This window comes from Bacillus sp. FF-1 (assembly GCF_028548245.1).
GTDB lineage: Bacteria > Bacillota > Bacilli > Bacillales > Bacillaceae_G > Bacillus_A > Bacillus_A paranthracis.
Genome location: NZ_JAQQGG010000002.1, coordinates 692,058 through 807,400 on the forward strand (window position 1 = coordinate 692,058; position 115,343 = coordinate 807,400).

Annotated in this window: 111 protein-coding genes, 6 pseudogenes and 1 riboswitch (2 of these 118 cut by a window edge); of the genes and pseudogenes, 31 read left to right on the forward strand and 86 right to left on the reverse strand. The window is 34.3% G+C overall.

The features are described from left to right. A protein-coding gene (locus PQF83_RS09050; RefSeq protein WP_000860526.1) for a DUF4018 domain-containing protein crosses the window boundary here: on the forward strand, positions 1-660 show its 3' portion. It extends 450 nt beyond the left edge of the window; 660 of the gene's 1,110 nt are visible here — the last part of the coding sequence; its start codon lies beyond the left edge, outside the window; it ends in the stop codon at positions 658-660. Positions 661-716: 56 nt separating this feature from the next. Here PQF83_RS09050 and PQF83_RS09055 read toward each other — a convergent pair whose 3' ends face one another. Continuing rightward, complete coding sequence (locus tag PQF83_RS09055) at positions 717-2,174, reverse strand: MFS transporter (protein ID WP_001186942.1); 1,458 nt, start codon at positions 2,172-2,174, stop codon at positions 717-719. A gap of 238 nt (positions 2,175-2,412) precedes the next feature. Then, positions 2,413-3,630: an aspartate aminotransferase family protein gene (locus PQF83_RS09060; RefSeq protein WP_001286491.1), complete on the reverse strand. Its 1,218-nt coding sequence runs from the start codon at positions 3,628-3,630 to the stop codon at positions 2,413-2,415. A 272-nt stretch (positions 3,631-3,902) separates the two neighbouring features. Here PQF83_RS09060 and PQF83_RS09065 point away from each other — a divergent pair, with 272 nt between their 5' ends. Next, positions 3,903-5,279, forward strand: coding sequence for a catalase (locus PQF83_RS09065; RefSeq protein WP_001002151.1), 1,377 nt, complete (start codon positions 3,903-3,905; stop codon positions 5,277-5,279). 81 nt (positions 5,280-5,360) lie between these two features. Here PQF83_RS09065 and PQF83_RS09070 read toward each other — a convergent pair whose 3' ends face one another. From PQF83_RS09070 to PQF83_RS09095, 6 genes are all read right to left on the reverse strand, one after another. Beyond that, on the reverse strand, positions 5,361-6,185 hold the full coding sequence (locus tag PQF83_RS09070) for an ABC transporter permease (protein ID WP_000114664.1): 825 nt from the start codon (positions 6,183-6,185) through the stop codon (positions 5,361-5,363). Positions 6,186-6,199: 14 nt separating this feature from the next. After that, positions 6,200-6,979 carry an ABC transporter ATP-binding protein gene (locus PQF83_RS09075; RefSeq protein ID WP_000255350.1) on the reverse strand — a complete coding sequence of 260 codons (780 nt, stop codon included), beginning with the start codon at positions 6,977-6,979 and terminating at the stop codon, positions 6,200-6,202. A 14-nt stretch (positions 6,980-6,993) separates the two neighbouring features. Next, on the reverse strand, positions 6,994-8,016 hold the full coding sequence (locus PQF83_RS09080; RefSeq protein ID WP_000239838.1) for an ABC transporter substrate-binding protein: 1,023 nt from the start codon (positions 8,014-8,016) through the stop codon (positions 6,994-6,996). Between the two features lie 174 nt (positions 8,017-8,190). Then, on the reverse strand, positions 8,191-9,636 hold the full coding sequence (locus PQF83_RS09085) for an aryl-sulfate sulfotransferase (RefSeq protein WP_046199287.1): 1,446 nt from the start codon (positions 9,634-9,636) through the stop codon (positions 8,191-8,193). A gap of 89 nt (positions 9,637-9,725) precedes the next feature. Beyond that, positions 9,726-10,205, reverse strand: coding sequence for a MarR family winged helix-turn-helix transcriptional regulator (locus PQF83_RS09090; RefSeq protein WP_001044428.1), 480 nt, complete (start codon positions 10,203-10,205; stop codon positions 9,726-9,728). A gap of 336 nt (positions 10,206-10,541) precedes the next feature. Then, a complete protein-coding gene (locus tag PQF83_RS09095) occupies positions 10,542-12,290 on the reverse strand; it encodes an adenine deaminase C-terminal domain-containing protein (protein ID WP_000531397.1) in 1,749 nt (582 codons plus the stop codon). Between the two features lie 218 nt (positions 12,291-12,508). On the opposite strand from PQF83_RS09095, the gene PQF83_RS09100 reads away from it, so the two are divergent. Continuing rightward, on the forward strand, positions 12,509-12,847 hold the full coding sequence (locus tag PQF83_RS09100; protein ID WP_113732942.1) for a DapH/DapD/GlmU-related protein: 339 nt from the start codon (positions 12,509-12,511) through the stop codon (positions 12,845-12,847). A 287-nt stretch (positions 12,848-13,134) separates the two neighbouring features. On the opposite strand, the gene PQF83_RS09105 is transcribed toward PQF83_RS09100, so the two are convergent. The 10 genes and pseudogenes from PQF83_RS09105 to PQF83_RS09150 all read right to left on the reverse strand — a co-directional run bounded on the left by PQF83_RS09105 (position 13,135) and on the right by PQF83_RS09150 (position 20,623). Next, complete coding sequence (locus PQF83_RS09105) at positions 13,135-13,773, reverse strand: LysE family translocator (protein ID WP_000624906.1); 639 nt, start codon at positions 13,771-13,773, stop codon at positions 13,135-13,137. Next, the gene (locus tag PQF83_RS09110; RefSeq protein WP_001143350.1) at positions 13,766-14,527 is read right to left on the reverse strand and encodes a YqcI/YcgG family protein; all 762 of its coding nucleotides are present in this window, start codon (positions 14,525-14,527) and stop codon (positions 13,766-13,768) included. Before PQF83_RS09110 ends, PQF83_RS09105 begins: the two co-directional genes overlap by 8 nt. Positions 14,528-14,550: 23 nt before the next feature. Continuing rightward, the gene (locus PQF83_RS09115; RefSeq protein ID WP_000278064.1) at positions 14,551-15,027 is read right to left on the reverse strand and encodes a YbaK/EbsC family protein; all 477 of its coding nucleotides are present in this window, start codon (positions 15,025-15,027) and stop codon (positions 14,551-14,553) included. A 616-nt stretch (positions 15,028-15,643) separates the two neighbouring features. After that, positions 15,644-16,810, reverse strand: a complete 1,167-nt coding sequence (locus PQF83_RS09120; RefSeq protein ID WP_000747151.1) for a serine hydrolase domain-containing protein — start codon at positions 16,808-16,810, stop codon at positions 15,644-15,646. Positions 16,811-17,137: 327 nt separating this feature from the next. Then, positions 17,138-17,643 (reverse strand): annotated as a pseudogene (locus tag PQF83_RS09125) (DUF3902 family protein). A 198-nt stretch (positions 17,644-17,841) separates the two neighbouring features. Beyond that, positions 17,842-18,228 carry a hypothetical protein gene (locus tag PQF83_RS09130; protein WP_000694018.1) on the reverse strand — a complete coding sequence of 129 codons (387 nt, stop codon included), beginning with the start codon at positions 18,226-18,228 and terminating at the stop codon, positions 17,842-17,844. A gap of 176 nt (positions 18,229-18,404) precedes the next feature. Beyond that, on the reverse strand, positions 18,405-18,932 hold the full coding sequence (locus PQF83_RS09135; RefSeq protein ID WP_000611506.1) for an SMI1/KNR4 family protein: 528 nt from the start codon (positions 18,930-18,932) through the stop codon (positions 18,405-18,407). Between the two features lie 272 nt (positions 18,933-19,204). Beyond that, positions 19,205-19,498, reverse strand: coding sequence for a putative quinol monooxygenase (locus tag PQF83_RS09140; protein WP_000583838.1), 294 nt, complete (start codon positions 19,496-19,498; stop codon positions 19,205-19,207). A 39-nt stretch (positions 19,499-19,537) separates the two neighbouring features. Next, complete coding sequence (locus PQF83_RS09145) at positions 19,538-20,176, reverse strand: nitroreductase family protein (protein WP_000185386.1); 639 nt, start codon at positions 20,174-20,176, stop codon at positions 19,538-19,540. An 18-nt stretch (positions 20,177-20,194) separates the two neighbouring features. Next, positions 20,195-20,623 carry a MarR family winged helix-turn-helix transcriptional regulator gene (locus PQF83_RS09150; RefSeq protein ID WP_000204172.1) on the reverse strand — a complete coding sequence of 143 codons (429 nt, stop codon included), beginning with the start codon at positions 20,621-20,623 and terminating at the stop codon, positions 20,195-20,197. A 264-nt stretch (positions 20,624-20,887) separates the two neighbouring features. Here PQF83_RS09150 and PQF83_RS09155 point away from each other — a divergent pair, with 264 nt between their 5' ends. Continuing rightward, positions 20,888-22,831 (forward strand): GTP-binding protein, encoded by a 1,944-nt coding sequence (locus PQF83_RS09155; protein ID WP_000207781.1) that lies wholly within the window; start codon positions 20,888-20,890, stop codon positions 22,829-22,831. Positions 22,832-22,877: 46 nt separating this feature from the next. On the opposite strand, the gene PQF83_RS09160 is transcribed toward PQF83_RS09155, so the two are convergent. Further along, positions 22,878-23,522 carry an alpha/beta family hydrolase gene (locus tag PQF83_RS09160; RefSeq protein ID WP_000679149.1) on the reverse strand — a complete coding sequence of 215 codons (645 nt, stop codon included), beginning with the start codon at positions 23,520-23,522 and terminating at the stop codon, positions 22,878-22,880. 21 nt (positions 23,523-23,543) lie between these two features. Then, positions 23,544-24,011: an NUDIX hydrolase gene (locus PQF83_RS09165; protein ID WP_000366260.1), complete on the reverse strand. Its 468-nt coding sequence runs from the start codon at positions 24,009-24,011 to the stop codon at positions 23,544-23,546. Positions 24,012-24,204: 193 nt separating this feature from the next. On the opposite strand from PQF83_RS09165, the gene PQF83_RS09170 reads away from it, so the two are divergent. Beyond that, on the forward strand, positions 24,205-24,996 hold the full coding sequence (locus PQF83_RS09170; protein WP_000449112.1) for a DUF4240 domain-containing protein: 792 nt from the start codon (positions 24,205-24,207) through the stop codon (positions 24,994-24,996). Between the two features lie 59 nt (positions 24,997-25,055). On the opposite strand, the gene PQF83_RS09175 is transcribed toward PQF83_RS09170, so the two are convergent. Beyond that, positions 25,056-26,093: an SDR family oxidoreductase gene (locus PQF83_RS09175; protein WP_000697743.1), complete on the reverse strand. Its 1,038-nt coding sequence runs from the start codon at positions 26,091-26,093 to the stop codon at positions 25,056-25,058. A gap of 226 nt (positions 26,094-26,319) precedes the next feature. On the opposite strand from PQF83_RS09175, the gene PQF83_RS09180 reads away from it, so the two are divergent. Further along, positions 26,320-27,075 (forward strand): CPBP family intramembrane glutamic endopeptidase, encoded by a 756-nt coding sequence (locus PQF83_RS09180; RefSeq protein ID WP_073541993.1) that lies wholly within the window; start codon positions 26,320-26,322, stop codon positions 27,073-27,075. A 220-nt stretch (positions 27,076-27,295) separates the two neighbouring features. Here PQF83_RS09180 and PQF83_RS09185 read toward each other — a convergent pair. From PQF83_RS09185 to PQF83_RS09200, 4 genes and pseudogenes are all read right to left on the reverse strand, one after another. Beyond that, positions 27,296-28,233 (reverse strand): annotated as a pseudogene (locus PQF83_RS09185) (serine hydrolase domain-containing protein). Positions 28,234-28,257: 24 nt separating this feature from the next. Then, positions 28,258-29,148: an AraC family transcriptional regulator gene (locus PQF83_RS09190; RefSeq protein ID WP_048520047.1), complete on the reverse strand. Its 891-nt coding sequence runs from the start codon at positions 29,146-29,148 to the stop codon at positions 28,258-28,260. Between the two features lie 49 nt (positions 29,149-29,197). Continuing rightward, positions 29,198-29,668, reverse strand: a complete 471-nt coding sequence (locus PQF83_RS09195; RefSeq protein ID WP_001266048.1) for a GNAT family N-acetyltransferase — start codon at positions 29,666-29,668, stop codon at positions 29,198-29,200. 17 nt (positions 29,669-29,685) lie between these two features. Further along, a complete protein-coding gene (locus PQF83_RS09200) occupies positions 29,686-30,093 on the reverse strand; it encodes a DUF3980 domain-containing protein (RefSeq protein ID WP_000610501.1) in 408 nt (135 codons plus the stop codon). A 96-nt stretch (positions 30,094-30,189) separates the two neighbouring features. Here PQF83_RS09200 and PQF83_RS09205 point away from each other — a divergent pair, with 96 nt between their 5' ends. Next, positions 30,190-30,657: an NUDIX hydrolase gene (locus PQF83_RS09205; protein ID WP_000624027.1), complete on the forward strand. Its 468-nt coding sequence runs from the start codon at positions 30,190-30,192 to the stop codon at positions 30,655-30,657. 18 nt (positions 30,658-30,675) lie between these two features. On the opposite strand, the gene PQF83_RS09210 is transcribed toward PQF83_RS09205, so the two are convergent. Beyond that, positions 30,676-31,587, reverse strand: a complete 912-nt coding sequence (locus PQF83_RS09210) for a DMT family transporter (RefSeq protein ID WP_000832959.1) — start codon at positions 31,585-31,587, stop codon at positions 30,676-30,678. Between the two features lie 125 nt (positions 31,588-31,712). Between PQF83_RS09210 and pdxR the strand changes: the two genes are divergently transcribed. After that, the gene (pdxR, locus tag PQF83_RS09215) at positions 31,713-33,155 is read left to right on the forward strand and encodes a MocR-like pyridoxine biosynthesis transcription factor PdxR (protein ID WP_000454922.1); all 1,443 of its coding nucleotides are present in this window, start codon (positions 31,713-31,715) and stop codon (positions 33,153-33,155) included. 92 nt (positions 33,156-33,247) lie between these two features. On the opposite strand, the gene PQF83_RS09220 is transcribed toward pdxR, so the two are convergent. After that, positions 33,248-34,027 carry a GNAT family N-acetyltransferase gene (locus tag PQF83_RS09220; protein WP_000639428.1) on the reverse strand — a complete coding sequence of 260 codons (780 nt, stop codon included), beginning with the start codon at positions 34,025-34,027 and terminating at the stop codon, positions 33,248-33,250. A gap of 162 nt (positions 34,028-34,189) precedes the next feature. Between PQF83_RS09220 and PQF83_RS09225 the strand changes: the two genes are divergently transcribed. Beyond that, complete coding sequence (locus tag PQF83_RS09225; protein ID WP_000708753.1) at positions 34,190-34,630, forward strand: YaiI/YqxD family protein; 441 nt, start codon at positions 34,190-34,192, stop codon at positions 34,628-34,630. 86 nt (positions 34,631-34,716) lie between these two features. Here PQF83_RS09225 and PQF83_RS09230 read toward each other — a convergent pair whose 3' ends face one another. Next, complete coding sequence (locus PQF83_RS09230) at positions 34,717-35,031, reverse strand: DUF3892 domain-containing protein (RefSeq protein WP_000358178.1); 315 nt, start codon at positions 35,029-35,031, stop codon at positions 34,717-34,719. 218 nt (positions 35,032-35,249) lie between these two features. On the opposite strand from PQF83_RS09230, the gene PQF83_RS09235 reads away from it, so the two are divergent. Further along, positions 35,250-36,122, forward strand: a complete 873-nt coding sequence (locus tag PQF83_RS09235) for a hypothetical protein (RefSeq protein ID WP_001017831.1) — start codon at positions 35,250-35,252, stop codon at positions 36,120-36,122. A gap of 174 nt (positions 36,123-36,296) precedes the next feature. Here the strand turns inward: PQF83_RS09235 and PQF83_RS09240 are convergent, their stop codons facing one another. From PQF83_RS09240 to PQF83_RS09260, 5 genes are all read right to left on the reverse strand, one after another. Next, complete coding sequence (locus PQF83_RS09240; RefSeq protein WP_001006679.1) at positions 36,297-37,121, reverse strand: DUF2785 domain-containing protein; 825 nt, start codon at positions 37,119-37,121, stop codon at positions 36,297-36,299. Positions 37,122-37,193: 72 nt separating this feature from the next. Further along, positions 37,194-37,385: a uridine kinase gene (locus tag PQF83_RS09245; protein WP_001080539.1), complete on the reverse strand. Its 192-nt coding sequence runs from the start codon at positions 37,383-37,385 to the stop codon at positions 37,194-37,196. Between the two features lie 173 nt (positions 37,386-37,558). Then, the gene (locus PQF83_RS09250; RefSeq protein ID WP_000410978.1) at positions 37,559-38,302 is read right to left on the reverse strand and encodes a metallophosphoesterase family protein; all 744 of its coding nucleotides are present in this window, start codon (positions 38,300-38,302) and stop codon (positions 37,559-37,561) included. A gap of 13 nt (positions 38,303-38,315) precedes the next feature. Beyond that, positions 38,316-39,242, reverse strand: coding sequence for an aminoglycoside phosphotransferase family protein (locus PQF83_RS09255; protein ID WP_000391251.1), 927 nt, complete (start codon positions 39,240-39,242; stop codon positions 38,316-38,318). Positions 39,243-39,256: 14 nt separating this feature from the next. Beyond that, positions 39,257-40,054 carry a VOC family protein gene (locus PQF83_RS09260; RefSeq protein WP_000943341.1) on the reverse strand — a complete coding sequence of 266 codons (798 nt, stop codon included), beginning with the start codon at positions 40,052-40,054 and terminating at the stop codon, positions 39,257-39,259. 206 nt (positions 40,055-40,260) lie between these two features. Here PQF83_RS09260 and PQF83_RS09265 point away from each other — a divergent pair, with 206 nt between their 5' ends. Beyond that, positions 40,261-41,163 (forward strand): sulfite exporter TauE/SafE family protein, encoded by a 903-nt coding sequence (locus tag PQF83_RS09265; protein WP_001170727.1) that lies wholly within the window; start codon positions 40,261-40,263, stop codon positions 41,161-41,163. A gap of 20 nt (positions 41,164-41,183) precedes the next feature. Here the strand turns inward: PQF83_RS09265 and PQF83_RS09270 are convergent, their stop codons facing one another. After that, on the reverse strand, positions 41,184-41,645 hold the full coding sequence (locus PQF83_RS09270; protein ID WP_000764617.1) for a GNAT family N-acetyltransferase: 462 nt from the start codon (positions 41,643-41,645) through the stop codon (positions 41,184-41,186). A gap of 323 nt (positions 41,646-41,968) precedes the next feature. Then, positions 41,969-42,161: riboswitch (Lysine riboswitch) on the forward strand. Positions 42,162-42,273: 112 nt separating this feature from the next. Here PQF83_RS09270 and PQF83_RS09275 point away from each other — a divergent pair. The 3 genes from PQF83_RS09275 to PQF83_RS09285 all read left to right on the forward strand — a co-directional run bounded on the left by PQF83_RS09275 (position 42,274) and on the right by PQF83_RS09285 (position 44,962). Continuing rightward, complete coding sequence (locus PQF83_RS09275; RefSeq protein ID WP_001083374.1) at positions 42,274-43,740, forward strand: amino acid permease; 1,467 nt, start codon at positions 42,274-42,276, stop codon at positions 43,738-43,740. A gap of 113 nt (positions 43,741-43,853) precedes the next feature. Further along, positions 43,854-44,159: an iron-sulfur cluster biosynthesis family protein gene (locus PQF83_RS09280; protein WP_001026161.1), complete on the forward strand. Its 306-nt coding sequence runs from the start codon at positions 43,854-43,856 to the stop codon at positions 44,157-44,159. A gap of 32 nt (positions 44,160-44,191) precedes the next feature. Continuing rightward, on the forward strand, positions 44,192-44,962 hold the full coding sequence (locus tag PQF83_RS09285; protein WP_000049974.1) for a DNA alkylation repair protein: 771 nt from the start codon (positions 44,192-44,194) through the stop codon (positions 44,960-44,962). A 169-nt stretch (positions 44,963-45,131) separates the two neighbouring features. Here PQF83_RS09285 and PQF83_RS09290 read toward each other — a convergent pair whose 3' ends face one another. Further along, the gene (locus PQF83_RS09290) at positions 45,132-45,899 is read right to left on the reverse strand and encodes a MerR family transcriptional regulator (RefSeq protein ID WP_001090706.1); all 768 of its coding nucleotides are present in this window, start codon (positions 45,897-45,899) and stop codon (positions 45,132-45,134) included. A 340-nt stretch (positions 45,900-46,239) separates the two neighbouring features. Between PQF83_RS09290 and PQF83_RS09295 the strand changes: the two genes are divergently transcribed. Then, positions 46,240-47,001, forward strand: coding sequence for a class I SAM-dependent methyltransferase (locus tag PQF83_RS09295; RefSeq protein ID WP_000828026.1), 762 nt, complete (start codon positions 46,240-46,242; stop codon positions 46,999-47,001). A gap of 84 nt (positions 47,002-47,085) precedes the next feature. Here PQF83_RS09295 and PQF83_RS09300 read toward each other — a convergent pair whose 3' ends face one another. From PQF83_RS09300 to PQF83_RS09310, 3 genes are all read right to left on the reverse strand, one after another. Next, on the reverse strand, positions 47,086-47,271 hold the full coding sequence (locus PQF83_RS09300) for an antitoxin VbhA family protein (RefSeq protein WP_000143190.1): 186 nt from the start codon (positions 47,269-47,271) through the stop codon (positions 47,086-47,088). Positions 47,272-47,301: 30 nt separating this feature from the next. Further along, positions 47,302-48,423: a hypothetical protein gene (locus PQF83_RS09305; RefSeq protein ID WP_000487034.1), complete on the reverse strand. Its 1,122-nt coding sequence runs from the start codon at positions 48,421-48,423 to the stop codon at positions 47,302-47,304. A gap of 68 nt (positions 48,424-48,491) precedes the next feature. After that, positions 48,492-49,022 carry an NUDIX hydrolase gene (locus PQF83_RS09310; protein WP_002163608.1) on the reverse strand — a complete coding sequence of 177 codons (531 nt, stop codon included), beginning with the start codon at positions 49,020-49,022 and terminating at the stop codon, positions 48,492-48,494. Between the two features lie 195 nt (positions 49,023-49,217). Here PQF83_RS09310 and PQF83_RS09315 point away from each other — a divergent pair, with 195 nt between their 5' ends. Further along, a complete protein-coding gene (locus PQF83_RS09315) occupies positions 49,218-49,850 on the forward strand; it encodes a CmcI family methyltransferase (RefSeq protein WP_071713438.1) in 633 nt (210 codons plus the stop codon). A gap of 33 nt (positions 49,851-49,883) precedes the next feature. Here PQF83_RS09315 and lepB (PQF83_RS09320) read toward each other — a convergent pair whose 3' ends face one another. Continuing rightward, the gene (gene lepB, locus PQF83_RS09320; protein ID WP_000806877.1) at positions 49,884-50,405 is read right to left on the reverse strand and encodes a signal peptidase I; all 522 of its coding nucleotides are present in this window, start codon (positions 50,403-50,405) and stop codon (positions 49,884-49,886) included. A gap of 81 nt (positions 50,406-50,486) precedes the next feature. Next, positions 50,487-52,639 (reverse strand): annotated as a pseudogene (locus tag PQF83_RS09325) (peptidoglycan D,D-transpeptidase FtsI family protein). Between the two features lie 289 nt (positions 52,640-52,928). Here PQF83_RS09325 and PQF83_RS09330 point away from each other — a divergent pair. After that, on the forward strand, positions 52,929-53,510 hold the full coding sequence (locus PQF83_RS09330) for a hypothetical protein (RefSeq protein WP_000132272.1): 582 nt from the start codon (positions 52,929-52,931) through the stop codon (positions 53,508-53,510). Positions 53,511-53,565: 55 nt separating this feature from the next. On the opposite strand, the gene PQF83_RS09335 is transcribed toward PQF83_RS09330, so the two are convergent. From PQF83_RS09335 to PQF83_RS09390, 12 genes are all read right to left on the reverse strand, one after another. Continuing rightward, positions 53,566-54,294 carry an NAD-dependent protein deacylase gene (locus tag PQF83_RS09335; protein ID WP_001183815.1) on the reverse strand — a complete coding sequence of 243 codons (729 nt, stop codon included), beginning with the start codon at positions 54,292-54,294 and terminating at the stop codon, positions 53,566-53,568. A gap of 76 nt (positions 54,295-54,370) precedes the next feature. Then, the gene (pcp, locus tag PQF83_RS09340; RefSeq protein WP_000859733.1) at positions 54,371-55,018 is read right to left on the reverse strand and encodes a pyroglutamyl-peptidase I; all 648 of its coding nucleotides are present in this window, start codon (positions 55,016-55,018) and stop codon (positions 54,371-54,373) included. 16 nt (positions 55,019-55,034) lie between these two features. Next, a complete protein-coding gene (locus PQF83_RS09345) occupies positions 55,035-55,997 on the reverse strand; it encodes a DUF979 domain-containing protein (RefSeq protein ID WP_001021658.1) in 963 nt (320 codons plus the stop codon). Position 55,998: 1 nt separating this feature from the next. Beyond that, entirely contained in the window at positions 55,999-56,694 is a 696-nt protein-coding gene (locus PQF83_RS09350; protein WP_000239800.1) for a DUF969 domain-containing protein, read from the reverse strand. Positions 56,695-56,717: 23 nt separating this feature from the next. Then, a complete protein-coding gene (gene pxpA, locus PQF83_RS09355) occupies positions 56,718-57,479 on the reverse strand; it encodes a 5-oxoprolinase subunit PxpA (RefSeq protein ID WP_000207331.1) in 762 nt (253 codons plus the stop codon). A gap of 18 nt (positions 57,480-57,497) precedes the next feature. Then, positions 57,498-58,487, reverse strand: coding sequence for a biotin-dependent carboxyltransferase family protein (locus PQF83_RS09360; protein ID WP_000382219.1), 990 nt, complete (start codon positions 58,485-58,487; stop codon positions 57,498-57,500). Beyond that, positions 58,478-59,191 carry a 5-oxoprolinase subunit PxpB gene (gene pxpB / locus PQF83_RS09365; RefSeq protein ID WP_000672250.1) on the reverse strand — a complete coding sequence of 238 codons (714 nt, stop codon included), beginning with the start codon at positions 59,189-59,191 and terminating at the stop codon, positions 58,478-58,480. Before pxpB ends, PQF83_RS09360 begins: the two co-directional genes overlap by 10 nt. A gap of 14 nt (positions 59,192-59,205) precedes the next feature. Further along, positions 59,206-59,958: an IclR family transcriptional regulator gene (locus PQF83_RS09370; protein ID WP_000154498.1), complete on the reverse strand. Its 753-nt coding sequence runs from the start codon at positions 59,956-59,958 to the stop codon at positions 59,206-59,208. Between the two features lie 257 nt (positions 59,959-60,215). Beyond that, positions 60,216-60,767, reverse strand: coding sequence for a signal peptidase I (gene lepB / locus PQF83_RS09375; protein WP_000662493.1), 552 nt, complete (start codon positions 60,765-60,767; stop codon positions 60,216-60,218). Between the two features lie 23 nt (positions 60,768-60,790). Next, complete coding sequence (locus PQF83_RS09380; RefSeq protein ID WP_000895083.1) at positions 60,791-61,468, reverse strand: copper homeostasis protein CutC; 678 nt, start codon at positions 61,466-61,468, stop codon at positions 60,791-60,793. Positions 61,469-61,663: 195 nt separating this feature from the next. Next, positions 61,664-62,794, reverse strand: coding sequence for a stage II sporulation protein P (gene spoIIP / locus PQF83_RS09385; protein WP_001045277.1), 1,131 nt, complete (start codon positions 62,792-62,794; stop codon positions 61,664-61,666). Positions 62,795-62,997: 203 nt separating this feature from the next. Beyond that, on the reverse strand, positions 62,998-63,702 hold the full coding sequence (locus tag PQF83_RS09390; protein ID WP_001103828.1) for an ArsR/SmtB family transcription factor: 705 nt from the start codon (positions 63,700-63,702) through the stop codon (positions 62,998-63,000). 69 nt (positions 63,703-63,771) lie between these two features. Between PQF83_RS09390 and PQF83_RS09395 the strand changes: the two genes are divergently transcribed. After that, complete coding sequence (locus PQF83_RS09395; RefSeq protein WP_000991268.1) at positions 63,772-64,242, forward strand: DinB family protein; 471 nt, start codon at positions 63,772-63,774, stop codon at positions 64,240-64,242. Positions 64,243-64,383: 141 nt separating this feature from the next. Beyond that, positions 64,384-64,743, forward strand: a complete 360-nt coding sequence (locus PQF83_RS09400) for a nuclear transport factor 2 family protein (RefSeq protein ID WP_000716631.1) — start codon at positions 64,384-64,386, stop codon at positions 64,741-64,743. A gap of 137 nt (positions 64,744-64,880) precedes the next feature. Here PQF83_RS09400 and PQF83_RS09405 read toward each other — a convergent pair whose 3' ends face one another. The 6 genes from PQF83_RS09405 to PQF83_RS09430 all read right to left on the reverse strand — a co-directional run bounded on the left by PQF83_RS09405 (position 64,881) and on the right by PQF83_RS09430 (position 71,872). Further along, positions 64,881-66,029: an acyl-CoA dehydrogenase family protein gene (locus PQF83_RS09405; RefSeq protein ID WP_001218398.1), complete on the reverse strand. Its 1,149-nt coding sequence runs from the start codon at positions 66,027-66,029 to the stop codon at positions 64,881-64,883. A gap of 152 nt (positions 66,030-66,181) precedes the next feature. After that, on the reverse strand, positions 66,182-66,814 hold the full coding sequence (locus PQF83_RS09410; protein ID WP_000662214.1) for a YdcF family protein: 633 nt from the start codon (positions 66,812-66,814) through the stop codon (positions 66,182-66,184). 330 nt (positions 66,815-67,144) lie between these two features. Continuing rightward, the gene (locus tag PQF83_RS09415) at positions 67,145-67,732 is read right to left on the reverse strand and encodes a GNAT family N-acetyltransferase (protein WP_000402574.1); all 588 of its coding nucleotides are present in this window, start codon (positions 67,730-67,732) and stop codon (positions 67,145-67,147) included. Positions 67,733-68,345: 613 nt separating this feature from the next. Then, entirely contained in the window at positions 68,346-69,674 is a 1,329-nt protein-coding gene (locus tag PQF83_RS09420; RefSeq protein WP_001289404.1) for a YjiH family protein, read from the reverse strand. A gap of 359 nt (positions 69,675-70,033) precedes the next feature. Then, a complete protein-coding gene (locus PQF83_RS09425) occupies positions 70,034-70,531 on the reverse strand; it encodes a GNAT family N-acetyltransferase (protein ID WP_000417624.1) in 498 nt (165 codons plus the stop codon). A gap of 159 nt (positions 70,532-70,690) precedes the next feature. Continuing rightward, on the reverse strand, positions 70,691-71,872 hold the full coding sequence (locus tag PQF83_RS09430) for a YhgE/Pip domain-containing protein (RefSeq protein WP_000475860.1): 1,182 nt from the start codon (positions 71,870-71,872) through the stop codon (positions 70,691-70,693). A gap of 171 nt (positions 71,873-72,043) precedes the next feature. On the opposite strand from PQF83_RS09430, the gene PQF83_RS09435 reads away from it, so the two are divergent. Beyond that, positions 72,044-72,661, forward strand: coding sequence for a TetR/AcrR family transcriptional regulator (locus PQF83_RS09435; protein ID WP_001205689.1), 618 nt, complete (start codon positions 72,044-72,046; stop codon positions 72,659-72,661). 56 nt (positions 72,662-72,717) lie between these two features. On the opposite strand, the gene ppsA is transcribed toward PQF83_RS09435, so the two are convergent. Further along, positions 72,718-75,324 (reverse strand): phosphoenolpyruvate synthase, encoded by a 2,607-nt coding sequence (gene ppsA / locus PQF83_RS09440; RefSeq protein ID WP_000094168.1) that lies wholly within the window; start codon positions 75,322-75,324, stop codon positions 72,718-72,720. Positions 75,325-75,770: 446 nt separating this feature from the next. Between ppsA and PQF83_RS09445 the strand changes: the two genes are divergently transcribed. The 3 genes from PQF83_RS09445 to PQF83_RS09455 all read left to right on the forward strand — a co-directional run bounded on the left by PQF83_RS09445 (position 75,771) and on the right by PQF83_RS09455 (position 78,249). Continuing rightward, complete coding sequence (locus tag PQF83_RS09445; protein WP_001997746.1) at positions 75,771-76,433, forward strand: DUF1796 family putative cysteine peptidase; 663 nt, start codon at positions 75,771-75,773, stop codon at positions 76,431-76,433. Positions 76,434-76,626: 193 nt separating this feature from the next. Continuing rightward, entirely contained in the window at positions 76,627-77,484 is an 858-nt protein-coding gene (locus PQF83_RS09450; RefSeq protein ID WP_000368272.1) for an MBL fold metallo-hydrolase, read from the forward strand. Positions 77,485-77,772: 288 nt separating this feature from the next. After that, positions 77,773-78,249, forward strand: a complete 477-nt coding sequence (locus tag PQF83_RS09455; RefSeq protein WP_000680663.1) for a YndM family protein — start codon at positions 77,773-77,775, stop codon at positions 78,247-78,249. A gap of 35 nt (positions 78,250-78,284) precedes the next feature. Here PQF83_RS09455 and PQF83_RS09460 read toward each other — a convergent pair whose 3' ends face one another. Next, positions 78,285-78,800 (reverse strand): DUF3231 family protein, encoded by a 516-nt coding sequence (locus tag PQF83_RS09460; RefSeq protein WP_000512122.1) that lies wholly within the window; start codon positions 78,798-78,800, stop codon positions 78,285-78,287. A 292-nt stretch (positions 78,801-79,092) separates the two neighbouring features. Beyond that, positions 79,093-79,305 (reverse strand): small acid-soluble spore protein, SasP family, encoded by a 213-nt coding sequence (sasP, locus tag PQF83_RS09465; protein ID WP_000002844.1) that lies wholly within the window; start codon positions 79,303-79,305, stop codon positions 79,093-79,095. Positions 79,306-79,552: 247 nt separating this feature from the next. On the opposite strand from sasP, the gene PQF83_RS09470 reads away from it, so the two are divergent. Then, entirely contained in the window at positions 79,553-80,686 is a 1,134-nt protein-coding gene (locus PQF83_RS09470; protein ID WP_000649072.1) for a zinc-dependent alcohol dehydrogenase, read from the forward strand. Positions 80,687-80,763: 77 nt separating this feature from the next. Here the strand turns inward: PQF83_RS09470 and PQF83_RS09475 are convergent, their stop codons facing one another. The 9 genes and pseudogenes from PQF83_RS09475 to PQF83_RS09520 all read right to left on the reverse strand — a co-directional run bounded on the left by PQF83_RS09475 (position 80,764) and on the right by PQF83_RS09520 (position 90,196). Beyond that, positions 80,764-81,105, reverse strand: coding sequence for a YolD-like family protein (locus PQF83_RS09475; protein WP_001243172.1), 342 nt, complete (start codon positions 81,103-81,105; stop codon positions 80,764-80,766). Continuing rightward, the gene (locus PQF83_RS09480) at positions 81,102-82,367 is read right to left on the reverse strand and encodes a Y-family DNA polymerase (RefSeq protein WP_000272626.1); all 1,266 of its coding nucleotides are present in this window, start codon (positions 82,365-82,367) and stop codon (positions 81,102-81,104) included. Before PQF83_RS09480 ends, PQF83_RS09475 begins: the two co-directional genes overlap by 4 nt. A 528-nt stretch (positions 82,368-82,895) precedes the next feature. Further along, complete coding sequence (locus tag PQF83_RS09490) at positions 82,896-84,485, reverse strand: bifunctional metallophosphatase/5'-nucleotidase (protein WP_000913800.1); 1,590 nt, start codon at positions 84,483-84,485, stop codon at positions 82,896-82,898. A gap of 548 nt (positions 84,486-85,033) precedes the next feature. Further along, positions 85,034-86,674: a catalase gene (locus tag PQF83_RS09495; RefSeq protein ID WP_000392242.1), complete on the reverse strand. Its 1,641-nt coding sequence runs from the start codon at positions 86,672-86,674 to the stop codon at positions 85,034-85,036. Between the two features lie 113 nt (positions 86,675-86,787). Then, positions 86,788-86,961: pseudogene (locus tag PQF83_RS09500) on the reverse strand (alpha/beta fold hydrolase); the annotation flags it as partial. A 63-nt stretch (positions 86,962-87,024) separates the two neighbouring features. Then, positions 87,025-87,975 (reverse strand): magnesium transporter CorA family protein, encoded by a 951-nt coding sequence (locus PQF83_RS09505; protein ID WP_000388894.1) that lies wholly within the window; start codon positions 87,973-87,975, stop codon positions 87,025-87,027. Positions 87,976-88,280: 305 nt separating this feature from the next. Continuing rightward, complete coding sequence (locus PQF83_RS09510) at positions 88,281-89,306, reverse strand: ParM/StbA family protein (protein WP_000839467.1); 1,026 nt, start codon at positions 89,304-89,306, stop codon at positions 88,281-88,283. 35 nt (positions 89,307-89,341) lie between these two features. Continuing rightward, positions 89,342-89,734: a hypothetical protein gene (locus PQF83_RS09515; protein WP_000683204.1), complete on the reverse strand. Its 393-nt coding sequence runs from the start codon at positions 89,732-89,734 to the stop codon at positions 89,342-89,344. 75 nt (positions 89,735-89,809) lie between these two features. Beyond that, positions 89,810-90,196: a general stress protein gene (locus PQF83_RS09520; protein WP_000549423.1), complete on the reverse strand. Its 387-nt coding sequence runs from the start codon at positions 90,194-90,196 to the stop codon at positions 89,810-89,812. 119 nt (positions 90,197-90,315) lie between these two features. Here PQF83_RS09520 and PQF83_RS09525 point away from each other — a divergent pair, with 119 nt between their 5' ends. Then, positions 90,316-90,435: an acyl dehydratase gene (locus tag PQF83_RS09525; protein WP_073535848.1), complete on the forward strand. Its 120-nt coding sequence runs from the start codon at positions 90,316-90,318 to the stop codon at positions 90,433-90,435. 100 nt (positions 90,436-90,535) lie between these two features. On the opposite strand, the pseudogene PQF83_RS09530 reads toward PQF83_RS09525, so the two are convergent. Both PQF83_RS09530 and PQF83_RS09535 read right to left on the reverse strand, forming a co-directional pair. Beyond that, positions 90,536-90,834, reverse strand: a pseudogene (locus PQF83_RS09530) (alpha/beta hydrolase); the annotation flags it as partial. 114 nt (positions 90,835-90,948) lie between these two features. Continuing rightward, positions 90,949-91,278, reverse strand: a complete 330-nt coding sequence (locus PQF83_RS09535; RefSeq protein ID WP_001088220.1) for a hypothetical protein — start codon at positions 91,276-91,278, stop codon at positions 90,949-90,951. Positions 91,279-91,578: 300 nt separating this feature from the next. Between PQF83_RS09535 and PQF83_RS09540 the strand changes: the two genes are divergently transcribed. Continuing rightward, entirely contained in the window at positions 91,579-91,944 is a 366-nt protein-coding gene (locus PQF83_RS09540) for a YxeA family protein (RefSeq protein ID WP_000714884.1), read from the forward strand. 87 nt (positions 91,945-92,031) lie between these two features. Here the strand turns inward: PQF83_RS09540 and PQF83_RS09545 are convergent, their stop codons facing one another. The 10 genes from PQF83_RS09545 to PQF83_RS09590 all read right to left on the reverse strand — a co-directional run bounded on the left by PQF83_RS09545 (position 92,032) and on the right by PQF83_RS09590 (position 104,946). Next, entirely contained in the window at positions 92,032-92,742 is a 711-nt protein-coding gene (locus PQF83_RS09545) for an alpha/beta hydrolase (RefSeq protein WP_000758802.1), read from the reverse strand. 103 nt (positions 92,743-92,845) lie between these two features. Then, on the reverse strand, positions 92,846-93,301 hold the full coding sequence (locus PQF83_RS09550; RefSeq protein ID WP_000749750.1) for a TspO/MBR family protein: 456 nt from the start codon (positions 93,299-93,301) through the stop codon (positions 92,846-92,848). A 131-nt stretch (positions 93,302-93,432) separates the two neighbouring features. After that, positions 93,433-94,863, reverse strand: a complete 1,431-nt coding sequence (locus PQF83_RS09555) for a cryptochrome/photolyase family protein (RefSeq protein ID WP_001179941.1) — start codon at positions 94,861-94,863, stop codon at positions 93,433-93,435. Positions 94,864-94,948: 85 nt separating this feature from the next. Further along, the gene (locus tag PQF83_RS09560) at positions 94,949-95,461 is read right to left on the reverse strand and encodes a hypothetical protein (RefSeq protein WP_000095514.1); all 513 of its coding nucleotides are present in this window, start codon (positions 95,459-95,461) and stop codon (positions 94,949-94,951) included. Positions 95,462-95,539: 78 nt separating this feature from the next. Continuing rightward, entirely contained in the window at positions 95,540-98,164 is a 2,625-nt protein-coding gene (locus PQF83_RS09565; RefSeq protein ID WP_000027415.1) for a DUF2309 domain-containing protein, read from the reverse strand. Continuing rightward, a complete protein-coding gene (locus PQF83_RS09570) occupies positions 98,164-99,696 on the reverse strand; it encodes an NADH dehydrogenase subunit 5 (RefSeq protein WP_000908894.1) in 1,533 nt (510 codons plus the stop codon). The genes PQF83_RS09565 and PQF83_RS09570 overlap by 1 nt, the downstream gene beginning before the upstream one ends. Before the next feature lie 642 nt (positions 99,697-100,338). Further along, the gene (locus tag PQF83_RS09575; RefSeq protein WP_000798157.1) at positions 100,339-100,701 is read right to left on the reverse strand and encodes a DUF2294 domain-containing protein; all 363 of its coding nucleotides are present in this window, start codon (positions 100,699-100,701) and stop codon (positions 100,339-100,341) included. A gap of 352 nt (positions 100,702-101,053) precedes the next feature. Further along, on the reverse strand, positions 101,054-102,142 hold the full coding sequence (locus PQF83_RS09580; RefSeq protein WP_001997784.1) for a GerAB/ArcD/ProY family transporter: 1,089 nt from the start codon (positions 102,140-102,142) through the stop codon (positions 101,054-101,056). 27 nt (positions 102,143-102,169) lie between these two features. Next, complete coding sequence (locus PQF83_RS09585) at positions 102,170-103,357, reverse strand: Ger(x)C family spore germination protein (protein WP_000052124.1); 1,188 nt, start codon at positions 103,355-103,357, stop codon at positions 102,170-102,172. Continuing rightward, positions 103,354-104,946, reverse strand: a complete 1,593-nt coding sequence (locus PQF83_RS09590; protein ID WP_033671926.1) for a spore germination protein — start codon at positions 104,944-104,946, stop codon at positions 103,354-103,356. Before PQF83_RS09590 ends, PQF83_RS09585 begins: the two co-directional genes overlap by 4 nt. A 645-nt stretch (positions 104,947-105,591) precedes the next feature. Between PQF83_RS09590 and satA the strand changes: the two genes are divergently transcribed. Next, a complete protein-coding gene (gene satA / locus PQF83_RS09595) occupies positions 105,592-106,149 on the forward strand; it encodes a streptothricin N-acetyltransferase SatA (protein WP_001050473.1) in 558 nt (185 codons plus the stop codon). A gap of 80 nt (positions 106,150-106,229) precedes the next feature. Here the strand turns inward: satA and menA are convergent, their stop codons facing one another. Continuing rightward, positions 106,230-107,141: a 1,4-dihydroxy-2-naphthoate polyprenyltransferase gene (gene menA / locus PQF83_RS09600; protein ID WP_000536360.1), complete on the reverse strand. Its 912-nt coding sequence runs from the start codon at positions 107,139-107,141 to the stop codon at positions 106,230-106,232. A 297-nt stretch (positions 107,142-107,438) separates the two neighbouring features. Beyond that, complete coding sequence (locus PQF83_RS09605) at positions 107,439-108,434, reverse strand: CgeB family protein (protein ID WP_000678141.1); 996 nt, start codon at positions 108,432-108,434, stop codon at positions 107,439-107,441. Positions 108,435-108,759: 325 nt separating this feature from the next. On the opposite strand from PQF83_RS09605, the gene PQF83_RS09610 reads away from it, so the two are divergent. The 4 genes from PQF83_RS09610 (at position 108,760) to PQF83_RS09625 (ending at position 113,913) form a co-directional block, all read left to right on the forward strand. Further along, complete coding sequence (locus PQF83_RS09610) at positions 108,760-109,515, forward strand: ABC transporter ATP-binding protein (RefSeq protein WP_000993166.1); 756 nt, start codon at positions 108,760-108,762, stop codon at positions 109,513-109,515. A 23-nt stretch (positions 109,516-109,538) separates the two neighbouring features. After that, on the forward strand, positions 109,539-111,509 hold the full coding sequence (locus PQF83_RS09615) for an FtsX-like permease family protein (RefSeq protein ID WP_000522531.1): 1,971 nt from the start codon (positions 109,539-109,541) through the stop codon (positions 111,507-111,509). A 231-nt stretch (positions 111,510-111,740) separates the two neighbouring features. Next, a complete protein-coding gene (locus PQF83_RS09620) occupies positions 111,741-113,330 on the forward strand; it encodes an ATP-binding protein (RefSeq protein ID WP_000761140.1) in 1,590 nt (529 codons plus the stop codon). Then, a complete protein-coding gene (locus tag PQF83_RS09625) occupies positions 113,308-113,913 on the forward strand; it encodes a response regulator transcription factor (protein WP_139303384.1) in 606 nt (201 codons plus the stop codon). Before PQF83_RS09620 ends, PQF83_RS09625 begins: the two co-directional genes overlap by 23 nt. 107 nt (positions 113,914-114,020) lie before the next feature. Here the strand turns inward: PQF83_RS09625 and PQF83_RS09630 are convergent. Beyond that, positions 114,021-114,620 (reverse strand): annotated as a pseudogene (locus PQF83_RS09630) (DJ-1/PfpI family protein). A gap of 52 nt (positions 114,621-114,672) precedes the next feature. Then, positions 114,673-115,343, reverse strand: the 3' portion of a protein-coding gene (locus PQF83_RS09635) for a phosphotransferase enzyme family protein (RefSeq protein WP_000398206.1). 331 nt of this gene lie beyond the right edge of the window; only the last 671 of its 1,002 coding nucleotides appear in the window; its start codon lies beyond the right edge, outside the window; the stop codon is at positions 114,673-114,675.

The following is a 115,343-nucleotide window of genomic DNA, read 5'->3' on the forward strand; positions in this document are numbered from 1 at the left end:
ACGATTGGTGTAATGAGTATAGTACTTATTCAAGTGTTTCCTTTCATTCGGCTTGTTTTTTCATTTATCATAGAAGCAGTTGCATTAGGGTTCGGATACGCTATCAATCCATTATTTTCAGCAGCCGTGTTAAAAGAAACAGATGATTTTTGGTCGAATAAAGGAAATCTAAAAGACCCTACAATTAAGGATGATTTGGAGCCACGTTCTTTTGATCCAACTCTTATAAATAGCATTACCATATTAGTTTGTACACTCATTGCTATTTATGTCGTTTGGAAAATAATAAAAAAACGAAAACAATTCAGTTTACCAAATATACCTGTCTTTGAATCTACTATCATCACTGATAAAGAAGGAATGAGCCAAAAACGTTTGAAACGAAACAAACCGCCACATAACGAAATTCGAAAAGAGATTTTTAAGCTTGAAAGTAAGTTAACTCCCCCTTTAAATAGAAATCGAGGAGAAACTATTGAGGCATGGTTAGATAGAATAAATAGTGAAGAAGATGTAAATATTCAGAGTCATATTATTAGTAATGCTTATAATACAGTGCGTTATTCAAATGAGGAAAACATCGTACTTTTGCAGGAATTTAAGGATGAAATTCATAAGCTTTACATGTATCAGAAGGATTTAAAGAAAAGGAAAAAATAATACAACAAAAAGACTCCTATTTTCATAGGAGTCTTTTTATACTTCTACCTTACTTTTTAAATTGAGGCGTTTTTCCCTGCTTCAATCTCTAATGACTCTTCATGCCACCAAAGTGTTTCTTCAGGATCTTCTTTAGCAATTTGGTGTGCTTCTTTTTTCGATTCTACTGTAGGATATGAACCTTTTAGCGCACGTCCTGATGTTGTAACGAATAGTACACTAAATACAACTAATCCAATAATACTTACACCTGTTAAATAAAATGCCGGTGCAAGCGGGTTACCAGTTGCATGAACTAAGTATGAACATACAAGTGGTGTTGTACCACCAAATATCGATACAGAAATATTAAATGAGATTGAAAGTGCTCGATAACGTACATCAGTGAAAAAGAGTGATGGTAATAATGAAGGTAATGTTCCTTCATATACACTTAGGAAGAAACCTAATACGAAAATACCTGCAAATATAGCTGCAATATGCCCGTTACCTATTAGTAAAAATGCTGGAATTGCAAATACAGTTAAACCAAGTAAACCAATTTGCACGACGCGTTTATTACCAATTTTATCACTTAATTTACCGAAATATAGTGCTAGTGGAATCATAAGTGCCATCGTAATAGAAATAATTAGTAAGCCTGTTGTTTCTTCGACTTTAAGTACTTGAGTTAGATAAGAAGGAATATACGAAAGAATCATATAATTTGTAATATTAAAGAAGGCGACAATTACTGTGCTTAATAAGAAGTCTTTTTTGTGATATTTCATAATATCCATAAATGAAAATTGTTCATTGTCTTCAGATTCCTCTTGTGCTTTTTCCATCTCTTCAAAGATGGGAGATTCATCTAAATGACGGCGTAAGTATAAACCGACCAAACCAATTGGTGCAGCTATTAAGAAAGGAATACGCCAGCCCCAGCTGAGCATTTGTTCATCTGTTAACAATAACGTCAAAATGGTAACAATTACCGATGCAGCAATGTAACCTGAGAGTGTTCCAATTTCAAGACCACTACCGAGTATACCACGCTTTTTATCTGGAGAAGATTCTGCGATATAAACCATTGCTCCTGAATATTCGCCGCCTGTAGAGAAGCCTTGAATCATTCGGGCAACTAAAAGTAGTATTGGTGCCCATACACCAATTTGTTCATAGGTTGGTAGTAATGCGATGAATAATGTAGAAAGTGCCATTAAAATAATAGTAGTACTTAACACGATTTTTCGGCCGTACTTATCTCCTATTCTACCAAAGAATACACCTCCGATTGGTCGAACGAGGAAGGCCGCTGCAAATGTACCGAATGTAAGTACAAGTTGCAATCCACTATTATCAACACCTGAGAAGAATAATTGACTTAAAATTACCGCTAAATACGCGTATAATCCGAAGTCAAACCACTCCATTGCGTTCCCTATACCAGTAGCAACTACTGCTTTCCTGGCTTGTTTAGGATTAACAATATTAACGTCTTGAGGTTCAAAATTCAAATCATTATTTTGTTGCATATAATAAAACAGCTCCTTATTTAATTTAACTTCTTTAAGCACACCTTCTCTTATTGAATAAAATTAATTCGAAGCACTTAAGGAAAATTAACGTCTCCTTATCTGTTATTATTGTTTCACATAATTAATTATTTGTCCAATGAGATGCTCTCTAGGTTAAGTAATTTACTATTTTAAAAAGCTGAAGAAGCCGCTAAAATAGCGACTTCTTCAGCTTTTTATATTTTTTTATATTTTTTTAAATACTTGCTGTAGCAGCTATGTTATGAATACAGGAAATAAACTCATAAATGAATGCGTCAATTTCTTCTTTCGTAATAATATACGGCGGAAGTAATCGAATAATATTCCCTTGTGTTACATCGACCAACATTCCTTTACTCATTAACTCAATCTGTAATTTCTTCACATTTTCATTCGTGTCATTCACACTTATCCCAAACATCATCCCCGCATGACGCACTTCCTGAATATAATAAGAATTTTCTTTCTGAATGTCTTGCAGTTTGTCATTCAAATATAGTGACGTTTCATATGCTTCTTGCATTAAACCATCGTCAAGTAATGTATTTAATACAGTTAAACCTAAAGCCGTTCCCATTGATGAATGAGCAAATGTTGTGCCGTGATCTCCTGGTGCAAATACATCACATAACCTTTCACCTACAATAATTCCGCCAAGTGGTATCCCGCCTCCTGCTCCTTTACCAATTTGAATAATATGTGGTGTAATATTGAAATTTTGATAAGCAAATAGTTTTCCTGTTCTTCCCATACCACTTTGAACTTCATCAACGATAAGTAGTACATTATATTTCTCACATAAGTTTTGAACACCATGTAAATATTCACCCGATAATGGATAAATCCCCCCACTTCCTAATACAGGTTCTAACATAATTGCAATTGGATTTTCATGAATTATTGTCTCTTCTAATTGCTCTATATTCTCGCGCTCAACTTCATATACTGGGATCGATGTTTTCGGGAAATTTTGATATACACTTTCTTGTCTCGTAAAATGAAGTGCCCCCAACGTACGCCCGTGGAAACTATTCTTCAACACTACAATTCCTTCACGTTCTTCATGCATAATAGCTCTATATTTATCAATTAATTTCAACGTCGTTTCTGTCGCTTCCGTACCAGAGTTTGTAAAAAAGACCTTTCCGTTTTTTAAAGAGCAATCAACTAATTTCTTTGCATATTCAATCGCAACTGGATTTAAAAAATGAAACGGTAAATGCAACGACTTCGTAACTTGATCCATTGTTGTTTGTACGATTTTCGGGTGATTGTATCCTAATACATTTACTCCGACACCAGAAAATAAGTCTATATACTCTTTACCATCCACATCATACAGTTTACACCCTGCTCCTCTTTCTATCGCAAGCTTTGTACGACAGTACGTTGACATCATATACTCTTTATCTAATTGAAACCAATCCGACATGTTACATTCCTCCTAGTTATTTTCCCTGTTTTATTTATGTTCATTTTCTATAAAGTCATGTATAAATTCATTTTTAAGATTGAAATTTTAATAGTAATGTTCTTCCCGATATTCATTTTTCCATAATTTCTTCTATTTCAACAGGTCCACTACATACGCGTTTTTCTCATCTAGCGGTCTGTAACTAGTTTGAACTTAGCGTGTTATACATAATCAAGGCTATAAAATCATATTTAGTAACAATGGACGAAAAAGATTTGGAGGCTATATTGATGAATGAACACTATGATAAACAGAGGCAATCTTTACTAAGGAAAGACTTTAATGAAAATGGAGAACGTAATGAACAAGCAATCCTTCACTCTCAAACAGTTGGTTCACGTGGACCTGTTCTAGAGCAAGATAGTGTGCTTCACGAGGCGTTACAACAATTTATTCACGAAAAAATTTTAGAAAGACCTGTTCATGTAAAAGGATTTGGTGCGTTCGGTTATTTTCAAACAATCTATCCAATGCCCGAACATACTAAACTAAATTTCCTACAAAATGCTAATGAGAAAGTTCCCGTTATGGTGCGATTTTCATTAGCTGTTAGCACGAAAGGAACACCTGATACTTCTAGAAATGTACGCGGTTTTTCTACAAAATTTTATACTAAAGAAGGTATTTTCGATCTATTATGTAATCACATTCCTGTCTTTTCTGTACGCGATCCGATGCGTTTCCCTGAAACCATTCAAGCGTTGTCACCTTCACCTAAAAATAACTTATTAGACTCTAATAGATTTTGGAGCTTTGTCGCTAGAGCACCTGAATCCATACATTTCGTTGTCCGTTTGTACTCTGATAATGGTACGGCCAAAAGCCTTCGCCACATCCCAGGACATAGTGTAAATACATATGTTTGGAGAAATGCAGAAGGCAATCGAAAGTATGTAAAGTATCATTGGTACCCATTTGAAGGTGTACAATTCATTACTAGCGAGGAAGCAAATAAACTGGCTGCCGAAAACCCTGATTATAGCGGCAAAGATTTATATGATGCAATTGCAAACGGTAAACCAGTGGAATATGGTTTATATGTCCAGCTCATGGACCCGAAAGATGAAGCGCATCTTTCTTACGACCCTTTAGATGATACAAAAATATGGGATGAAAAAGCGTATCCTCTTATACCAGTCGGCAAAATGGTATTAAATAAAAACCCTGAAAATTATATGGAACAAGTAGAAAAAGTCGTTTTCTCCCCTTCTAATTTACTTGACGGTGCTGAATTATCAGATGATAAAATGTTGCAAGGGCGAGCTAACATTTATAGTGATTCTCAAAGAAGAAGAATTGGTCCCGAATTTCGGAAATTAACGATTAACCAACAGCAAAATTGGACACCTGCTAATCAAATAACGAGCGGTGACGGAAGATACATTGAAGGTGAACTTGAAAGAACTTCAATAACGAAACAAGATGACTTTACGCAGGCTGGTGAATTTTATACGAAGTTAAAACCGATAGAAAAAGAACATCTTGCAGAAAACTTAGCTGGTGATTTGAAAGTTATATCTGATGATATTAGAAAGATAGTGTTAGAGTATTTTCATAACGTGTCAGCTGATTTGGTGAAGAGGATTGAAACCAAGATAGAAAAATAATAAGAAGTAAGAACGCATCGACTTTTTTCATAAAAAAGAGCCATTTATCTAACCTTTTTTAGTCAGCTAAATGGCTCTTTTTTATTTTTTCACCACATTATATCTTTTCAGAACTACACTTCCGAATTTATTAAATATCCGATCCATCAAGAAGCCCATCAATCCAAGAATAACAAGACCGACAAAAATCCAATCTGTTTTGAAATATAACCTTGCATTCCAAATCATATAACCAATTCCTTCATTAGCTGCAACCATTTCAGCTCCAACAATGGCCATAAATGAGGATCCCATTGCAAGCTTTGCCCCCGTATAAATATAAGGAAGTGCTGCTGGTATGATGACATGGAACATAATTTGCCATTCTGATGCTCCCATACTTCTCGCTGAGCGAATTTTATCTTCTTCAACAGCTTGCACACCGGTAATTGTGTTAATCGTCACAATAAAGAAAGTTGCATACATAATGAGAAAAATTTTAGATTGCTCTCCAATACCAAACCAAAGCATAAATAATGTTATAAAGGCAAGAGGTGGAATAAAGCGAATAAAATTGATAACTGGATCAAATAGCGCTCTTAACCATGGGATTCGGCCAATTAATAATCCTACCGGAATGGCTACAAGATTCCCTAAAATCCATCCAGCTATTACTCTTAAAAAACTAACTCCTATATATATAAATAAGGAACCATTTTGACTCAGTTCAATTGCTCCATACAAAACTGCTATCGGACTTGGCAAAAATTGCGGATCAGAAAAATTCGCTACAACACTCCATATCGTAAGGATAAGTATCCAAGCGATAATTCCACTTTGTAATAGCTTCTTTTGTAAACCAATCTTGAAATTATTTGTTTCATAAATAGTCTCTTTTCTTGCAATCTCATCTTTCAACACGCTCATATTTGGACCTCCTTTCAATCAAAGTGTGATTGAATCATTTGATAATAGTAATTAAATTCTTTATCTGTAAATGTTCTCGGATACGGTAGTGGAATATCGTAAATCTTTTCAATTTTTGAAGAAGGTCCTTTAGACATTACCCCTATTCTTTGCCCAAGTAATAGAGCTTCTTGAATATCATGAGTGACAAAAATAATCGTTTTGTTTGTTTCTTTCCAAATTCGAATTAACTCTATTTGCATTGTTCTTCTAGTCATTGCATCGAGTGCTCCAAATGGTTCATCCATTAATAAAAATTGCGAGTCATTGGCTAACACACGTGCTAATTGAACTCTTTGTTTCATTCCTCCAGAAAGTTCTCTTGGATATTTTCCTTCATGCCCATCTAGTCCAACAAGTTTTATATAGTGAGAGGATATATCATTTCGGGTCTGCTTTATCATTTTTTTCATTTTTAAACCAAATTCAATATTTTCTTTAATTGTTAGCCACGGAAAAAGCGCTGCGTCTGCTTGTTGAAATACGACGCCACGATTTCTATCAGGCTTAATTACCTCTTCATTATTGACTATTAGTTTCCCTGATGTCTTTTCAACAAATCCAGCAACCATACTTAATAACGTAGATTTTCCACATCCGCTTGGGCCAAGTAATATAAAAAATTCACCATTCCCAATTGTTAAATTTACATCTTCTAAAACAAATTGTTCGTTATTAAATGATTTAGATAACCCAGAAATAGAAATGGCCACAGGAGATTTCAATACTTCTTTTTCACTTACTGTACTCACCATACTTCACTCCTATTCTATTTATAAGTAACAGATTCAGGGAAAGCTTTTTTAAGTGCTTCAAGATTAATTTTATCTTTCAATTCATATTTATCTTTCAGTTTCCCTTTCTCTTCTAACCATACTTTCATATCTTCTAAATGTTTTGCGTCCTCCTCTGTAAATCCAAGAACATAGTTTTGTCTTTCAATATCTTTTAACGCATCTTTCTCTGGTAGTTTCAATTGCTCAAAAGCAAGCTTAGCGGTTTCTTTTTTATTGTTATCTACATATTTAATACCTTCAGATAAAGCCTTAAGTGTGTTTTCAACAGCTTTTGGATTCTTCTCGACGAATGATCTTTTTGCTAGTAAATAGCTGTCAATTGTAACGCCTGCACTTTCTAAATCACCTAATTTTGTTACACCTTTTATATTTTTAAATTTATCCTTTAATGCACCAGAACTCCAAACAGCATCTATATCACCATTTTTCATTCCTACAATAGCTTCGTCTGGTGTACTATATGGAACGAAGGTAATATCCTTTTCATTAATATGTTTCGCTGCCAAATATTTCGCCCAAACATACTCCGTTACAGTCCCTTTAGATACGCCTAACTTTTTACCTTTTAAATCATTTTCTGTTTTAATCCCCTCTCTAACTAGAAGCTCATTGTCTTTTGATGATTTTTCATTTCCTCGCGTAAGTGTTGAAATTACGACCATATCTCCTTTTCCTAACGAATTTAAAAGCGCATAATCAGCAGCAAGACCTGTATCAGCTTGTTCCGTTAATACCGCATTAACTGTATCAATTCCATAAGCAAAATTCGATAGTTGAGCTTTAATACTATTTTTCTCAAAATAGCCTTGTTTCTCGGCAGCTCTAAACTGAAAAGATCCGCCAGCAGCTGTATCTATAGCCATTTTCACCGCGGCCGTTTCTTTCCCATTACTTTTTGTCGTTCCCGCACTTTCTTTTGAAAAGTTTGAGCATCCTGCTACAGCTAAACTAGTAACCATTGATAAACTTAAAAATAAAGGCTTTAGTTTCACCATTTATCATTCCTCCATAACAATTTGTTCAAGCTTGAAGTAAGATTTGTTTAACCGAAATATTACGTTAAATTATTACAAATAAAGAAATGGAAACGTTTTGTCATATAACAAACCTATCAAGTTCATTTTAATAAGTGGGGGAAATGACTCTCCCCACACTTTAAATTACTAACGTTAATCTCGTATTTTATTTATTTCTTCCAATGTCGCTACACAGAAATCTCCGGTGCCGTAAGATATTGTTCCTTCGACTGTCACAACAGATTCCGTACCAGCTTCTGCAGCATTCGGGACTCTAAATGCTGCTATATCAAGAGGAGTAATTTCTTTCTCCTCTGGTTTTTCTAGTTGAGGTACCCACTCATACGGTACACGATACGCACGGTAAACCATATTGGAGTTTCTGTTATTTTTATAAGGTGAAATATATTCCCATACAAGCTCATGCTCACGAGTAACTTCAAAAATCCGACCATCTGCTCCTTCTGTAATCAATGTATTTCCGTTTGGTAGCCTTTGGGCAGAACTAATATATGGACTGTAAAATCGATACGAATCTAAAGGAGCTTGATATCCAGCTTCAGTTGGCGTATATTGCCACTCAATTTCTAAAGTTACTGGATTAATTTCTAGAATCCTCGAGTGATCACGAACAGCATTTTTGGAACCGTATGGAGATGCAGGGTTTGGAAGACCGTATCCTGCCCAACCACCATTATCAAATACAAGTAAATTCCCTTCTCCAGGCAATCCTTTCGGAATGATATGTGCATGATGTTGTCCAATGATCCATCCTAAATGCTTAACATCTGGGCTAGAATAATCAGGACCGAGTTTCCAAACTATATTTCCTGTCTTCTTGTCAATAATGGCAATTATATTTGACTCCCTAGCATCCCAAATAATATTTTCAGGATGAAAACGTTCATCTCCTTGGTCATAAAACTTATTCGGACCAATTGTAGACATAGAATTTATATGCATCCAATCTCCATCCGAATTACCACCAAAGGATCTAATATTAGGATTACAGAATAGTACATTTTTAGCACTTTCATCAAATCCAAGTTCTTCAAAATGATCACTGACAGCCCACTCCCATATAATATTCCCTTCCCAATCTACCTCAATAATGACATCATCTAATAACGGCTTATCGGATATATTCGGATTATGTACATTTTTGTGTGCTAAAATTAACGTATTTCCACCATCTGTTTTCGGTTCTAATTCTGGTGCATAGTAACCCACGGGATTTCCCTCACGCTGATAATCATGATGAGCTCTAGCCATCCACTGCGGATCATGGCCTGGGTCTTCAATGTGTTCCAGACGGTTAAATCTCCAGACTATGTTTCCTTCCCAATCTACTTGAACTAAATCTACTTCATCTTGAAAACCGTACTCAGGATCTCTTTGTGCTGTATGACCAAAAACATATCCGCCTGGTAATAACTTATTTGGAAATCCACGCAGTCCTTTCCATAAGTGTACTTCCTTTCCATTCATATCAATTAATAACGCACCATGATCTGCAGCTTGATAAATTGTATAACCACTCCAAGCTTTCCCGGGATTATATACTGTTGCCCCTGTTGGATAAATTGTTGGATGTCCCATTCTTTCCACTCCTATTCATATTATTAATAAGTCACCTTTTAACAGTTTGAATTTTCAGACCCAAATAACTAGAGTAATAGTATTCTTTGTTATTCCTCTGTATTCTCATTGCTTAGTTTCATAATTGTATCCGAAAGGTGTTCTAAATTATGGGCTAAGCGTTTAAAAACTTCGGTCTGCACTTGTAATTCTTCTGTTGAAAATCCATCGAATAAAACAGACATAAAACTTGTTCTTATTTTATTATTTCGCTTTATAAATTTCAGGCCATCTTCAGTAATATCAAGTAAAGTGATTCGTCTATCTTCCTGATGACGTTTCCGAATAGCCAAGCCTCTTTCTTCTAACTTATCGCATAATGCCGTAATCGCTCCTGATGTAAAATCCAGTTCTTCTGCTAAATCAGTTAGACGCTGCTCACCATCTCGAATAATTTTGTTTAATATTAAGATGCCCGGCAACATAATACCTTCAATCTTAATTTTGTCACGTTCCTTTACAAACTTACGGACCATTTTACGAAACAACCAATCTGTTTCTTCGATTAATGTTGGCATCGTTTTATTCATATCTCCTCCGCTCCTTGCTCTATGAATAATACAAAAAGGCACGAACACATTTCAAAATTATGAAATGTATACGTGCCTTTGGTTATCCAATCAGCTATTCAATTTGTTTTAGCATTAAAATAATGAGTGGTAAAATAAGTAATATCCACATATTAATCCATTAATTCCTATGCGTCAAGTATGTTTTAAAAATATATTTTCCTAATTTATCTATTTGTTCTCGTTTAAGGTTATTTTTGAGATTATTTATATGTAACCCTATTTATAACAATACATCTAAAATATAAAACTCCCCCACTTTACATAACTACTGTAGCGGAGGAGTTCTTTCTAATATTACTTTATCAAATTCACCGGCGAAGCAACTACCTTTCCACTTTTCACATCATATAGCCCTATAGGCGTTACCCGTATAAAAGGCAAGTGCGTCGCAGAAAAGAATAAAATTGTAAATGCTGGATCATCATACGCGTAGCCACGCTCTTGTAGTAATTTCACCATCTGTTTCTCTTCCTGTATTAATTCACTCATTTTTAAATTAGACATAATTCCGAGCAATGGTAATGCGATTTCATGTAATACTTCATTCTTCTCAGCTATTACCATTCCCCCGCCAAGCTCTTTTACTCTATGAAAAGCTATAAGCATATCTTCTTTTCTTTTTCCGATAAGAATGATGTCACCTGTACCAGAATAAGAGCTAGCAAGCCCACCTAGTTCTTTCGCAAAACCTTTCACAACTGTATTCACTCGCCAACTGCCATCACGAGCAATCATCATAAGGAAACATTCATCATGATCTGTGGACAATTCATTACATTCTATGTTGATTTTACTAGTATATGGTTTTGTAATAACGTTATTTAATAAGTGTATACCCGTTTTATTAGAGAAAATCATATCCTCTTTTTCTATGGACCAATCTAATGATAATGGAGTTACTTTACATTTACCCCAGTCTATATGTAATGCTTCATGCGTATTTACACCGTCACGCTTCACCCATTTCCCCTTTGCAATAACGCTCGCTGGTACTGGGTTTTCTTTACTTTCTAAAATATTGATATTTGCAATTCTCCCTGTCCCAATCGAACCATGTATATGCTCCATATTATAATAACGAGCAATATTATAACTTGCCATATGATATGCATCTATTACTGGAACACCTTGCTTTATAGCAGTAGTAATCATTACATTCGTCATTCCGTTTTCATAAAAGGACGGATGAGAACCATCTGTTGTGAAAAAGAATCTATCAAATTGCTTCACACCTAATTCCAGTAGTTCTTTTAATAAAACTTCTAAATCTGGTCGGATGGAAGAGTTTCGAAGAGAAACAGTGTAACCTTGCATAAGACGAGTTAACACTTCTTGCCCCGTCATTGCTTCATGATCACAGTCTGTACCTAACAGTTTTAATTTTACTAACGTTGCTTCAGATGCTCCTGGGAAATGTCCTTCTACTTTTTTCTGTAATCGCTTTGTTTCCTGCACCCAAGTTAGCATTTCATCATCGCCATGTAATAATTTTGGCCATGCTGTTAGCTCCCCTCCTTGAAGAACTGCTTCATGCTGTAGCCATTCTATTATTTCTTCACTATTAAATAAAGATTGCCCATTTTGCAATTCAGTTTGTCCATCAAAACGGCACCACCAATACATACTAGCTGGAAGCTTTTTAAATTTATCTAATAAATGAAATGATTCCTCACGCTTTAATGTGAAAAATAGAGTTAAATTATCATTAATAAAAGTTGTTGTCCCAAATTGCATCGCATGATTCGCTAACGTCTCTGGATTATATAATTGATATGGATGTGCATGCGGTTCTATGTAACTAGGAACGACATACTTTCCATCACAATCAATAACTTCACATTCATGTAGTTGCTCTGGTAGTTTTTCTCCTACATATATAATTCTGTCATCATAGATCCAAATATTTGCTTCCATCCATTCACGTATATAGGAATTTAAGTATGTTGCGTTCTTTAATAATTTATGAGGACTTCTTGTACCGTCTATTATTTCAACATGTTCTCGTAATTGCTCGTTACTCCATCTGAACTGATTTTGTCCCAATGTATTTCACTCCAATGCCATATTAGTTAAGACGAAAAATAATTAATTAACTAAACTATTTTCTATTTAAGTCCACTCAATATATATCACTATTATATTTAACAATCATAAAAATTACAATTTTCGGAATATAAATCGTTTTATTGTTCACTTCTTCCTCATTTGAACATGAACATTTCTGTGAAGTTGTTTTACTGGAACCTTTGAAAGAATAATGAATATTTTGTAAGGGCAAAAACGTATTTTTTAACAATGGATGTTCTTTTCAAGATAGAGATGGGATTCAAATAGGAGACAATTGTATAATCGGTATGAATGCTACAATTGCCACACTTAATCACGGGCTAACTTTAGAAACAAGAAACACGACATACGCCTCCCCTGTTACAATTGGTGAAAATGTATGGATCGGGTCTAGTGCAACCATACTTCCTGGTGTGACACTTGGAAACAATTCAGTTATTGCTACAGGGGCAGTTGTTACAAAGGATGCACCTGCAAACATTGTCGTTGCAGGAGTGCCCACAAAAGTTGTGAAAGTAATTCATAGCAATTAAAAACATTCTAGATTTTTCAAATGCAAACAAGCTACTTTTATTGAAATTTGCTTTACTGCTTATATATTTATTTTATCGTTCTTGTTAAGAATTTTATTTCTCTTTGTGAGAAGAGAATGTGCCTATATATTTTTCTATACAGCAATAAAAAGACTTATAGAATGATTCTATAAGTCTTTTACTATAAGGAATTAACCTATACTTATCAATTAACAAATTCAAAAACCAAAAGGTTCGCTATGAATAAAGTTCTAAAAAATAACTATCGACTCTAATTATCAATCATTTCATAATAGTCTATCAACCCCTCTTACTGCCTCATAGCCAAAATATATTCCAAACATAATTAAAACAATTCCTGCTACTATAGAAATCCATTTCATTACTGTATGATTAATAAATCTTCTACCAAAATGAATAGATGTAGCCATAAATATATCCCAAAGCATAATCCCAGCAAAAATGGCTGCACTATACCATAAAGCTTGTTCTTTTCCAATAGTATTCATAGCACTAGTTAGAACTGATCCGTATATCCCTATCCAAAAAATAATATTTAATGGATTAGAAATTGCGATAGCAAACCCCGATAGAAAAGATTTTAAAGGATGTTCTTTTTCACCTGATGAAATATATTGAACTTGTTTAGTAGCTTCTTTCATGCTTTCATAGCCTAAATAAATCATCGTTACAAAACCAAAAATCCAAATGCAGAGCTGGGCAACTGGAGTTGTTAAATAAGTCGAAATACCAAAGTAAATTAAAAACATCATTACAACATCTGCTGACATTGCTCCAACTCCTACTAACCATGCACTCAAAAAACCATTTTTTATTCCTTTATTTATTTGAGCAACATTAATCGGACCGACTGGTGCAGACAATGAAATCCCTAATAATATATAACTGAATATCATGCTAATCATTTTTCTTCAACCCCGTAATAGGACATCTCATTACACTTTCTTCATTTGTTTCTGGTAACATATATTGTTTCCATTCAAAGGTTTCTTTTATTCCGTAATCCCCTATATCTGGATGCATTGGAATATCATCATATGCTAACAAACGTTTTCTAATCACTTTCCGTACTTGTTTCCCTTGTTTTGTATCACCTGTAATATCATCTAGAGTACCTCGAGGTTGTAACGTAATTTCAAGGCCGGTTCCTGTATATCTACTTTTTCTCTCAGAATATATTGGAGCCCTACAAACGACAAATATAGGTTCACCACCAAAACAAAATTCCCATTTAGCGTTATAAGGATCTATTGGTATTTCTGCATTCCATGGCTCCGGATCATTTCTCATTAAAAATTGTAATACATTCCAAAATTGTTTTTTGTATTCTTCAGCCAGTAATTGTTTATTAGATGGTTTAAAAAATATTACTAAAGTAGTTCTCTTTGCAATTTGTTGATATGTTTTAATATATTCATAAATCCCATCTCTTAGTTTGAACAATTCATTTTCATCATAAGCCGATTCAGAAAATATATATCTAGACCAACCATGTTTCTCAGAATCTACTGCAAAATAACACGGAAATGGTTTAGATTGATCTAAAATGCTATCGTGAAAATTATTGAAAGATATAGTTTTCCACTCATCTAAAATCCCTTTATTTTGTTCTTCAATTATTCTCTTTTGATCGTATAAATACATTTTTGTAGTTGGCATTACTAAAATCCCCCCTAATATATTTATGATCTTTTCTCATATATTAAAATATTATTCTCAACAATATTTAAGATTTTATTTATACTTTTTGTAGGTATTTCAATTGTTATCTCAGGTATACCGGGAGATAACAAAAATTTATTATAGTTATAAATTTTTCGATCTATAATAAGTGTGATTTCATCTGAATAGCCAAATGGAGATACACACCCTGGAACACAAGAAGTTTTTTCTATTAACTCCTCGGCTGAACAAATAGAAATCTTTTTTCCAACCAAATCTTTCATAAGTTTTGAATCTAATTTTTCTCCTTCAACAGTTACAAATATGTAATAGTTATTTGATTTATCTTTTAAAAATAAACTTTTACTGGGTACACCTTCTAATTTAAACCTTTCTCTAATTTTTCTATCTGTTTCATAATCTAATATTGGCTCATGTGTATATTGTGTATACGATATAGCCGCTTCTTCTAACAGTTCTACTACTTGTTTATACATATTTATCCTTCCTTTGATTTCATTACAAAATTTGAAAAGATAGCCTTTTCTATTGCTGTTCCCGCTTCCTATTCTTTTTCACAATATATTCAATTATAGTTTACGACACAATTAAATTTGAAATAAAATACAAATTTGTAATATAAATGGAACCAAAATATAAAACTTATATTAATCATTATTTTCATAATAGTCAATCATTCTTACACAAATCATAATTATCTATTTTTGTATACTTAATTCTATTTGTTATTAATTCATACGATAAAAGTACCTTATTATGTAAATTACGGAAATACATTTAAATATTTTTCAACAAAAATCAGAATTCACTTATTATTAACCCCAAAATCTAGAACTACTTACCTTTGTATGTTGCAATATTTTAAAAATGTAAAAGTCACTATAAATAAGAAATATCAAATAAATATAATAGATTTATAGTAAAATGAAAAAATTTAAATACATCATTACTTTTCTTGTAACAGCACATAAAAAACCCGCATCATGGGAAGTAAATTGCTCATGATTCGGGATTTTTTAAGAGTATATTTTAATAACAATTAAATCACATACAAGTCCTTATATACCTCTATAGTAGAACTCTTTTCATCTATTATTTATTAAATTCAACTTGCATCATTTTATTAAACTGTGTAAGGATTTCAACCGGACCTAAAGAATTAGCATTGACAGCAAATGTATGCTTGCCTCCAATTACTCCACCAGCAAAAGTCATAAACCCAGGAATTGATCCTCCGTGCCCCCAAACTGAGACACCATTTGGAAGTTTCGTCTCATAGATTCCAAGGCCATATCCATCACCAACCCCTTTTCCTTCTATAGGAACTGTAGTAAGCATTTCTTTTAACTCGTGTTCCTTCAGTAACTTACCACCGAGTAAAGATGAAAAGAACTTGTTTAAATCATCCGCATTAGAAATCATATCTCCAGCTGCATTAGCTAAACTCGGATTATAATACGTAATGTCTTTCAACTCGCCTGTTTCGTCCATTTTCACATATCCACGAGCATGATTCTTTCCTGGAATGACGGGTGAATTTCCTGGTAAAAACGTATTTGGCAAGTCCAGAGGTTCAATAATTCGCTTTTCAATTTCTTCCGCATAACTATTACCAGTTATTTTTTCAATTAGCATTCCCAATATTACATATCCTGTGTTTGAATACAACCAGTCTTTGCCCGGCGAGAAATCTGGAGGTAGAGAAAGACCTATTTTCACTATTTCTTCAGCTGTATACGTTTTTTTCGAATTCATTATGTCAGCATCTTTTGACTTTAAGTATTCAGCGATACCACTTGTATGATTCAAAAGTTGGCGTATCGTAATTTGATTGCCATCATACCCATTTCCTTGAACGAGACCCGGTAACCACTTCTCAATTGAATCGTCAAGTTGTACGCGATTTTCTCCAACTAATTGAAGAACCGTCGTGGCGGTAAAAGTTTTCGTCACACTACCAATTCGAAAGCGATAATCTGATTTCACCGGTTTCTTTGTGCTTAAATCTGCTACGCCAGCAGTATAACTACTAATTTTCCCTTTATTAGACGTCTTAGCTAATACCCCTGGTGCTCCAATTTGGATTGTTTCCTGTAATACTTGTTTCCAGCCATTCCGATTCTTTTGATCATGTACTTTTGACGAATTAGAAATACTTTGAGTAGACTCTGCTTTCACAGTAAAACCAGGTGTAAATAGAGTAGTACCCGCTAATAAAACTGTCAAACTCGCTAACTTCATTGAATTACGTTTTTTCATAAGGATTTCTCTCCCCTATTCATATCGTATTGATTCAAGCTATACTTTCATCCTATATGATAAAACTGTCTTTTTTCTTATCCATTCCTTACGAAATACTTACGTTTAAAGTTTGATACAATCTGCTGAGAAAGAATTATGTATGAAAATAAAAAGGGCATAAAAAATAAGGAAAGTCCCTTAACCTCCCCCGTTTTTATTTCACCTTATCTTAATTATTTTAAGATGTTTCATTGTGTTCGTATTAAAATGAATAAAAAAGAACGTGTTTTCATTTTTTATGTAAACACGTTCTCTTTTATTTAAACAACTAATCTATATTCACCTTTACCATCCTGCACTAGCGTTCATACCATTTCCGATAATAGAAAGTAATAGTGGCCATAATACTGGTCCTAACGTAAGAAGTAGATTTAGAAGTATAAGTATTCTATATACACCGGTGAAATTATGATTTTTACGATTAACAAATACGAGACTGACTAATGATAGTATGGTCGTTAAAAATAACACTAACATTACCAACCAATACCACACCATTAAACTGAGACTCCATGGTGTTAATAGCTCGTGTATGATACAAAATGAAATTCCTAACACAGCAAAACTAAAGCTAGTCACCGCTGTTTTTATAAGCCATTTATTTATTTTTTGTCGTATGTAGTTTTACAATATAAATCTATTAAAGTGAATAAAGATAAATATGCCATTAATACGCCTATCCAAGACAATAACCAGTCTCCGTCCCCTTTGAATAATAAGAACAGCAACCAACACATACCTACTGCAGAAAAAACAAAGGAAATAAGTATGCTTTTCAATACTGATTTCATTACATTTTCACACCCTTAAAAAACTTAAAAATTAATTATAATTTATAAAAATTAAGTATAGGTTAACATGTAATGAAGTATAAGTAAATAAAGTTAATTTACAGTTAATTTCATTTTCTTATTTAAAGGCGGTTTCATTTTTACAACAATTAAGGCTTCAATAAAACGTAATATATGTATTTCGCCTATTTCTCATACTTAGAAATTTATATCATACAAAATGAGATTCTGAGAACTTATCTCAACAAATGTTCCTTTCGGATATGGTACTCCCTCAATATCAAGGGTAAATATACTTCGGCCAATTTTAAAATTATAACATTCATGCTCAAAAAATGTTTCCACTTCACATACTATAATTGTGGAATTTCTATTATTTTTAATACAGTATTGCTTTTTGTCAGACTTATTAACATCTTTTCTCCACGCTACTGTATCTCGTATTTCTAGCTCGACATAATATTCTCGACCTTCTATTGGAGCTTCTCCATTCCAACTAGCTTTTCCACAACCAAACGGAGAAGAAAAGCTTACTACATTCTGGTCATTATATATTCCTTCATTTTTTATAATTTTAATTTTCACAGATTTCACCTCTGAATTGGAACTTTAATAAAACTCTTTATTAGCTCATAATCTCATACTTCTTCATGTTAATGATGTATTTGTTGTACCCCACATTACTCTGTGATTTAGGCTGCTCTACATTCCTTAAAACAGCAGTATGTATTTCAGACTTTCATGCTAACTTCTCCATCCTACTACTGTATATAATTTTTTAAAGCCAATATTTCTTCTCTATTGTAATCAACCATTGCCAAGAAATACTCGTCAAAATTGTTAAACCTATCTATTTCTTCTCCAGCAAACCAAATGATCTCACCTGGTCTAGATGAATTTGGTAAACATAAAACAAATAAGTCCTTATCAAATTCAGTTACCGCTATTGGTAATAACTCTTGCCTTACAACGCCACTTTCTTTTAACACATCGTCATCAATAACTGTTAATAACATTTGAGCGTACTCCATTATAGTTGATTTCTTCAGTTGTTCTATACCAAATAAGTCCACAGTTTGATACAACCCTTTCCAACCATTAACATGATTTAAAAAATCTCGATATTTTAAATCATGTTTATACCCCCATTCTTGTTCAAAAGCATATATATCCTCTTCACTTGCTCCTACTTCAGGAAAGTGATGTTGCCATATTTGCTCGACATCTTGCTTCATTAACTCTTGCTTCACTAAAACTAAAGTTGTTATCCTATCTTTCCAGTTAATCACCTTTTAGCCCTCCTCTATAAATTTAAGTGCAGTAGGTTTATCTATTAGCCTGTCCATCAAGAATTAACCAACTATGCAGATTCAATTTTCCATCTAATTTGTATTAAACACAAAAGGAATTTCTTTGTCCTAATTATTTATTTTATCATTAATTTCTATTTCCAAAGATAAGAACACCACCATTTTTCCAACATAGCTATGTCGAGAATGGATTCCACTTATACAAAAAAGATGACCCCAGCAACACGCTAAAGTCATCTTTTTCTACCTCATTATTTTACTAACTCTCCATTATAAGCTTTTATATCAAGAGGAGCAGTTAACAACTGTTTTACTTTGCTAACGAAAGATGTGAAGTGTTCACTCGTATTATGACTCGCAACTGCTACTTCATCTTTCCATACTTCTACCATCGTATACACATTTTCTTTTTCTACATCTTTATAAAGATCATAAGATACATTTCCACTTTCTTCTCTTGAACCATGAAGTAATGGTTGAACTTCTTCTAAAAATGTTTGTTGTTTCGCTGGATCTACTTGAAATGTTGCGTGAATAATAATCATGGTGTTTCCCCTCTCATATTTCACTTATTTCTTTTGAAATTACTTCCACTCAGCAACTTTTTCAACTGGAAGACGTACTGATTGGTAACCACTGTCAGCAGCTTTTCCGACTGAAATTAACATTACTGGTACGTAACGTTCTTTATCTAATCCGAACGCTTCAGCGATTTGATCTTTTTCAAAACCACCAATTGGACAAGTATCATAACCGTGAGCACGAGCTGCTAGCATAAATTGCATTGCTACAAGACCACCGTCAATAAGTACAGTATCTTTCATTACTTCTGGTGTAACCATTGAGAAGTAAGCTGAAAGTTTTTTCATCTGGTCTTCTTTTACTTCTGCTGGCATGAAACCGCGCTCTACTGCTGTACCGTAAATTTCTTCTGCGTTATCAAAGTTGTTTAAATCACCAAATAAAGCAATCATTGCTGAAGAAGTTTCTACTTGAGATTGATTAAATTTCGCAAGTGGTGCAAGTGTTGCTTTCGCTTCGTCACTTTCAATCACTACGAATCTCCATGGTTGCATGTTTACTGAAGATGGCGCAAGTGTTGCTTCTGTAAGAATTTCTGTCATTTCTTCTTTACTAATTTTCACTGAAGGATCGTACTTACGAATGGAACGACGTCCTGTTAAAATTTCGTTAAAATCATTTGTTTTTACTGAGTTAGTCATAGTTGTATTCTCCCTTTTTTATAATTCTTTTATATTTTCTTGAATGTGATTTAACATATTTAAAAGATTATCGCGTTCTTCTTCACTTAATCCTTTAAATGCCGATGCTGCAAAACGTTCTTTTTCCTCTTGAAACGCTTGAATTTTATTTCGTCCCTCTTCAGTTAGAGAAACTAACGTAATTCTGTTATCATCTGGATTTTTACGTCTTACAATCATTTCATTAGCCTCAAGCTGCTTTAAATGCCTCGTAATCGCCGCATTATCAATATTCACTTCTTGCTGAAGTGCTTTTTGACTAATTTCACCTACTTCATATAACTGAAGTATAAGCTCTAAACGAGATTGGCTCATACCTGTACACCCTTCAAACTTCGAACTTACTTCTTTATTTAGAAAGTGTAATTTATATAAAATAATCGCTTCTTTTGAGCATGAACTTGTCAAATTACCCCTCCTTTACATCCAATTAAAAAACATTTGATATATCAATAGTTGATACGTCAATTAATATAATCTATATCGATTAAGAATGCAAGCATTTTGTTTTCATTTTATTTTTTCCAAATTAAGGCGCTTTGTAGCGTTACAAAAAATGTAAATTACATTATAATAGTAATAATTTAAATGACTGGAGAGTGATTGTAATGCGGCAATACACAAATAGAAATGAGGAAATGAAAATGGAAAATGAAATGAGGATATTGATATATGACAACAATAAATATAGGGATTGTCGCGCATGTAGACGCTGGCAAGACGAGTTTGACTGAACGTATTCTTTATGAAACGAATGTGATTAAAGAAATTGGCCGAGTTGATGGCGGAAGTACGCAAACAGACTCAATGGAATTAGAAAGGCAGCGCGGAATTACGATTAAAGCATCCGTCGTTTCTTTCCTTATTGATGACTTAAAAGTAAATGTCATCGATACACCGGGACACGCTGATTTTATCGCTGAAGTGGAGCGATCATTCCGCGTTTTAGACGGTGCGATTTTAGTTATTTCTGCCGTTGAAGGTGTGCAAGCACAAACGAAGATTTTAATGCGAACGTTACAGAAACTAAACATACCGACTATTTTATTTGTAAATAAAATTGATCGTCGTGGTGCAAATAGTGAAAAAGTTGTAAAGCAAATAAAAACGATTCTTTCAAATGAAGCATTCCCCTTTTACTCTGTCCTAAACGAAGGAACAAAGGAAGCTCGTATTATTGAATATAAATCATATGATGATTGTATAGAACGATTAGCACCATATAATGAATCGTTACTTGAGTCATATGTAAATAACGAAATCGTAACGGACACAATGTTAAGAGAAGAACTCATTAAACAAATAGCGCAAGCAAATGTGTATCCGATTTTCTTCGGTTCCGCAATGACGGGTATAGGAGTATCTGAACTACTTGAAAATATTTCAACCTTACTTCCAGCTCATAATCTGTCTCAAGACGAAAAATTGTCCGGTATTGTTTTTAAAATTGAACGTGAACCTTCTGGAGAAAAGATTGCATATGTAAGAGTTTTTTCTGGTAACTTACACGTTAGAAAACATGTTGATATACAGCGCGATCAGTCTCTACCACATAAGGAAAAGATTAAAAAAATGTGCATGTTTCATAATGGAGATGCTGTTCAAACTTCTACCGTTCCTAGCGGAGAATTTTGCAAAGTGTGGGGACTAAGTGATATTAAAATTGGTGATATTATCGGTGCACGGACTGATTATATAAAAGATATTCACTTTGCCGAACCACAAATGGAAGCTGCCATCGATGCAGTACCTAAAGAACGAATTCATGATTTATACACTGCTCTTATGGAACTATGTGAAGAAGATCCACTCATTAAAGTGTGGAAAGATGATGTTCATAATGAACTATACATTCGCCTTTTCGGTCAAGTACAAAAAGAAGTAATTGAAACGACTCTTTTTGAGAAATATAATTTGCAGGTTACTTTTTCAAATACGCGAGTTGTATGTATTGAGAAGCCAATTGGCATTGGGATTTCCGTTGAAGTAATGGGCGAAAAAACGAATCCATTTTACGCAACAGTTGGATTCAAAGTCGAACGTGGTGAACTTAATTCTGGCATAACATATACATTAGGCGTTGAACTTGGCTCACTACCTTTAGCATTTCATAAAGCGATTGAAGATACTGTATTTCAAACGTTAAAACAAGGTTTATACGGTTGGGAAGTTACGGATATTTCTGTCACGTTAACGCATACAGGTTATGCTAGTCCTGTTACAACAGCGAGTGACTTTAGAAACGTAACGCCACTCGTTTTAATGGATGCTTTAAAGAAAGCTGAAACATATGTATATGAACCAGTTAATGCGTTTGAATTAACTGTACCGGAGCAGGCAATTAGTACCGCAATGTATAAGCTCGCTGCTATTCCAGCAACTTTTAGCGAGCCGATATTCAATAATGACTCATACCATTTAACAGGATCGTTACCTGTTGCGAAAACAGAGAATTTTCAGCGAATGCTTCATTCATTCACTGAAGGAGAAGGCATATTTACAACAAAGCCAGCTGGTTTCACAAAACTGAAACCTCCCTTCCCTACTCGAAAACGTGTTGATTATAATCCGCTGAACCGGAAAGATTATTTGCTTCATGTGTTGAAGGCTTATTAAAATAAAAGAGGTGCAATTCGCACCTCTTTTTGCATGTATTGATAAGTTAGTTTTCCCTAACAATTTCTTTAAGCTTTTCTATTATTTTCGCTATCGCTTCAATTGAATTCTCTGTTTCAAATTCCCCAACATTTACAGAATGATTTGCATTTTTGATAACATCAATCGTTAAATTCGTTTTATATAACTGCTTAACTTGATCTGCATTATATTGATGATCTTTATCCCCAATAACTAAAAGTCCTTCGTGACTACTATGTAAAATAGAATCAAAAATAGATTCAAAAGTTAGTAAAGGTGTAAGCACTATCATTTTTGACTGCGTGAATTCTTCTCTCTTCATTAAATCATTCGCAATCGGAATTGTTCCGAGTGACTTCCCTAAAAACATCGATTTGCTGTATTGTTCATTTTTCAACACTTCATTTATTACGGGATTAATATCATCCATCATTACTTTCGTTAGTTCTTCTATTGGTTTATTCATTACCTGTTCATCGTAAGAGTAATGAATATGTACAACATCAATTTTATGTTCAAGCATAAGCATCGTCGCGTAATAAAATAACGGCTTATCGTAATTATATCCTGAACCTGAGAACATAAAGCAAACCGTACTAGAACCTTTTTCGATATGTGTGTAACGAATTACTTTGTCATTTATATGTACCTCTTTTTTAGTCCCCTTCACCCTTTTTCCCTCCGAATACGTTTATTTTTGTAAAACGATATGTTCTGTATGTACTGCTATATCCTTTACTTTCTCTTTTATAAATGCAGGCTGTAAGTTATATGTATGCAGTTCTTCTACTGACACCCATCTAAACAAATACGTTCTACCCTCTTCTTCCAAAATATATTGATCCGCTCCATTCGCAGGTAACTCATGTAGCTCTACTTCATAATAAAAACTAATTTCATGAAACTTTCGCTCAGAAAGCGTAAAGAAATTTTCTACTGACCATATTAACCTTTTCCTTTTAATAGGAACACCTATCTCTTCCGCAAGCTCTCGTTTTAATGCATCTTCACTATTCTCTAGCATTTTCACTCTTCCGCCGGGTACATACCAAAAATCTTCACCGTCACCTTGCAGAATGAGTATTTTACTATCGTATTTACAAATTGCTCCGACGCGGTAATTAAAACATGTTTCCTCAACTTTAAACGTAAGATCCATCCGTAATGCCCCCTTATATAAATATCGAATTATCACAAAACAATTATGTAATTACTGTACAAATAAGGTTACTAAATTTATCCACTTCATTCAATCTTTTTCGAATTTTCCAAACTTTTGTTTTTCATCATTACAAGTATATATACATATGTTACAATCACATTGCACACTAGAAAACATTATGGGGGTACGGATGGAAACGTTATTAATCCAGCAAACTGAGAAATCAAATAAGTTTTGGAAAATCGTTGTGAAAGAAAAAGACTACGTTGTGTTTTACGGAAAAATTGGCACAGCTGGTAGTGTAAAAGCGAAAGAGTTTGAAACAGAAGAAGAATGTATGAAAGAAGCTAATAAACTAGTTGCTTCCAAACGTAAAAAAGGATATATAGACCCTATTCAAGGGGAAGATTACATAAAAGAAAAGACGATAACCGAAGAAGAATTTTGGGAACTACTCGCTCGTGCAAAAACGAAAGGTGAGGACCAAGAAGAACAAATAGAATGGCTTACTTCCCACCTTGCTAAACGTACAGTACATGAAATTGTTGCTTTTGATACGCATATGCATCGTATTTTGAAAGATTCCTATACCTCCCGTTTATGGGCAGCCGCTTATATTATTATGGGTGGCTGTTCAGATGATCCTTTTGATTACTTCCGTGGATGGTTATTATATCAAGGAAAAGAGACATACGAAGCTTGTATTGAAGATCCAGAACGATTAATCCCTGTATTAGAAAATTTGAGTGAGTATGACGTTCCAGAAATAGAAGAACTTTCTTTATATTTCGGTTTCACTGTATATGTAGAAAAAACTGGTGACGAAGATGATACTTACTTTACACTTTACCATGTCTTATCTAATGAAGAATTCGACGATGTTGATTTTGAATTTGACTGGGATGAAGACGATGAAGAAGGTTTAAAAAAGATGTTTCCTAAGCTATGGGAGATGTATGGGGAAGAACCGATTGAGTGGTAGATTCATATTAGGACTCTGTTTAACCAATAAACAGAGTCCTTTTTTCATAAGATTCCTATTTAAGCTCTCTTTATTTCATACCACTTATCCAATAACATCTTTTCTCTTTCCCTTGAAATACCTGCTTTTAATTCCCATTCGTCCACACTCTTCATCCACTTATACACATCTGTAACTGTATGTTCTAACCTTCTAAAAGTAAGTCCTTCTTTAACAGCACTTTCAATACTAATTGAAAATCCACCTTTCCATGGCTTCGTTTCCCCTTCTAATGGAAAAGTTTCCGGAATCCATAAAGGCATCTCTGTCCAAGGCTCTATTTTTTGTTCCTTCATAAATGACTCATCTACCCAAATGAATTCAGCATCACTATTCGTAACCTTTTTACACGTATTTAATAGCTCTTCCATCGTCAATTCATCATTCGGACCTGTAACATTGAATATACCTGCTTTATTGTTTTCTGCCATGTTGAGTCCCCAGTTTGCGACGTCTTTTATATCAACTATCTGCACTGGACGGTCTTTTCTTCCTGGAACTAACACTTCTCCTCCCTTTGCTATACGCCCAATCCAGTATGGAAGTCGATCCGTATAATCAAACATTCCTGAAAGAAGTCCTGCTCTTACGTGTAAAACACGCCCCGGCCAATACTTCTCTGCTTCTTTTTCGCATAATACTTTCAGTGCACCATAATGCTCATAAGGAGATATTTCACCATTTTCTACAGTCTTTATTTGCTCAGCCGTCGGTTCAGGTTGTAATATATAGTCTTCTTTTATGTCATGCGGAATCCAATCTTTATATACGGAAAGGCTTGAGATGAATATATAGTGTTCAATATTATCTTTAAGTACTTCTCCAACATTTCTAATGTGATGTGGAGAAAACCCACATGTATCCACGACAACATCCCATTTTCGATTTTCTAAACTGGATACATCACCATTTCTGTCCCCGATAAGCTGCTCCACTTCTAGAAAAATCTCCTGGTTTGTTCCACGATTAAATAATGTAACTTCATGCCCTCTCTGTAAAGTCTCTTCTACGAAAGCTCTTCCTAAAAATCGTGTACCACCTAGAATTAATATCTTCATAGTTCTCCCCCATTCGTGATTGAAAATCCTTTCTTTTGTTAAACGATTTTTTGTTGTGGAAAGTTACGGGGAAAGCTTAATTTTTTCTACAAGTTCAATATATGTAATTTCGACACTTTTTCTATATTAAAAACAATAATATAGAAATATTCATTCTGTCGATTTCCATTTCATATATAATTAAAATATCGGATATTCGATTAACCACTTCTACATACTTAGGCAGGTGAAGAATATGAATAAACACATAGTTTATCATTCAACATTATGTATTTATTTTCTCACATCACTTGTATATATCATCTTGCTGAACATAGAAAATGGTCGTAATTATTTGGGGTTTACCATGGTTGTTCCACTTTTAGCTGTTATTTTATTTCAAAAATTATTTAAGAAACAAAACTTAGTTCACACATTTGGATTTTCACGTCCCAAAATAAAAACACTAATTTTCTCCATATTATTGCCACTACTTCTAGGACTATGTCTCCATTTCTATTTTTATAATGATGATATAAAGTTCTTATATCATCATTGGAATGAATTAGGATTTCTCTTGCTCGTTGGTCTTACAGTCGGATTTTTATCTGCATTATTAGAAGAGATTATATGGCGTGGGAATTTTCATTACTATTTACGAAAAAAATATTCATTCAAACAAACAGCTATTATTATAGCTTTTCTCTGGTCTTTATGGCATATTCCAGTAGCAATCTTTTATAAAAACTATGAGTTTTGGTTTGTAGGAATATTAAGTTATCTTGCTTTATTATTTATATTATCTATCATTTTGACGTACACAAGGGAATATGGTGGTTCCGTAATATCACCAGCAATTTTACATGGTATGTTTAATGTATTTTATTTAACAGATGTAGTACAAAACAAGTGGGATGCCAGCCTAATAGAATTAATTAAATTTACCTTACTAGCAATTGTGCTGGGCACGATGTATCTTATGCTACACAAAGTTAAAAAATAGTTAAACAGCTAAGAAAAAAGATGTTTCTTCTTTTAGTTGAAAGCAGCCTTAATAGATTAAAAAGTACTTCAACACCTTGCAATTATTTAATAATCGTATAGGTGTTGAAGTTTTATAATCTTAGTTACATAACTTTGTTAACACCACACTTTTTTCTATCATGAAGTACAAAACAAGTTTAACTAAACCTTTCATTCTTATTTTCATAAAAATACCCATATTAATCTTTTAAATAAGGAAGTATGTATCCTTTAACTAACTCCCATCTATCCCGTGCATTCGGCATAACTTCAGAAGTAATTACTACAACCAATTCCTTCTCTGGAATACAACAAATCATATTCCCACCATCACCCATTGCACAGTATGAAAAGATTCCATCTTCTCGTAACCACCATAAGTAACCATATTGATTTTGGTTCATTTCTGTTGATTCTTTTATCCATGATTTTGATATTATTTGTTTTCCATTATGAATACCTTCATTCAAATACATCTGTCCAAACTTAGCCATATCTTTAACTGTTAACGTTAGTCCCCAGCCGCCTGTCGAAATACCATTTGGATCATGAACCCATCCTTTTACATCTTTTCCGAATAAGTCATCAAATCCAAACGCTTTCATATTGTAGTTTGGAATTTCTCTCATGTCGAGTGGCTGAAATAGCTGTTCATTCGCAAATTCACGCGCACTTTTTCCTGTTGCACTCGTGATAATTGCTGATAGTACATGCGCTCCTGCAGATGAATATTTAAAAGTTCCAATCTCTCCGCCGTTCCCCATTCTATGAAGTGTATACTGTACCAGTCTGGTTGTGTACATAATTCTTCTAACGGTTCCTGCCAGTCTACAAAAGGATATGGAGCTGTCATTGCAAGTAAGTGTCGCACTGTTATTTCAGATTCCTTACGTTTATATTCAGGAAAAAACTCTATTACTTTTTGATCAACGCTTTTTATATAGCCTTTATCTATACATATCCCAATTAGGGCCGAGATTATCGTTTTTGTGACTGACACTACATGAAATGCATCATCTGGACCATGCCCGTTATAATAGTTTTCAAAAATAACATTACCTTTCTGCACTACTAACATACCATTCATATTTTTGTATTCTTCTTTTATAATTTGATCTAACTTTTCAGCAGTTTTCATTATTCTTTCCCCTTTAACCTATGATTAAAAAGGTTCGATAGGTACATATATATCAACTAAATGTTTATGCTTTGGATGCTGCTTTGGATCATTTCTATATACTTCAAAAGGATACGAGTCTCTCGGTTTATATCCGCTATTTGGCAGCCACTCACCATATATAAAGTCCCACGCTCCCTTATATTCATCTTGGAATATTTCAAAATGTCCTACTGCATACTTGCCTGAAGGTATTATCATTATTCCAATATCACTCGTTTCTACTGTGGACGCATCCGGAATTGTTATACATAAACTTGTTCTTAAATGATAGTCCTCAGTAAATTCATGATGATCGTGGTAAATGGTTAATACTTTCGTATCCTCAAATACATGATAGTTTTGCTCAATTGCGTAATGAAATAGTTTCTCTATCATTTTCGGAAAAGCTATAGTTAACTCTTCATATGTACCGATATGCCTTATGTATGCGACGTTTATATTGTCTGCTGCTACAATTTCAACATTCCCTCGAACCTTCTTACATTCATTGTATTGAGAAGTTCTTCTTACGTCTTTGCAATTCTTGCTATTATGGTTTCGATATTGAGACGGACTTACACCGTAATAATTTTTAAATGTCCGAGAGAAAACTGCTGGATCTGTAAAACCAAAATGGTAAGCGATATCCGTAATCGTCATATCCAATCGATATGTAAGAAGGTTCGTTGCCCTTTCTAACTTCAAGCGATTCACATACCGGGATAACGGCTCGTCTACTATTCCTTTAAAAATCCGATGAAAATGATATTTAGAAAATCCTGCTACATCGGCTAGCTCTTCAATAGATAGTGAACTATCGATGTTGGATTCTATATAATCTTGAACCTTATGTATGCGTCTTACATACTCATTTCTACTTTGTTTATTCTCCATACTTGTTATCTCCTCACAACAAAAAGGCTAACTTTGTGCTAGCCTACTTTTACACATGTTTCAAAAATAAAACTCTACTCCCGCCGTTCCCATCATAATTTGTATGTACCGATACACCCTCTACCTCATCATCCCCAGCCTCAATTCGAAAACCGATTTCTTGATGAAACTGTATCGATTTTTTATTAACTGGTGACGTAATTGCTTTTACAACTTTACGATTATTTGCACGTGCGACATCAAAGAAATACGAATACAATGTCGATGCAATTCCTCTTCTTCTATACTTCGGATTTACCCCGATAAAATGAACGTACGCTTCCTCTTTATGCGTTTGCGAAAAGAATCCGCATAAGAAACCTAACGTTTCGCCATCTTCTTCAATGATAAAACTCGTTTCTTGAAAGTGAACGAAAAACAATTTTGGCAACATAGCAGCCATGTCTCTCCCGCCCCACCAATCATTTAAAACAGAATGAATCTTTACATAATCTTCCCCTTGGATGTTTCTTACTCGCATACGTTTCTCCCTCTCACTCACTTCATTTTTTCATAAATTTTAATGACTGTTTCTACTAAAAGGATAAATACCCATATCCCGCAAAATACAAGAACTGACTGAAATATAGAACCTAACATAACAATACTTATTAAACCTAATTCTGATCCTGAAATGGATATTTCATCAAACCCAAGATTATGTATAAATGGACCAGTTGAAAAAGCCATTAAAATAGATCCTATTAAATAAATCACACTCATTATTTTTAATATTTTTATAGAAAGATATGAAGTTTGTTTTTCTTCCACTTGTGATAATTCGATTTCTCCACTCGCAATTCCTTTTTGCAAACAGTCCTCACATAGAAATTCTTCCTTAATTTTTTTACCACCGTGCAATGTACCTGTAATTTCTTTACAGCGAGTACACTTTCGATTTATCATTTTGTTATCACTCCAATCTATTAAGATTGTACTTATATAATTCTAACCTTACCTTATTATTCCTTTTATGTATTTTATAGAGAGGTGACGTGTTTTATGATATCTAAACTTACTTTTGGTTATAAAAAGCCTACTGAGCAATATGTATTACGCCCTAGTTGTTATGCAATTATTTTTAACTCTACTTCTTCAAAAATTGCTGTTATCCAAAAAGGAGACCGTTATTTTTTACCTGGCGGCGGTATGGAAGGTAACGAAACAAAAGATGAATGTTTACATCGCGAACTACTAGAGGAATTAGGTTGGGCAATTGAAATTAATCAATATATCGGTAATGCAATGCGATATTTTTATGCGGAAAAAGAAGATACTTATTATTTAAACGATGGGTTCTTTTATATTGCGAACATGGTGCAGAAACGAACTGGAAACTGTGAGGAGGATCATGTTTTAAGGTGGATGTCTCCATTACATGCTATAGAATATTTACTTCATGATCATCAAAAATGGGCTGTTGAACAAGCGCTTTTATTACGAAACAAAAAAGGATCTCCTTCTATATGAAAGAGATCCTTTTTACTGTTAGCTTACCTTTTTCAAATTGAGAGCTGGCTTTTTGATTCCACCTTTTTTTACAACATATAGACCCACAAAGATAATAAGTCCGCCAACCAGTTGCATCATATTGATTTGCTCCCCTATTGTTACTGCCGCAAAAATAACTGCGAACAACGGTACAAGATACATATATACCATTACTTTCGTTGAGCCTATTTGACTAATACCGACATACCACATCGCAAGTCCGAAGATTGTCGCGAAGACGATTGAATATGCTAGAGACCCCCAGCTTAGCATGTCTACTGGCCACGTTAATGTGTTTACGTTGAATAAACAATATATAACGAGAGGTACAATTCCAATTAAAGTAGACCAAGATGTGACTCTCATTGCGGAGTATTTTGTAATAAGAGGTTGTGCTAATATTGGATACCATCCCCAAGCAATTGCTGCGACTAATCCAATTACATTTCCAAGCCAAGCATACTCGTAAGTAGCTCCTCCTGTATGTCCTGTTAATAAAACGAATGCTGCACCAATAAACGCTACTATTGAACCAATTTGTACTTTCATCGAAAAACGTTCTTGTTTGTGTAATACTGCTAATATCCCTGTAAATATAGGTGACATCGCAATTAATAATGAGGCGTTCGTTGCTGAAGTATATTTCACAGATAGCATAAACATCGTTTGATACATTGTCGTTCCAACGATGCCGACTGCTACTAATCGTAGCCAATCTTTTCTTTCAATACGTAATGAGCGTTCCATCATAAAAGTAATAAGTAATAATACCGGTGATGCTACTAAAAATCGTAAACTATTAAATTGAATGGATGACATAAATGCCACACCATACTTTCCTATTGTATAATTTGCTCCCCATACTAATGCAACTGATACTAGGAGCCATTCCATTTGCCATCGTTTCATCCGAATCTCCCCTTCCCTATTTAGCATAGTAAAATTGGCTGGATAAAACACCGTCCAATTGGCTGTTTTTTTACCCAGCCAATTTGCTATACTGGATGTATATAAGAGATACGGAGGCGTTTTTTATGGAATGGAAGCTAGATAGTGACAGTAAAATCCCTATTTATCAGCAAGTTGTTGACTTTATTGAAAAACGTATTACATACGGAGAACTTCCTCCAGGTAGCTTCCTACCTTCCGAACGGAAATTAGCTACGCAGTTAAATGTAAACCGAAGTACAGTAACGACTGCTTATAATGAACTACGTGCTATGGGAATTGTAGAAAGTACGACTGGTAAAGGAACACGTGTGAGTACACATATGTGGGGCGTTTCTCCAACATTAACGCCGAACTGGAGAAATTTCGTAGAAGGCGGTACGTTCTTACCAAACTTGCCATTACTTCGCCATATTCGGGCAGAAGTACAACAAAATGAAAACATTATTGATTTTGCAAATGGAGAGCTCGGTTGTAATCTTTATCCTCACGATCAGCTACAAATGATTTTACGTGAACAACCGTTAACGCATTCATTAAGTTACGATCATCCGCAAGGGTACCTCCCGCTAAGACAAGCGGTAGTGAAATATATGAAGGAATATTTAAAAGTTGAAGCGACTGAGCAATCCATTATGATTACATCTGGCGCACAGCAAGCACTTCACCTTATCGTACAATGTTTATTAAATCCAGGTGATGCTGTTGCTTTCGAAAGTCCTTCACACTGTTATTCCTTACCTTTATTCCAATCAGCGGGTATTCGTATTTTCCCATTACCTGTTGATGAACACGGTATTAATCCAGATGATGTGCAAGAGCTATATCGAAAGCATCGTATTAAAATGATCTTTTTAAATCCAAACTTCCAAAATCCTACGGGCACAATGCTGCATCCAAATCGTAGAAAAAAACTACTATCCCTTTGTGCAGACTTACGAATTGCGATTGTTGAAGATGATCCTTCTAGTTTACTTACGCTAGAAAAAAAACAACCTTGCCCTACTTTGAAATCGATTGATGAAAATGGAACAGTCATTTATGTACATTCCTTATCAAAAATGATTGCACCAGGTTTACGAGTCGGCTGGCTCGTCGCTCCGCAGTCTGTAGTAGAAAGGTTATCCGATGCAAGACACCAAATGGAATTAGGTATGAGCATTTTCCCGCAGTGGCTTATGCAGCAGTTTTTCGAAACTGTGCCATTTCAGTCGCATATCGTACCGTTACGAAAACAGCTAGCAGAAAAAAGAGACGTTATCGTTCGAGCCCTAAACGAGAAACTTCATGATAAAATCTCTTTTTCAAACCCGACTGGTGGTATTTATATATGGGGGAAATTAAAAGAACCGATCAACGAAAAACAACTCATTATGCAAAGCTTAAAACAAGAAATTGCTTTTATGCCTGGTAGTATTTTCGGCGCGAAAGATGGTTATATACGTTTATCTTATGGAAAAGTGGATATTGATCAAATTGAGGAAGGTATTTCTCGTTTGCGGGAGGCTATTTTGGTTTGTGAAAAGTAAGTAGTATCCTTGCATATCATCAATATAATTTAATTCATTTTTAACTAAGTACATAAACTAAAAAACACTTTAGTTTATGTACTTGTATTGGTTCATTTTTTTATTTCAATAAAATATGTATCATAAGATTCTTTCAAAGTATAGCCTAGCTTTTTTGCTAGTTCAACAGATTCAGAATTTGCTCCATCCCAACTAGGATATTTTCCTCTATCTAAACAATCTAATATAATTGCAGATGCTACAATCATAGCTAAGCCTTTTCTTCTATGTTCAGGATGACTCGCAATTTCAATCTCGATACCATCATCAAATATACTGAATGATGTTGCAGCAGAAACAACTTGTCCTTTATTTAAAATGGCGTACCCTACGCCCCTATCAATAAAATCATCGATTGAATCAAACTGACTAGTAAAATCTTCTGAGAGTGCATGAAATGAAGATGACTTTGCTATATCTTTATCAATTTTTTTCATTTCGTAATTTTGAGGTAATGTAGACAATATATCCCGTATGTATTCTTTATCTAAATCGCCGGGGTTTTTATTAAATCTAAACCTTTGAAACTTCTCAATTGATCCTTTGTGAACAGTCTCTATCCGTTTTTTCCATTCATCCGAATCAACAATGGCAAGAGTAAAATTAGGTAGATTATATAATAATTCTTCCGCCTCTTCTGCGTTTGGATTCCCGGCATAAAACACAAAAATTCCTACAGTTATTTGAGCAACAGTTGGATTTTCGAGATTGTCTACCCACGCATTTCCCATATGCCCTTGGAGATAGGAAAGTACAATCGTACTATCGAAATCATCAAACATCTCAACTAACTTTTGCCTTACATTGTTATTGTTATCTGCTTTATAAATCATTCAATTCCCCATTTCTGAAAATTATTATTATTACACCAATTGTATATTAACATATATTTTTAAATACATACAATTTTTGTAAGTTAAAATACAAACCCTCGTTTGACAAAACCTAAATCTACCATTATCATCAACACGAACCTAGTTATAGGAGTGATACCAATGAAAATCTATGTTGATGCAGATGCTTGCCCTGTAAAAGATGTAATTATTTTTGAAGCTACGAAGGCAGAAATTCCTGTTACCCTCGTTACAAGCTTTTCTCATTATTCTAATGCAGAGCAGCCAAAAGGCGTGGAAACAATTTATGTTGATTCTGGAGCAGATGCTGCGGATTACCGAATTATGCAATTAGCCCAAAAAGAAGATTTAATCGTAACACAAGATTACGGTCTTGCTTCGCTTGCTTTAGCAAAAGGCTGTATCGTACTACACCATAAAGGCTATAAGTATACGAATGATAACATTGAACAATTGTTACAAACACGATATTTAAGTGCAATGGTTCGAAAAAGTGGTAAACGTACAAAGGGACCGAAACCATTTACAGCAGAAGATAAAGAAAAATTTAGAGCGCTCTTTAAAAGTTTTATCGCACGTTAAAAAAGAACCGTCTATTTGCAAGAAAAACTTCGTAAAATAAAGAAGAGAATATCCAAATGAACATTCTCTTCTTGGGGTTTACCCGTTTAAAATGAAGGTAAATTATCTAAGTTATTTTCTTTTATTCCATCAGGTTCGCTACGTATAATATCTCTGCCATACTTATGAAATACGTCCACATGAGCTAACTTCCCTGATTTTGCTTCACTAAGAGCAGTCATATAATCTAACTCTCTCCCGCTACTTGTTTTAAACGCTATTAAATCCCCATCATCATTTTTACGAACGGCAACAATTTGTTCTGCTCCTGTATTAACTTCATGGCCTACTTCAAATTGAGCTTGTTCTTCTCCTTGATGTAAATAATCATTATACACTTTTTCAAAATCTTTTTTGTCCATTAAACTCACCTCCAACACATTTTATTAGTATAGTTGGGAGGTAGTGGTTTTATGTCCTTTTTATGAACTTAACAAGACGATACTACTTCAAATAAATAATTCAAATTTATTTTAGAATCCTTCCTTGTCAATTTAAGCTAAATTTAAGTGTTTATATTTTCCTGAAAATATTATAATTTATTATATAGAATAGAAATATGAAACGGAGAATGATTAAGGTGAATATAGATATTAATCGTTTAACTGATATTTGTTTAGAGTATCAGCAATCTAGGTTTTATGTTACTAGAATCCCTAAAGATTTCTTATCAATTGCCCGAAAACGCTTTTCTATACCAACGGATGACCAAATTATTGCTTTTTTAAGTTGTAATTTATTTGGATCAGGGAAATATGGTGTTTACTTTACAAGTTCAGGTTTGTACTGGAAAAATTGGTTATTAGGTAAAGGAAATATGCAATGGGATCAATTAAATGAAGTGCGACAAATCGAAATTGATAAAGATGGTTTTTTATCTTTTGATGCACAAAAAAGCTTCAATATTAACGGAAGTGATTATCCACCACTATTATTTAAAGAATTACTTATGGCTCTTAAGAATTCATTTCAAAATTCAAAGCAAAATGATATACATCCAGCTATAAAAATTAATGAGATAAAATCAATCTGCTCTTTGTTTGAGACGCATAATGAATTATTAGAACCTGATAATGGATTATTTGTAGAAACTCATATTTCAGACAAAAAGTTAAAAGCAATTGAGGCACGATTCATCATTCCAATAGAAGAACAAATCATTGCTTTTTTAGATACATCTGTCCTTGGGAACATAGGGAAAGGATCTGATGGAGTATTAATTTGTCAATCAGGTATATATTTTAGAGAAACCTTTGTACACTTATATTATCCCTGGCATATCTTTAGAAATATCCCTATTACTTTAGCTTCAGATGAATTTAAAATTGGAAAAAGAAATATTTTTCATCTTCAACATGCTAGAATGCCTAGTGAAGAGATTCTATTATTCATCAAGAATATAAAACAGTATGTGAATAGTTTATATGAAGAACATCCGGAATTACATATTTAATACATTTATTATTATATATAAGCTTGTGTATGGTTAAGTCTAAAATTTCAATTCAACTAAAAAACCGATTATATTTGTAGCGGATTCTACAAATATAATCGGTTTTTTAATCTTGTTCTTTTCTTACATATACATTTATAATACATCCAGTGATAAACTATCTATTCCTCTTTTTTAATACCTACGCAATCCCCTCAAAGTCTCCAATATATCATCTGTAAAGGCTGTGCTACCCTCTGTCTCTAAAACTCTAAAATATAAACTTCTTAAGAAAGCTCTAATATTTTGTACTAAAATATCATACTGAGGATGCGGAATGTCTTCAACAATTGCTATACTATGTAACCAGTTGCTCCACTCTTCTTCTGTTAAAAGATTTTGATTACGTAACGACATAATTGGCGTTACTAATCTCTCATCCTCAAAGTGTATGTAAACATAGTCATTTAGGCGAACTTTCTGACGAACAGCTGCAAGAATCGCATATGAAAACTCACGATTTTGTATTGTACGTGCTAACGCATCGAGCGCATCCGCTGCATGTGCAGTAGAGTGTGCCCATCCTTTTCCTTCTACATAACCTCTTACATCTTCTTCTAAATATACATATTCCAGCACTTGTTCTGCTACACTGTACAGTTGTTCTTCAGATAGCAACGGTTCTCTTTCATGAACAGATAAAATAAGTGGTGGAATTAATACAGAGAATGCACGTTTAAAAACAGAGTCTGTTCCCTTTTCACCAATTTTATAAAATAAATAATCAGGACTAATTGCTTGTAGCATTAATCCCCGTAATTCTTTTTGTCTAAATACATCATTTGTAATCCATGTGTGAAGCGTACTATAAATTAAATCATCACGTAATTCAGCATCAGGTGATCCGATATAATCTAGCATCCACTGCGCATATGGATATGCATCTACGTCTTCTGGTACAGCATAATTATTATTTTTAATTTGTAGTAATTCTTCTTTTAATTCTAGTACTTCATTCATTCTATTTTTTCTCCCCTTTTTGCGTTTCTTATTGCCTTATCCCCCGTTTTTCACTTTCTAAAGCTAATATAATTATACGAGAATTATAACTATTAATAAAAGGCTATACATATACTTTTGATTGTGTATTTCTTCCGCTAATTCATTTGCAAATGTTGTTTTTCCTGATGCTGTAATACCGCTTACTCCAACTCTTGTTGGGTGAGTTAAGTTTAATTTTAAAATATGATCTACAATTTCTTTAATTTGTTGTTTTCGGTTCATGATATTTCCCCCTTCATTTAGTTTACATAACAAAATTATAATTAACTTTATATGTCACTATTTGTCGGTAAGTCGATATCCTATGTCGAATCGTCGATAAATCGAAAAAATCGTTGATATATTTTAAGTTACGATAGATATATTTGAAAAATCGTTGATATATTTTGATTAGCTTACTTCCCCTTAAACCCTCGATATACAGCAGTCCGTAACTCTTGTTTGTATTCTTCAATTTCTGGCATATCGAGCTCTTCTGCCAGCCTGATAGCTAATTCAATATCGTACGGTACACGTACGAGTTGTATGGAAAAGCTCGCTGCTTCTTTTTCATTGTAAATCCCTTCGAATATTAAATAAGAAGCTTGTGTAATTTCAAGCGGATTTCCTACACTACCAGCATTACATAACGTTTTCCCTCTGAAATTTTGAACGAATGCTTGGTGAACGTCACCGTAGCAAACGACATCTGGTTTTCTTTCTCCTTCTATATTCTCTGTGAACTCACTGTTTTCGAACATACTAATACGCTCTTCTCTTGAAGCGTGTGGTTGTATTCTTTCATATAAACTTCTCGGTGAAGCGTGAAACATTCGAATGAGTTTTCCACTCATATAAAACTCGATTGAAAATGGCAAGCTTCTTAAATAGTCATTTTGTTCTTCCGATAGTTGTTTTTGATGCCATTTTAATGCTTCAAATTCAGTCGGCTTTGTAATAAAATCATCCCAGTTTCCCATTACGACTACTTCACATTCTTTACGAATGATTTCAATTACTTCGCTAGAATGAGGACCTTTCCCTACTAAATCTCCAAGACAAATTATGCGTTTGATTCCTCTCAATTTAATGTCTTGTAGTACAGATTCTAAAGCTGGAATATTACCATGTATATCTGAAATTACTGCTATTTTTTCCATATAAATTCCTCCGTTATTTATTAAATTCACTTGATTGATACCATTTTGGAATATAGGATGAAAATTGATTATGATCTTCTAAAATTTGGTTCAATCTTTCCTTCATATTATCTACTAAATGCGGCGTGCTTCGGTTTGTCCATACGATATCAGCTGGGAATGTCATTGCTGCATATAATGAGTACAGTTTCCAAAAATGAAGTGATGGTTCCCCTCCGCAATAACCATGGACTTGTCCAACCGCAAATGGTTTGCTTATTCTTGTAGTAAAAATCGCTACGTTATAAAAATCGTGTATAGGATCGCCAAAATCATATCCACCAAAATCGATAACGATAAATTCCTTATTATGAATCATACTATTTGCTGGATGGAAGTCATCGTGTAAAAATGTGATTGGACGATTTTTTAATAAGTCTTTATGATTGTCTACAAAGGTTAATACTGGCTTCAAATCTAGAAAATTCACTTCGTAATTTGCTAATGCCTCTATGTATCTTTCGTATTTATTCCATCTAGATGTTTTCCATTTATTACTTGCACTTTCTTTTTCTATCGAGTGAATCCTCTTTAATACTTCTCCTGCTTTTCTTCCTGCATGATACTGTTCTTCCGCCGATAGCTTACTTAAGCCCTCTTCACCATTTACACCTTGGACCCATTCAAATACTTGAACACATTTATTTAATTCCTCAAGTTTTATGAAATGAATTAACTTCGGCGTTGGAATATGTAATAACTCTAATTGTTTCATATACGTATATTCTTCTTGTTTACGTTCAAAATGAACTGCATCACATACTTTTACAAAATATGTTACTCTATTTTCTAATTTTATTTTATATTTGTCTTCATGTGAAAAACCTTTTGAAATAGCTGTACACTTTACAATACGAGGCCATTCTAGTTTTCTCTCTATCTCTCTAAGTATTTCTTCCAAAGCGTTCACCTCTATTAATATATGTACAAACTACCTAACACTTCATGCTCTCGTTTATTTTCCCCTTTAAATTCTACTGCAAATGGATATTCACCATAATTCTTTATGTATTCTTGTACTAGACCTTCTCCAATCGGTTCACAAAACTGTACTTGAATGTCACCAAACGATACACTTTGACACTCCGCATTCCATTCTTCATTTTTCATGACTGGAGTTGCAGTTAGCTCCATGACTGCTTTCCATTTCCGTACTGTTTCTCGAACATTTTTCACTGCGTAATGAATCGTTTCAATTTGTTGTACTTTGTTTTTATGTTCCGTGATTGTTCCAATGTTACGTAAATCTTTTCTTCTTTCTTCATCTGTTTCATTCCACTGTATAAAGAAAGGTAATTTCGGCCCATTCTCTTCTTGCTTTACAAATAACATTTTCCATTCTAAAAGGCGGCCATCTTTTCTCATACGTTTCCCTTCAAATGGTCCTATTGTTTGTAAACCGTATTTACTAAACTTATCTGCTAATTCTTCAATGGTATCTGTTCGAATTGCGATTTGCAGCATCCCTTCACCATCTTGTAATTTCACTACCGTTTCTTGTACTAACGGATTTTCTGCTTCTTTCGCTTTTTCTTCATGTTGAACTGCTAAAAATTCTATGTATGATAAATCAAAATAACTTAAACTATTCCAAGTACCCCAAGTAGTATGCTCTCCGCCTAGTGCCGTATGAAATCCAAGTTCCTGCATTTGTTTTGCCGCTTCCTCCGGTGTGCCATGAACTGCGTGAACGAGATGATCAAATCGTAACATGTCTTTCTCCCCTTTCTCTCCATCCTTTTATTGTATATTTTATTTTTCTTTCATTCAATTCAAAAAACTTTAAAACCCAGTTGATTTATACGATTAATATGTATTATAATGAAACAAATTTCAATATTGCTGATTGGAAAAACCAAAGGCACTTTTCTCACACGGGAAAAGTGCCTTTTTCATTTACTATTACAGGGGGATTTTTTATGCAGAAATTAATTGTCTTTGCTATTATTGGATTTTTCGCTCAATTAATCGATGGAGCGCTTGGAATGGCGTACGGGGTAACGTCTACCTCACTTTTACTAATGTTTGGTATCGCACCGGCTGTAGCTTCCGCATCTGTTCATTTAGCTGAAGTTGTTACAACCGCCGCTTCTGGTGCATCTCACATCAAATTTGGAAACGTTGATAAATATACCGTTTCCAGGCTTACATTACCAGGAGCAATTGGTGCATTTATTGGAGCATGTTTTTTAAGCAATTTACCTGGGGATGTCATTAAACCGTACATTTCCTTATTTTTATTTACTTTAGGAGTTTATATTTTATTACGATTCATTATTCAAAAACAGATTGTTACTTCAAATAAACGTATGTCAGCTAAACAACTTGTGCCACTTGGCTTATTCGCTGGATTCGTTGATTCAACTGGTGGTGGAGGCTGGGGTCCGATTACGACACCTGTACTTCTAGCAAGAGGAAATGAAGCGAGAAAAGTTATTGGATCTGTAGATACGAGTGAATTTCCTGTTTCACTCGCTGCAACAATTGGCTTCTTCATCTCACTTGGCTGGGAACAAGTAAGCTGGGTTTGGGTATTTGCGTTAATGCTTGGTGGTATTGTCGCAGCACCAATCGCTGCGTGGTTAGTGCGCATCGTTCCTTCTCATTTACTTGGCGTATTAGTTGGTGGCCTTATTATCTTTACAAACATTCGTACACTACTTACTACATTTAAAGTAGATCCAACTATTATTTCACTTTCTTACGTGGCAATTGGTCTTGTCGTTATTATTTCTATTTTCATTGCTGTTCGCAATCATTCCAATCGTTCTAACACATCAACAGCCCAATATCCGAATGATCAAAAACAGATGCTACCTTAATTACTAAAAAACCGCTCAACTTACTTCGAGCGGTTTTTTTCTATTTTCCAATTCATCATTGTTTTTGTCGAATCTACCCTTTTCATATGTAACTTCTCTAACACACGAATCGAACCATAATTATCAAGGAGCGTCTCTGCAATAATCGTTTCTACCTCTCCTGTCTGAAAAGCCCAATCTATTAGTTTTTGTACAGCTTCTGTCGCATACCCTTTATTCCAGTATTTCTCAATAAATCCGTAACCAACTTCTACTGTATGTTCCTCATTTGGTTTCCCTTTAAAACCTATATCACCTAGAACGATGTCATCTTCTTTTCGAATGACATACCACGCGCCCCAAGGTAATAAATCCTTATCCTGTTTTACATTTTCTACATGCCCTACAATATGTGGGCCACTATTATATCCTTGCTCGTTAGCAACGTGAATACTCTCTTCTGTACACGGCACTATATAGAGCCTTTCTGTTTCTAATTTCATTTTGATTTCCCCTTTTTTGCTTACACGTTACTCTAATTATATCAAAAAATATGACCTGATTATGAATGTCGAATTATATTTTCTGAATTTTCTTTTAATTTTTGAAGGGTTTTTCAATATTTTTTGCGAAACATTTGTATAACAATTTTTTCTTTGCTTATTGTTACATAATAGTAGGTTCGGGTGGAGTTTTGCAAGCGTTTCCTATACAATAACCGATATTTTTTGATTTTTTCCTACAAAATATCTTGCAATATATTCAGAAACTCATTACAATTGCCATATATTAAAAATCTTAGCAATATATCAAATCCTCATCAATCCGATGAGGTAGAGGTTGCGACTTTTAAGAGTAAAACGGACGAGACACAGAGAAAGTCACCGACTCCGTTTGAAAGGAAAAGTTGCCGAAGTTTATATTTCTTCTCTGGAAATATGAGCTGGGGCTGTCTCCGAAAGGAACAGAACTGTCACGTTTACAAAATTACCGTGTAAACGTGGGGTGCTATCTTAACGGAAGGGTATGATGGGGTGGTTATTTGTGAAACGTTCCGCCAAATTCCTTTGGCGGTTTTTTGTATTTTTCTCCCCCGCTCCTTCCTATCTTACAAGAAAAGGAGTGTTGAACATGAATAGCGCAACGAATCAAGCTACCTCTAAAACAGAAGCTACAAAAGGAAAAGGTGAATTAAGACGCGGTCTAAAATCAAGGCACCTTACGATGATTTCTCTCGGCGGTACAATTGGTACCGGACTATTTCTTGCCAGCGGTGGTGTCATCCATTCAGCTGGACCTGGCGGTGCATTAATTGCATACGCCGCAATTGGAATTATGGTTTACTTTTTAATGACAAGCTTAGCTGAACTCGCAGCTTACATGCCTGTTACTGGATCTTTTAGCACGTACGCAACAAAATTTGTTGATCCATCACTTGGCTTTGCACTTGGATGGAACTATTGGTATAACTGGGCCATTACGATTGCTGCTGAACTAGCTGCAGTAACATTAATTATGAAATTTTGGTTTCCTGATACTCCTTCCCTCATTTGGAGCGGATTATGTTTAGCTATTATTTTCCTTTTAAACTACTTATCTGTTAAAGGATTTGGTGAATCTGAATATTGGTTTGCACTTATTAAAGTAGCTACGATTATTATCTTTTTAATTGTCGGGTTCATGATGATTTTCGGAATTATGGGCGGCGAAACGGTTGGATTTAAAAACTTCACTGTTGCAGATGCACCATTTAATGGCGGCATCATGGCAATTATCGGTGTATTTATGGCAGCTGGTTTCTCATTCCAAGGTACTGAATTATTAGGTGTAGCTGCTGGTGAAACATCTGATCCAGAGCGTAATATTCCGAAAGCAATTCGCTCGATCTTTTGGCGTATCCTTTTATTCTATATCCTTGCCATTCTCGTTATCGGTTTATTAATTCCTTATACAACTGAAAGTCTTGCCGCAAGTGATGTAACAGTAAGTCCATTTACACTTATTTTTGAAAAAGCGGGCGTTGCCTTCGCTGCTTCTGTTATGAACGCTGTTATTTTAACGGCAGTACTATCTGCTGGTAACTCTGGTATGTATGCATCAACTCGTATGCTTTGGGATTTAGCTCGCCAAGGGAAAGCACCGAAGTTTCTTGGTAAATTAGATAGCCGCGGCGTACCTGTTAACGCATTAATCGTAACATCGATTGTCGGTAGTATCGCTTTCATTGCTTCTTTATTCGGTGACGGTGTTGTATACATTTGGTTATTAAATGCATCAGGAATGTCTGGCTTTATCGCATGGGTTGGAATCGCAATTAGTCATTACCGTTTCCGTAAAGCATATATCGCACAAGGAAAAGATTTAAATGACTTACCTTATAGAGCAAAATGGTTCCCATTCGGACCAATCTTCGCATTTGCACTTTGCGTCATCGTAATTTTAGGTCAAAACTACGGCGCATTTATGGGTGAATCAATCGATTGGAACGGCGTACTCGTTTCTTACATCGGTTTACCACTCTTCTTAGTACTTTGGTTAGGATACAAATTTACGAAAAAAACAAAAGTCATTCCACTTGATAAATGTGAACTGAAATAAAGGGAGACGAGCAAACAAATTTGTTTGCTCGTTTTTTATTGCAAACCTCTTTGCTTCCCTATTTCTTCTGTTTTTGCAATAATAAAGGAAATATAAATAAAGGTTGGGATACAATGAACATTCGCATTACTGATGAAGCAATAGCAGCTATACATAGATTAGAACGTGAAGATAAAAAAATCATTCGCATTAGAGGGACAATGACAAACTCTTGTAGTATTTTCGTTGATGTCGATTTAATTTGGGATACATATGTTGCAGATGATGTTGTATATGAAGATGCAGACCTTATCGTACAAATGGATTCATTTACGAAAGACTACACTGGTGATACGGTGAAGCTTGATTATAAAACGACAGGTTTTAGTATTACGACTCCGAGTGAGACTTTAGTTTATGGATTGTCGATTAAAAAATAAAAATGCTTTTAACTGACCACCGAGGTGAAAAAATGAGTAAATATGTTCCATTAAAATTTTTATTTAACGAAGAATTGGCAGAAAAAATGGCTGATTCTATTTGTAAACACGATCCTACTTTCTCTAAAAGAAACTTTGTGTCTTCCGTAACATGTAAAGTTGAAAATTTAGAGTTAAAGCAGCGTATTGAAGTAATGGCAGATGAATTACACAATGCTTTACAAAAAGATTTTAATGAAGCAATACATATATTACTGAAAACATTAGGACCAGAAAATACAACAGAAGTAGGCACATTTACAAACGGATATATGTACATGCCTATTGCAAAATACGTTGAAAAATATGGGCTTAACGATTTTGAAACCTCATTCAACGCCATGTATGAAATAACGAAAAGGAATACTGCTGAATATGCCATTCGGCCTTTTCTTCAAACATACCATGAAGACACACTAAACATATTACAAAAGTGGATTCATGATGAAAACAGTCACATTAGAAGATTAGTTTCTGAAGGTACGAGACCTAGACTTCCTTGGGCTAAAAAAATAGGAGCTCTGAAAGGTGACTTTCAGTACAATTTACAGCTTCTTGAGCCTTTAATGAATGACCCTTCTAAATATGTTCAAAAATCTGTAGCCAATCATATTAACGATATTACGAAAGAAGATAAAGAATTCGTTTTTCAATGGTTGCAGCAATTACGTGATAAACAGCATCCAGTTAATCCTTGGATTATAAAACATGGGTTACGAACGGTGATTAAAAATGGTACTTTACCAAAAGATTTTTGTTTTTGAGTATTTTAAACAAAAACGCGTATGCTTCAAAAATAAAGCATACGCATTTCTTTCTTTTAAATACAGCAATAACAAACGTATTTTTCCAACATTCCACTTCTTCAATGAAAGGTCTATAGCATTATTTCGATAAAGCTAAACCACCTACCATTGCTCATAAAATCTATCCCTATTCCATTTCTACTTGCTTCATATAATATTCCATCGCTTCATTAAGCCATTTTTGTTCATCTTCTGCGAAAGGCGAAGGTATCATATTTTCAAGTTCTTGCATATCCAGTTCTTCCACACTAGTATTAGCTAACTTTTGTATCAGATCCTCATTAAGAAATGAAAAAGACTCTTCAATATATTCCTTAATCATCTCTTGTACTTTCGAATCCTCGACTGGTTTACCATATAATTGCTTAACCTTTTTAGACAAGTGAATAAACGTTTTATCCAAAGCAATTTTATCTTCTTCTGATTTCTTTGATATTTCTTCCACGATATCCGTTAACTTATGGCGTTCCGTCCATTCTTTGTGTGTATGTTCAGTATTCATACCGTAAATAAGACTAAATAATACAGTACTATCTACCTCTTCTTCCTCTTCGACTAACTTCATTACTCTTTTAATTACTTGCATTGATTGCTCAATTTGTTCTTGTTCTCTTTCTAACACTTGCAAATGGAGAGACAAGCTTTCATTCAGATCAACGCTAAAGCTTGATTCATGTAACAAATTAGCGACTTTATCTAGACTATAGCCTAGAAATTTTAAACTTATAATTTTTTGTAAGGTTATAATATCTTGATATTTATAAATGCGGTGCCCTGAAGAAGGATTCTTTTCTGGTTGTAACAATCCAATTTCATCATAGTAATGCAAAGTAGGAATTGGTATGCCCGTTTTTTTCGAGAATTCTCCAATAGAAAACTTTTTATCCGTATTCATGTAAATCCCCCTATTAAAAATATAAATTCATTATAAAACCTAAAGTAACTAGAGGTTCAAGAGGATAATTCAAGAAAATTCAAAAACGTTAAAATTCATGTAATCAATACGTATTGCACTATTTCATTTAATGGCCCAATTATTGAAGAGCATAACCTTCCCTCACAAATTCAAAGGACTTTCACTTACTTATCCCGAATATATAAATAACCATTCTCACAAGGAGCGAATTTATATGAATCTATTCGAGCACGAAACGTAAAACCACTTCTCTTTCATAAGAGGTCCTCCTTTTTCTTTTTTCATCATATCATTCATTGAAAAATAGGAGGACATAATTATGAAACGTAATCTATTATTTTTAACTTTATTAGAAAGTGCCAATACAAATTTTAGTGGCTGGGATTTTTCTTTTATTTCAGAAACGGGCCGAATGAAGAGCGAGCCTTTATCATGGTCGTACGGTAGCACTGCTTATCAGCTTATGCAACGTGCTAAAGCAATGCTCGATATGGGTACTGGCGGCGGAGAGTTTTTATCTATGTTACAATCGTTCCCACCAACTATTTATGCGACTGAGGGTTATGCACCAAACTTGCCAATTGCTCGGAAGAAATTAGAACCTTTAGGGGTTACAGTTGTGGCAGTAATTGATGATACTGCTTTACCATTTCAAGATGAACAATTTGATTTCATTATGAATCAACATGAATCCTATTCTGCTTCTGAGGTAAATAGAATACTTTCTCCTAATGGAATATTTCTTACACAACAAGTTGGTGGTCTCGATTGTGCGGAACTAAATGAGCAGTTTAACGCACCGCTAAATAACGAATTTGCAAGTTGGTCTCTTGAAACAGCATGTAGTGAGTTAAAGGAAAATGGATTTACTATTTTAGAAGCAAAAGAAGAGTTTCCTTTCCAACGCTTTTACGACATTGGTGCTATTGTCTATTATTTAAAAGCAATTCCGTGGCAAATCCCTAATTTTACTGTCGAAAGGTATTATGAGGAATTATATCGTATACATAAAGTCATCTTACAAAAAGGATATTTTGATGTGACGCAACATCGTTTTCTGATTAAGGCGATTCGCAGTTAATCATGGAGCATATGAAAAAGAGATGGATCTACCATCTCTTTTTCCCCGTTTATTTTTAAAAATTTTGTGGTGGTTTCTAGATTGTTAAGTACGTCCACGTCTTGCAATCACATCAGCTAATGTAATAAGTTGCTCGTGCGTTATCTTTCCGGATACCTTTTCTTTTATAATTTTTTCCATTTCCTTTGTAACAGTCATGCCTTCTATTTCTAGACTCGCTTTGGCCGCCTCGAAAGCTTTATTTAGTTCTTCCTCGTTTTTGAATGTCATAATTTGAGTCACTCCCTTCAAATCATTTTTTTACTCTTTTAATACAAGAAAGGTAATATCATCCCATTTCCTCTCTAATTGTAAAGTAGTCTTTTCAATACTTCCTCCTGTTAACAAATCATATCCTTCAATCTCAGCTACCAATTGTTTCGTTTTACTCTTTGGATTCATATCTTTGTATAAGATGTATAACTTATTACCATGTACTTGTATATCCGAAATCCCTTTGTCCTCTCTAGCGATTTTTGTATCACTCTGCAGTGAATATGTACGTATGATATTCAAATTCTCATCTAACTCTATTATTTTTTCATCATGATTTAAAACGTACACCTTATTATCATACACCTGCACTAAAACAGGTATGAATTGCTTGTCATTTAATACCGTTTCTTTTTCTACTACTTTAGTTTTCGGGTTTATCATCATTAATTTCGAAGGCAGCTTTTGATTTACATTATCACTTAATGCGAGTATTAGTTTATCTTTATACTTTTGAAAAATTATTTTTTGAGCAGTTGGTGCAAAATACACATTTTCATTAGGAATTTCAAATTCGTTTGTTTTTTTATTTGTGACCAAATCTATTTCTGAAATATATACTTTGTCTAGCGTTTGTGAAAATGCGTATATATGATTCTCAATAATATGCGCACCTTGAATCGTTCCCTTTAGTTCTACACTCTCTTGCCTTTTGTCACTATCTTTCCAATATACAAGTTCACTTGTATATCCCTTCTTTTCGTCTACCAGCCCAATGTTCACATCATAAAATTTATAACCTTGCTCTGCATGTATAAAATATGCCCCTGCGTTTACATCTTGTAATTGTTTCGGTCTACTGATTTCTTGCATCTTACCAGTCTTATCAATTGCATAATGATTGTTATTTCTATTTGATGAAAAGTAGTATCCCTTTTCATCTTTTGCATTGCTCATCATACTTTGACCATCTACTTCCATTTTACTAATCGTATTTCCTTTCTTATCATATGCATATATGTAACCACCATCTTTCATTGCATTTGAATAGGATACTAGATAGTCCGCTTGTTGAATGTTTTTAAGTTCTTTATCACTTTTAGAACAAGCTACCAAGAGGAACATCGTACATATAACGATTATGGCCAATGAATTGTATTTCTGAAACATATCTTTCCCCCTTATATATAATGAGAGCAATCAACATACAAATGCTAATTGCTCTTTGAAAGATTTTATTAACTTGAGTATGAAAGATTTTTTTTTACATATCGTTTGTTCGCATTATCATCTGTCAAATATGAAGTTGTGTAAGTAATAATATTCCCGTTATCGTACGTGAATATATGCTCTAACTTATTTTCTTCTGTTAATACTATTGGTAAATATTTTGGTAAATTGCTAACTACACCTCTATTATCCTTATTTAATATCCAATCAATTTCTTTCCATTCTAATAATCCTTCCGTCGTACTTAATGGCGTGTCCATATGTACTCCATCTGGCAGGTCAGCAAGGAATACATACATTCCTTCACGCCCCTGAGACTCGTCCTTACTTTTAAAAACGACATTCCCTTTATACGTTACACTTGGAAGATCTATGCCTGTTTCTTCAAGCGTTTCTCTAATTATTCCTTCATATGGCGTTTCATTATCTTCAACTTTTCCACCAACACCATTCCACATTCCCATATTTGGCTTTTTATTTCTATTCAATAAGAGTATTTTATTTCCTTTTCTAATGAAACAAATTGTGTACTTATACATACGTTTCTTTCCTTTCTTTTTCCCCTCATCTAAAAATTTAAACAGCATTTTGATTAGACTTGCTGCATAAAAAAATTCTTATTATACAAACAACTGTTTTTTTAATGAGGTATTTTGCTCATTTTTATTCAAAAACATTCTCCTTACAATCATATCTCACATAATATATTGTACAACTTTCGTTTCCAGAAAGGAGTGTTCAAAATCGATAACATAAGCAGCGAATTTTTAAAACAATTTTACGATAGTCGAGTCTGGTTATATGATACACATTGGCTTGGAGTCCCCATTCTCAAACTTCCTTCTGATCTTTTTTTGTATCAAGAAATGATTTACGAATTAAAACCCGATTTAATTATTGAATGTGGCACTTGTTATGGTGGTAGCGCACTGTATTTAGCTTCCATTTTAGATTTAATTGGAAAAGGTCATGTTCTTACTATTGATATATTTCCACAACCAAATCGTCCATCCCATGATCGTATTACGTATTTAACAGCTTCTTCTGTTTCAGTAACCGCTGTGCAAACAATATTAAGTATGCGCAAACCTAATGATGTAATTTTAGTTATTTTAGATTCTGATCATAGTAAAGAGCATGTAGCAAAAGAATTGTTGCTTTATAAATCTATCGTTACTAAAGGCAGTTATATTATAGTAGAAGATACATCTATTAATGGAAATCCTGTTTCTCCTGATTGGGGACCTGGCCCAATGGAAGCTGTTGAAGAGTTTTTAGCTACAAACAACAATTTCATAATCGATGAATCTAAGCATAAGTTTTTCATATCGTTTAACCCAAAAGGTTTTTTAAAGAAGATAAAGTGAAACGTTAATAAGTGGGGATAGAGAAACCCCCACTTATTCTATGATCTTCATTTTTGAAAAAGGATAATATACAAATTCCACTTTGCCTATTATATTATCTTCTTCAATATATCCTAAACCGTTTCGACTATCTCTACTAAGTTCACGATTATCTCCCATTACAAATAATTTATTTGGTGGGATTTTTGTCTTTTGAAAGTTATAAAACACTTGCGTATTATTGAATAAATCTTTATTTGTATACGGTTCTTCTTGTTTTTTATCATTCACATATACAGATCCATTCGTTATGTTAATTACGTCACCAGGAAGCCCTATTACTCGTTTTACATAATATTTTGACTCATCCTCTTCCTTTATAATGACAATTTCTCCATGCTCTAAATCGGAAAAATGTACTGCTGCTTTATTTACAAATACGTAGTCTTCTTCATATAAAGTCGGTTGCATTGATTTCCCTTCCACTTTACATAAAGTAAAAGAATGATAGGCTATTACCAAAACAAACACGAAGAGTATGTATTTCCCCCAACCTCTTTTAATCTCCTGTTTCATATCCATTCCCACCTTATTCAAACGCTTTTTAAATCAAAAATATATCACTGCACCATATGTCTCAATGCAGTGATATTATTTTTACTGGGCCTTGTTCAGCTGCTCTACTGGGACTGGATTTCACCTGCTCTTTTCGCTTTCAATTCAAAATACGCATCCAAAATCTCTTTACCAATCGCGGAATTAATTCCTGATTTGTCATCATTTACCCATGGTACAACAACTGAAAAAGCTACTTCCGGATCAGCATCATACGGCGCATAACCGGCAAGAGTTAAATTATAACATTTTTTTCGATTATTGTTTTCATCTCTTCCAATTTCACTTTCTCCACCATACACAGTTTCAGCTGTCCCTGTTTTTCCAGCTGGTTTATATGGTAATCCTTTAAACGTTGCAGTACCTGTTCCGTCATTCTCTTGAAAAACTCTTCTAAATCCTTCTTTTACATGATTAATGTATGAAGTGTTCATATCCACTCGATTTAAAATAACTGGTTCAATAGATCGAATAACTTTTCCAACATCCTCTGGTCTATGTGGTTGTTCTCTCACTTCTTGCACAATTTGCGGTTTCATTCTGTAACCACCGTTTGCAATGGTTGAAATATATTGAGCAAGTTGAAGCGGCGTATATGTATCGTACTGTCCAATCGCATAATCAAGTAAAAAACCAGGTACGTTATCCGTTCTACCCATTTGACCAATCGATTCATTCGGCAAGTCAATACCAGTCGGTACACCTAAACCAAATTGTCTAAAATAGTAGCGCATTTTATTAAATGTCTCTTGTTTAATATCTAATGGATTGTTTGGCACATAATTTATACCTGCCATCTTTAATGCTGTATTAAACATATATACGTTTGATGAAACTTGTAAAGCTCTTAAATCATCAATATCACCAAAGTCTTTCCACGATTTCTTCGGCTTAGAGCTTCCTTTAAAATACATAGGTGCATCAAAGAAATGTGTATACGGCTTAATTGTGTCAGTTTGATAGCCGGCTAATAATGTAGCCCCTTTCACAGTTGACCCTAACTCATAAGAACTTGTCATCGTCCCTAAAGCATAGTCCTCTATTTGCATCCCGCCATCTTTATTTACAATTTTCTTTCCTGCCATCGATAAAATTTGACCGTTTTTCGGATTCATCATTACAACGAATGCACGATCCATCATCGGCTCTGCAGAATGAAATGCTCGTAAATTCTTTTCAAGACTTTCCTCTACTTTTTTCTGTAACTCCATATCTACTGTTAACATTAAATTATTTCCACTTTTTCCTTCGGTCACTTTTTCTGTCCGGATTATATTTCCTGCTTTATCTGTAATGCTTCTAGATTGCTCTTTCGTTCCATGTAATGCGTCTTCATATTGCTTTTCGATGTAACTCTTACCAATGCGGTCATTTCGGTTATAATCACGCACTAAATAATAATCTAATTGTTCCCTTGGCAATCCTTCATTTTCAGTAGAAACGCTACCAAGAATAGAACGAAGTATTTTATCATTTGGGTATTCACGTTCCCAGTCTACTGTCGTATCTACTCCGGGCAAGCTTGCCAATCTTTCACTTACGACTGCATATTCATTTTGACTTACATCTTTTTTAACGATTTGCGGCGTCATTTTATATCCCGTATTCATTTTGCTTTTAATAGCTAGTACTTCTAGGTCTTCTTTTGAAAGTTCGCTTAATTCTTCTTGTGTAATTCTTTCCCTACGTAACTCTTCCACTTTTTTATCTAATTCTTTTCCTTCTATCTCCTGCTTCCTAAATTTACTCTCATCTTCTTTCGTTACTTTTTCTGCTGCCCGCTTTTCATTTAACTGCATCCAAAAATCCTTTTTATCTGTTTCTGTTAACTTGTCTATATCCTCTGGCGACATTTCAATTAACTGGGCTAACTGTCTTGCTACTTGTAAAACTTCTTTCGAATCTACTCCTTTCATTTTCGTATATGTAACGGTTCGTAGTGGTTTGTTATTTACAATCACCTGACCTTGTCGATCAAACATTTTCCCTCTAGGAACAGGTGTACTTACCGTTACATCTTCCTTTTTGTTCACTTCATTTCTATACGTTTCTCCATCAATGATTTGTACTTTACCTAATTGAATTATAATAGCTGAAAATAAAAGAAAGACGATAAAAAATAGTACATTTAACCGAAAAGGAATATGAGTCTTTTTCTTTTTCGATTGTTTCTTCTGCTCCTTTTTCTGTCTCATTTCGCTCCCTCGCTTCATTCTATTAACATTTCTACATGGAACCATTATGTATCAAATTTATTTATATGATATATATAGAATTTTATATTAATTATAAAAGAAATAAAAGATTTAATTTTCAGTTTTTTGATTTTATATCCTATTTATTACCATTCCCTTAATGCACAATAACATGAATATTATTCTAAAAGAAAAATGGTACAAATTTATTTTTATACCATTAGTTTACATTTATTTGTATACTAAAGAAATAAATTCATAAAAGACATTACTTAAGGAGAGAACGAAAATGACAGATTCATTTACAATACATACTAATGCGCCCCATTGTTTAAACTTTATGATTTATATTCAAAATATTTATCTCAACCAAAAAGAGAAAAAGGAAAATTTAAAATTTCCTTACATAGCAAGACAATTCAATTTTTCTACTAACTTTGAAGCAAATTTCAAAGAATTATGGCATTCACTTCGCAAACAAATGGCTAATGACAAGTATGATTCGCAAATTTTTTATGATGAAAATCATATCTTTTATGAGAATCTTTTTGATAATCATTTATGTAATAAAGAATTATTCAAAGAATTAATATGTAGTTTTAAAGTATGGTGGACTAGCATAGCAGGTCAGCTTTCATTAGAATGGTCTGTAAGTGATTTTAGTAGACAACTTTACGAAGACTTAGTTTTATATATAAAACAACACCAAATAAAACCTTTACAACAGCTACATATTAGCTTACTTTATGACGATTGTGTATTCGTTAAAAATAATACTACTTCTTACTCTGCTATTTTACCTACGAAACACTTTTTTATTAATTATAGAGATGTTGTTACTACATTATCGACATGTTTTCACGCTGCTTAGTATAACGATTACTCAAATAAAAAACTGAGGCGGATACCTCAGTTTTTTCGATAACTTATTTCCTTGAAGACAATCCGTCAACAAATTCACCAATCTTATTTTGAAAAACATAATCAAAGTTATATTCCTGTCCTGTTAACTCTTCATTTACTAAAATCGTTGTTGCTCCTACTTCCCTCTTTGCAATTTGCGGGAATGAAGCGACAGGCTGTACTTTGAGTGACGTCCCCATTACGAGAAGTACATCTGTTTCATATAAACGTTTTATCGCGTTTTGATATTGTGGCAATGTATCTCCGTATAACACAACGTCTGGATTTAAAATGAAATTACACTTCTGACAGCGCGGCACCTCATGATCAATCATATACTGCAAATCATATCCCGTTTTACACTTCGGACAATGTGCTGTTTGCAGTGTGCCGTGTAAATCAATAACATGTTTACTACCACCTAATTGATGTAAACCATCAATATTTTGCGTTAAAATCGTAATATCTTTCCCTTGTTCTTCTAGTTCTGCTAAAAAGCGATGTCCACGATTTGGCTTATATTGATGAAACGTATTAATTTGAAATATTTCTTTATAATGCTTCCAAAATTCTTTCGGACTTCGGTTATAGTACCCTCTTGATAAGTACATCTCCACATTCGCATCAGCATACAATCCATTTGCTGAACGAAAATCTGGGATACCACTTTCCGTACTTGCACCAGCGCCTGTTAATACTGTCATTTTCTTCGCTTTTTCTAAAATTGAACGTACTTCTTCAAATTGTTGCACAACAATCACCTCTATGTATTTTCCTATACTATATTATACCAGCTGTTTACAGGAGGTGTCGTACAATTCATTCTACTTAATGCGTCGTGCCACCAACCTCTACAATATCCACCTCAACGGTCGTCGTTACCTCAACTGCCAACTCTATCCCTTTACGAATAGTAGAAAGTGACATACTCGGTTGCCCTGGATAATTACTCGCTTGCTCTGGTAAAAACGGAATATGAATAAATCCGCCTTTCATTTTTGTATCATGTTTTTCTAGTTCATGCATGAGACCATAGAATAAATGATTACAAACGAACGTACCTGCTGTTTGTGAAACGGAAGCCGGTATACCTTCTTCTTGAAGTTTTTTTACAATTGCTTTCATCGGAAGTGTAGACCAATAAGCAGCTGGTCCTTCTTCTACGACTGGTACATCTACCGGCTGGTTTCCTTCATTGTCAGCAATTCTTGCATCATCAATATTAATTGCGACACGCTCTATCGTAATATCTGGTCTACCTCCAGCTTGTCCAATGCATATAATGAATTCCGGTGCTAGTTCTTCTATATACTCTTTTAATACACTGATTGATTTATGAAATACAGTGGGTACTTGTTTACTAATAATCTTGTATTCTCCGATTGTTTTTTCATGCAAACTTTTTGCGACTTCCCAAGCTGGATTGATACTTTCTCCACCGAACGGATCAAATCCTGTTAATAATACTGTTTTCATAGTTTTCTCCTCCTAATTAGAAACGATATACTAGGCCGTACATGATAAACATATTTATGATGAAGATTGAAAGAGCAATTGGTACTTGCGCTTTAATAACTGCATTTTTATCTTTCAGTTCTAAAAGCATTGCCGGAACGATATTAAAGTTTGCTGCCATTGGCGTAAGCAGCGTTCCGCAATATCCAGCAAACATACCAAGAGCGGCCATAATTGCTGGATTCCCGCCGTGCATTTGTACAATTAAAGGTAAACCAATTCCGCCAGTAATAACAGCAAACGCTGCGAAAGCATTTCCCATTACAACTGTGAAAAGCATCATTCCTAAACAGTACGCCATAACAGCAACGAACGGATACTCTGTCGGTAACACTTGTCCGACTAAATCAGAAACGACTTGTCCAACGCCAGATTTCGCGAAAATACCACCAAGTGCCGCTAACATTTGTGGTAAAATAACAGCCCAGCCGACAGCTTGTAATAGTCTGCTTCCTTCTTGTACAGGCGTTGTTATTTTCGATTTTGTAATACGCATCGCCGCAACGAATGCAAGTAATGCTCCTAATGCTAATGCTACTAGCGTTACTTTATCCGGATCAACAAGAGAAACATTTCCCCATTTGATTTTTCCTAACGTTAACGTACCGATAATTGTAAAAATAGGAATTAATAGTGCAGGCATAAAGATTTTATTTTTTAATTTCTCCGCATGTTTTACACGTTCTTGTACTGGAACTTCTTTCTCCTCTGATTTTGTTACTTTATTTAGTGAAGCTAACACAACCATAGCGAGTACAATACAGCCAACGTAAAACGAAGGGATTACATTTCCAAATAAAAATGTAACTGCAAACAACGCCCAAAATAAACTAGAACCAAATCGGTTTGGATGCTCACGATCAAAGGCAATACGTACAGCGATAAAGGCAACGATTATACCTAATACATAGTAGATTGTATCCATTGTGATGATGTTCATTTTATATTGCCTCCTTCTCTTCTTTTTCTTTTGATTCCATCGTTTTTGCTATATATTTATCAAACCTTTTAAATCTGATCCAGCTTACAATAAGTGCAGATATTGCAGTTGGGATACCCCAAAGCGCCATATCCCATACTCCGACATGCATACCTACTGAATCGAAGAATCCTTTCATTAATAGAATCGCACCAGTTGCGATAAAAATATCTTCTCCGAAAAACCAAGCTGTATTTTCCGCAGCCGCTGCATTTGCTTTAATCTTTTCTCTTAATTTTTCAGGGAGCTTACCGTATTTACCTTGCGCAGCCCCTTCTGCCATCGGTGCAACGAGTGGTCTTACTGTTTGTGCATGACCACCAATATTAAGCCCTAGTGCTGCTGATGATTCTCTTATCGTAAAATATGACATTAATACTCTTCCAGTTGTTGCACCTTTTGATTTCGTTATAAGTGCTTCTGCTCTTTCTTTCAAACCGTAACGCTCTAAAATTCCGATTACCGGTAAAGTTAGTATGATAGGCATAGACATATATCTATTTTCTATGAAAAATTTACCGAACATGCTGATTACATCATAAAAGCTTAATCCTGAAACCATACCAGTAACAATACCTGCAACCATAACGACTAAAAGTGTATTTAATCTAAATAAAAAGCCCACTGCAACTAGTAATATCCCGATTAATTTCACCAATTCCAACACTTCCCCTCATTTTTTTATTTCGGTGTACAAATAGAAATACCATTATGTTCAAATGTTCTGTATATTCTTTTCGCAAATTGTACTGCTTTTTCTCCATCACCATGTAAACAGATCGTCTGTACCTGAACTGCTACTTTCTGCCCGTTCACCGAATTTACATAGCCTTCTTTCACCATTTGAAGCACTTGCTTTATCGCTTCGTCTTCATTTTTTATAAGCGCATTTTCTTCCGTACGACTCGTTAATGTTCCATCTTGCTTATACGTACGATCTGCGAAAGCTTCTTGTACGAGAATTATATTGTATTTTTCCGCAGCCTGTATAAACGCCTCGCTATTTGCTAATCCGTAAAGTAATAGACTTGGATTTATATGATATATTGCCTTTGCAATTGCATCTGCAATTTCCGGATTAGTTGCCGCCATATTATATAGAGCACCGTGTGGTTTCACATGATGCATCTTCCCGCCAGCTGCTTTTACAAAACCATCTAATGCACCAATTTGATATAGAACATAATCGTATACTTCACTTGCTGGAACGTTCATGTTCCTTCTACCAAATCCAATTAAATCTGGAAATCCGGGATGTGCCCCTATCGCAACGTTATGTTGCATTGCCTTTTCGACTGTTTGCCGCATAACGGACGGATCACCCGCATGAAAACCGCAAGCAACGTTTATAGAGGAAACGAACGGAAGAATTTCATCATCATTCCCCATTTTATAAGCGCCAAAACTTTCTCCTAAATCACAATTCAAATCAATTGTAGTCATGATATTTCCCTCCTGCACTCAGCTTCGTAAAGCGATGAACTTTTTTAATAGATTCATATTTACTTCTTTTTCTATGTACAATTGTTCCGCTTCTTCAAGCGTAATTTTCTCAAAAGAAACATAGTCCCCCGGCTTTAGCTGGGCAATAAGAGGTAAATCTACTGAAATGATATTTCCCATTCTCGGATATCCACCTGTCGTTTGCCTATCTGCCATTAATATAATCGGCTGTCCACCATTTGGAACTTGAATGGTTCCAAATGTAACAGAACTCGATAAAATCTCTTTTTCAACGGCTCTATTTAAAATTTCTCCTTCAACCCTATACCCCATACGGTCAGCGTAATTAGATACTTTATACTCTTTCGTAAAAAATGCCTTTTTGCTTTCTTCTGTAAATTGATTATATTCAAAGTCAACTATGACACGAAGCTTAGGGTGTTTCTTATACTTTGGTAGTACGCTGTTGCTAATTGCCCATTTCGTTTTTATTCTCTCATCTTTTTGTAAGTCTTGAATGAAACGATTCGCCATTTCTGGTTGTACACCAATTTGGAAGTAGTCACCCTTTTTCAACATTCTTCCTTCTATACCACCAATCGCAGCACGTATGTAAGTACTTTTGCTTCCCATCGTACGATCAATATGGATACCACCTGCAAAAGTCACATACGTTCTGCAACCACTTTTCACTTTTCCAAAGCAAAGCATACTACCTTCTTCCGCTAAAATGGGACGCCATAATGGTATACGCTCCCCATTTAGTAACGGTTCCATATCCGCACCGCCAATCGCAAGTAACGTCGTTTTCTTTATTAACAATTTCGGTCCCATAATCGTCATTTCGAGTGCCGCTTCATTCTCTTCATTACCAACTAACATATTGATCATCCGAAGTGCACTTTGATCCATCGCCCCGCCAACTGGCACACCGTATTGTTGATAATGAGATCGTCCTAAATCTTGGACTGTTGTAAACATCCCTGCATGCAAAACCTCTACATCCATTCTTTAGCCCCCTCAAGTGATACGTACTCTTCCTTCGTTATTGGGATAAATCGTAAATACATGCCGCTTTGAATAAAGGTTGGTGTTTCTTCTTCCGGATTAAATAAGGAGATTGGTGTTCGTCCAATAATATTCCATCCACCCGGTGTTTCAAGCGGATAAATACCTGTTTGATTTCCGCCGATTCCTACCGAACCAGGAGAGATTTGTAACCGCGGTATTTCTTTTCTAGGTGTTTCTAGTTCTTTTGATAGTCCTCCTAAATATGGGAACCCTGGTGTAAAGCCTAACATATATACAAAATACGTTGTTTCACTATGTATGCGAATGACATCTTCTACTTGTAAACCGTGATAATGTGCCACCTCTTCTAAATCAGGTCCATATTCTCCCCCGTAACAAACGGGTATAGAAATATGTTTCACATCTCGTTTCAGCTCTTCCTTATACGTATCTAACATTCTAGCTATGTATTGGCATACGCAATCATATGGTCTTATCTTTCTATCATTTCCCTTCCATACTTCATACAAATTGTAGTAAACGGCTAATGAAGTAAACGACGGAACACATTCAACCATCCCTACAAACGGATGTTGCTGCAACGCTTGAAATAGTCGTTGTACTTTTTCGTATACATCCATCCCGATTTCTTCACCAAATGTAACAATAATTGCTTGATCCCCTAACGCAGAAAATTTCATCCTACTCCCTCTTTCTATGCCAAAAAGCCAAGTTCTTTCGAAATGCGATTTGCTGTCTCTTTCACCTTCGCGATAAAATATGAAATGTTACTTTCGCTGTACTCAATTGCTAATCCTGAAATGCTAATGCCTGCTACAACCGTTCCATCATTTGCGAAAATGGGCGCTGCTATAGCTGCTGTATGATTTTCTAACTCAGAATAGCTAATGGTGTGTCCTTCCTTTTTCGCCATTTGTAACACTTCTAGTAATTGTTTCTTATCTACGATTGTTCCATCTGCAAATTGTTTTAAATTCGTTTCCTCTATGTATTTCCGTTTCTTTTCCTCAGAAAAATACGATAGTAAAATTCTCGGACATGCACCGGCATAAAGTGGCGCTCTTCTTCCAACCGCCGTATACACACGTACAGGCTGAACGCCTTCCATCTTTTCCACATAAATCGCATCATTACCATCTTGAATAATTAAATTAACTGCCTGCCCTAAACTATCTCTAAGCTCTTTCATATATGGAATCGCAATATTTCTTACGGATAGTCTTTGTGAAACAAGTTGACCGAACCGTAAAAACACAACTCCTAAACGATATTTCCCCTTCTCATTTTTTTGTAAAAACTCCATTTCTTCTAACGAACCAATTAAACGATAAACAGATGTTTTCGGCATACTCGTAAGCTGAACCATCTCTGTTAAACTGAGCTCTTCATGCTCATAAAACAACTGTAAAATATCCATTGTCTTAACTGTCGTTTTATTTATAGTCATTCTCTCTCCCTCTTGTTCCGAATTTCGGAACTTAAATTCCGTTTTTCGAAACAAACATATAATTTAAAATTATAAAATATTCTTTCAATTCTATCAATATATTTTTCAGCTACTTAACCTTTATGTAAGGTCAATACAAAATAAAATTTAGAAATAATGATGGTTCTCTTTCAAAACCTCAAGTTATAGCAGAACCAAACGTTTAAATAAATAGGCATAAAAAAAGTATGGAAGAATATTTCTCCCATACTTTTTCTTTATAACGCTCTTACTTGTTTCAACGGCCAGAAAACAGCTTGTCCTTTTCCGACAATTTCATCTTCTGAAATAAACCCAAACATACGACCGTCTTTAGAAACTTCACGATTATCCCCTAAAACAAATACTTGGCCTTCTGGCACTTTCGTTTTTCCTGTGATTTGTTCTAACGTAAAGTCTGGAGTTAATACACGGCCTGCTGCTTTTTCTTTAAACTCTTTTAAATATGGTTCTTCCATCGCTTTTCCGTTTACATATAAAACATCATTTTTATACTCAACTGTATCACCTGGTAAACCAATTACTCGTTTTACTAAATCGTATCCTTCTTTTCCATGAAAGACGATAATATCAAAACGTTCTAATCCACTTATACTGTAACCAATCTTGTTCACGAGAACTCGTTCGTTATTTTCTAAAGTGGGCATCATCGATTCGCCTTGTACTAATGACGGTGTAAATAAAACACCGCGAATAATTGCGATTAATACAAGGGTAAATCCTATCGTTTTCGCCCATGAGAATAATTCTTTCTTCGTATTTTCCTTCATCGTTTCTCCTCTTTCTTAATTGTTTATTGTATGATTTGAACTAATTCTTGTACGAAATTAGGATCAATTTCAGCAAAACATGATTTCCCTTCTCTTACCGCTGTACCGACATGAGCTTGCGAAATTCCAGTTTCATTTAGCAATTGCTTTATATTTTCTTTCGTTACACCAGCTCCAACTACAAGCTGAATTTGACCATCGCTTACCTTTTGCATATCTGTAAGCACCGGAATATTATCAACTATATTCCCTTGTCCACCTGAAGTTAAGACGTGAGTCACTTTATGAAACTTCTTTAACGTTCTCATCGCTTCTACTGGATTTTCCGTGTCGTCTATTGCACGGTGATATGTGACATTTATCCCATCTACCACAGATAATAAATTCGCTAGTTTCTCTTCATCCACTTCATTTCTTTCATTTAATACACCTAATACAACACCAGCTACTCCTAAATTCTGAGCAACTACAATATCTTCTTTCATCATTTCAATTTCTTCTTCCGTATATGTAAAAGACTTCGCATGCGGACGAATCATAACGTGAATTGGTATATGTACTGCTTCTACCGCTTTTTTTATAAATGCATAACTCGGCGTTAAACCGCCTTCTGTATAAGATGAAATTAATTCAATTCGCTTCCCGCCAGCTCGTTCAATTCGTTTCACGTCTTCTAAACATGTTGCAATAACCTCTAGCATGAGATAACCTCTTTTCGTGCTTTTTTCTTATTATACAGTAGGTGAAATAAGAAGCATAGCATTCTCCTATAAAACGATAAAAAGAAGAATGAAAAGAAAGATTTTTTAACTACTAACATCTATTGGTAATTTTATTTTCTACAAAAAAGGAGTAACCTCCTAGCACTTCCGACTAGGTGTCACTCCTTTTTTATTTTAGTTATTTTTCTTAGTTACTTCATTATAATAATGGCTAAATGCTTCTACTAATGCGTCTACGGAAGCATACAGTTCTTCTGGAGTATTATCTACCCCTCCCATTTCAATAAGTAATGCATTTGGAGAAAGATCTTGATTATATACTCCATTCCCGCTTTTACGATCTTTAATAAAAATGCCTCGGCTTAAACCGTAATACTTCTCGTCTAAATATGAATTGATTGCTGTTACTATTTTTTTATTTTTTTCATAGTTAGGATTTTCTCGACCTAAAATAAAATAGAGTCGTGCATAATCCTTTCCATTAATCGTTTTCTTCGTAATATTTTTTCGTGCATCGTCCCTATGAAGATCAATGGGAAACATAATATTTTTATCTTGTGCTAATTTTTCTTGTAATATTTGACGAGATCCTTTGTAAGATTGGGCCCAGTTTAAATTTTTATTTCGTAGAAAGTCCCTCATATTTGTCGTATCATGTGAAACGCCTATTCCTTTTTCTTCTAACTTTTGTTTTAAATAATTTCCAACAAACGTAATATTCACTTCATTATTTGTACTAGAGGCATCATCAGGTTTAGTAGCACCTGGAATGAGAGGAATAAACGACTCCCAACTATGTGTATGATAAATAAAAACTTTATTTTCACCGTTATTTTGTGTATTTGAATTGTTTTCTTTCTCACTCTTTGGGTGTTTAACAGCAGTACCTTTATCTTGAATATTCTCTAAAGGAATGCTGGATTCTTCAGGAATGTTCGTATAATCTGTTCCTTCCCCGGCAATTAATATTTCTGAATAAAATTGATTCATATTTGGAAGTTCTCGAGTTAATAAGCTCCGGAGGTCATTTACATTAATATTTGTAGAAAGTGAAAGTAAAAAAGATTCCAAAGACGCTCGTCCTTTTTCTTTATGAAATTCTTCGGCAAAATAACGATTTTCACTGCCTATCATATACATAAGGCCTTTCGTAGAATTCGTTCCTAATAATTGATTAATATAATAAGATTTAAATACGTTTGAATTACTAGAAATGAAGAATGAAGTGAGAATACATATAATTGTGAATAAAAGACATATCATGACATACTTTATATTAAATACTTTCAGTTTCACTTTATTCATTTTATATCTCCCTTCATTTACTATATTCTTACGCATAATTTTCAATGAATATGATTACTAATTTAATAGAATCGTCTCAACTACTATTTTTTCAGCTAATCTCTTTCCGTAAAGCAAGTGAGGTTAATTTGTCGTGCGCAAATATCACTAAAGATTTTTAAAAGAAATGAAATAACCTGAGTCTACATTTGTATAGACTCAGGTTATTTCATTTCTTTATTTTCCATGTCAATGCCTAATTCGTCTTTCAAGAACTTCATACCTTTTCTTGTAAGATGGACAGCCCGATTCTTATCCGTTTTTGTAATCCATTCCTGTTCAAAAAATAGTTTTGCTATTGCAGATCCTAACCAACCAGAAATATGGTAGCGTCGTTCACTCCAATCAAGACAAGGTTTTGCAAATATTCTTCTCTTTATATTTGCCGTTTCAATATTTATTCCAAAATTCAGAAACCATCGCTTACCTTGTTCCGTTACAATGTATTCTCCTTTCTCTAAAATGATAAATTCCTTATCTAATAATTTTTCGGTTATCTCTACACCGAGTCTACCTGCAAGATGATCGTAACAAGTTCGAGCATAACGAATTTGTTTTAGTTGATCTGATTGTTTTAAAGACCGAACTTGAACTGTTGGTGCGATTGTTCCTAACTTTTCAAGAACCTCTGCTACCTCTTGATTAGCAAGTCGATAGTAACGATGTCTACCATGTTGTTCAACTTTAAGTAGATTCCCCTCTACTAATTTAGAAAGATGAGAACTAATTGTTGGATGTGACACCTTTGCCATATAAGCTAATTCGCTAGCAGGTAGTGCCTGATTATTCATTAAACACTCTAAGATAATTGCTCTTGTAGGTTCAGCAATAAGTTTAGCTATATATGAGATATTCGGATATACATTCATATTTCGATGATACCCTAACTATTAAATTGATACAATTATTTTAAATTTAACAGTAAAGGAGAATGTATTATGAATGCAATTGATCTTAGTATATTAAATTTGAAAGAAACGAGAAGGCGCTCAGAAAAATTATGGAATTCTCTTCCCGATAATTTTCTTAATTGGAAGCCTGATCACGAGGCTATGTCCTTTGGTGAAATGATTCGTCACGTATGGACCTCAACTTTTTACTATCATATGATTTTAAAAAACAACGGCTCAATAAACGACATACATATCCCGTATGATGACGAGCCAATTACTTGTGTTAAAAAAGAAATTGAATTAGCACAATCATGTTTTGCCGATTTCATAGAATATGTTCAATCAATAAGCATAGCAGAGCTAGATGCAAGACTTATTGATCGAAGCGATGTTGGCTATCAACGATATTTAGGCGATATGCTATTACGAATTGCCTATCATGATGCGGTCCATGCAGGTCAATTTTTACAATATTTACGCATGGTAGATTTGGAAAGACCTTTAATTTGGGATTAAATATAACAAATGTTTACAAAGCTTCCAAACTGGCATTATAATAATACGCAACCAATTATCTAACTAGTCAAAATTCTTTTCGTTAGTTAAAAAGAGCAGTTTTTAGTTGTTGTACGATAATTAATATATGGGGATGATCACGTGAAAAAGCACTCTGAATTAAAAAAGCATTTATGTGAACTGGAAGAAAAACTATCAGAACCTAAAACTCGTACAAATCCAGCAGAACTGGACAAATTACTTGCAGACGACTTTTTTGAGTTTGGAAGTTCGGGAAACGTTTGGTATAAGAAGGATTCTGTTGGTGGAGACGGACTTAGTGTGAGAGAAATGACTCTTTCTAATTTTGAAATATACCCTTTATCGAAGGATACTGTATTGGCGACATATCTTGTAAGAGATGAAACTAGAATGCAGAATACTTTGCGAAGCTCCATTTGGAAACTGATAGAGGGAAGATGGCAAATGTTTTTCCATCAAGGAACACTTACAAAATCATGATAACCATTTATATTAAAACGCGTGCTTTTTAAACTAGTATATCCAACGAATAAAAAGCACGCGTTCGATTACTAATCAAACACGTGCTTTCAAAACAACTATATTGTACTTAAATAATAAAGTTCAAGCTAAAAAAACTACGACCGAAACGCTGCATCCGCCAACATAGATAGTGTTGCATCATCCATCGGCGGATTGTGTAGTCCTGCTCTAACGTTTAAATAGTAACGATGAAGCGGATTTTTTTCTGATAAACTTTTTGCTCCTACGATGCGCATTGATTTATCCACTATGGATATCGCCGCATTTGTTACGGCGTATTTCACTGCCGCTAATTCTGCTTGCAGTGACAGTTTATCTTCTGCCTCATCGTATTTTTTCGCAATTTGATATAAAAAGACGCGAGCTTGCATAAGCTCGAGTTCTAATTCTCCAACTAATCTTCTAACATTCGGTAATAAACTAATAGAATGGTTTAAACTATTTGGTTTGTATGATCCCGCAAACTGAACTGCATAATTTCTTGCTGATTGTGCAATTCCTAAATAACATGCTGGTATATGTAGCAACCAGCCAATACCCTTTTGTTTCACTTTCCCGCCTTTTACATCCGTAAAAAAGCGGTTGTCTATCTCTACATTTTGTAAGACAAGGTCGTGGCTAGCAGTCCCTCGCATTGCAACGCTATCCCACGTTTCTTCAATGGATACACCGAGTGTATTTCTTGGAATGACAAACTCACCAACTTCTTCTTGGCCTTCCATACTTGCTGAAATAATAAAATAATCAAGTACTGGCGCCATCGTTGTAAAAGTTTTCCTTCCATTTATAACCCACTTCTCGCCTTGTTGAACCGCTATTGTTTCTGGTTTACCGCCACGCGTCGGGCTCCCTGTTTTCGGTTCTGTTGCTGCCCTGTTAAAGAGCGCTCCATTACGCACTTCTTCGCAAAACCATTTGAACATCTCATCATTCCAAGAGCGATTTTCCGCTAGTTCTTTCACAATGCCAAGATGCCAGCCAATCGATAATGCAGTAGCCCCGCAGCCTTCCGCAATTTTCTCTTGAAATAGAACGAAGTCATATAAAGAAATCGCACTACCACCAAATTCCTTCGGTAACGTTAATTTCGTATATCCGATATGTTTCAAATCATTTATATTTTCATACGGAAATGATCCTAATTCACTTAGTTGATGCTCCCTTTCCATGAACTTCGGAATCAATTTATTTATTTGTTCAATAATGAAAGATTGTTTTTCTGTTTCAACAAATGAGAGTGCCATACTATAATCTCCTTTATGTTCGATTCATAAACCGTTCATTTTGTCATTATGATTATATGAAGCTACCTCTCTATTGTTTCACTATTCCGATAAAAATACAATGTTTTTGACTAATAAGAAAAGTTCCTATTTAAAGATAGGTTCTTTTCTTATTAGTCTCCCTTCAATGCCTTTAATGGCAACGAGGTTACATATCCAATATACGAGAATAATTCTTTAAAGAAGAATGGTATTTCTGTATCTAACGTTTTATATGCTGATGTCGGCGTTGGTGAAGCATACGCTTCAATATTAATATGTTTTGCGATTCTCATTGCGCGTTTCATATGAAGTGGATCACTTACAATCGTGTATGTGCGTATGCCGTTCTCTACTCCAACTTCCTTCGCATTCTTTAAGTTTTCTTCAGTGAAAAGGGATTTTGTTTCAATTAAAATATCTTCGTCTTTTACACCTTGTTTCATTGCATATACTCTTGCAGTACGAGCTTCCTCAAGTTCGGCCTCGAACTTTGTACCACCTGTAAAAATAATCTTTTTAATATTTCCGTTCTTATATAAAGAAATCGCATGATTAATTCTTTCTTTAAATACAGGAGATGGTTTTCCGTTCCATGAAGCTGCTCCTAGTACAATACCAGCATCCGTTTTTACGTCATCATTTGCTTTAAAACGATAACTCCAAATATCGTAAGCTGCATAACTTACATATAAAATAGCAGAACAAATCATTAGTAAAAATACTTGAAAGATTCGCCTTTTCTTACTCTTCTTATTTTCTTTCATTTGTAATTGCCTCCGTACATCATCCATACTTCTATAAAAAAACATTTATATCAAATCGTTTTGTTTGAGTTTATTTAAAAGAAGGAACTTTACTTGTTATTTATGTATAAAAGGGTTTTCATTTAAAATTGAGGATTATCAATTCATTTTCATTTGCGGTTTTCATTACATGTTTTAAATTCATAAGTTTATTACCATACAACTACATTGTAACGAATTTTTTCTCAGAAGGGAACGATGAAACAAAAGGAATTAAAATAAAGTAGCATTTTGTAAGAAAAAAGGTATATTTTTCATGCCTTACGAACAATATACCTTTCAAAACACGAATTATAGCTTTTCTTTATACAACTCTAATTTTTCTAACAATTGTTCTTTCACGTCTGGCCATTCACTTGAGATAATACTGTACACAACTGCATCTCTCACATAACCATTCGGTAATTTTCTTTCATTTCTAAGCACACCCTCTTTTACTGCGCCTAACCTTTCAATTGCTCGTTGTGCTTTTTCATTTCTTGCATCCGTCTTAATTTGTACCCTGAGCATATGGAGTTTTTCAAAAGCATACTGGAGAAGCATATACTTACACTCTGTATTTATACTCGTACGCTGGACACTTGGATGATACCACGTTTGTCCTAACTCGACTGTTTTATCTTCTACCGAAATATTATATAGACGTGTACTTCCTACAATCTTATTCGTCTGTTGATCCACTACAACGAAAGGTATTTGCGTACCTTTTCCATAACCTTGTATCGCTTTTTGAACATATTGCTGCATATCTTGCACACTATCCATTTTAGAGATTAAATACGCCCAAATTTCCCGATTTCCTTCTACAATCGAAAACAAAGTTTCGACATCATTACCGTCCATTAACCGTAGCTTTGCTCTTTCGTGAATGATTTCCATTTGTAAGCCCCCTTTTTCTTACTATATCACAGAAATAAACATTTAATTATATAGATATTAAAACATTAACACTAACTTTTAAATGCACTTAAAATTCAAGTTTTAATACCTTCTTACATAATAATCCGTAAAAGCCTGTAACAAATACCGTGTCCATCCCATTATATCAAGCTACATTTATATTGGTTTCATTTCATGTAAGGTTTTTCTTTTTCTAAAGGTCTAGTGTGCATTATTGAAAGATTTGCACACCAAAAACGCTATTATTTCTACAAAAAGATTATTTTTTCAATTTGGTAGTATGGATAATTCTGGATTACACCCGAAAAATACTATATAATAATAAAGTGAAAGTTTTACAGTTAATTCATATGGGGTAAATGGGAGGATATAAAAATGCTAGATCAAATTACTTGGGGAACGCCAGGCAGCTTATTATGCTTAGGATTCTTTTTTGCAGGATTAGGAATTTTCTTAAGAAGTATTACGTCATATTCGAAAAACAAATAAAACATCAAAACAGTGTACATTTTAAAGTATTTACTTGATAAAAACACTAAACAAAAGAATCCTTCCTTTTATAGAAGGATTCTTTTTTATACTTTTCCCCTTTTTAAAGTAACAAATAAGCAATCGGCGTAATGATAAGCAATGTTAATATCGTTCTTTGTACGTACAGAATAATAAGTTCTGATACTTTTAACGGAATATCTGTCGATAAAATACATGGGATGGATGCTGAGAAAAACAATATAGATGATACCGAAACAACCGCAATGACAAACTTTGTCACAAGTGGTGCACTAACTACTAATAATGATGGTAAAAACATTTCCGCAATACCGACGGATGCCGCTTTAGCAGCTAAGTCTGCTTCTGGCAGTTGTAAAGCCCATGTAAAAGGATAAAAAATATAGCTGACCCAATCAAATATTGGTGTGAACTTCGCTAAGACAATACCAATTAACCCTACAGACATAATAGATGGTAAAATTCCCATCGTCATGATAAAACCGTCTTTTAAGTTCACTGCAATATTTTTTATAATACTCGGTGCAGATTTCGATACTTCTAGCGCATCTTCCCAAGCACGCTCTAGCATTTTCTCCTTATAAACGGGCTCTGGGAACCCTTCTTCTGTTACATATGTATCTGGTTTTCTACTAAGGGGTGGAAGTCTTACGGTGATAGCAGTTACGATGAATGTTACAACGAGAGTCGTCCAAAAATAAACATTCCATAAATGCATGATGTCTAATGTTTTTGCGATGATGATCATAAATGTTGCGGATACTGTAGAAAATCCTGTAGCGATAATGGCCGCTTCTTTTGTCGTATATTTTCCTTCTTTATATACGCGATTCGTAATTAATAAAGCCAGTGAATAACTTCCCACAAAGGATGCAACCGCATCAATTGCTGATCGTCCAGGTGTTTTCCATAACGGCCTCATAATCGGACGGCAAAACGTACCGATAAATTCAAGTAATCCATACCCGACTAATAATGCTAAAAAAGCCGAACCAATCGGAACGAGTAAACTTACCGATATTACTAGTTTCTCATACAAAAACGGCCCAACATCTGGCGCAAAGAACCAAGCTGGCCCTACTTTCAAACAATATAATACACCGAAAACGACGCCAACCACTTTTAAAATCGAAAAGCAAATATCTACGATAGATGTATTCCATTTTTTCGTATAAAACGGATAAATTGCACCCATTACCATAACGAGTAGTGCGTAATAAGGTACGGCGCTCGGGACCGAAGCTCTAATCCACGACACGATATGATCAATCATTATGGAAGAAGCACCGTTTATCGTAACCGGTACGAAAAACATAAACACCCCAACGAGACTAGCAAGTATAAACCGAAGAATGATGCTCTTCTCACTCCCTGTCTTAATTACATTCCTTTTTAATTCAATTTCACTCAAAATTCGACACCCCCCTATTTATCTAAATATTCTGTATAATTATATTGAATTCCTTCTTTCATATTCAAATATGTAAACAGATTTTAGACATCGATTGTTTTATCTGAATAAATCAATTAAAATAACCATAATAAGGATATTTCAAAGGGGCATATAAACTATGAAAAAAATAAATATTAATCATGAAAAAACATTGCTCAAAAAGAAAATTGTAAAAAAACTCAACTGCAAGCTGCTAGAGGTCTTGGATATCTAGCTGCCCAAGTAGTTAACTTAAAAATAAATCAAGTTTTAAAAGACAGTGAGAAGAAATAAGAAAAAGCGTAGAAATTCCTACGCTTTTTCTTATTTCTTTTCAACTATATTATGCTCTTCTGAAACATACTATGTCCATCCGTACTACCGACATATTCAAAACCACATCGCTTATAGAAATCATTCAACGTAACATTATGCCCTACACAATCTAGTTTTAACAACTCTTTGTCATGTTGTACATTCTCTTCTATCCACCGTAACATCCATTCTCCGATTCCGTTCCCCTTATACTTCCGATTCACCGCAAATCTATGAATATATAATGAATTAGAAACTTCCTCTTTACCAAAAATATATTCATCCCATTCATTTTGTTTAGGAGATACTGTAACTGTACCGATAATTTCATCTTCTTTCGTAACCACATATGTATATTTCTCTCTTATACCTTCTAATATTTCAGCCGTAGCTTCTCCTCCTAAAAGGTACTGCCACTGGTCCACTTCTTTATGTTGTAGCCATTGTGCTACTTCTTTTAATAGAGTAATAATGTTATCGCTTTCCTCTTCAGTAGCGGTTCGAATTGTATATTTCTCCATATTTCCGTTCCCCTTTCCTATGCTTACTTCGCTCTTTATTAATTTTCATTTTATACATTATATACCAAAATTAATTACTGCACTTTTAAATTTATCTATTTGATAACTTGTATCCATCACAAAAAAAACGCTTCACTCATAGTGAAACGTTTTTATCTTTTATGCCTGTAATTCCGTTTTATGTCCCCTTACTACACTACGTTTTAAAGCAGTCGCTAAAATAATAACGATACTTACCGCACCAATCCAAATAAGCACAATAACAGGTGTACTCCAGCTTAACCCTTTTCCGAAGAAGAATATTTCTCTAAGTCCTTCAATCATAAATCGCATCGGCAACCATGTATACACCCAGTCTTGGTAAAATGGAGACAACATTTCAGGCGCTAATGATAATAACGGTGCACCAAAGAATAGTAAGAGAGCAAATATACTGATTCCCTTTAGTCCGACTATTGAAAGTACCGCCGATATCATTAAGAAGAAACTAAAGGACGTAATAGTTAAAAACAGTGCCGTATCAGTGAAATTTGAAATATTTAGTCCTACCATTCCATCCGCAATCCATGTAATACCGAACCCAATGACAAATGCTGCGACAGCCCCTGTTATGATTTGTTTTAGTTTTAATATGAAGTTTTCTTTTCTTGTACCTACTGGCATTTTACTTATCGCAATAAAGATAATTGCTGCGCTCGCTAAACTTGCAATCCATAACGGTTGGAATAAAGAAATTGGCGAGTTACCGTTCGCACTGTTTTTGCCAATTTCATTTACATTCGTTACTTTCTTTGCAATCGGTGTGACTACATTTGAAACTTGATCTGCTGTTAACGTAACTCCTTTTTCTTTATATCCTTCTAATAGTTGCGCGCGAACAGTATTGTTCATATTATCAACTACACCATTTAACATTTGCCCTGCCATAGTTGATGCTGCTGTATTCATTCCTTGATTTATAAATATTTCTACCTCTGGCGAAGATGGCTGTGTTGTTCGTAATGATGATTGTTTTGCGCTAAAGTCTTTCGGAATGACTAATGCTGCGTAATACTCTTGATTATTTAAGCCTTTTTGAACTGCTTCTTTATTGTTCACTTCTATCCACTTCACCGCAGGTTCTTCTTCTGATTTTGATGTCTTTTTCATATTATCAACAATTGTTTGCCCCATATTCATCTTCGGTTGATCCGGAATTTCTACTCCTTGATCCTCATTTACAATTGCGATTGGCAAGTTTTTCGGCTGAGGTTGAACGGTTGGAAATAACGTTAATGAAAAAATAAAAACAACAAGTAGGGCAATAACTGGTGATAATAATAAAAGTTTATTTTTAAACATTTTCTTTTCTCCTCCTTACATTTGATTTATAATAACCAACAACGTGTTGTTTATTTATATTTTGAATTATATGTTCGAGTTGAACCTTATACAATAATCAAAAATCGTGAATGTGTCGGTTATAAGACACATTTTCTAAATATGTTCAGTAAAATTAAGGAGGGACATGCTTTGCGCGATAGTAATTTAGATTTACGTGTTGTTCGTACGAAAACTGCCATACGAAATGCATTGGTGGAATTAATTGAGGACAAAGGTTTTGACGCCATTACAGTGAAAGATATTACAACGAAAGCAAACATTAATCGCGGTACTTTCTATACGCACTATCAAGATAAATTTGATTTAATGACAAAATGCCAAGAAGACATTATGTATGAGTTTTCTAGCATTGCAAAAAAGAGATTCCCAGAAGTGATTGCGGATCTCGGATCGAATCCTTCTCCAACAATGCCGTTTCTACTTATCACTTCTATTCTTGAATTTCTAAATGAAAATAGTGATTTTATGAAAGCTGTATTAAGCCCAAAAGGAGATTTATCTTTTCAAACAAAGTTGAAAGACTTTATGTGGAAAACATTATTTGAAGATACGAATGGTGCTCTCATTAATAAGGAAAATTTACTTGTTCCAAGCCAATATTTAGCTTCTTATATGGCATCTGCTCATATTGGTGTCATTCAGCAATGGTTAAATAGTGGCCAAAAAGAAACACCAGAGGAAATTGCTCGTATTTTATCAACAATCGCAGTTCATGGACCTTTTTATGCAGCTGGCTTAAAGAAGTGAGTTATTGCAAAATAAAAAGATCATCCACTATTTATAGCGGATGATCTTTTACTTCATTACAACACTTCAATATACCCTTCTGTTCCATGTACTCGTATTCGTTGCCCATCTTTTATTAATTTCGTAGCGTTCTCTACTCCAACGACTGCCGGTAATCCATATTCCCGTGCAATAACCGCCCCGTGAGTCATAAGTCCGCCGACTTCAGTGACTAGTCCTTTTATAGATACAAATAATGGTGTCCAGCCAGGGTCAGTAAACGCCGTAACTAATATATCTCCCTCTTCTAAATTCGCATCTTCCATGTTTAAAATAACGCGAGCTCTCCCCTCAACTAATCCAGAAGAAACAGGCAGACCTGCAATCGCTTCAGCTGGGAGGTTTTCTCGTTTATATTTACCTGTAATGATTTCTCCATCAGACGTCATTATACGAGGAGGCGTTAGTTTTTCATATAATTTATAATCATTTTTTTGTTTATGAATAAGCTCATAATTTAGTTTCTTCGTGCGAACAACTTCGTGAAGCTCTTCAAAAGTTAAATAGTATATATCATCAACTTCATGAATGACACCGCTCTGCACAAGTTGCTCAGCTTCTTTTAGTAACGCCTGCTTATATATGAAATAACGATTAATCATACCGTATTTCGGATATTCACGATAGCCGATAAAATTACGGATATTGCGAATCATTCGCTTCGTTTCTTCTACTTTTTGTTTTCCATCCGGCAATTGCTGCAATCGATCTACTAACTCTTCTTCTTTTTTCAAAGCTTCTTGCAGTCCTTCTTCAAATTTCCGTTTACTTGCACCATATTCAAAATCTCTTATATTATTTAAAATCATCGGGATAATGGTTGTTGGCTTCTCACTCCAGCGCGTTTTCGTAATGTCGATTTCTCCGCTACATCTCATTCCGTATTTATTTAGAAAAGCATCTATTGCCTCTCGAGCTTTTTCCCCGTCTTTAAACTGAACGAGTTCATCTAAAAAGCTATCATTTTCTACATGTTGTAAATACGCAATAACTTCTTCGTACGGCCGAATCACATCAGCAACTTCCATTAATGCTAAACCCATTTCCGACGTAATATTATTTTGCACCGATTGAGAAAGGGTGTCCGCTGCATTCTTTTCGCCCAGCCATTGCTCCATTTTTTCATTGATCCATGTTGAAGCATTCATACCTGCCATAATAACTGCTATACTTTGCGGATTAAACAATACTTTCTTTAATTGCTGAATATCTTCCAAAATAAAATCAAGTACGTCCACTCCTGATTTCAGTTGCATAGTTTCTTTTAACTCTTCAAGTGATACTTCACTATTCTTTATTAATTCCGTAACGATTGCTGGATCATTTTCGATTTCTGGTCGCGAACTTACTGGTGGCTTACTTTTACTAGCACTCTTTTCCGTTTCTTCATCCGGTAACAATGTAATAAAATTATCTCGCTCGACTACAGTCGTTAATGCATCTCTTATGAGCGGATCTGATTTTCCTAACGTATTTATTAAGTAATCTCTGCTAGCAGGTGAAGCTAATTGTTGCGTAGCATCAACAAACAGCCTTCCGCCCGCTTTACGCATTGGGGCACTTGTCGTTAACAGAAAAAAAGATAACCCTAATGGTTTCATCGCATCGGTCATCATTTGTTGGTGACCAACTGATATATATACATGATTTCCCCCATCATTTTCTTCCGGAATTGGATATAAAGTCGTTATCGGCCTGCTTTGAACAATATAAAATGTATTACGGGCTAAACACCATTCAATATCTTGCGGACAGCCAAAATAAGCTTCTATCTGTCTTCCGATCTGTTCTAGTTGTAATATTTGTTGTTCAGACAATGTTTGAATCTTTTGCTGAGCCGAATTAATCTGTTTCGTCTCTGTTCCGCCCTCTTTTAAGGCATAGATAGCTACTTTTTTAGTTGAAATCACCTTATCGACGATTTCCCCCTCTTTTACTTTATAATTATCAGCAGAGACGAGTCCTGATACTAACGCCTCACCAAGTCCAAAACTGGCATCAATTGATAATATCTTTCGGCTAGATGTAATCGGATCAGCAGTAAATAGAATGCCCGAAGCCTCAGGGAAAACCATTTTTTGAACGACAACACATATAGAAACTTGATTATGTTCAAAACCATTTTGCATACGGTACATGACTGCTCGCTCTGTAAATAAAGAAGCCCAGCACTTTCTTACATGCTGTAAAATCGCTTCTTTTCCGATAATATTTAAATACGTATCTTGTTGACCTGCAAACGAGGCATACGGTAAATCTTCAGCCGTAGCACTAGAACGCACGGCATACGCGTGTTCATTTCCAAAACGTGAGAGATACTGAGTTACTGCTTCCACTACATCAGTAGGGATTTGTACTGCCATAATGACTTCTCTAATTTCCTTACTCATTTCACCAATTTGAGCTCGGTCTTCAAGTTTCAACTTGGTCAGCTGCTGCAACAAAGTTTGAAGCTCTTCATTTTGCTCGATGGCCTTTTCATATCCTACCGTTGTCACACAAAATCCTTCTGGCACCTGTATACCTTGAATGTTAGATAACTCCCCTAAATTCAACCCTTTTCCGCCGACGAGTGAAAGCTGCCCCTTTTCTATTTCCTGAAAATCGAGAACGAAAGAACTCATATAACATCTCTCCTTACTATGCATGTGTTCTTGATTGTAGCAGGAGTAAAGGAGAAGAAACAGTCTATTTCGAATTTGATTTACATGATATAATTAAGTTAGGAAGAGATTAAATAATGCCCTAGTTGCATAATGAAGCAACTAGGGCTTCTTATTTCCTCTCAATTTTAAATTACAATTTGTTCACAACTAACTTCAATGTATTTCTGTTTTCCCCTTTTATTATAGGAACGCCATGAATTATCACTCACAATTCTTACCTCAACAAATGGTACATAACTTGAAATACGCCTTAGTTTAACCTCCTGTGAGCCTTTTCACAGGAGGTTTTATACATACATATATTATTTATAATTAACTCGTTCTCCTATTTTTCAAAAGCATATTTTGTGTCATAATAACGCTTTTTAGAATTTATATATACCTTCTAATTTTTCTAAAAAAGGATGATTGTATTGGAAATGAAAAAGCTTCAAGGAATGTATGATGATGTTATTAGTTTAGGGGAAAATTGTTATACTGCTATTCATCTAAAAAAATATAAGCTGCGGAAATATTCAGGTCCTCTAGATTGGTTTGTATCACCGAATCTTTCTTCTATCAACACATTATTGAAAAATAATTTCGTAGACTTTATGGATTTAAAAAACATGCAATCAATGCCGGAGCAAAATATTGTGTTTAATGATGGCGTGATACAACCTGTTTTTTCTCATATTATAAAAGATACAAAATATAACGTAACATCTTATCATGATTTCCCTGTTATTCCGAATGAAGATTGGTTCATCACATACCATGATTTTAAACAAAAATTAGATCAAAGAATTGATAACCTTTACGAAAGAATGCATAATTCACAATCCATTTTATTTGTTAGATGGGGCGGAAGCTTGACTGAAGCGCTTGAATTACAAACCGTTTTATCAAATATTGTTAAAAATAATTTTAAGATCCTTTTACTCTATCCAACAGGACTTGAAAATGAAATAAACAAATTAGAATGGGCGCTTGATCATGTTTTTCCCGTTCAAGTTTCAAGTAATTATCAAAATAAAAGAACTTGGTATGTCCTCTTAAAAGATATACACTTAAACTCAAAAAAATAATATAAACTACGACTTTAAAATCAATATTCTTTGTTTACATTTTATATAAATTGACATATCTCTCCCTTAATTCTAAGACTAAGTTATTGTTTTTTGTAATCCCCCACTCATTCTTTTCTCAAATGCTCCAAAATGGATTTTCAAAATTAGGGAACTATAATGTCATATTGGAATAAGTTAAGGGGGAGAAAAATTGGACAATGAAATGAATTATGGAAGTGATTACAAGTTTATTCCGGCAACTTCAATTGAAAGTGGTCATGGCATTGAAGTATTGCCTGATTTATTTTGTTACACGATTCAAATCGTCAACATCTGTTTTGTTGGACATCCCAAGAGCAATGATTTTGTTTTAGTTGATGCTGGAATGCCTAAATGTGCAAATGAAATTATCTCTGTCACTGAGACGCGATTTGGTACAAATAGTCGCCCAAAAGCAATTATTTTAACTCACGGGCATTTTGATCATGTTGGTGGAATAATTGAACTCATTAAGTATTGGGATATTCCAGTCTATGCCCATCAAATGGAGATACCGTTCCTGACTGGACTACAAGGCTATCCTGAACCAGATCCAACAGTTGAAGGTGGTATGGTAGCGAAAATGTCGCCTCTGTTCCCTAATGAACCGATTGATTTAGGAAATAGCGTAAAAGTACTACCTGCAGATGGAACTGTTCCTCATATGCCAGAGTTTAGATGGGTGCATACACCAGGACACACTCCAGGTCATATTTCATTATTCCGAGAAAAAGACCGAACTTTAATTGCTGGGGACGCTTTTATTACAGTGAAGCAAGAATATCTATATAAGGTAATTACTCAGGAACAGGAAATCAGCGGTCCGCCTCGTTATTTAACAACAGACTGGAACGCTGCTAAAGAATCCGTTATTAAATTAGAAAAATTAAAGCCTCTAGTCACTGTTACTGGACATGGGATACCTATGTCAGGTGAATTGCTATCAACAAGCCTCAACACACTCGTTAAGGAATTTGATAAAATTGCTGTACCTGATTACGGAAAATATGTAGATAAAAAGATACATTAAGCACAAGAAACTTTGGCTTTTATATTAAAGAATTAAAACGGCAAAAATTATTAAGTTTAGTAAAAAAATACTGTACTTAGGCAACATCTCGATTATAAGAGTGGAACGCCCCTTTGTGAATAAAGCTCGATATTCCGCAAATACTATCCATAGTATAAGCCTGCTTCTTACCCGGCTTGTACTTCTTACCATTTAAGGATGATTAAAACGGGTTACGCTATATAAAAGCATAACCCATTTTTAATGAAATATTTTATTCCATATACGTTTAAACAATGGAGGAAAATGATGAAACATATTGTTGCTTTATTAATTAAATATACAGCGATAACTGCAGTATTACTAATCATACTTAGTATCTTTACAGGCATTTCAATTCCTAGAGTATTACTAATTTCTCTTTTCCTTACAGGAGCTGCCTATTTAATCGGAGATCTCTTCATTTTACCTAAGTACGGAAATATGATTGCTACAATGGCAGATTTTGGCTTAACCTTCTTCGGAATTTGGATTTTAACATCTTTATTTACTAATTTAGATACTACTCGTAATATTGGATTTTCTTCATTTATAGCCACATTAATTATTGGCGGAATAGAGATTTTCTTCCACATTTATATGAAGAGGTTAGTACTGCGTAACAACGATGAATTAAGAAATCACAATCATATTCACCATGATAAATACGCTATGGAAATGTCAGATGAATATATGGATTCTTCCACAATAAATAAATCCAAGCTTAAGGATACATCTAAAAAATAAAAAAGTGGCCAACGCCACTTTTTTATTTTTGTTTATTAAGCTTGATCAGAGTTTCTCACATGTAATGGAGGTGGAACCACCCATCCTTTTTTCTTACTTAAACGTAGCAAAGTTACACCTGCCTGCGCTTTTTTCATATGAAATTGTCCAAATAACATGCCTACATCTTCTCGAAGGCATTTTCCCATTACTTGACTACATGTCACAAGTCCAGCTGCTAATCCTGTAGAAACAGCTGCTGCAATTTCAACATCATTAATACGCGCTCCCGGAGGAATGTCTTCAATAGATGCTACTGGTCGTTCTGGAGGAGCAGGCGGTAAAGCAACCCCATTAACTTTTAAAAGTGCTTTTAATTCTTCTATTTCCGAGTTCATATCATTTTCAATTAAGCCTTCTAAAAACTTCTTCAAATCTTCATCACCTGTGTGATTCATAAATACTTGGTGGCTTGCAATCGCACCCTGCGCAGCAAGAAGATAACTCCAAATATCAAATACCTCTCCGTAGTGTAATGGTTCATTTTGAGGATTTCCACTTAATATACCCATTTTCAAATTCCTTCCTTTCGAAAATATCATAATAAATATTGATTTTAATATTAAAATCAAATTTTTAAGTATGCTTTTTCCTGCAAAAGCTTTTCTACTATGCATGGAAAACACCTTTCCAACACCTTGTGTTTATTGTTTAGGAAAGTCGTTTACAAATTAAATACCCAAAGATTATGAAAGAAGATTATCAATAATCTTTGAGTGAGAATTCATTTACTATAAGGTTTTGTCTTTATACATACACAAAAGAAATTGATTTACATATCTACTATATTTTATGTCAATTCACTTAACGGTTCGCTCTACCACCAAGTTGTTGTTCAGCCATTGCTACTAAACGTTTTGTAATTTCACCACCAACAGATCCGTTTGAACGAGCTGTTGTATCTGCGCCAAGTTGTACACCAAACTCTTGTGCAATTTCATATTTCATTTGATTAAGAGCTTGTTCAGCACCTCGAACTAACAATTCATTACGACTTCCACTATTATTGTTTGCCATGTTGTTTCACCTCCGATGTTTTTAATATGCTTCGAGTTATGAAATAATAATTATCCTTTTTATGGGAATTAGATTATGAATAATTATTGAGTTTCTTCTTAAAAATAGAGCAAAAGACATAAGAAAGAAGAGTTGCTATAACATACTGTCATAACAACACTATGTATTGATTCCTCTTTACTAAAGATTTCTGTTTTGCCAAGAGATACATATAAATTATAAAAAATGATTCCTAAGGAGATATGAGATGAAAGCCGTAACCTATCAAGGACCAAACCAAGTACAGGTTAAACAAGTGGATGATGCAAAATTAGAGAAAAAAGATGATATTATTGTAAAAATTACTTCAACCGCTATTTGCGGTTCTGATTTACATTTATATCAAGGCAACATGCCTTTACCTCCAGGGTACATTATTGGTCATGAACCAATGGGAATTGTTGAAGAAGTTGGTCCAGATGTTACTAAAGTAAAAAAAGGAGACCGTGTTGTGATCCCCTTTAACGTTGCTTGTGGACATTGTTTCTATTGCCAACATGAAATGGAAAGTCAATGTGATAACTCCAATCCTCATTATGATTCTGGTGGATACTTTGGTTACACAGAGAAATTTGGTAACCATCCAGGCGGACAAGCCGAATATTTAAAAGTTCCTTTTGGAAATTTCACTCCATTTGTTATACCAGAATCATGCGAACTGGAAGATGAATCCCTACTCTTTTTATCTGATGTTTTGCCAACAGCCTATTGGAGTGTAAAAAATGCAGGTGTTAAGCGAGGCGATACTGTTATCGTACTTGGTTGTGGCCCTGTTGGATTAATGACACAAAAATTCGCTTGGATGCAAGGTGCTAAACGTGTAATTGCAGTGGATTATTTAGATTATCGAATACATTATGCAAAAAAGATTAACAATGTTGAGGTATTTGAGTTTACAAAATTTCCTGATATGGGAGAACATTTAAAGGAAATTACGCATGGCGGTGCGGATGTAGTTATTGATTGCGTAGGCATGGATGGGAAAAAATCTCCCCTAGAATTTCTGGAACAAAAATTAAAATTACAAGGCGGTACCCTCGGTCCTATTCAAATCGCTACGAAAGCTGTAAGAAAATATGGAACAGTTCAAATGACTGGTGTTTATGGCGGTAATTATAATGCCTTTCCACTCGGGGCATTTTGGGTTAGAAATATTAACCTTAAAATGGGACAAGCACCTGTCATTCATTTTATGCCGGAACTATTTGAAAAAATAACAAATAAAGAATTTGATCCAAAAGAGATTATTACGCACAAAATCCCCCTTGAAGAAGCGAGCTACGGTTATCAAATTTTCAATAATCGTGAAGATGATTGTATAAAAGTCATTTTAAAACCTTGAAAATTGATATGTGGCTGGATCTTTGATTTTTCTATGCAGTAGACTGCTAAAAATACCCTACTGCATAGAAAGATACTCTAATTCACTTCCATTACATCACCAAACTTAAACATTCTTTGATTATGAAAAGCGTCGGTACAAATAATCGTCTTATTTAATGGATTTATTTCAGCTACTGTTATGTAATTTTTATATAGGTAGCCATTTTTATAATATGTAAGTAAAACTTCTTCCTCACCTAAATATGAAATTAACAGCTTATTTTCAATCCTTTCTTTTTCATCTTGCGTTAAGATTGGACGCGGAACTGTTGTTTGCTCCTGTATCATTTCTTTAATACAGGTGAACTGCTCTGGCATACTGGCAAACGGTTGCCACTTTACCATCCCTCTTCCTTTTGGTATATTCGCATTCCTCACGATTTGTGTCCTCCTAATAATGTATTTCTATATCTTGCTGTTGCGACGCTCGTGTAGGAAATCCCACGTAAAATACTGTTCTTACCAAATCGTGTTCGAATTTCGTCCATAACCTTCGTTAATCGCATTTCTTTTTCCCTTTGTATAATGTTATCAAAAAGTGAAATTTGTTCTTCTCCTTCATGTATTAAATTAGTTAGCGAAACACTTATTGATCGAATCGGTTCTCCTGCATGTCTCTCGTATAAAAAATAAGTACAAACATTATAAATATCCATCGTTAAATTTGTTGCTCTGTTTAACGTATGTGCTTTTTTTATTCCTCCTCCGTATTCCTTACTATATCCGACTGAAAAATGGATCGTTTGCGCATATTTCTTTTCTCGTCTCAACCTATAACAAACTTCTTCTACATGCTCTAATAAAATAACGATGAATTCTTCTATGGAATAATCACGAAATAATATTTGGCTTTTTGCTATAGATGTTGTCGCTGGAACATATTTCTCTGCTATTCTGCTAAAATCAATCCCATTACTATGTAAATGTAATTCTTCTCCTATTACACCAAAGGATTGCTTTAAATACTTCAATGGGTACTGTGCTAAACCCCCAATCGTATGTATACCTTTTCGATTTAATTTTATTTCCGTTTTATACGATATACCCCAAAATTTACTGAGCGGTCTAATACGCCATAACTTCTCGGGTATATCGTCATATGTCCAATGCGCTATTCCATCCTTATTCTTTTTCGCTTCCACATCCATCGCTACTTTACTCAATAATAAATTCGGACCAATACCAATCGTACTTTCAATTCGCGTACGTTCATATATTTCTCTCTTAAACTTTAATGCAAACTCGCGCGGATTACTCGCAAACAAATGAATACTTGCAGTCATATCCATGAAAAACTCATCGATACTATATTGATGAAAATCTTCCGGCGCAACATACTTTAAAGCTAATCCTGTTATGTAAGTTGAACATTTCATATACGTATGCATAATTGGATTCACAATAATAATATCTGGCCGCTTCGGTATTTCGTACAACCGTGCCATCTTCTTAATTCCTAACGCTTTTAATGGCGGGGTTGCTGCTAATACGATTGATCCACTCCGGTTTACATCTCCTACGACGGCCAATTTTGTATATCGTGGATCAAGTCCTTTTTTAATACATGATACGCTTGCATAAAAGCTACGAAGATCTACACATAAAATAATACGATTCGGTAAAAGAGAATAATCATACAAGGTTATCACTCCTAACAAAAGAACGTTTGTTCTTATTATATACGAACTAACGTTCTTTTTAAAGGTATTTTCATGAAAATTTTGGTTAAAATATCCGTCATATCTATTCACTATCAATTAAGGCAGGATAAACTATGTATACAAAACCGCTAGAATTTCAAATAACTCATAAGTATATAACTACTAAAACAAACCAATTAACCCCTTATTGTCAAAACATAATTTATATAAAGTGAAACTTTAATCAGTGGGGGTTTTGTTCATCCCCCACCTAACTTCTTTGCTTCCACTGAATTTTGAGGTGGGGGTCTTACTGCCCGTTAAAGCGGGATAAATTGACCTTTTTTATCTTGGACAAAGATGTAGTTTTAACTGTTTGGATCATCTGATTTTAATGTTCCATAGGGGCCAAATTTACCGTCACTATTAATTGGTCACAGTAAGACGTTATTTCAAACCCACAAAAAATAGATTACCTGTACACTAAAAAGTACAGGTAATCTATTCGTTTTTGTGATTAATAAAAACCTAATTTATTTTTTGAATTCTTCCATCAATAATAGACTGAATTGGTTCTTTTGATTTTTTTATGTAATCTACTAATGCTTCAAAATCAGTTGGTCCTGTTTCAGCATCTTTACCGTTTTTAAAGGATACAAATCCATCTCCACCTGAAGCTAGAAATGCGTTCGCAACGACGCTATAAGTTTTTGAAGGGATAATTTCTTCTCCATTTGTTAGGCGCATACTTGTTACTTTTTCTCCATTAGGTTTGTTTGCATCCCAAGTGTATTGGATCCCAGAAATTTGAAGCATTCTTGTTATGTCTTTTTGCCATTGTTGATTTAAAATATCACGAATATCTTGACCCGTTAAATTTACTTTTATTAATTGATTTCCGAATGGTTGAATACCATATATCTCTCCCCATGTAATATCACCAGCATCTAAGTCATTACGAATACCACCAGGATTCATAAGTGCAATTTGAGATTGCATTGTTGCACGCTGGGCATCAGCAACTAAATTTCCAAGAGTAGATTCACCAGCCGTATTTAGTTTGCGATCTAGTGGAGCAATAGACTTACCTACAACTTCATTAACAAGAGGTGCGATTTTTGCTTGATATTTCTCCATCTTCTTCTTTATTTTTTTATCAGGCTCCATGCCTTCATGGTAAGTTGTAACAATTTCTGCTTTTTTCTCAACAATATCTTGTGTTTTACGATCAATCTTTACATCAACATCAGCAAAAGCCATACCGTAAGAATTTGCTTGTACGACAAGTTTATTATTAACAGTTCCATTTACATAAGTGTGGCTATGCCCACCAAAAATAACATCGACTTCTGGATCAGTCTCATTTGCTAATCGGACGATATCACCATTTGTTACGCCGTTCCCATCTGTTGTCCCCCCGTTATGTGCAAGAACAACGATAGATTTAACGCCTAGTTTTTTTAATTGCTTTACGGATTTGTTAATAGCTTCAACTTCATCTGTAATTTCTACATTCTTTAGCATAGTAGGCATAACAAGGTTAGGCACATCCGTTGTTACGACTCCGATAAATCCAACAGGAACTCCTTGTACCTTTTTTATAGTGAATGGTGGTAAAAATAAACGACCAGTGGATTTATTATAGAAATTTGCGGCAACATATGGGAATTTTGCTCCTTTAAATTTCCCTGTTTTCTCATGGTATCCACCATAAATAAGGCGGTTCATTTCTTCAACACCTTCATCAAATTCATGATTTCCTATTGTTCCAACATCGAATTTCAAATCATTTAGAAATTCAATGGTAGGTTCGTCTTGTAATAATGCTGAAACAGGAGTACTTGCTCCAACAACATCGCCAGCATGTACTTTTAATGTATTCGGATTTTGTTTTTCACGATCGCGTAAATAAGCCCCTAAGTACTCGATTCCCCCTGCATCTTTATTGTTAATTTTTTTTACTGTGTCTAGTTGCCCATGAAAATCGTTAATCCCGAGCATTTGCACATCTATGTAGCGGTTTGGTTCTGTACTTGCTTGGGCTGAAGGCACAGCGAATACACTAGTAAAAGTAACTGTACTTAATGCTAAAGCAACTGGAATGATTTTTTTCAACATAAAATTTCTCTCCCCTAATAATTAAAATCTTACATAATACGATGTTATTTTAATATATTAAGAGGATTATTTCTATAAAAATTCTACTAATTATAAAAATTAATAAGATTTTATCGTTTTCTGACAAAAACATTTCTTTATTTTGAGGATTATTCAAAATATTATTTTGATAGTAATATAGCAATCCACCTAAGAAACCTAAAAAACTCTAATCCATAAATTTTAGCTGTTAAGAAGCATATTCAATTCGAAACTAATAGAGATTTATCAACCTAACATTTCAATATCAACATTTAAAAATGAGCAAAAATTTCGTTATAGAAGATTTCGATTCTTTAAATTGGTTACAGTGGTGCACTACGCCGCATTCAAAAAGATGCTCCTGGATTTATCCAAGAGCATCTTTTTGAAACTTTATTTTTTATTTGTTTATGAACTATCTTATGATATTTAGTACTTCTCATATAAAAAAACATTTTAACAATCATATGGAAGGCTACCTAACTATTTTCACGGAATCTCTAGGTATTCTACTGTGCTCACTTCAATTAATAAGCATCTGATTCATGGCTTTTCTTTACTGCATCTTTTGTTGCTTCGTTTGCAGCTAATGAACCTTGGCCATATTTTGATTTACTTACTTCGCGGCCTGGAAGTTTGTTTTCCGTTTTAGCTTCTTTCATTTTCTTTTCAATACCTTCTTTAACACGACGGCCATAATCTTCATCAGCTTGTGTGAAGTGTTCAATCATCGCATTCTGAATTCTTTTGTCACATACTGCAAGTGCTTCAGATAGATTTTTAACCAACTCATTTCGTTCCCACTCCTCAAAACTACGATACGTGTGACCTGCTTGACCATAATTATTAGGACGATCGATTGGTGCACTCATAGCAGCCGCATTGTAAGTTGGTTGGTGTGGATGGTGCTTTTCTTGTTTTGCATCTTTATAACCACCCAGCATAGATGGCTCATAGTTAATATGCGGATTTTCTCCAGACTCTTTCGGATTACGCATATCCATTTGACCACGATGTTGATTTGTACGAACAGGTGCTTTAGGTGCATTAACAGGTAATTGTAGATAGTTTGCACCAACGCGGTAACGTTGCGTATCTGAATAAGAGAAAGTACGACCTTGTAGCATTTTATCGTCTGAGAAGTCCATGCCATCAACAAGTACTCCTGTACCAAAAGCAGCTTGTTCAATCTCTGAATGGTAATCAACTGGATTACGATCAAGAACCATACGTCCTACTGGTAACCAGGGGAACTGCTCCTCTGGCCAAAGCTTCGTATCATCAAGAGGATCAAAATCGAGTTCTGGATGATAATCATCCTCCATAATTTGTACAAATAGCTCCCACTCTGGATAATCTTTGCGCTCAATTGCTTCATATAAATCTTGTGTTGCATGACTAACATTCATTGCTTGAATACTGTTTGCATCTTCTTGTGTTAAATTTCGAATTCCCTGCTTCGGCTCCCAGTGATATTTCACCAATACCGCTTCGCCTTTTTCATTTACCCATTTATAAGTGTTTACACCAGATCCCTGCATATGGCGATATGTTGCTGGAATACCCCATGGAGAAAATAAAAATGTAATCATATGCGTTGCCTCCGGGGTACGAGAAACAAAATCAAACATTCTCTGAGGATTCGCCACATTCGAAACCGGATCAACCTTAAACGCATGAATCATATCTGGGAACTTCATCGCATCACGAATAAAGAAAATTTTTAAATTATTCCCTACTAAATCCCAGTTACCATCTTCCGTATACATTTTCACTGCAAAGCCTCGTGGATCCCTTGCTGTTTCTGGTGAGTCCTTAGCTCCAGCTACTGTAGAAAAACGAACCATTAACGGTGTTTTTTTGCCAGCCCCCGAAAACACTTTCGCACGAGTATATTTTTCTACCGGCTCATCTCCAACTTTTCCATACGTTTCAAAATACCCAAATGCTCCAGCTCCTCGCGCATGTACTACACGTTCTGGAACCTCTTCTCGATCAAAATGAGAAATTTTTTCGATGAAATGATAATTTTCAAGTGTTGCTGGACCACGATTCCCAATTGTTCGGATATTTTGATTATCCTTCACAGGGTGCCCCTGTCGTGTTGTCAATGTCTCACGTTTCACGTCTTGTTCATCTAGAGAATTCATGTCCTGGTTTTCTTCCATAATTGAAAACCTCCTCAAAATTATTCACCTTTAGGTATTTCCATTTATTAGAAAAAATATGATGGAATTGCAAATTATTTATCATGTATCAATTAACAATGATATAGTTTTAATCAGTCCTTTAAGAATAATAGGAGTGCTTCATGTGTTAATTTCCCACTATATTCAAATGGTACAGTTGCATCTGGATCACCATGAATAACAAGGGTAGGTATATTAATCTTGGCTAAATCGCCTCTGAAGTCTGTTTTGCTAAAAGCAGCGATATCTCTATTGTAAAATCGAAATGATACTACCCCAATTAATAAATATTACTAACCGTATATCTATCATATATTTTATAAACAAGATTAATTAGATTTAAAAAAGGATTTCTTTTTCTTTACTCGTAATAAGTCACCTGTCCATCCTTTCACTCTCATATACAAATACATACCACCTGTTGTGAAAATAATAAATAAGAGAGCAATTAAATAGCTATATTTCCATTCTAGTTCAGGCATATATTTAAAATTCATCCCCCACAATGCTCCTAAGGCCGTCAAAGGCGTACTTACAGCAGTTAATACAGTAAGAGCTTTCATAATCTCATTCCCACGATGTGAAGAAACAACTTCTTGTAAATGAATCATCGTGTCCAATTCTTCTTGGTACTCTTTAACAAGTTGTAATCCACGCTCTAATTTTACGTTTGTTTGCTTATAACAAAGAGTGTTTGTTAAGTTTTCTAACCAAGCTTCTTTCAGGCCTTGTAACACTTCTTGTATTAAGCGAAACACATGTGTGTTCATAAATAGTTCATGACGAATATGATAAATTCTTTCTAAAACTGCTATGTTATTATGATGATAAAAATCCCATAATACATTCCTAAAATTGTTTTCGAAATAGTCAACCTTTCGCAAGTAGTGAGATATAAAGATTGATAAGATAGCACATAATCCTTCAGCGGAACTATTACAATTTTTCACACTAAAAGAGGAATTATGTATTAATTTTTGGAAATCCTCTTCCTCTTTTTCCTGGACCGTTATGAGTATTCCATGAGCTACGAAATAATGAAGAAATTTTTGAATTTTGGCGTCCTTTTTATCTTGATCAAATAAAAACGAACCATATACACAAGTTTGACTTGATGATAACGTATAAACATATAATCCATTTTCACAAGGAGAACTTATTTTCTTTATAAATTGAGAGAAATAAGATGTTACATCACGAGGAATTATAGAAGAAAGTTTTTCAAGCTCACTAGTTTTCACATGATACCAACTCCATTTCGGCATTTTTATGCATTCCATATTATTCTTCCTTTCTGAACAGTTTTATGTTTGATCGAATCATATCCGTAATATGAAATTTGTATGTAGGTATTCATGTCTTGGAGGAAAAGTTTTTAGATCAACTAAATTACAAAACAAATGGCATAGGAGGTCTTATTCTATTAAAAGGAAGACCCCCTATATATTAGCTATTTTTATTCTCAAATTTAAACATTTCCTCTATACAAGCACTTTTTATCTTTTCTTATAAAGCATTTTTTATATATGGAAAAGAAGCTACATAATTTGGCACGTCTATTCAACGAACTCCATTTCGGTCGTTATTATAATTTAGATTCATATACAGATTGATTGGTGATGTCGTCAAATACTTGACTTCCAATCATGTAGTATCCATGAAGTGCAGCCTCTTTCGAAGCGTCTACCATACGGAAAGAAGAAATTTCACCTTGTATTTTTTCAATTCGTTTTTTGTGGAGATCTACTATTCCTCCTGTCCAAATAATAGTGTCATACTGGTCTAACTTAAATTGTTCTTGTAATACACGCATAACGTCTTGGAAGTGTGCATCCAACTCTTTTTGAATCAAAGTATGAACCTGACTTGTCTGAGGATCTTCTTCTCGACCTCCATATCCTTTTTCTAATATGTTTGGCATATCGTTAATATGCAATTGATTACTTTCACCCGCATGATTCTGCACGATATTCTTAATATTTTTCAAAGGCTTGCTACATCCTAGTTCCGTCTCATAATGATTTAAAATGACATTCTGTTTCATATCTGTCATTTCTAATGTACGAAATCCACCATCAATAATTAAGATACGATCTTGTTCCTGAATGATTCCCTCTTTTAAGAAATAGGCATGTAAAGCGACCGGTTGCTGAAGAATTAAAGCATTTTCCACCGTAATAGTAATAAATTTCCCATCAATTTGCACAGAAGTTTCTTTTTTTAGTGCACGTTGTAATTGCTCATGCTGACTACCAAAATAAGTGACAGGAAGCCCGGTAACAACTAAAGGTAACACGACATTTTCTTTATAATCCTTTGCAATGCAACCAAATATTTGTTGTTTAAACCGTTCGCTTTCATAATAATTTTCTATTTCTTCGTCAAATGGAGGAAGCAATGAAGCGTCAGATTGATGCGCTTCATTTCCCATGTAGTATGCAAAGTCTAAATCTATAAAACTTACCTTTGTTAAATCTTCACTTTCATCATGATTAGGTACAGGGGCTAGTGTGGAAGCTTCACTCTTAATCGTCACCTCAGAATCTACATCCTGTCGATATGCCCGCTTAGTAAAACCAATTCCTACATCAATTGCATACAGAGATTTCATACTTTCTTCCTCACTTTCTCTTTTTAGAATTAAATCTAAGCACTCTCTTCTTTCATATATTTCTTTTCATTTTTCGTTTTTTCTCCGTCTATGTCCTTACTGTTTTGATTTATTTCGTTATCCTTTTCATCTGTTTTCTTTTTGTTCGTTTCGTTTTCTGTTAAGTCTTTAATGGTAGAAATGACAACTGGTGTGGCTGTAAGCAGTTGTGGTAATGTTTGTTTTGCAACATTAGCTGCAGTTACAGAGAATTGTTTACTTGTTTCGGTTACCTTCTCCAATGTTTCCTTTATGTTTCCTTCTTGCAATTTTTCTTTTACGCTTTTTCCTTTTGTTTGTATCGCTTTCCGATTTTCCTTTTTTAATAAGGAGACTATAACTCCAGTCGTAATCCCAATCATAGCGTATTTAAATATTGTATGTTTCATTTTTTCTCACCCTTCTCCACTTTTATTTTCTTCCATGCTACAAGCTAAAATAATTACCTTACCTATTGCAATCTATTAGAGAGAATGATAGTTTTGCGGTTGCCTATCACTCGCCGTTAGTGTTTCATCTGTTACTAGGAGTAAAATTCTCCCTTGATCTAGTTTTTCTTCATATAAGTTAGCTTCCTCCTTCGACAACCCCATTTCCTCCATTTGATTCCGGAGTTCGTCCCCTTTTTTGGAGAAAAAGTTGATAATACTTGTGCCCAATCCTTGTTCTTTTACTCCAATCGTATTTATATTTGTATCATCCGCAATCTTTTTTGTTAGATGTTTTTCATGTGTTAAGACGTAAATGTCATCTTGGTGAATCCCTTGCAATTCTAGCTCTTTTACTTTCATAACTACTTCCTGTTCATTATCATATTCATGAACCACCGGTTTTCTTTCATTCTTATGCATCGTATTTTTCCTCCTTTAGATTTTTTATTTTCTTATTTAGTTGTTATGTAATATGTAATACACCTATTTTAAAGATGTTAAACCTAAATTTTCAAAAAACTTCACACAATAGGTTATTAATGTTTTTCAATATTAACGAGATGTCACGAGCACTTTCCTTTGATAGCAGTGTTACAAATAACGATTTGTTTGGAAGGCAAGCCCCTTATTTTATAGAAAAATTCTATTTAGAAAAATAAAAAACACTCCTTTTCAAAGAGTGTTTTTAAAAAATATAACCTAATAGTAATGTTTCTATTTTAATCGCAGAAAGAAAGTCTTTATTAAAACATATGGTTGCTAATTTAATTGCAATCTTCCTTGCACCCAAGCAGCAATATCATTTATAACATACTCGGGGATATTAGCATGACATAATATTCATCTGGTTTACTTATTTCCCCATCATCCTCTGTAAAGAAATGATTTAACTTTGGATATAGTCGATAATCAACGTTACCTCGTTCTTTTAGTTGTTCTTTCCAAAGAGGGATTTCGATTTTCGATTGAACTTGATAGTCTCGTTCTCCTTGAATAATAAAAAGCGGTGTCTTTTGTTCTTTTCACATTTCCACTGCTTTCATTTTACGTATAGAATCCTTACTTCACAGGATTTTTTGCTGTTTTCATTACATCCTTACTATACAAATGAAAATATACAATCATACTAAATATACAAACTTTGCATAAAAAAATGATTTTATAGTATCTTTTTAATATCCATGTCCACCTTGCCAGCCACCATGTCCGCCTTGCCAACCACCGTGTCCGCCCGGCCAACCACCATGTCCGCCTTGCCAACCACCATGTCCACCTTGCCAACCACCGTGTCCGCCTTGCCAACCACCGTGTCCGCCCGGCCAACCACCGTGTCCACCTTGCCAACCACCGTGTCCACCTTGCCAACCACCGTGCCCGCCTTGCCAACCACCATGCCCGCCTTGCCAACCACCGTGTCCACCTTGCCAACCACCGTGTCCACCCGGCCAACCACCGTGTCCGCCTTGCCACCAGCCTGCATAGCCTTGTCTCTGTGAGTTCATTCCTTCGCATCCCTTCTTATTAAAAGTTCAAATACTGTAACTGGGTATTCTCTAAATATAATTATGTATCCCAAAAATAAATGTATCCGCAAACATCCCGATTCTTGGTAAAGTAATTATCTAATGAAAAAAACATTTTCGCGGGATAAAAAATAATACGATTTGCATGAAAGAATAACCATACACTGTTATCCCTCCTTTAAACACCTATTTAAGAAAAACTTAAGAAATTCACTTCTAAATTCATAAGAATTTTTTCCTATACTTAAAATAAGTAATTTAACAAGAGGAGAAACGATCATGAAGAAATTTGTAATTTGCATAATAGGAATAGGTCTTCCTATATACTTACTACCTTTCATATTACGCGGGGATTTAGACAGATTTAATCCGATTGCTGAAGAAAAAAATGTATATGCGGTTGCGCAGGGGTATGGCATTCCAGATTATCATTATAAAGGCCGGGCTATTTACTCACTAAAAGGTGTCGATGAATTAAGCAATGAGAAAGAATATAAAGTGGGAACGAACACCCCTAATGATTTTATAAGAAAAACTTACTTGAAAATTCATGTAAAAGGAAAGTATGTGTATTCTTATGATCTTATCGCTGAAAAGGATATTCCGGAGAAAATAAGGGGACAATTGGAGATGGCAAATAAATAAAAGAGCCAATTCGTACGAGTTGGCTCTTTATTATCTCTCCCACCTATCGTTTAGAGAATTCTTTCGGTAGATTTATTAAATTCGTTATCATTGTTTCAATAGCCATTCTTCCATTACTTTCACTGTTTCATCTCGTTGTGCTTTTGGCGTAATTAAACTCGCATTATCACCTTTTTGCTCGCCATACATGCCAAAATGAGCATGATTGCCCCCTTTTATCATGTGCATAGTTGTATTTTTTGACATGAACTTTTTATTGTTCTCTATTTTTTCTACAGTTGCTAACGCATCTACTTCCCCATAAATTGATAACATCGGAATCGATTTCGTAGAAAAATCATCTGCAGGATAAGAACCTAAGAAAATGATTCCGTCTACCTTTTCTTCATGCTGAAAGGCATACTTAGAAATCATAGCTCCGCCCATTGAATGCCCCGCAACATACCATTTTTGAACTTCCGGATACTTTTCAATTACACTATCTACCTCATTGATTCCAAGTATCGCTAAGTTTAATGGTAATTTAGGCATTACTACAAAATGTCCATCTTTCGCAAGAGCTTCTCCTAAATAACTATAAGCCTCGGCTTCTACTTTCGCTCCTTGATAAAAAATAACACCTATTTTCGCATCTTTCTCTCCAAAAGCTATATAATCTTCATCTTTTTTATCATCTACTAACGACAAAGCCTCTTTCGTCGGTTTGTAACTAAACTGAGACCAAACAAAAAAACTAATACTTCCTATAAGTAAAATACCTAGTAAAGAGTACAGAATAATTTTTATCCATTTCTTCACAAAGATGACCTCCCTAAGATGTATATATTCTATATTTCAGATTACCATTCATACACATAAAAACTCGAGCATTTTTATTATGCTCAAGTTTTTATTTACGTCTTTAATTCATACTATAAATGGTCCAAGATAAATATGTAGCAAATGTAGTCCATAAAAAATACGGGATTAGCAACCATGCCGATACTTTAGATAAATTGGAAGAAAACATAATGAGAAGTAACGTAGTAATAGCGACTAGTAAACAATCTACTGTTGCTAAAAACAAATTCTTTTGGCTAAATTGAAAATAGCTGAACGCTTGATTGAATATATAATTTAAAAGGAATAAAAACCAAAATGTTTTTGGCTTGAATCCATAGTTGTTGTAAATAATTGTAACTGATAATGCAATAAGTCCAAATAATACAGCCCATATCATTCCGATTGTCATACCAGGAGGTGTCCAAGACGGCTTTTCTAACGCATCATACCAAGTACGATCAATAGGAAATAAAACACTAGAAACATAAAACAAACCATATGTTAGTAAAAATACTATAATACTAGATTTTTTCATAAACATTCTCCTTTTTAATAGAAGGTTTTAGAAACTCTATATGATTCGTATGCTCTTTCAATGAATACAACTTTAATACGTAAATAGACATTATAACCTGTACATATCAAATTCATATTGACTCGTGTATTTTATATAAATTCTTTCATACTTTTATATGCACAAAGGGCTCTCTCTCGTGCTGCCTTATGATCAACAACTGGCAAAGGGTATGTATCTCCTAGCTTTATATTGGCTTTTTGTAAAATATGCTCAGGTGCTTCCCACGGTTTATGTATATATTTATTAGGCATATCTCTTAATTCTGGTACCCATTTTCTTATATACTCCCCATCTTTATCAAACTTTTCACCTTGTGTGATCGGGTTAAAAATACGAAAGTACGGTGATGCATCTGCCCCACTTCCAGCAACCCATTGCCACCCCATTGTATTATTTGCAATATCAGCATCTAATAGTGTATCCATAAACCATTTGGCCCCTTCTTGCCACGGAATTAACAAATGCTTTACAAGAAAAGAAGCCACAGCCATTCTCGCTCGGTTATGCATAAAACCTGTTTGCCATAGTTCCCGCATTCCTGCATCAATAAACGGATAACCAGTTTCGCCCTTCTGCCATACTCTTAATAACTCCTCTTCATTATTCCACGGAAAATGTTCAAAGTTCTTATTAAGAGGTTTATATACTGTAAATGGATAATGATATAGCAAATAATAAGAAAACTCTCGCCAAATGAATTGACGTATAAAGCTATTCACTTGTTGTTCAAAAAGACTACATTGTTTTTCGTTACTTTTATTTATTAAGTAATGATACATTACCTTTACTGATATTTGACCAAATGAAAGATACGGTGCCAACATCGAATGAGCATTTTGATTTGGAAAATCCCTTCCTTCACTATAAGAGACTAATTTGCTAGAGAAAAATTTCTTGAATGTTTTGTATGCCCCTTCTTCTGTAGGCTCCCATATTGATTCCATATGAGATGTCCACGGTATAGTCGGCAACAAGTGTAATTCTGAAACAGATAAACTTGCTGGTAAAGAACTTCCCCATTTTATACTCTGCACTTTACTAATAGGTTTAGATATTACCTGCTTTTGAAATGCATTATAAAAAGGCGTAAAAACCTTATATTCAGTGTTATCTTTCTTTTTAATAATCCACGGTTCTAATAATAAATGCGAATTAAATTCCTTACAGGTAATACCTTTATCTTCTAACATCATTTTCATTTTTTGATTAAATTGTAATCTTTCCGGATCATAACAAATATTCCAATATACAGCCGTTATACCTAACTGTTTTATGAGAGAAAGTATTTCTTCCAGTATATTTCCTTTGCGGATTATTAAAGTAGATCCCAATGCCTCAAGTTGCCTCTTTACATCTATTATAGTATGGTGTAGCCACCACTTTGACGCACTTCCTATTGAAAAAGTTTCATCATATACATATAGCGGAAGAACCTCACCAGACTGAGCAGCTTCAAATAGAGCTGGGTTATCATATAAACGAAAATCTTTTTGAAACATAACGATGATTTTATTTTGCATGGCTACCTCTTCTGATTCTTAAAACATAATAAAATTTATTATACAACAGCGATTTATACATAAGAATTAATTTGTCTTTCATAAATTAGTTAACTTGTTCAACTACTTTATTAGCTGAAACTTTAACAACCGTTTCTTTTTCACCTGTTTTATCAATCATGAAGCCATGAACTTTAACATTAGAAGGCACTAACGGATGATGACGAATCATATCTATACTCTTCTCAATATTTTCACTAACATTTTCTTTTCCACTTAGCCATTCCTCAAGGCTACCACTTGAAAATTCAGGCATGCAATTTTCAAAGAGATAATCTAGTTCCTTGTTATTTTTTATGGAATCACGTTGAATTTGTAAATTAACTACATCTGTTTTTTTATCCTCTATTCCGACAACAAAAATTTCTTCCACATTTTCTTCATAAATAGCAATAATAATAGACCTCATTATATCTCCAAAAGGATGTACAATTACAGAATCACAGCTGTGTATAGTCAACATATTTTCTCGTTGAATGTTAGTTACTTGTTGGATAATAGGCTCTATTCCTTGTTCCATCTCTGTTAACAATAAAACCTTTTTATGCTTTGAACTCATATATAGCACTCCTTCTTCATGATTGTATTTATGAAACTTTTAAGCTAGTAACAATAGTTGATATGCATTACATGATTGCTACCAGTTTTTCCAGCGCCCCTCTGAATCAACACTTGCAAGTCTGACCCATCCATTTTGAACTTTTTCTCGAAATGTGAAATCATTATTTAGCAAACGTTCTATATATTTAGTAGGCGCTTGAATTACAATGAGTAAACGAAGTGGTGAGTGATACGTTTCACTATCTGACTGCATAACGGATTGCCAAGGTAAGCCTGATAACAAATCACTTGCATTTCCTTGCATAACACCGAGACCTGCCGTAACGGTTTGTGTTGTTTTGTTTCCACTACCATAATAATGAGGAGCTACAGTTGAAGCGTAATATTGTAGATTTATCCACTGCGCTACTGTTCCTGGTCCCGCTATGATGCTAGCTAATATATCGCCATTTTCATCCTGTTTCCAATCATAATTATGAAGGAAAGCCCTACCTTCTAAGTCACAATCCTGAGTCAATTCACGCTGCCCGATAATAAAAGATGCATTACGAGCTAATCCCCATTCCGGACGTATTTCACTCCAATCTTCTGCAAATCGATGTGCCTCTTTACTCGGATTTTTTATTTTCGTTTTAAAATTAGGTAATTGCGTTAAACGCTCTCTATTTGCCTCTTGGCTCACATTTGGCATAATCAACTCAATACAATCAAATGCTTCTTGCGCAGCTTCCGAAAGTTTTGGGACGTAAATCCATTCCAATTCATCCACGGTTGTTTTATGTTCAGCTGCTGCAAAAATGGTGTCCTCAGGAATTTTAATGCCTTCAGCAGACAACGCCTCTCTTACTTCTGGAAGGTTACATAAAGTAGCGAAAACTTTTGCATTAAACCCTCCCGCTGCTCCGCCACAAGCACCACACTCAAGCGCTGCGGCATAAGGATTGTTCGTACTTTGACTACTGTGTCCACACATTACAACTAAAGGAGCAAATTTTTCTGTCAGTCCCACCATTTTTAAAGCTTGACGCACATAGTTCACTTTTTCTTCTTTCGTAAAACCGATAGGTATCTCACATTTTGTATCATGGACATGATTAAGTGAGAATGTTGTATTAGGTTTTTGTAACATATTTTTACGAAGGTTACGAATGAAGCCACCTACTCTTCTTGGCACAAAACTCCTTGTTATCATTTGTAAACCAAGTAAAGGGCCACTTACCTCAGGTAATAGCATACTTGTTAGTACATTTTTTTTCATCGTCTTAAACGTATAACTTACTGAGCTGTCTATCTTCTTACGTTGCTCATAAGATTTATATTCATTTTCATCCGCGAGTTCTTTTATTTGATGTTTCGGTTTTAATATAACTGGCAAAGAAGGATGGCTGTTATTACTGCCTAGTTCAGTAGTCGCAATTGGTAACCCAAAGAAACCAGCTATTCCAAACGTTTCAAACGGACCTAATTTTTCAAGGTGGCGACGAAACGGTTCTGAACGTACATCAATACAAAATGCTAATTGAGCTAATACACGCTTTTTATCATTCGTTGCACGTTGTTTAGAAGCGATCTTCTCCCTTAATTGCTCTGCATGCGTCTGTTCCCAAGCTTCTAGCCAAAGTTTCTTGCGAGTATTTTCATCAAAGCGATAAGCGAATGCTAATAATTCACTTTGTTCAGTTGCAGACATTTGTAACCATTTCTCTACTGAAATATCCCCCCAATAGATCCAAGAAGCTATAAGTGGGACGATCGAAACTTTTTTCTCAACCTTTTGATTTTTCAAAGGTAAATACGGTTTTACAATGGCTAGCTCCATAGAAATTCGAACTGCTAAATATTGTATGAGAAGTTCCTGTTCCTCAATTGATTGTTGCGAGCGCCATCGTATCATTCCTGCCCATCCAGGCAAAGAAAGTAAGTGCCCTTCAAGGTAAGCTTGCCTATTAGATTCAGAAATTCCTAGTTCAGATAATGCTTTTGTTAAAGCTCCCTGGGCATCCTGTGGCCAATCTTTTAAAACTTTACGTTCAGTTTTACTAAGCGCTGGATCAAATGTAATAAGGTGATGCCACGCACGATACAAACCTTTCTCTCGGTTTGGCATCGTCCAACTTGATCCGGAGTCATCAAGATATAATTTACACCATTTAATAATATGGTAATTAAGAACATCTGATAGATTGTCACCCTTTTGATTCTCTATAAGTGAACTGATTGGTTGCATAGAAGAGTCTTCCATACTCCCTGTATTTATATAACTTATTTCTTCTGCTAATTTATTTAATTCTGGCGATGATAACAGACTAGAAGGTAATCTCTCTAACTTTAAAGCTTCTTGGCAAAAACGCTCTGCTGTCTCTCGCGGAATATGAAAAGATTGTGAATCAAGCCAACGAGACAAGCCTATTTGTAAAAATGATTCCTCAATCTCCCCTTTCACCTTTGCCGAATGAATCATGGAGGCACTAGGATATATATCTACATTACGAGCTTCTTTTAACCAATCTGCAACTTGTTCAAATGATTGTTTTTCAAGTCCCATCCAAGGGTGATGAGCTGCAAAGGTTGAGATAGGCCAAAGTGGTGCAATCACTCGGCTAGCAGATTCAACTAAATCATTCATATTCTTTTCTTGTATTTCAATTTTTGTATCTTTCTTTTTTAAAGTTTCTTTCGTTACGATTGACTGTATGCTCATCACTGATTACCTCCCTTTGATACATCATGTTTCAGATAGCTTGGATGACTTTCTACTGACTTTTGTCTCGCTTCACCTACTCGAACGAACCAAAGATACATTACAGCAAATATTGTAGAAGATTGATTACGAGTAACGAGAGTACTAATAACACTACCAAATAATAAGAGACTTATAACAAAAATAACTGCTGGAGCTGAAGGTTGAACATTTTGATACATGTCAGTATGCAACCATTTATAAAGAGAGTTATGAACGGTAAAGTAAATGAGAGAAAATCCACTCAAAACAATTAAGCCAGCAATTCTTCCCATTCTTCCCTCTCCAAAAACAACAAGCTGTTTCCATGAAACGTATAATGACCAACCTAAGATGAACGCACTAACGAATTGATACCCCTCTCCAGAAGTCATAAACCAGAAAGCAATTGCTATAAATAATCCGAAAACACGTCCGACTATCATCCATAAATTGGACATCTTTTCATTAGATTGCTTCACTCCCTCAAAACGTTGTACGGAAGAACCAGCTTGTAAAAACAGTGTGGCTTTAAATAAACCGTGTAAAATTAAATGAATAACAGCTGCTAAATACGCTCCTAATGCGCATTGAATCAGCATAAACCCCATTTGTGCAATAGTGGATCCTACTAGCTGACGTTTATAATCAACTTGGACTAAACTAATTCCTGTTCCTATTAAGACAGAAATACTAGAGAAAATGAGTAAAATGATTTGTGCAATATCATCATGAAAAAGAGGTGAAAATCTAGTTAACATGATACCACCAGCATTTACTAAACCCGCATGCATAATAGCAGAAACAGGAGTTGGAGCAACAGCTGATTCAATTAACCATCTTTGAAAAGGCCATTGTGCTGCTGGAATCATCACAGCTACTATAATCAATAAGTTAATTCCTGTTTTCTCCAATGTTCCAAATTGAGCTACATTTTCATTCGTTACAACTGATGTTAACTGCCACTGTCCAGTTATTTGAAACAGCCAGATGATAGCTGCTAGCAAGGCAATCCAACTTATTGTAAATAAATAGCCTGAGATTTTTGTTGCTTCACTAACTACCTTCCACCCTTTATTTAGCCCGATGAGTAAAACCAATCCTATAAGTGTTGCTCCCCAACACATAATCATGAAGCGAAGATCATCACTTAACCATGCAACTGAAGATACCCCTGTAGTAAATGTAAAAAGTGCAAAGTATTTTCGATAGGAGCGATCTCCCATTAAGTAACGTACAGAGAAACGCTGAATGATTAAACCAATTGCAAGAACGAAGAAAGCCATGAACCAAGCTAAAGTATCTAAATGCCAAGGCCCCACAACTCTATCTCCATTGTGATTAACAAGTGCAAGTAAAGAAACTAATGAAGGCAAAGCAGCGATACCAATATGGATATGAACAAAACGTAAAGGCATCCTTGCATGTAAAAACAATAATCCACTTAGCCAAGAAGCACTAAGCGCGATAAAAAATAATGTTAACAGTGTTGATGAACTTAGCGAAATTAACATGTAAAATACTCCCTTCCAAACGAAAATAACCTATAAAAATTCCTTTTCATTACGATAGTTTTTTTAATTTCAATTTTTATTCACTCTTTTTCGTACATCGTTTTTCCCATAAAAAAAACCGACAACTTCCATAATTCAATGATTTTATATCATCATTGAATTATGGAGATTGTCGGTTTCCCTTCAACTAACTTCAATAAAGTTTTTTGAAGAGCTCCCATTTTATAGAGGATAGTAATATATGTATTACTCCTATGAAAAATAACAGTATATCTCTGATCTCCTAGATTATGCAATCAATATATCAATTTATGTTATGCGCTATCTTTTCATTAAGAAACTTTTTCATTTAGTCAATATTACATATTAAAAAAATGCTAAAGCCTTAATTATAGCAAACAGTTAAAATAAGCATCTATTAATTTTTAAAACAATTATAAGATAAACCATATTAAGCAGTTTGTCAATTTATTTATCCGTTTTGCGAATCAAAATTCATTATACATAAATAATTTCAAGTTTTCTTGTTTTCTAATCATTACCTTGTTAATAAGATAAAATAAAGTACACAACTTGTAGATTTCTTAATTACCTCACTGCATTTTTAGTGTATCTTCCACTAACCCTAAGTTGTTTTTTATTTTAAAACTTTTCCTCAAGATTATGAAACAATTTAAAAATCATTACTCGTTCACCAGTACGAGAACTTATATCCGTATGAAAACTTTTTACTTCTTCTCCAGTTAATTCTAGTATAATCTCTTTCAAATCGTCAATTCCAGATTCAACTAGCTCCGAACGATTTTTCTTTATCGTTAGCATACCGTCTTTCGTTTCGCAAACAGTATACTCAGCCGGTGTTAAAATACCTTGTAAATTTACGATAATCATATCTCGTAATATATCTGTCTTAACGGATATAGACCCGCGTCCTAGGTAGTCCTTTTCCCAGTGCGTAATTGCTTTACTTATCTCTGACTCAATAGAGCCTTTTGAGTTTTTCATTTATGTATCCTCCTTCAATAAAATAAATTTACAATAACAATATAATAATCTGGATTGATTTTATTTTCAATTATTGAGAACAATTTGTAGGAATCGTTGTAGGGTATCCTTTAGGATTAAAATAAGTTTTTATATTGCAATATATGTTTTTTTGATTATCCCAAATAAGCTACTCTTACTATAAGGACTCTGTTGCATACATTTCTAAAAAGGACATTCCGGAGAAAATAAGATATCTATTATAACGTAATATACAAATAAAAAAGCCTACGCTGGTGAGTAGGCTCGTTCTCTTTTTATTTTAGTCAAAAAGCTATACATACCTTCATTCGAACACATTACCAGATTAGGTTTATGCATATTTCCTTCGAATTTTCCCAACCACCAATAACAGAAAGGGAATTCCAAACATGTAAACCGGAAATGCAACTGGAATCACAAAAAATAGGTAGTAATAATGAGTAAATGTTTGGATATTTTTAACTGATACAGCTATGATGAACGAAATAGGAGCAAGAACCAAAGCTACTTTTCGCCAATCCTTTAAATGAAATATTTGTGCTGTTCCATAACAAGCGATAAACATGTATAACGCCAGTTTAACAAAAATACTAAAAAACCAAATAATCACTATCAAAATATCTACATTTTGAATGAACTCCATGACGGATATGTACCGACTCAAATCGTAAACCGGATACAAAAAACTTGAAGATAGATTCGGACCGAATGTTAAAATGACCGCTAATGTTCCGATCGTTACCATGAAAACGGCCAGTCCTACTCCCCACATTGCCCGCGATGACGCTTGTTCTGGTTTGTCCATAAAGAAAACGAACATCATCATCATGACAGCCTCCCCGAAAAATGCAGCTACAGGAGTATAGGAGCCTTTAAGTATGGGAAGCCATCCAGAATCATGATAAATAGGCCGCATATAATCCCAATTCATATTGCCAATATTCAAAATGATTACAAACGTTATCATTAAAAGTACAATTGGCCCTATAATTTCACTTAAACGTCCAATCCCCTCCACCCCGCCTTGGTAAATAATAAAAATGAGCAATAACATCGCAGTCAAGACAATAACCCACAAAGGTGTATTATGAAACAAAGCGATAATAATGAACTCACCAAATTCACGGACGGTTATCCAAATTATCATGTACCATCCAAAGAAGTAAGGAATCAGCAGCAGCTTTCCTAGCCATTTACCAAGAATGGTTTGACTAAATTCAATTAGCGTTTGTTTCGGATAGAGCGAACCAAGTGTAGTTGCCAAAAAAGTAAGAACAACCCCTATCCCCCCTGCAATCAAGATCGAAATCCACGCATCTTGTTTGGCAGTGCGAATCGTCGCTGGAATAACTAGAAGGAGTGATTGTCCCACTTCAAATGTGAACATCATCCAAAAGATTTGCCTGCCAGAGATTTTCATTGAATTTCTCACACTCTATATTCCTCCTTATTTTTTCATTTCATTTTTCTTTAACTGCAACGGTGGTCCAGTCAGTCCTACTCGCCGAATAGTAAGCTTTGTATGAACAGAAACTTGCACTTTTCGAAATTGTTTACTCCAATTCTTTTTTAGCCCTTTCCATTCGGATGGATATTTTCGATGAATGGCTTCCCCAAATCCAAAGATATCGGTTCCGTATTGTTTTTGAACCTTTTTAATAGTTTGGAGAGCTTGCTTTTCAGATTGTTTTTCCAATACATGTTCTAAAAGAGTGATATTTTTTGGCTGCGTAAGATCTAAATTCGTATTATTTTCCTGAATTGTTCCTTCACCAGAAAAAACAATATCACACTTAATTGTGTTCCCTTGTATAGTAGGTATAATTTTTCTATTGATTTTTGTCATATATAAACTTGCACTACCATTTCCTTTAGAGGCGCTTGCTGTAACCGTCTGTTTACTTAAACGATTCACTATCCAAAGAGTAGTTAACCATTCCTGCATGTTTAAATACCCTATCAATTTGAAATCGTTGTTAAATATAGCACCGCCTACAATTTGAAACCCTTTGACCTCAGTTTTTCCTTTTTTATGAGACACATTTAGTTTAATAACGGGTAAAATCGGAGTGATTCCATCACTCGTACTAGCAATAAGAAAATGTAATAAAGACATATCTCCTAACGCCTCTATTTGCATATGCTCTTTCAGTGCCCCAAGTGCCGGGATAGATTCTAAGGGGATGGATGCTTTCAAAAACTCTTTTGCAGTATGCCCCTTTATTACAAACGCATCTGCTCGTAATCGAATATCAGGATCGCGGCTATATGCATCTAAAACTGAAGCGAGGCCATTTTTAGCCATTTTTTCTCCAATCAATATTACACGCTGGTGCCCTCGAAAGATTTCTCTCGACATTTTTGTTTGCATCATTTGTACAGCTTCATGTGTATCCTTTCCAATTCCTGATTCTATAAAAACCGATTTTCCTGTATTACTTCTTCCGCTCTGTCCCATTCCCATTTTTGATGGGATAATAAACTGCGCACTAATTTCAACCTTATTATTCTTCGCTTGATCAAGTCCCCACCCTAATTCAATTGCCAGATCATTTAGCTCCGTACGATCCCAACATCCCGTCAAGAAGCATAATGAAACGACCAGTATCATAGAGAGCGCCTTGTGCAGACTCATTCTGTTTCCCCTCCCCGTTTCTCATCTGGCTTTTGTCCATCTGGAAAACGAACTTTCTCTTCACCAGATACCATTATTGGGCGGTGTGTCATATTCCAACGAGGCGTTCGGAGAAAAACATCCTTTAAATCACGCGGAGTCTGAGGCGCAACTGGACTTAAATACGGAATACCAAAAGAACGAATATTAGTTAAATGAATCAAAATCGCAAGGGTACTTATTGCTATACCGTATAGCCCAAGCATTCCTGCCAATAACAGCATAGGAAAGCGTAACATCCGGTAAGCTGTTCCTAAGTTGTAGCGCGGGAACGCAAATGACGCAATACCGGTTGTCGCCACAACAATAACTAAAGGTGCGGAAATAATACCTGCTTGCACAGCAGCTTGCCCGATAACAAGTGCCCCCACAATACTAACTGCTGATCCAACGGGTTTTGGTAACCGAACGCCCGCTTCCCTCAAACCTTCAAATAAAAATTCCATCATTAGTGCTTCTATAACAGCAGGAAAAGGAATACCTTCTCGCGCAGCTGCAATACTAATAAGCAAATTTGTCGGAATTAATTTCGGATGAAAAGTTGTAATAGCAACATAGAGAGACGGAAGAAATAATGAAATATTAATTAATATTAAACGTATCCATCGAACAAAAGTCGTATAGATGGAGCGCTCATAATAATCCTCCGCTGCTTGCAAACCCGTCCAAAATGTCATAGGAACGATTAAAACGAAAGGTGTATTATCGACTAAAATGGCGACTTTCCCTTCTAATAAACTTGCACAAACCGCGTCTGGTCGCTCGGTATTTTGAATTTGCGGAAAGGGAGAAAAGGGTTGATCCTCGATAAACTCTTCAATAAAAGCTGACTCCAACACCCCATCAATTTGAATTCGCTTTACCCTTTGGCGAACTTCATCCAAAACCGAATCGGGTGCAATGCCCTCAATATAGGCCATTACCACATCTGTCTGTGATAATTCCCCAATCGAATAAGGTTCCATTTTTAGTCTTTGACTCCGAATCCTTCGGCGAATTAGGCTCGTATTCACCCTTAACGTTTCGGTAAATCCGTCCCGAGGGCCACGAACAGAAATCTCGGCAGCCGGTTCTTCAATACCTCGTTTTTCAAACCCTTTTAAATCAGCGACTAGAGCTTGACTCTCTCCTTCTGTTAAAATGACGATATTCGCTTTCAATATCGCTTCTATAACCTCATGAACTTTTGAAATCGTCTTTACTTGAGAAACCGCAATAAGCTGTTTTTGTATAATTTCTCCTACCGAATCCTCACTCTTTACTCCACTAGGCAAACCTTCAAACATCATTGGTTTGAAAACAACTTGTTCCACAATCTTAGCGTCAACTAATCCATCTATATAAATAAAAAGAATTTCAGTTTGACTATTTATGAGAAGTGGACGAAATACAATATCGGAACAATTCTCAAAAACTTGTCTCAAAACTTCTTCATTCGCACATACACTCTGCTTGAGTTCACACTCTTGATCATGTTGGATCTGCATACTTGCACTCTCAAGTTCCTGAATATCTTTTCTCAAACGATTTCTACTAAGTTTTTTCATCATACTACCCCATTTATCGAATGGTTTATGTTTTTATACTTGAACTTTAGTGTTAGTGATTTCTTGACAGAAAAGCTTTAGAAACCTTTCCACCACATGGTTTTTGGGTCAGTAATCATTTGGCTAGAAAACAACAGGAAAATATCCCCTCTATATCCTTCTTAAAATCTCCTTACACATGAAAATTATTCAATTTTTTCTATAAGTTAGTTATTCTAAAATGTGGTATCCAAAAAGTAACTTGTAACTGATGAGTTGTTAAATTGGTACTAATACACTTATGGAAACGAGCCCAAAAAGCATGCTCTGAAGAAAGATAAATCAGAACATGCTCTGAATTGATTTAATGGAATCACTCTTTTAGAAAAAACTAGGATCATTTCTTTAATCCTTCTTTCACTAAAATACTCTTTAATGAAATCATCTCATTTTTTAGTAACCTGTTGATACTATAGACGTTGATTTTTCTGGAAGTTTAATTGAAAATAATCCGCTTCATTTCAAACAATATTTTCATACTAGCATGCTAGTATAAAGATAAAATACAGAGATAGCCTTACCATTGAAATTCTATTATAATTTTGTAATCGCAATTCATTTGAATCAAATAAAAAATCAGAAGAAATAATATTATTGGGAGGTACTCCGATGAACCTTTTAATTAGAAAGTTAGAAAAAAATGATGTAGGCAATTTCCCGGAGATTGATGATAGTTTTATAGTAAATGCTCGGTTAATTCTTTCTCTTTCCAAAGTAAATAGACGCATAGAATATACAGTAGAAGACGTTCCAAGTTATGAAAAAAGTTATTTACAAAATCAATGTGATAATGAAGAACTGGCGTACAATGAGTATATAAATAAACCGAATCAAGTAATTTACATAGCACTGTTACATAACCAAATCATCGGATTCATAGTATTGAAAAAGAATTGGAATCACTATGCTTACATAGAAGATATAACAGTGGATAAAAAATATCGTACACTCGGAGTTGGTAAAAGATTAGTTGATCAAGCAAAGCAGTGGGCAAAAGAAGGCAATATGCCAGGTATTATGCTTGAAACGCAAAATAATAATGTCGCAGCATGTAAATTTTATGAAAAATGTGGATTTGTAATTGGTGGATTTGATTTTCTTATTTATAAAGGTTTGGATATGACAAATGATGAAGTTGCAATGTATTGGTATTTTCATTTCAAATGAAACTGTTTTTAACATGAAGCAAAGTCAAAATAAAACCCCCAATCTCTCTAAATTAAAATTGAGAAACTGGGGGTTTTTATTTAAAACAAGTAACTTATTAATAATCCTGCTGATAATAAAAAGCCGAAAATCGTATTTGTCATCGCTGTTGATTTCATGGCGATGCGCATATATCCGGGATCCTTTGCCCCTTTTTGGAAGCTTTGAATGGCAGAGATTGGTTTTCTCAAACCTAGGAACATCACTAATGCCCAAGGACTTATATAACCCATCAATACAATTACCGCAATCCAGAAATAAGCAACGAAAAAGGCTACAGCTAGTGTTACTATTGCTTTTTCTCTCCCAAGGAGGATTACTAATGTCTTTCTTCCACCTTTAATATCTTCTTCAATATCTCGGATGTTATTTGACATGTTGATTGCACCGACTAAAATTCCAATTGGAATGGAAATTAATACACTTTCAGTCGTTATCGTATTCGTTTGAATAAAGAAAGCAATAAGTACAAAGCATGTCCCCATTAACAATCCAGAAACTAATTCTCCAAATGGAGTGTACGCAATTGGTAATGGACCACCTGTATATAAATAACCAACCGCCATCCCAATTAAACCAATGACGACTAACCACCAGCTACTATTCATACAAATATAAACTCCAATAATTGCTGCTACTACATACAATAAAAGCGCAACTGTCAACACATTTTTTGGTTTCAATCCGTGACGGACAATTCCGCCACCGATGCCAACAGAATCAGCGGTATCTAATCCACGTTTGAAATCATAGTACTCATTAAATAAGTTCGTCGCGATTTGCAATGCTAAACATGCAACCATCATCGCAATAAATAAAAGCCAATCAATTTCGGCAACATAAAGTGATGCCACTGTTCCTAAAATTACAGGAGAAAATGTCGCCGTTAACGTATGCGGGCGCGTCATCTTCCATATTAATTTAGCGGAACTAATTTCTTTTTCTGTCCCCATAACTCTGTTCAATCTCCCAACATTTAAGTATAAATTCCTAGCAGTATCTTTCTATCTGTTTTCTGCCACGCATCTATTATACCAAAAAATGAATTGGTGATAGAACTGTAATGCTCTTGCTTATCTCTCTTAGATTCAGTTTTTCAAAAGAAAATCCGTTGCTCAAATGCGAACAACGGACCTTTTTATATGAACCAATTTAAAACGTCCTCAGCAATCTCTTCTGGTCTATCCCAGTGCATTAAATGCTTATCTTCAAGTATAATCGATGCTATTTCATGTAAGTTAATGACTAGATTACACCTTCACGCCCCTCAAATTAATATAGTTTAATAATTGTATGATTCGTTTATCATATGTGTGATGTTTCAAAGTTCTATCCAGTCCATTTTTTGCTATACGTTTTCTTTCTTGTACATGTTCCAAATAATACTCCGCTTTTTGTATAAACTCCGATGCACTATTAAAAGTTTCTATTTCAACACCCGGTATGTAATGCTTTCCTACATCTGGACGTATATCAGTTAATTGAAAAGAACCTACGGCATTAATTTCAAACGTCCTATTATTTACGGAATACGCTTGAATATTTGCAGAGTTACAATTCAATTCCTGATCAATTAGTGAACGATGCAAATTTATATTGATTTTAGTAGATACGTAAAAATGTAACGCATCTTCATACTTTGCAAGTGGCAAGATTTGTATTTTATCCTTTAACCTTTCATAACTCTTTAAATTCTCCCAACCGAAACCTACAATTTTTATATTTTTTTCTGCTAAATACTCTGAAATAGAGTCAACAAAGTTAATTCTATTTTCAAATGCGGTTCCTATAAAACTAAGATCATACTTATATGTATCTTCTTTAAGAGAAGGTTTAAACACATCTTGATTTGCTGCTAACGGGAGATGAAATACATTCTTACATCCTATCCCTCTATAAAACTTGATACAATTTAAATCTTGCGTAAATATGTAATCATAATACGGCACAAGATGTTGTGTTACATCCGTATAATAAGGATCATCTGTCAGCCAAAGCCCAGTAGTAAACCCTGCCTTTTTTAAGAATGGCATAATATGATTAAATTCTTCACTTAAACCGCTTAATACCAAAATAAAATCTGGTTTCACTTTCAATGCGGTTTTTATAGCTTTTTCTGGACTCACCATACTTGTATCGCTGTTTATCTTTTGTAAACTATTCAAAATTGCTGCTTCGATCATTGGATAATAAAAAGGAATTCCTGATTGAATAAATAAAATTTTCTTAGGAGTATTACCTTTCATGTCACTTCCCCCTATTTCTACATAATCAAAGCGCACGAAAATTAGCAGTCTTTATTCATTTTCATGACCTCTTACTTTACATGTATAAGCACCGTTTATGTCCATTATGTGGAACTTCCCTCATTTTATAGGTAATGGGATTTTGGAAGGTGATGTTTCTTTTATTCATACTCCCTATCATGATGTATCTATATTTTTTATCATTTACACAATTTCGTAATACAAAGTAACAGCATATGAGCACAAGATTGCGCTTTTTACTCATGCTTCTTTTTATATCAAAAGATACACTTCATATATAAATAGATGAAAAGGAGTAAATAAAATGAATGCATTAGTATCTGCAAGGAATGTGACAAAAATTTATAACAAGAATCAATTACCAGGGCTTAATAAAGTTTCTTTTGATATTCTAGCGGGTGAGTTTGTGGGGATTATGGGGGCCTCTGGATCCGGAAAAACAACTTTATTAAATATTTTATCCACTATCGACACACCTACAGAGGGCGATGTTTTTATAAATGGGATTAATATCCAAACGCTTAACAATAATAAATCTGCTGATTTTAGGAAGGATTACTTAGGGTTTATTTTTCAAGAGTATTTTTTACTTAATAGTTTAACCGTAAAGGAAAATATTGCTGTTCCACTTACTCTGTTAAAAAAATCCCCAAAGGAAATTGAATCCACAATAGAAAATTTAGCAAAGCGTTTTGGGATATTTGAGCAATTAAGCAAATATCCTAGTCAATTATCGGGGGGACAAAAACAAAGGGTTGCAGCTGCAAGAGCCCTTGCAAAGCAGCCTAGTATTTTATTTGCAGATGAACCTACAGGCGCGTTAGATTCAAATTCTGCAACAGAACTACTTCAAAAATTAAAAGAGGTAAACGAGGAACTTCAAACTACCATTTTAATGGTAACTCATGATGCCTATGCAGCCAGTTTTTCTAGTAGAATTTTAATATTCAAAGACGGAAACATTATAAAAGAATTAAAGAAAAATAAACAAAATAGAAAAGAATTTTTCGAAGAAATATTAAAAGAAATCTCTAAAATTGATGAAAATCGATATAACTAGAAATACGAAAGGAAGATTGAACTGTGGGATTATTTACAATCGCAAAAAAGAATTTAAAAAATAACTTCTCCTTCTATTCATTCTATTTTATTTCAGTAGCTTTTGTACTGATGGTATTTTTCTCCTTTATCTCTTTTTCCATGAACGACATTGTCATGGAAAAGATTTCGTCTGATGGTAGAGTAGAAACAATGTCAAAAACAGTGGCAATCTTTGTTATGGCATTTGTACTATTCTATATGTCATACTCTAATACATTTTTTATGAAAAAAAGAATGAACGAACTCGGCATTTACTCCCTTTTAGGATATAGAAAATCAACGATGCTAAAACTGTTAACTTTTGAAAATATTATCATTTGCTTTGCTGCTCTATTTGTAGGAATTATTTTTGGTGCTATTGCTCATAAAGGAATTGTAGGAGCTATAATCAAAATATTAAAATTACAAATCGATACTTCTAAAGTACCATTTATTAACCTTGATGCAGTACTATTCACCTTTGCTTTTATCTTTGCTGTTCTTTTTGTTTTATCTTTATCAAATTGGATTATTCTTCGAAAAAGTTCCTTACTAACTTTAGTACGTATGGAACAAAAAGAAGATAAAAAGATAAAAATCAATACAGTTTTTTCACTACTAGGATTATTTTTCATTTTAATTGGCTATTTCTTAGCAATCGATATTACAAGGGGCACGAAATCTTTGTGGAAAACAATTGGCTTTTCTCCAATCGCTCTCTTAACGATGTTCAGTGTAATATTAGGGACGATCTTCTTTATTCATTCATTTTTACCATATGCGATTCAAAAGCTAAAGAAAAATAAAATATGGTTTTATAAAGAATCCAATATTATCGTCATCCCAAACTTTATATTTAAAATTCGTTCAAAAGCAAAAACTTTCATTTTATTAACCTTATTAACCGCAGGAACTTTAGCTATATTCAGTTCTACTCTACTGACTCTTTACTATCCTGTTGCCGCTACAGAACGGATCGTACCTTCAGCTATTGAGTTTCCTTTAGACGATAAGGACGTAGCCAATAAAGCACTACAAACTGTACAAAATACTGTTGGTAAAGAAAATACAAGATATACAGAAACAACCATTATTAACGGGAAATCTAATTCTAATAATTTACCGAAAGAATATCGTATAAAAAAAGAACACGGATTTGACCTTATCTCTGAGTCAGATTACAGAAAGTTAATACATATTCAAGATAAAAATGTAGAATTTAATCATCTAGCTAAAAATGAAAGCATCCTAGTAAAATATCGACCTGAAAAAGAAAATCTAGATAAAGGGAAAATATATACTTTAAATTTAACGCCTACAACTAATATAGATATTAAAGTAAAAGACTCTACATTACTTAATTCAATTGGATTTGCAAATAGTGTCGCAACACTTATTATCTCGGATCAACTTTATAAAGAAATAAAAGCTTTAGAGTTACCCCAAAAAACGATAGTAAGTTTTAATGGAAAAGATATGAGGGATAATAAAACAGTTTATGAAAACTTAGCCCCACTATTTAAAAATAATATGTATTTCACAAGCAGTTATCAAAAAAATGATTATATCATTCAGCAAAATAGCTCAACATTTTTGCTCATTAGTTTTGTTACTATTATCTTCTTTATTGCAACAGGCAGTATTCTCTATTTCCATAACCTTTCAAGTATGATGGCAAATAAAAATGAATTTATTATTTTAAATAGAATGGGCTATAACAAAAAGAAGATAAAAAGAATAATAAGTAAAGAAATTTTCACCTTGTTTAGCATTCCTTACATAATAGGATTAGCACATAGTATCTTTGCATTAATAGCTTATAAGACTGCTTTAATGGATGACCTATTAGGAAAAAGTAGTGCGTTTATATTACCGATTCTTTTTGCAATGTTTATTTTTACTGTTGTATATATCGTTTATTATTTGTTAACAAAAAGAGCATGTTATAAAATTATATTTAACAATAAAAAGTAAAAAACTATAAATAAAGCTGATGATAAATAAAGTGAAACTTTAATCAGTGGGGGTTTTCTTCATCCCCCACTGATTATTAGCCTTCACCAATCGGACTTTTATGGGCAGTTGATCCCCACCTAAATTCTTTGCTTTCGCTGAATTTTGAGGTGGGGGTCTTACTGCCCATTAAAGCGGGATAAAAAAACATCAGCTTTATCTGTATGTAATCTAACAAAGGTAAGTGATTTTATGAAAAAGTACTATGAGCAAAAACAAATTTTAATTTTAATTAACCAACTTTGTATGATTATTTTTCTATGCTACGAATTTTCGATAGACAATATTATAGGAACAGCAAAATTACTCCCTTTACTGCTTATAACGGTCATGTCCATTTATGGATCATATATTAGTTTTATCAACTTAAAAAACAATACTCTATTATCACAGTTTTCTAGTTTACTACTTTTTACTTCTTGGCAGTTTTTACTTACACTGAACGATGAACCAATTTTTCGTGCATTCAGCACACTACTAAGTGTATTCATTCTATATAAAATCGTGCAATTTATACTCCTATTCTTTTTCCAAGATTCTATTTATAGTTATAAGAAAGAAAAAGATTGGATTTTACGAGTTACATGTTTACTTACATTAGGTGCATATTTAATAAACGATAGAATATTTTCTGTTCTATTTTTATTTCAATGGCTTATCAGTGTTAGTTGGATTATTTTTCTATTTCTACAACATCACAAACGAATTAAATTTGTTTTTAAAAGTGAAAAAAAGCATTTACTTACATCTACTACGATTCTTATCTTCCCCTTTATCATATATGTTACGTTATTTGGGAGGAGTCCCGAATATGTAAATAATTTAGGATGGTACACAATAATTCTGTTCCCCCTATTTAGTATTCATGCAATTGCTTTTAAAAATCATATATCTATGAAACAATATTTCCCCTTAAAAAAAAGTGCAATTGCTTTTATGTTTGTATGCATTTTTATTTTTATGAGTTCACTTGGAGTACTATTTCAATTTAATATGATTACTTATTTCATTTTTATACATACAATTATTTGGTTCGTTCAGCTTTATTTCACATTATTATTTCAAGACACCAAAAACACTATTTCAAATTTGAATACAAAAGAATTGAAAACTTTACCCGACAGTTCTTATATTCATAACTTAGTACAAATAGTGAAAGAAGAACAATTAAAAAGTGGATTTTCTAATTATTTACATGATGAAATACTACAAGACATATTAGCTGTTAAAAATATGATGAACAAATCTAACAAAAAAGAAATTCATGATATGATCGTAGCGACACTGGATAACTTAAGTCATACAATACGAATTGAAATGCAAGAGTATCATCCAACTCTATTAAAAACACTTACATTAAAAGAAAATTATCGTAATTTACTTTTAATGATACAAAAAAAATATGAAACGAAACATGTTAATATATCCTTTACGTGTAATAACGACTTGTTTTTAGTAGAACCTTATCACCTTGTTGTATATCGAATATTAAAAGAACTAGTAACGAATGCATTCAAACATTCAAATTGTTCAAAGTTACATTTACATTTAGTACAAGAAGATGGGGAAATAAAACTTGTTGTGAAAGATAATGGCAAAGGTCTAACAACTACCGAAGCAGATATTTTGAATGGTCATAAAGGATTGAATTCGATTAAAGAACAGCTATTTTTATTAAATGGTAAAATGACCATTTCAAATAGTAACCCTTCTGGTTTATGCATTACTATTATCGTTCCTATGAAAGGAGACGATTCCTATAAACATTTTATTAATAGATGATCATGCTTTGTTTGCTAAAAGCTTGGAAATAGCCTTAGAAGATTATCCTGAAATAGATGAATTCCGTTCATTACAAAATGTTGAAAATGTCGTTACAATTATCAATCAGTTTAAACCAGATATTATTTTATTAGATATTAATTTAAGCAATATAAGTAGTGAAGATGGTTTGGGAATAGCAAAAATAATATTGGATAGTAAATGTGATACAAAAATTGTTATATTAACCGGTTATGATTTACCTGTTTACCAGTATGAAGCTCAAAAACTAGGTGTAAGTGGTTTTATTAATAAAAATATTTTACCTGAAGTATTGGTGAAAGTACTACACGATATTAATAAAGGCGCATCTCATTTTCCAACCCCTACAGAAACAATTGAAGAATTGACTCATAGTGAAAAACAAATTTTACAATTACTGTGTGATGGCTATAAGCGCAAAGAAATTGCTTCTATGTTATACGCTAGCGAACGTACAATTTCCAATCATATTCAGCACGTATTTGATAAATTAAATGTTTCATCTTCTTTAGAAGCTGTCACGAAGGGAATAAAATTAGGTTATATTCAGCCTAATTATTAACCATAGAAAATGAATATATAAAAGAAAGAGCCTACTCGTATGAATTGGCTCTTTCTCTTTTACAATATGTAATACGCTCTACAGCAAAAACTATGATTAAGGTCAAATCACTTCCAAACAAAACCCCGCCGCTCATATTCCATTCTATATTCAACAGCAGCTGCAATTTTAGAACTTGCGAACTTTTCCGTAATCCAAAGACCTAAATCAATTCCTGAAGTGACTCCTCTTGCAGTGATAACATCCCCTTGATCCGCAATTCTGGAATGAAGAAGCTCTACCCCGTATTCACTCATTTCATCCTACGCCAAATGATGCATCGTCGCCTTTTTACCATTCAATATACCAGCGGCAGCTAGTAGCATACCTCCTGTACAAACTCCAGCAACAATCGTTCCTACATTGTGCATCTCGCTAATCATTTTGGTCAAAGTTCCAATCTCTGCTTGCTTTCGTGCTCCATGCTTTGCTTTATGATTCCAGCCACCACCAGGTACAATTAACAAATCTGGACGATTATCCATTCGTAAAAAATCATGTAGTTTAACCGTAACTCCAAACGAAGTAGTAACTTCTCGCTTTTGTTCACTTGATACGAGTTCAACCGTAAACGGAGCCCCTTCTTCTATTGCTCTTTTCAGTACTTCAAAAGGTGCAAAAGAGACGAGCTCTCCGAATCCATCAAACAATACTATTTGTATTTTCATTTTTAGAACACCTCATATGTTCTGTTTTATAAATCCCAAAGGAGAAGAAAGGTTATCTACAAATTAACAATGAAGACAACCTCTCTCCCCTTACTCTATAAACTTTCAAATGTTCCTCTAACCGCCGTGCATCATCTAATACACTTAGCGTTTTCTTCACAAAATTCCAATTCAAACTACCGGATAACCATAACAATGAAGAAAGTCTCTTATAATCATTTGGTGTTAAAATATTATGAGCCTTATACCCTTCTAAAAATGAACTAGCAACACTTGAACACACTTCATGAGACTGTATTCCTTCTGTTCGAGAATACCATTTTATTAAAAAGGCTAGTCCTTCAATGCGGTCTACATATCCAATTGATTCAAAATCTACAATTCCTTTTACACATTGACTTGAATCCCATACAACATTCAAAGGATTTAAATCTGTTTGTACGATACACTCTAATTCTCTCGTATATGCGCACTCTATATGATATTTAGCGAGATCTATATACTCTCGTAATTCTCCACATGTGCTTGCCTTAGTTTCTAGCATATGAATAAACTGGGTATACCCATCCAAATGAGATTTCTTTTGAAAAATCGAGCTTTGAAATGTACTAGAAATATCATGTATCTTTCTTACCTTCTTTCCAAACGATTCTGCAATAAATTCTGTACAGTGTGTAAGATGCTCTCCTTCAATCCAATTTGCCAATACAAATCGGTACTGTT

What these genes read in the sequence shown, in the direction of transcription:
- PQF83_RS09055 (WP_001186942.1), bottom strand. Translation starts at nt 2,174, where the DNA reads ATGCAACAAAATAATGATTTGAATTTTGAACCTCAAGACGTTAATATT.
- PQF83_RS09060 (WP_001286491.1), bottom strand. Translation starts at nt 3,630, where the DNA reads ATGTCGGATTGGTTTCAATTAGATAAAGAGTATATGATGTCAACGTAC.
- PQF83_RS09065 (WP_001002151.1), top strand. Translation starts at nt 3,903, where the DNA reads ATGAATGAACACTATGATAAACAGAGGCAATCTTTACTAAGGAAAGAC.
- PQF83_RS09070 (WP_000114664.1), bottom strand. Translation starts at nt 6,185, where the DNA reads ATGAGCGTGTTGAAAGATGAGATTGCAAGAAAAGAGACTATTTATGAA.
- PQF83_RS09075 (WP_000255350.1), bottom strand. Translation starts at nt 6,979, where the DNA reads ATGGTGAGTACAGTAAGTGAAAAAGAAGTATTGAAATCTCCTGTGGCC.
- PQF83_RS09080 (WP_000239838.1), bottom strand. Translation starts at nt 8,016, where the DNA reads ATGGTGAAACTAAAGCCTTTATTTTTAAGTTTATCAATGGTTACTAGT.
- PQF83_RS09085 (WP_046199287.1), bottom strand. Translation starts at nt 9,636, where the DNA reads ATGGGACATCCAACAATTTATCCAACAGGGGCAACAGTATATAATCCC.
- PQF83_RS09090 (WP_001044428.1), bottom strand. Translation starts at nt 10,205, where the DNA reads ATGAATAAAACGATGCCAACATTAATCGAAGAAACAGATTGGTTGTTT.
- PQF83_RS09105 (WP_000624906.1), bottom strand. Translation starts at nt 13,773, where the DNA reads ATGATTAGCATGATATTCAGTTATATATTATTAGGGATTTCATTGTCT.
- PQF83_RS09110 (WP_001143350.1), bottom strand. Translation starts at nt 14,527, where the DNA reads ATGCCAACTACAAAAATGTATTTATACGATCAAAAGAGAATAATTGAA.
- PQF83_RS09115 (WP_000278064.1), bottom strand. Translation starts at nt 15,027, where the DNA reads ATGTATAAACAAGTAGTAGAACTGTTAGAAGAAGCGGCTATATCGTAT.
- PQF83_RS09120 (WP_000747151.1), bottom strand. Translation starts at nt 16,810, where the DNA reads ATGAAAAAACGTAATTCAATGAAGTTAGCGAGTTTGACAGTTTTATTA.
- PQF83_RS09140 (WP_000583838.1), bottom strand. Translation starts at nt 19,498, where the DNA reads ATGATTATTATTCACGCAACATTTCAAGTAGATCCAGCGAAACAACAA.
- PQF83_RS09145 (WP_000185386.1), bottom strand. Translation starts at nt 20,176, where the DNA reads ATGACTAACTCAGTAAAAACAAATGATTTTAACGAAATTTTAACAGGA.
- PQF83_RS09155 (WP_000207781.1), top strand. Translation starts at nt 20,888, where the DNA reads ATGACAACAATAAATATAGGGATTGTCGCGCATGTAGACGCTGGCAAG.
- PQF83_RS09165 (WP_000366260.1), bottom strand. Translation starts at nt 24,011, where the DNA reads ATGGATCTTACGTTTAAAGTTGAGGAAACATGTTTTAATTACCGCGTC.
- PQF83_RS09170 (WP_000449112.1), top strand. Translation starts at nt 24,205, where the DNA reads ATGGAAACGTTATTAATCCAGCAAACTGAGAAATCAAATAAGTTTTGG.
- PQF83_RS09175 (WP_000697743.1), bottom strand. Translation starts at nt 26,093, where the DNA reads ATGAAGATATTAATTCTAGGTGGTACACGATTTTTAGGAAGAGCTTTC.
- PQF83_RS09190 (WP_048520047.1), bottom strand. Translation starts at nt 29,148, where the DNA reads ATGGAGAATAAACAAAGTAGAAATGAGTATGTAAGACGCATACATAAG.
- PQF83_RS09195 (WP_001266048.1), bottom strand. Translation starts at nt 29,668, where the DNA reads ATGCGAGTAAGAAACATCCAAGGGGAAGATTATGTAAAGATTCATTCT.
- PQF83_RS09200 (WP_000610501.1), bottom strand. Translation starts at nt 30,093, where the DNA reads ATGATAAATCGAAAGTGTACTCGCTGTAAAGAAATTACAGGTACATTG.
- PQF83_RS09205 (WP_000624027.1), top strand. Translation starts at nt 30,190, where the DNA reads ATGATATCTAAACTTACTTTTGGTTATAAAAAGCCTACTGAGCAATAT.
- PQF83_RS09210 (WP_000832959.1), bottom strand. Translation starts at nt 31,587, where the DNA reads ATGAAACGATGGCAAATGGAATGGCTCCTAGTATCAGTTGCATTAGTA.
- pdxR (WP_000454922.1), top strand. Translation starts at nt 31,713, where the DNA reads ATGGAATGGAAGCTAGATAGTGACAGTAAAATCCCTATTTATCAGCAA.
- PQF83_RS09220 (WP_000639428.1), bottom strand. Translation starts at nt 34,027, where the DNA reads ATGATTTATAAAGCAGATAACAATAACAATGTAAGGCAAAAGTTAGTT.
- PQF83_RS09225 (WP_000708753.1), top strand. Translation starts at nt 34,190, where the DNA reads ATGAAAATCTATGTTGATGCAGATGCTTGCCCTGTAAAAGATGTAATT.
- PQF83_RS09230 (WP_000358178.1), bottom strand. Translation starts at nt 35,031, where the DNA reads ATGGACAAAAAAGATTTTGAAAAAGTGTATAATGATTATTTACATCAA.
- PQF83_RS09240 (WP_001006679.1), bottom strand. Translation starts at nt 37,121, where the DNA reads ATGAATGAAGTACTAGAATTAAAAGAAGAATTACTACAAATTAAAAAT.
- PQF83_RS09245 (WP_001080539.1), bottom strand. Translation starts at nt 37,385, where the DNA reads ATGAACCGAAAACAACAAATTAAAGAAATTGTAGATCATATTTTAAAA.
- PQF83_RS09250 (WP_000410978.1), bottom strand. Translation starts at nt 38,302, where the DNA reads ATGGAAAAAATAGCAGTAATTTCAGATATACATGGTAATATTCCAGCT.
- PQF83_RS09260 (WP_000943341.1), bottom strand. Translation starts at nt 40,054, where the DNA reads ATGTTACGATTTGATCATCTCGTTCACGCAGTTCATGGCACACCGGAG.
- PQF83_RS09265 (WP_001170727.1), top strand. Translation starts at nt 40,261, where the DNA reads ATGCAGAAATTAATTGTCTTTGCTATTATTGGATTTTTCGCTCAATTA.
- PQF83_RS09270 (WP_000764617.1), bottom strand. Translation starts at nt 41,645, where the DNA reads ATGAAATTAGAAACAGAAAGGCTCTATATAGTGCCGTGTACAGAAGAG.
- PQF83_RS09275 (WP_001083374.1), top strand. Translation starts at nt 42,274, where the DNA reads ATGAATAGCGCAACGAATCAAGCTACCTCTAAAACAGAAGCTACAAAA.
- PQF83_RS09280 (WP_001026161.1), top strand. Translation starts at nt 43,854, where the DNA reads ATGAACATTCGCATTACTGATGAAGCAATAGCAGCTATACATAGATTA.
- PQF83_RS09285 (WP_000049974.1), top strand. Translation starts at nt 44,192, where the DNA reads ATGAGTAAATATGTTCCATTAAAATTTTTATTTAACGAAGAATTGGCA.
- PQF83_RS09290 (WP_001090706.1), bottom strand. Translation starts at nt 45,899, where the DNA reads ATGAATACGGATAAAAAGTTTTCTATTGGAGAATTCTCGAAAAAAACG.
- PQF83_RS09295 (WP_000828026.1), top strand. Translation starts at nt 46,240, where the DNA reads ATGAAACGTAATCTATTATTTTTAACTTTATTAGAAAGTGCCAATACA.
- PQF83_RS09300 (WP_000143190.1), bottom strand. Translation starts at nt 47,271, where the DNA reads ATGACATTCAAAAACGAGGAAGAACTAAATAAAGCTTTCGAGGCGGCC.
- PQF83_RS09305 (WP_000487034.1), bottom strand. Translation starts at nt 48,423, where the DNA reads ATGTTTCAGAAATACAATTCATTGGCCATAATCGTTATATGTACGATG.
- PQF83_RS09310 (WP_002163608.1), bottom strand. Translation starts at nt 49,022, where the DNA reads ATGTATAAGTACACAATTTGTTTCATTAGAAAAGGAAATAAAATACTC.
- lepB (WP_000806877.1), bottom strand. Translation starts at nt 50,405, where the DNA reads ATGAAACAGGAGATTAAAAGAGGTTGGGGGAAATACATACTCTTCGTG.
- PQF83_RS09330 (WP_000132272.1), top strand. Translation starts at nt 52,929, where the DNA reads ATGACAGATTCATTTACAATACATACTAATGCGCCCCATTGTTTAAAC.
- pcp (WP_000859733.1), bottom strand. Translation starts at nt 55,018, where the DNA reads ATGAAAACAGTATTATTAACAGGATTTGATCCGTTCGGTGGAGAAAGT.
- PQF83_RS09345 (WP_001021658.1), bottom strand. Translation starts at nt 55,997, where the DNA reads ATGAACATCATCACAATGGATACAATCTACTATGTATTAGGTATAATC.
- pxpA (WP_000207331.1), bottom strand. Translation starts at nt 57,479, where the DNA reads ATGACTACAATTGATTTGAATTGTGATTTAGGAGAAAGTTTTGGCGCT.
- PQF83_RS09360 (WP_000382219.1), bottom strand. Translation starts at nt 58,487, where the DNA reads ATGGATGTAGAGGTTTTGCATGCAGGGATGTTTACAACAGTCCAAGAT.
- pxpB (WP_000672250.1), bottom strand. Translation starts at nt 59,191, where the DNA reads ATGAAATTTTCTGCGTTAGGGGATCAAGCAATTATTGTTACATTTGGT.
- PQF83_RS09370 (WP_000154498.1), bottom strand. Translation starts at nt 59,958, where the DNA reads ATGACTATAAATAAAACGACAGTTAAGACAATGGATATTTTACAGTTG.
- lepB (WP_000662493.1), bottom strand. Translation starts at nt 60,767, where the DNA reads ATGAAGGAAAATACGAAGAAAGAATTATTCTCATGGGCGAAAACGATA.
- PQF83_RS09380 (WP_000895083.1), bottom strand. Translation starts at nt 61,468, where the DNA reads ATGCTAGAGGTTATTGCAACATGTTTAGAAGACGTGAAACGAATTGAA.
- spoIIP (WP_001045277.1), bottom strand. Translation starts at nt 62,794, where the DNA reads ATGAATAAAGTGAAACTGAAAGTATTTAATATAAAGTATGTCATGATA.
- PQF83_RS09390 (WP_001103828.1), bottom strand. Translation starts at nt 63,702, where the DNA reads ATGAATGTATATCCGAATATCTCATATATAGCTAAACTTATTGCTGAA.
- PQF83_RS09395 (WP_000991268.1), top strand. Translation starts at nt 63,772, where the DNA reads ATGAATGCAATTGATCTTAGTATATTAAATTTGAAAGAAACGAGAAGG.
- PQF83_RS09405 (WP_001218398.1), bottom strand. Translation starts at nt 66,029, where the DNA reads ATGGCACTCTCATTTGTTGAAACAGAAAAACAATCTTTCATTATTGAA.
- PQF83_RS09410 (WP_000662214.1), bottom strand. Translation starts at nt 66,814, where the DNA reads ATGAAAGAAAATAAGAAGAGTAAGAAAAGGCGAATCTTTCAAGTATTT.
- PQF83_RS09415 (WP_000402574.1), bottom strand. Translation starts at nt 67,732, where the DNA reads ATGGAAATCATTCACGAAAGAGCAAAGCTACGGTTAATGGACGGTAAT.
- PQF83_RS09425 (WP_000417624.1), bottom strand. Translation starts at nt 70,531, where the DNA reads ATGGAGAAATATACAATTCGAACCGCTACTGAAGAGGAAAGCGATAAC.
- PQF83_RS09430 (WP_000475860.1), bottom strand. Translation starts at nt 71,872, where the DNA reads ATGTTTAAAAATAAACTTTTATTATTATCACCAGTTATTGCCCTACTT.
- ppsA (WP_000094168.1), bottom strand. Translation starts at nt 75,324, where the DNA reads ATGAGTTCTTTCGTTCTCGATTTTCAGGAAATAGAAAAGGGGCAGCTT.
- PQF83_RS09445 (WP_001997746.1), top strand. Translation starts at nt 75,771, where the DNA reads ATGATTGTATTGGAAATGAAAAAGCTTCAAGGAATGTATGATGATGTT.
- PQF83_RS09455 (WP_000680663.1), top strand. Translation starts at nt 77,773, where the DNA reads ATGAAACATATTGTTGCTTTATTAATTAAATATACAGCGATAACTGCA.
- PQF83_RS09460 (WP_000512122.1), bottom strand. Translation starts at nt 78,800, where the DNA reads ATGGGTATATTAAGTGGAAATCCTCAAAATGAACCATTACACTACGGA.
- sasP (WP_000002844.1), bottom strand. Translation starts at nt 79,305, where the DNA reads ATGGCAAACAATAATAGTGGAAGTCGTAATGAATTGTTAGTTCGAGGT.
- PQF83_RS09470 (WP_000649072.1), top strand. Translation starts at nt 79,553, where the DNA reads ATGAAAGCCGTAACCTATCAAGGACCAAACCAAGTACAGGTTAAACAA.
- PQF83_RS09490 (WP_000913800.1), bottom strand. Translation starts at nt 84,485, where the DNA reads ATGTTGAAAAAAATCATTCCAGTTGCTTTAGCATTAAGTACAGTTACT.
- PQF83_RS09495 (WP_000392242.1), bottom strand. Translation starts at nt 86,674, where the DNA reads ATGGAAGAAAACCAGGACATGAATTCTCTAGATGAACAAGACGTGAAA.
- PQF83_RS09505 (WP_000388894.1), bottom strand. Translation starts at nt 87,975, where the DNA reads ATGGAATGCATAAAAATGCCGAAATGGAGTTGGTATCATGTGAAAACT.
- PQF83_RS09510 (WP_000839467.1), bottom strand. Translation starts at nt 89,306, where the DNA reads ATGAAATCTCTGTATGCAATTGATGTAGGAATTGGTTTTACTAAGCGG.
- PQF83_RS09515 (WP_000683204.1), bottom strand. Translation starts at nt 89,734, where the DNA reads ATGAAACATACAATATTTAAATACGCTATGATTGGGATTACGACTGGA.
- PQF83_RS09520 (WP_000549423.1), bottom strand. Translation starts at nt 90,196, where the DNA reads ATGCATAAGAATGAAAGAAAACCGGTGGTTCATGAATATGATAATGAA.
- PQF83_RS09525 (WP_073535848.1), top strand. Translation starts at nt 90,316, where the DNA reads ATGTTTTTCAATATTAACGAGATGTCACGAGCACTTTCCTTTGATAGC.
- PQF83_RS09535 (WP_001088220.1), bottom strand. Translation starts at nt 91,278, where the DNA reads ATGAACTCACAGAGACAAGGCTATGCAGGCTGGTGGCAAGGCGGACAC.
- PQF83_RS09540 (WP_000714884.1), top strand. Translation starts at nt 91,579, where the DNA reads ATGAAGAAATTTGTAATTTGCATAATAGGAATAGGTCTTCCTATATAC.
- PQF83_RS09550 (WP_000749750.1), bottom strand. Translation starts at nt 93,301, where the DNA reads ATGAAAAAATCTAGTATTATAGTATTTTTACTAACATATGGTTTGTTT.
- PQF83_RS09555 (WP_001179941.1), bottom strand. Translation starts at nt 94,863, where the DNA reads ATGCAAAATAAAATCATCGTTATGTTTCAAAAAGATTTTCGTTTATAT.
- PQF83_RS09560 (WP_000095514.1), bottom strand. Translation starts at nt 95,461, where the DNA reads ATGAGTTCAAAGCATAAAAAGGTTTTATTGTTAACAGAGATGGAACAA.
- PQF83_RS09565 (WP_000027415.1), bottom strand. Translation starts at nt 98,164, where the DNA reads ATGAGCATACAGTCAATCGTAACGAAAGAAACTTTAAAAAAGAAAGAT.
- PQF83_RS09570 (WP_000908894.1), bottom strand. Translation starts at nt 99,696, where the DNA reads ATGTTAATTTCGCTAAGTTCATCAACACTGTTAACATTATTTTTTATC.
- PQF83_RS09575 (WP_000798157.1), bottom strand. Translation starts at nt 100,701, where the DNA reads ATGAAAAACTCAAAAGGCTCTATTGAGTCAGAGATAAGTAAAGCAATT.
- PQF83_RS09580 (WP_001997784.1), bottom strand. Translation starts at nt 102,142, where the DNA reads ATGAAAATCTCTGGCAGGCAAATCTTTTGGATGATGTTCACATTTGAA.
- PQF83_RS09585 (WP_000052124.1), bottom strand. Translation starts at nt 103,357, where the DNA reads ATGAGTCTGCACAAGGCGCTCTCTATGATACTGGTCGTTTCATTATGC.
- PQF83_RS09590 (WP_033671926.1), bottom strand. Translation starts at nt 104,946, where the DNA reads ATGATGAAAAAACTTAGTAGAAATCGTTTGAGAAAAGATATTCAGGAA.
- satA (WP_001050473.1), top strand. Translation starts at nt 105,592, where the DNA reads ATGAACCTTTTAATTAGAAAGTTAGAAAAAAATGATGTAGGCAATTTC.
- menA (WP_000536360.1), bottom strand. Translation starts at nt 107,141, where the DNA reads ATGGGGACAGAAAAAGAAATTAGTTCCGCTAAATTAATATGGAAGATG.
- PQF83_RS09605 (WP_000678141.1), bottom strand. Translation starts at nt 108,434, where the DNA reads ATGAAAGGTAATACTCCTAAGAAAATTTTATTTATTCAATCAGGAATT.
- PQF83_RS09610 (WP_000993166.1), top strand. Translation starts at nt 108,760, where the DNA reads ATGAATGCATTAGTATCTGCAAGGAATGTGACAAAAATTTATAACAAG.
- PQF83_RS09620 (WP_000761140.1), top strand. Translation starts at nt 111,741, where the DNA reads ATGAAAAAGTACTATGAGCAAAAACAAATTTTAATTTTAATTAACCAA.